The sequence below is a fragment of the Neolewinella persica DSM 23188 genome (assembly GCF_000373105.1).
In the GTDB taxonomy this organism is placed as follows: domain Bacteria; phylum Bacteroidota; class Bacteroidia; order Chitinophagales; family Saprospiraceae; genus Neolewinella; species Neolewinella persica.
Genome location: NZ_KB890491.1, coordinates 57672 through 173014, shown reverse-complemented (window position 1 = coordinate 173014; position 115343 = coordinate 57672). Strand labels below are relative to the sequence as shown.

Sequence of the window (115343 nt, the reverse complement as noted above, 5' to 3'; positions counted from 1 at the left end):
GGCGAGTGGGCTGTCGGGTAAAAAGATAACTGAGGCGGGATTCCACTCCATCGCTCAGATGGCACCAGCCACTTTCATCATTGGTATGGCCACCACGGTAAGCGTCATCATGGAGCAGGGACAGATCCAGGATACCATCAGCAATGGGTTGGCCAATGCACTCAGCGGGTTACCGACCTACGCTTCGGCCATAGGAATGTCCATTGGTCAATCTGGACTGAACCTCCTGATCCCTTCCGGCAGCGGACAGGCAATGGCTACACTCCCCGTCATGATTCCGCTGGGGAATGAACTGGGGTTGAGCCCGCAGATATCCATCCTCGCATTCCAAATCGGCGACGGAGTCACCAACCTGTTCAACCCTTCACTGGGTGGGCTGGTCGCCATGCTCTCGCTCTGCCGCGTACCGTTTGACCGTTGGCTGCGCTTTGCGCTGCCGCTTACGGGGATGCTGTTGGTGTGGGCCTGGATGGGCTTGTTGCTGGCGGTTGCGGTGGGCTATCAATAAGAGAAGGGCTGAATAAAGGAAGAGGAGAACATGCTGCCGCAGGTCCTGTTCGCAGCGCTGCGCTTGCTCACCCGAAATTAGGGAAGGACTGTCGTAACCTATGTGGGGGGGGACTTCCGGGTTACGGAAGTTTATTTTATTAGTATCCTATGAAATTACTTGCCTTATCGGAACATGCTGGCAGGTCTTCGTGCTATACCTCATAAACCCGTTCGTATGGAAAACTGGCTCACCGCTCCGCTACCCGTAATTTTTAAGACGATTATTTCTTGCCTGGTCATATTCACAACCATCATCGCTATCGTACGGCTTTATGGCCTGCGAAGCTTTGCTAAAATGTCGAGCGTTGATTTTGCCTCGACCATTGCGGTAGGTTCTATCCTTGCCTCGATCGCGATCAATACCGATCAGTCCTTACTTAAAGGGGCGGTTGCCTTGCTAACCATTCTTGGCTTTCAGCAGTTGTTCTCTTACGCCAAACGTTCCTCTGATTGGTTTGAGAACAAGACGGAAAACAACCCAATTTACCTGATGTGGGAGGGTACTATCCTGCACGAAAATCTTGCGAGTTGCGGAGTAACGCAAGCAGACCTGATGGCCAAGCTTCGGGAGGCTAATGCCTTCCGCCTGCAGGATATTAAGGCCGTCGTCTTTGAAACTACCAGAGACGTTTCCGTGCTCCACGGAAAGGACTACGGTGCGGTGGATGAGGAAATTTTGGTCGGGGTAGTCCCTGATCCGAAGGAGATTTAACCGTCGTATTCCCTTGAGGTGAAAGGGCGAAGCGAATTGAACGGTAACCTAGGCAACCTATTCTTCCATTCCCTTCTTCATTTACTTACTCCGCAACCGAATCACCGGGCAAATAATCTCCTCCAACGAAATACCTCCGTGCTGGAAGGTATCCTTATAGTAGTTGTTGTAGTAGTTATAGTTGTTCGGGTACAGAAAGAACTTATCCTCTTTGGCGAAGATGAAGGTGGAGCTGAGGTTGGGACGTGGGAGCTTCGCCTTCAGTGGGTCACGGACTTCGAGTACGTCCTTCTCTTCGTAGTTGAGGTTACGACCGAGTTTGTAGCGTAGGTTCGTGCTCGTGTCCCGGTCACCGACTACACGACTGGGGGTGTTTACACGAATGGTACCGTGGTCGGTGGTTACAATCAGCTGTACATCGCGCTCAGAGAGCTTACGCAGGGTAGCCCACAGTGGGCTATTCTCAAACCAGGTACGGGTAAGGCTGCGGTAAGCTTTTTCATCGCCGGCCAACTCCTTGAGCACCTCCATTTCCGTACGGGCATGGCTCAACATGTCGATAAAGTTGTAGACAATGACGCTGAAGTCGTTGTTCAGGAAGTCTAAGGCCCGGTCCTGCATTTGGCGGGCAAAGTTTGTCTTGGTCACCTTGGTGTAGTCCCATTTTATGTCGCCGCGGCGAAGCACGCGCTCAAGTTGCTTACCGAGCAGGTCAGCCTCGTGCATATTCTTTCCACCTTCGTCGGTGTCGTTCTTCCACCAGTCTTTATAGTGCTTGGCAATCTCGGATGGCATCATTCCAGCAAAGATGGCATTTCGGCTGTACTGTGTTGCCGTGGGCAGGATGCTGTAGAAATGGCTTTCTTCCTCCACTTTGAAGAGCTCCGTCAAGTAAGGCTCAATCACCTTCCATTGGTCGTAGCGCATATTGTCAAGCAAGACCATCACCGTTGGCACTTCCTTGTTTAGATGGGGAAGTACTTTCTCCCGCATCAGGTTGTGCGACATAATGGGTGCATCCTCGCCGCCAACCCAATCCATGTAATTACGTTCGATAAATTTACTGAACTCGGCGTTAGCTTCCCGCTTTTGTACGGAGAGGATCTCTCCCATCTGCTCACTCTTGCTGTCGTCCAGCTTGAGTTCCCAGCTGATGATTTTTTTATAAACATCCACCCACTCCTCTTTATCGAGCCCACTGTTGATTTGCATCATCAGCTGGCGGAAGTCCTGTTGATAATCTGTATCTGTTTTTTCCCGTACCAATCGCTTTTCGTCCACGATGGTCTTCAGCGTAAGCAGAATTTGCATCGGGTTGACGGGCTTGAGCAGGTAGCCTGCAATTTGGCTGCCGATGGCTTCTTCCATTACGTCCTCCGCCTCGTTTTTTGTGATCATCACTACGGGGATGTGTGCGTTGGTCTCCCGAATGCGGCTCAGGGTTTCCAGGCCAGTGAGGCCGGGCATGGACTCGTCGAGAAAAACAATGTCTATATCACCGTTTTCACTCAGCTCTTCCAAGGCATCATGCCCATTGGTTGCAGTTACAACTTCGTAGCCTTTCTTTTTGAGAAATAAGAGTTGGGGCTTGAACAGATCGATTTCATCGTCGGCCCAGAGAATGGTGATTTGGTCCATGTTTTGCTTGGGGTTTTTGTTTGCCTGGGGAAGAAGGGCAACTGTACATACGCTTTTAAGGGCGTGATGTTTCGAACGTTGGTGGGAAAGGGGATAGTATTTAGCGATCAGGATTCAGTGATTAGCGATCAGGTGCCGGTATTTAGGATTCCGTCAGGTATAACAGCTCTCATTTCCCGGATGACTGAGACTTGACAACTGGAAATTTCAAAGGGGCGGGGCCGCAGGTGCATATACGAAGTTGATTAAGGAGCAGGTTTTTGAAAAAAATACTATGTTTAGGTCTCTCATGACTATAAACTGCGACTTTAAGGGGATTAACCCTCCATTCGCAAAATACCACCCCATGTATCGAATTATTCGACTGTCTTCTTTTTTACCCGCATTGATCAGCCTCTGTCTAATTGCAGGGCCGGGCGCCATTTTTGCTCAATGCCCTCCTGCCAACGAAGCGGGCCTCCACGTTGTCCAGACCAACGAAACGCTGTTTTCCATTGCCCAGCAGTTCAACGTCTCCGTTGATGACCTGACAACCTGGAACAGCCTTACCCAACAAGAATTGCTAAAACCCTGCCGGGAGCTGGTCGTTTCCAGCGCACTGGTTAACCCTGCCATGACCTCTTCTGGAAATGCCTTTGCCGGCCTGAAGCAGATGGGCAAATGGCATACCGTCCGCCCCGGAGAATCAGTAGAATCGTTGGCGGAACTTTATGGCTACACTGCCGCCCGCTTCCGCGAATTCAACAACCTGGAAGGTTGGCGCCGGATCAAACCAGGCGCTGTACTTCGCGCCACCGAATGTGCCTGCGAACCACCAGCAAGATTCAATGAGCCCACACCGACCGTTAGCCCGACCCTGGCTTCCAGTGTGGTTCAAGTGGGGTCGTCTTACCAGGCGCCGGAGGCCATCGCTACCGACCGGGCGTACATGAAAGTCTCAGAATCGTTGATGGTGGATGCCATCAACCGTATGCGCGCTAACCCCCGGGGCTTTATCCCCGAAGTGGAAGCCTTCGTCGCTGCGAAGAATGCAGAACCCTGGCGCAAAAAACCTATCAACGCCCGCGCCGTCGCCAGCCTGATCAAACGGCTGGACGAAACACCTCCGCTGTCCGTTCTCCGTGCACACCCCTGTCTTTACCGTGTGGCCAAAAACCACGGGAATTACCTGCACAACACCAAGCAATTTCGTCACGACGGCCCCAACGGGAAATACCCCTGGAGCCGCTCCCTTGAAGCCTGCCCGACCGTTAAGCTGGGCACTACCAAAGGCCCCAACGGCAACGCCGTCGGTAACGAAAACCTGGTCATGGGCCTCGAACCCACCGAGGCTGTGATATACCTCCTTATCGATGAAGGGGCCAGCGACCGGGCCCATCGGAACACCCTGCTGGCACCGGAATGGGCCTACGTCTCCTGTTTCAATTACGGCACGGTCAATAACGTCGGACATCACTTCGTGCAGATGTTTGGGCGTTAGTAGATGTGCGGAGTACCTCCGGACGCAACTTGTAACGAATAAGCGGGCCACCCACTGAAGTAGGTGGCCCGCATGCCGTTATAAATGAATACAAATCCTATTGCTTAATAAATCGTTGGGCTTCCTTACCGCCGGCGATGTGAACGTAATAGAAGCCCGGCACCAGATCGTTCACGGAAAGCTTTGCCCGTGAAGTAAAGGGCGGCAAACTAAAAGCCTTCACCCGCCGACCATACTGATCGATGACCTGGACTTCAGTCGCTTTGTTGATTTCTTTACCAGTCGTAAAGGTTATGGATTCGTTGGCTAAGGTCGGGAAAACCCGGAAGTTTTGAGTCTCATCGCCTTCTAATAATTTCATTCCCGGTTTCGGAAAATCCGGCACGTCGATACCTGCGGGGCTGTCGGAAAGATTAATGCGACAAGTGTAAGGGCTGGTAGAAAAATATAAAAAGATATAGGCGTCACAGTTCCCACGACAAGTAGGGCTAAGCGCGACGGTAAAGGAGTGGCTTTCGCCAGGCTCCAGTTTTTGGATGCAAGGCTCAAAAGTGGAAATTTGGTTACATCCGGTACTTAAGAAATATTCCGGCCGAAAAAAACGCTGACCAAACACTCTTGGGTCAATTCCCGCAATCAGGGTAGCAGATCCACTATTGGTAATGGTAAAGGTGCGGTTTTCAGCATTCGGGATAAAATTACCGTCGAAACTAACCGTGGTGCCACAACCTATCGTAGTGTCATCAACGGATACCTCATAATCGCTACCCGGGCAATCAAGGTAACTTACCTGGCGGTAAGAGATAATACCGTCGACATCTCCAAATCCACATTCAGCGAATTCGGCATCGGTGTCAAAGATAAATTCCCCCGTTCTTGTAGCACAAGAAAATTGAGTATTACGTATCCTGAAATTAAAAAAGCCTCCAGCAGGAATAACAAAGGGGAAATTGATATTCTCAAGAATTTCAGCAGGCCCCGTAGACGTCAATCCATTGATCACGGCCTCTTCGTTTCCTAGATTGTAAACCGTGATGAACATCGTACTATTATCAGAAATGAATGATATTGGTTTGAGTTCAAATACGCCGTCGTTCAGGTTAGCTCCGTGAGAAAAGTATTGCTCACCAAATGAAAGCAGGGCCCTTTCCGAATCCACGGAGGAGATGGTTTCGATAAAGCTGATACGGCATGGTCGTTCGGACAAGCCACGAATGGACAATTCTAAATCTCCCGACCCAGCATTAAAGCAGCCGTTGTCGTGGGCAATTTTTAGTACTACATCCTGTCCCCTATGGAATATACCGTCAGGGAATAAGCGCCAGACAGAAGAAATAAGGCTGAACTTCTGTCCTTCAACCCGGATGTCACCTTCCTGTATGTGCAGGTCAATTCCTCCCGTATTTCTTAATATGATCGAATAGATGGCCCGCTCGCCATCCTCCGCATCATTAAATAAGTCGCTGGTTTCGATAATATCGCCGCAGGCTACATTTGACTTTCGATTCAGACTGTTGATGTAGAGAATCTGGACCTCTGGGCCGGCAATAGGGTCCGGGTAAAGGATTTCGAACTCATCACCGTTCTGTGCCATTAGCAATTGGCAAGAACAGCTGATCAGAAAGATCAGGACGAGAAGAGGAAGCGGAGTGTTTAGGTATCGCATAAGGTTCAGTATTTGGGGGAAGAGAAAACATAATGAATTGGCTGACCTCTTCCTTTACCTTATAAGAAGTCAGATGGGATAATGTGACATTTTAAATCCTACACTTGTCGTATATTCCCCACTTTAAGAGTGTGTCTAAAATTTTAGCGAACTGATTTTCAGTGCTTTGCGGTTCTGGCCAGACGAAAAATTTCTTGCATGGCGAGTCATGGAAGCACTTTTTCGTGACGCCAGAACCGCAAAGTACTGGGAATCAGGAAGCTAAAATCCAGACACGCTCTAAGCGTGCTATCGACAGTATTCTGTCTGAATGGCCAATATCCGATTAGCCTCCAACCATACCATTCATGAGATCAACAACGTTCCTCTTTACTGCTCTTTTCACCTTTCTTTGCACCTGCGTCCGCGCCCTGAAAAAGGGGGTAAAAGGGGAAAGGTCGGAAGGAAGTCTTCCGCCACGATTTGCACTGGTCCTCCCCCTACTCCTTTTCTCCCTCGTGCCTTTACTTGCGCAAGTGGACCTGAAGCACTGGGACGCCCTGGCCCCCCGCAACATCGGTCCCTCCGGCATGTCTGGCCGGGTAACGGCCATTGATGTGAACCCCACCGATAAGGAGCACATCTACGTCGGCACCGCCTCCGGCGGCGTGTGGATGAGCCGCAACGGCGGCATCAGCTTCGAACCGCTGTTTGACGAGCAGAAGTACCTCGGCATTGGTTCCCTGACCGTCTCCGACGCTAACCCCAACATTATCTGGGTCGGCACCGGCGAGGGCAACCCCCGGAACTCGGCCAACTACGGCGGCGGCATCTACAAAAGCATCGACGGCGGTAAATCCTGGCGGCATATGGGCCTCGAAAAGACCCGCCACATCCATCGCGTAATTGCCCACCCAACGAATCCCGATGTAGCCTACGCCGGCGCACTTGGTTCCATGTGGGGACCGAATAAACAGCGCGGCGTTTACCGCACCACCGATGGCGGAGAGACCTGGAAGAAAATTCTCTACGTCGACGAAGGCACCGGCATTGCCGACATGGTGATGGATCCCACCAACCCCAATAAACTGATCGCCGCAACTTGGACTTTTGACCGCGACCCCGATTTCTTCAACTCCGGTGGCCCCGGTTCCGGTATCTGGGTAACCCACAACGGTGGCGACGGCTGGGAACGCCGCACGGCCAAAGACGGCCTGCCCAAAGGCGACCTCGGACGCATCGGCATCACGATCTCCCACAACAAGCCCAACATCGTTTACGCCCTGGTCGAAGCCAAGGTAAACGGCCTCTACAAATCCACCGACGGCGGCCTGAACTGGAAATTGGTGACCGACAAAGGCATCGGTGACCGCCCATTCTACTACGGCGAAATTTATGTTGACCCACAGAATGAAAACCGGTTGTTCGACATTGCTACCTACGTCTCCCGCTCCGAAGACGGCGGCAAGACCTTCACCAATATTGCCAACTACGGTAACGCCGTTCACCCCGACCACCACGCCTTCTGGATCGATGCTGACAACCCGAAATACATCATCGATGGGAACGACGGCGGCCTGAACATCAGTCGCGACGGGGGAGACACCTGGCGCTTCGCCGCCAACCTCCCGTTGGCCCAGCTCTACCACATCAACTACGACATGAGCTACCCTTACCTTGTCGGTGGCGGTATGCAGGACAATGGTAGCTGGGTCGGCCCGAGCCAGGGCCTGAAGTCCGGTGGCATCACCGAGTCCGACTGGCAGGAAGTCTACTTCGGCGACGGATTTGATCTGATCTTCAAGCCGGGAGATTCCAACACCGTCTACGCTGCCAGCCAGGGCGGCTCCCTGGGCCGCGTCAACCGCACCACGGGCAAGACCAAATCCCTCAAGCCACTGCACCCGGATGGTACCTTCCTCCGCTTCAACTGGAATGCACCGATTGCGCAAGGACCGCAGAGCGACTGCACCATCTATATGGGCAGCCAGTTTGTGCATAAGTCTACCGACTGCGGCGACCACTGGGAAATCATCAGCCCTGACCTGACGACGAACGATACCACTAAGCAACGCCAAATGGTCTCCGGTGGCCTCACCATCGACGCAACGCAAGCGGAGAACCACACCACCCTGCTGTGCATCATCCCCGGCAGTAATGGCAAAGATCTCTGGGTTAGCTCCGACGACGGGAGACTGCATTTAAGCAAGGACGATGGCGGTAGCTGGACCGACCTCTCCAGCCGCCTGCCCGGCATGACGCCCGGTAGCTGGATTCCTTACATCGAAGTGAGTCCGCATAACCCGGCGGAAGCCTGGGTGGTGGTCAACGATTTCCGCCGCAACGACCGTCGCCCGATGGTCTTCCACACCAACAATTACGGCGAGACGTTTACCCGCATGGTGGACGAGAAGAAAGTCAGCGGTCACGCCCTCGCCATCGTGCAGGACCCGGTGGAGCCGAACCTCCTCTTCCTCGGCACCGACCAGGGCCTCTGGATCAGCTTCGACAAAGGCGGTACTTGGACACACTATAATAAGACCTACCCCGGCGTTTCTACGCGCGACATCAAGATTCACCCACGGGAGCATGACCTCATCCTCGGCACCTTTGGCCGGGCGGTTTGGATCCTGGACGACATCCGTCCTTTCCGGGAGATCGCGACCAAAGGCACGGACATGTTGAAGGACACCTTCGCCGTCTTCCCGGCACCCGACGCTTACCAGTGGGAATACCGCTCTTACCAGGGCACGCGCTTCTACGCGCAGGGCCAGTTCCAGGGCGAGGACCGGCGTGGTGGAGCTATGTTGACGTACTGGGTGATGCCACAGGAAGGGAAAAAAGGTAAAGGGAAGAAAGGAGAAATGGCAAAAGGCGGCAAAGAAGGCGCGGCCGCAGGTGCAAAGGAAGGTAAAAAGGCTATGGACGAAACGGCCAGCATGCTCTACTACGGTAAAGTCAATGTTGCCGATAAGGACACCGACCCCAATCCGGAATCCAAGCCTAAAGGCAAGGTTAAGATCCAGGTGGTTGATGTGCAGAGCGGTGATACGATCCGGACTTACCGGACCACGCCAAACTGGGGCATGAACCGTACCAGTTGGAACATGCGCCGGGACGGCATCGACTTCCCCAGCCGCCGCGCACCTCGCCCTGATGCTGATACACCGAGCGGCCCTGGTGTCGGTCCAGGCGTCTACGAACTGATCATGACCTACGGCGACCACATGGGCAAGACCCTGGTTACCGTCCACGCCGACCCTCGCGAAGAGCAGATCCCCAACGCCCTGGTCGCCCAGGAAGCTATGCGCGTTGAGCTCGATACTACTACCGCTCACCTCACCGCCGCCTGGAACGACCTGCAGGAAGCAGGCAAGGCGATCAAGCGTGTCCAGGGCCTGCTCAAGGATGCCCCGAAAGCAGTAAAAGACAGTCTGGAGAAGGATGCCAAAGGCCTCCTCAAAACCATCGCTGAAATTGAAGAAATTTTTATCGAGGAGGAAGACCTCAAAGGCATACAGCGAAATCCGAGTAACCTGCGGGCGAAGATGTTCACCGCTGGCCGCTACATCGGCCAGGTCGAGGGCGCACCTACGCAGATGGCGGAGGTTGCTTTGGAGCAGTACCAGAATGCTGCGGCAGACTTCGTCTATAAGATCGAGATCTTCCTTGGCGGGGATTTCGCCGCCTTCCGCAAAGACGTGGAAGCGGCGAATTTGGGGCTGTTTGGGAAGTTGTAGGACTGGTTCCCCGGCGTTTATGCCGGATTACTACACGATTTGAATCGCAGTTTTTAGCGGATTACGCAGATGGACACAGATTTTGCAATCTGTGTCCATTTGTGTTTTCTATTGTCATCTGTGATTCGGACTACCGGTTACTCAGCCTTCAGGCTTGTGCGCACTCCGCGTAATCCGGAAAGGCCTCTGTGAGCTCCGTCCATCCGCCCAGTGCCGTGTTAGTATTCAGGATATCGCCACGCTTCGAAAGGTAGTCAATTGAGAAGAAAAAAGTTCTTGTCTCAAGCAATCACCCCCCGATTAAGATCAGCGGTAGAAATAACAGGACTGCTTTTTTCGGGCTCAAAACAATGGTAAGCCGCCAAATTCCAAACGATCATCATGGCACTGAAGTAGTAGAGGTTCATGACGATGGCGATACCAAAGTGCATACCCACCGTTGCCAGCAGCCAAAAGGTGCGGGTTTTTTTCCAGGTTATAAAGAAGGGGTGGAAGAGTTCGACCACAATAGTGGCCCAGCCAATGGCCACGAAGACGAAGGGATAGTCGGCCAGCCAGGTGAAATCGAAGGCGAAGTCGCGATTGACGTAGGGGAGGTTGATGGCCTTCCAGATGGACTCACCGTTCCACCAGTTGAAGCCCAGGAGTTTTACCAGGCCGGAAAAGAAATAGGCGATGCCCAGGTGCAGCTGAAGGGTGCGGCGTACCGGCAGGGGATGGCCGTTTTTGCCGGTATCGGCCAGTATGAGGTAGAAAAGGGCCATGCTGGTGAAGAAGTCCACCCCGTAGGCCAAAAAACCGATGCCCGTAACCATCGATACCTGCAACAGCAGTAAAACAAGCGCCGAAATACGAGGGAAAAAACCGAAGATCAGACTGACGCCGGCACCGTAAAATAATACCTGAAACCAAAAGAGCGTAGCGTTGGCTCCTACCCCGTAACCTTCGAGGAAAATGATCAGGCGGGGCAGGGTAAGTTGCAGGTCGGCAACGTAGAGGTCGGCCACGTCCCAGGGAATAAGGCCGTTGGTACCGAAGAGGTCGGCAAAATCCTGGTGTATAGCAAAGAAGTGGAGGAGAACGATGGTCCCCACAGCGACGCGGAAAAAGCGGAGGGCCCGCAGGCTTTCCGTGCGGGTGGCAGCATCGTTGGCAAAGAAGAAATTTACTAGCGCTGCGTAGGTCTTTTTAGCGAGGTTCATGGTCGGGTGCTGGTTTGGGAGTCAACGTAGAAAAGGTCTTCGTAGAGCACAGCTTCCGGAGCAGCTGCCAGGGTAACGTAGTCGTAGAGGTAAAGGTCCAGGGTTACAGAAGCAGCCGCCGGGTCACGGCGGCGGACGTAGTCGGCCAGTTGCCGCTGCACCACATCCAGGAATTCTTTTTGCAGGCCCAGTTCTGCAGAGTCTTTGGTAATCTTATCTAAAAACATTCCGGTGGCCGAGAGGTAGCGGATCACGCTTTCTTTGTGATGAAAAGGGGGGAGATTAGTTTGGCGGAGGCTCTCGCCACACTCATCCTGCACTTCATAAAGGGTAATGAAATCGCTGGCGACGTTAGGAGCAAAAAAACCGTAGCCTGTCCCAAACCCGGTATAACCGCAAAACAACCTCACCGGCTCGGCCTGGCAAACTGAGGCAGCCATTCGGGCAGCCGGATTTTTGGCAACCAGTTCCGTTTTGCTCTCTTCGTAGTAAAAACCGTAGTAACTATCGAAGGCAGTGTGGGCAGCGTTAGCAATAATGATGAAGAGCAGTACGCCGATGCCGAGTAATTTGCTAAAATTATACATGATGATTGGATTGAAAGGCGGATAAAAGTCCCCTTCGGCTTCTGCGGTAGAAGGCCGAAGGGGAGGAATCAGGCTAGCGCTGGTATTTGTCCATAACCCGGGCGTACTCAGCGCGGAGTTCGGCACCTCCGTCTTTCAGTCCGGTCGACCAAACGCTTTCGTCAATCCAGTCTTCGTACACCTTTTTATTGACCAACGAACTTGCAGCCTTGTTTTCCTGAGAAATGGCCTTCAATTTGTTCATATCGTCACGGCTCAGCGTTTTACTGGCCAAGACTACCTGGTTGTTAACCACCAGAATACCCCGTTCGGTTTGCTGAGGCCGGTATTTGTTCAGCACTGCCAGGATTTCCCGGCCAGCGGCGGAAGCCTTCAAGTCGGTTTTGTTCTTCGTGACCGTCTGGTTTACGGCATTCTCGTAGACGGTAGTGTTGACTTTATCCGTTTCGTTAATACCCTGAGCGACTTTGGCGATACGCGAAATGTCTTCTTTACTCATGGCTTTTGTACGCTGAATGACTTGGTTTTTGATCACCAACCAGTTGCCATTATCGTCAAATAGCAGGGATTTTACGGGAGCTTTGGCGGCGGCGGCGAAGAGGCAGAGGCCCAGGACACCAAAAAGAAGGGAAGAGAATCGTTTCATGATGGAAATTGGTTTGAGGAAAAGATGAGCCCGGCGGGTAGGCCGCCGGAATGGCGGCCCATGTTCCGGGGAATTAACCCGAAGTAGGGACGAAGTCCGGCTGAGGGTTCCACAACCCTACCTTATTTTTAAAAGCGCTTAACGCTGGTATTTTTTCATCACCGCTGCGTAGCGGTCCAGCACGGCGGGGCTGACCTTGTCTTTGGATTCTTCCAATTTGACGATGGTCTGGTCTACGTAATCGACGATAAAAACACCGGTGCTGATGGTGCCCCCGGCATCGGCGCGGCTGGCAATCTCCTGGAGCGCCTGAAAATCCTCCTTCGCCAGAGGCTGGCATTTTTGCACGACCCGATTGTCCACGATGAAGTAGCCATCGCCAACGTCCTGGGGCTGGTACTTAGCCAGGAGCTCTGCGAGCTCGTTGGGAATGGCTTTCTTCTTCGACTTAGTGTGCTTGGTGACGGTATGGTTGATCGCCTTTTTGATCACTTTCCGCTTAATGAATTTATATTGATTGAAGCCCTTGGCCGCCAGATCGACCAAGGTAGCGGCGTCTTCCCGGCTCAGCATTTGGCTGGCTTGAACGACTTGGTTTTCAATTATGATGTAATTACCGTCGGGCGTTTGGAGCAGGTTTTTAACGGGTGTTTTGTGGGCGGCCAGCAGGAGGAAAACTCCCGCCATTCCAAAGCAACCGTAGAGGAAACGGAGCATATTAAAGTGGGTTTATTGTTTGCTGGACAATAGCATCCAGTAAGATAGGGGACGTTATTTGGGCTGGAATTCCATAAAATTTGGAGCCCTTACGATTATCAGAGTAGCATTCAGCAATTCGTCCTACTCGTTCAGAGGGCGAATGGCTTAAGAGCGTCACACAAAGTTCATCTTCAGGTACATGGGCAGCCTCTAGGAAAACGGAGATTTGGAAAAACTCCCGGAATTCATTGAAATTTTACGTTGCCGGGGCGGGGCCGCAGGTGCAGAGACCTTTTCGTTAGCTCCACCCAGGCTTGTTGTTAGGGTGCTCATAGCTCCAGACCCAAGGCAGGGCTAAACGATAAAAAGAGAGTACGGAATGCCCCAAATGCAAGAACCCCCGACGGCGCACTAAGGCACCATTGGAGGTTCTTGATTTATGATGGGTAATAGCGTTTAGTCAACTGTAGCGGTTCCCCGGATCATCACACCGCCGCCGGGGCGGCGGATGAGTAGGCCGGTAACTTTGTCAATGGTATCTCTTTGCTTGTGATCAAACCGTTCCGGAGTGCCCAATTCGAACCCGGTAATCTTATCCGTGAGCTGCAGGTCATAAAAAACAAGCGGCCCTTCCAAAGGCTCTTGTGAAAGACTGGCGGAGAAATTCTCCGAGTTAATAGAAACACTGATGGCGGTCAGTAAGCCGTCATTAAAATTGAGGTTGTTGTACTTTACAGTGATGCCTTTTTCGGCCAGGGTCTCCTGGACATCCATTAAAGTTTTTCTTTTGATGGTGGGCCGAATAACGAAAAAGATATCCTCACCCTTAGCGGAAATGGTTTTACTGGCAGCACCATGGAGGGGAGCATGGACGCCTTTTATGACGGTAGTCGCGTTGGAAGAAGCCGTTGCTCGTTTACCTACAACAACTTTCGTTTCCTGCCCGGGAACAACTTTCGTGCCTTGGGCAAAAACCGGGTTAATGGCCAGTATAGCGAGTAGGAGGATGGGGAGGAGCACGGCATAACGAAGCTGCGCCAACGCACCGGGTTTTTTAGTATTCATCATGGAAATACGCATTTTGAGGGGTGAATAATTGAGGGGAGTGGTCAGGCGCAGCGACTGGCCACGCGCACCCATATGGAGTAATTGGTACTGATAGTTCTTGCGGTCAATGCCGGAGGAGAGCACTTCCCGGTCGGCAATGTATTCAAGGTTCATTTTTAGCAGAGCGTTAAGGGTCCAGGCGGCGGGGTTGTACCAGCAAAGCACCCGAAGGAATTCTCCCAGCAAAATATCGAGGTAATGATGCTGACGGATATGGACCTTCTCATGAACGATGATGCGCTGCAATTCCTCCCCGGCATACTTGGCCGGATTAATGACCAAAAACCGGAAGAAGGAAAAGGGCGGGATATCCTCGTCCGTATGCACGATGGTGAGTCCATTCTCCCGGGTATTGGAGCTGTAAAGAATCAGGTTGAAGATGTGGACAAACTGCCGAATCAGCAGGAAAAAGAGAAAAGAGGCCACGCCGATAAAAACCCAAAAGGCTAACTGACTGAGGTGCTCTGAAGATGCTACGGCATTGCCGGCCGTTACGCTGACTGCTCCAAAGGGTTCACTTATACTAAAGGTTTCAACAACGGGTGGTGATATCAACCCCGGTAGGGCCGCCGCAGGCCGGCCAGTCAGTTCCAGGACCGGACCGGGAATACGTTGCGCTAAATAATCAGCCAGTGGCAATGCAGGCAACAGAAAGGCGAGCAAAATACTCGCCACCAGGATCAGCCGGTTCAGCTGGAGCAGCTTGCCGCGGCGTAACAACAGCCAATAAGCAGCCGTGAATACGAACAGCAGAAAATTGACCTTGAGGAAGTAGATGAACAGGGCCGACATCACTTATCTTTTTCTTCTTCGATCATACGGATCACTTCCTTCAGCTCGTCTACGCTCAGTTTTTCGTCCTTGACGAAAAAAGCCACAACGTTTTTATAAGAGTTGCCGAATAAGCCGGTCAGCTTAGGGCCAATGATCTTGGCGGAGTATTCCTCCTTGCTAACCGCCGGATAGTACCGGTGGGTACTGCCGAAGTCCTCTATTTTGAGAAAATCTTTGTTGACCAGCTTCCGGATGGCCGTGGAAACTGTATTGATGTGCGGCTTGGGATCGGGCATGGCTGCCCGAACGTCTTTGGCGAAGGCCCGGTCAGCTTCCCAGAAAATAGCCATGATGGCTTCTTCTTTTTCAGTTAGTTTCTTCATTTCAGTTGGATATACAGTAAAAGTAAGACTGCAAAAGCAGTCTTGCAACTATAAAAGCAGTTAAGTAACTACTTTAACAGTTTTTATAAATGATTGGTGTCCATAGCACTACGAAAAGCGGCTTCGTTAACCTTCCCCGCTCCTTCCATATTATTTACTGCACCTGCGACCGCGCCACCCTACACCACCTGCCTAAATACCAATTATGGCGGTATAACCCAAAGCACAACTTCTGCAAGCCCAATGGATTAGCGGAATAAATTTAGGGCTAACATTTCGCTCGTTCAATAAAAGTCGTATCTTTGCGGGCCGAAAGCGAATCACCGCTCAAAGAATATATATATGCAGTCCGTAAAAGTCAGCGGTGAAGTCCGCGAAAACCTAGGTAAGAAACACAGTAAGGCCACTCGTCGTGAAGGTCTGGTACCCGCCGTTCTCTACGGAGCTGGTGACCCGGTACACTTCACCATCAAAGCCCTTGATGTTCGTCCTCTGATCTACTCTCCTGAGTTCAAACTTGCCACACTTACCGTTGGCGGTAAAGAATACAATGCGATCGTAAAAGATTACCAGTTCCACCCGGTAACCGATAACCTGCGCCACATTGACTTCCTTGCCCTCATTCCTAACCACCCCGTAAAGGTTCAGGTTCCTGTCGTATTCGAGGGTACCAGCCCTGGTGTACGTGGCGGTGGCAAACTGCAGATTAGCGTTCGCCGTATAAAAATCAAGACCACTCCCGAAAATCTCGTGGACAAGCTTGTACTTGACATCAGTAAGCTCGAACTTGGGTCTGCTATCCGTATTCGTGACATCAAGGCCATCGAAGGTGTTGAAATCATGAACCCAGGAGGCCAGCCCGTGGCAAGTGTTGAAGTACCACGTGCTCTTCGTTCTGCTGCTACGGCCGAACTCAAAGCTGCTGAAGCTGCCGGTGCCGGTGAGCCAGAAGAGGACGAAGCTGCAGCTGAGTAAGCTCAGCCCTTAAAAGCTTGAAAAAGGTGAGGTTTCCCTATGGAAATCTCACCTTTTTTCGTTTTTGCGTTACCGTCTGGTTAAAGCTAAACTAATTCGTGGAGGCAGCTTGTTTCCTTTTCGTAATCGACCTTGCGCCAATGAAAAATGCTACCCTCCTCCTCAGCTTCTGTTCCTTGCTGTTATTGAACAGCTGCGGCGTTTTCAAACCTGCCGACAGCACTACCTCACGTCGGCCAACCACTGGCCGGGCCGGTAGCGGAAGTGCTACCAGTTACATCCGCGCCGATATTACGGCGCATGCGTCGGAACTTCTGGGGCTTAAATATAAATTTGGCGGCAATAACCCCCGCCAGGGTTTTGACTGCTCAGGCTTCGTACTCTATCTCTACCAGAATGCCGGCATCGACATTGAACGTGTTTCCCGCGATCAGGCCAAGCAGGGAAAAGAAATTCCGCTGAGCCGCGCCAAACCCGGAGACCTCGTATTCTACAAGCGGCCAGGAAAACCGGTTTTTCACGTTTCCGTAATTGTGGAGGCGGGGGTGAATAAATTGGTAGTCATTCATGCGACCAACAGCGGCGTTATCCGGGAGAATGTACTGGAGAGTAAGTATTGGGAGCCGAAGATTTATCAAGTAAGGGATATCTTAAACTAAGAACTTGTTTAAGAACCCGACAACACCCATGGTCTGATATTTCCTCCGGTTTTTTACCGGTGATCTTCGTCCCCACCTATTTTACTTTGATTCCCATACCCTTGGAGTAACTCGCGCCGACGCATTGGCATCCCGTCGATAAGCTCTAATAAGACAGAGGGAGGAGTGATTCTATTTTTAGCCCGGAACTTTTCGGTTCCGTCCAATCCCACCAGAATCATTTCAAAATGATACTGCGCGGCACCAAACTTATCATAGAACTTTCGGGCATCGGCCTCCGCCAGAAACCTCCCGGTGTTTTCAAATTTTCCATCTGGGGTAATAAAGATAAAAACGACGTTCCGTTCCTCTAAAGCATCTACTTGTTCCTGTAATAATCTAACCTGACGCTCGAACATCGGGTCATCCGGTGCCGGAGTGAAAAGCAATACGAGTCTGGACTTCCAGAGATAGTTATTTAATGACTGACCTGCCATGGTTGCAGAGATGGAAAAAAGAATCAAAATAGAGAATAATATCGGCTTCATATTATTGAAACGCAAGGAGTTACGTAGGAGTTTGCTTTTGTACTATCCCGCCAGTGCAATGACCAGCCCGCCAAAACTTCCATCCGCTTCATACATCGAATCGTTGTATATCGTAGCCCGTAGCCGTAGATTATGTGCTACGTCATTACGCAGCTCAAATTCGATCATGATGTTGCCAAAGGACTGATTCATCTTCACCTCGTTGTATTGGATACGAGGTTTGAGGTAGTGCCGTTCCTGAGTCTCAACCCAATCACGACGGGGAAAAATACGTCGATCAGAGATCTCGTTGCGGTAATCGAGCGTTAATACCCGCTCCTGCAGGTAATGGAAAAAGTGGGTGATCTCTTCCCGGGTGTAGTTCATCTGGCTAAAGTGGATAACGAAGCCCTTTGAGCTGGCGGTGTCGAGAAAACCAATGGTCTCGTCCGTCCGCAGCTGGTCACGATGACGGCCATACTGATTGGTGAGCCAGTCGAGCAGGCGCCGGGGCCCAGCCGTTGTTTTCCAATGGTCGTAAGCGGCCAGCTCTTCCTCCGTCCGCTCGATCATCTCATGGATGGTCGGGGCAGAGGAGGTGCCGGCTTCGGCTGACTGGAAGATGTTCTTTATTTGATCCCAAAAGGGCATAACGAAGCGGGTTATTTGATTTGATTGAAGGCGTCTCGTCCTTTAAAGTTGGTGACCTCCCCCCGGTATTTCATTTCCCGCTCTTTGGTATAGCCGAATTCGGCCTCGGTTAGCACCCGATTAAGCGTTTTGGTGACGAGTTTCAGATCGTCTGGCTTCAAACCGAAGGTGTGACAATCACCGTCTGTGTCCACCAGGTAAAGGGTTCCGATGGCAGTGGTTTTAAAGCCGAAGGGCATTCGCTCCGTTACCAGACCGTATACCCAAACGATGGATTGCGGACGTTCCCGGAATTCGCGCCGCCAGAAGGCCAGGGGCTGTTCTGTCAGAATTTTAAACAGCCACCATAAGGCACTGGTCGCCATGACGCCCCCAAGCAAGGCCCAGCCCAAATAGCGGGAAGTAACTCCGACGATTACCAGAAAAAGCGCTATAAGGATAACCCCCACCGCAGCGATTTGCTGCTGGCGGCGGTCGCGCTCCATGCTTTCCCAGAGGGGCTGGAGGCCGGGGTGTTGAAAAATGCGGGGGTCAGTATTCAGGGGGGGAGTATTCAGTGGTCAGTATTCAGGTTGCAGCATTCAGGTTTTAGTATTTAGGAACCAGTATTCAATGGTCAGCATTCAGGAACCAGCATTTAGGTTTCAGAAGCTACCTGATAGAAGGGGAATAGTTGACGCGGTGGTTTTGTTTGAGCAAACGCTAATTTTATCCCTTCCACAGTCTGCTGAAACCTGAGGCCTGAACCCTGTATCCTGAATAATAAACACTGTCCTCTGATTCCTGAACCCTGAGTCCTGTCTACTTCAAAACCGTCTTCACCACACTAAATTCCCGCTCATCAGTAACCCGCAAATAGTAAATGGCGTACTTCAATTTTCGCTGTTTCGGTTCGATGGTTAGGGTATTCGCTCCCGCGCTGGCTTTCCATGTTTGGGCAAAAACAAGCCGGCCGCTGGGGTCGAGGAGTTCCACCGTCAGCGTTTCTCCTGCCGGAAGGTTGATGTCTATCTTCAGGTGATCGACGAATGGGTTAGGGTACACCGTGACGTTTTCCAGGTGTTCTGGCATTTCAGGGCGCGGCCGCTGGTGCAGGGTCGGGTCATTAGGAGGCAAGGTTGGCAGCGACGGTACTACGTTTTTCAGGGTGTCTTTGATCCAATCCACACCAGTTGGGCGCGGATGGTCCATGGCCACCATACCCATAATGGCGACCTGGTGCGAACTGATGTCCCGGGTCGGCAAGTTTCGGATCTGATCAGCGGTTATTACTGTTCCAGATGGCGGTATGGTGTCTTGTTCGATTATCAGTATTGGGGGGAGTTGTAGGCCTCCCTCACTCAGGTCAATGTCACCGACTAAGTAGTCTGGATCCTCCTCTGGAGCTTCAATGTTTTTTGCACCACAAGTGATGAAGCTGAGGTCTTCGGAAGTTTCAACCATGATTTCCCCTTCAACCGTCAAATCTTCGAAAACCTCCTCAAAAACCGGTGGCGGTAGCGCAATGGCACTTATTTCGCCCACTTTAGACGTCGGCGGCATAATCTTCCCCATGGTGACGTGTTCCATTTCTGATTGAGCAGCCAGAGTTGATTCAACTTCGACGAGAGAGATGCCCCCGGTCATCGGCGGTTGGGCTTGTACGCTGCTCGAAATGGCCTGCCACGGATCTTGTTCGTCAGGTGCTCCGGTAGCCGAGCTGGGCGTCTCACATCCCGTAGCCGCCAGCAAAACCCCCGCAGTAGCAGCTGCTACCTTCAGCGGATTGCGCGTCGGCGTGCTGACCGCACGCAGCGGCCGGTCAAGCTGATCGGGCCGGAAACGACCACAGAGTTTACCGCCCTGCTCGCGGACGTAGGCGTGCATCTGCACATCGGAGAAGCCGGTGAAGTCCACCACACTCTTGGCGCAGCTGTCGCAGTGCCGGGCGGTGGTGCCGGGGACCGGATGCATGCCATTCCAGTCTTCGTGGCAGGGTTCAGGGATGGAGATTTTCAGGGGGGTGTAGGCCATGGTAGGTGGGTTTGTCTGCAGGGTAGATGCAGAAAAACCTGGAATGGCATACGGGAAGAGCTAGAAATTTGTTCCCCGGCACTTGTGCCGGAAAGGAATTAGCAGAATAAACCCCACGGCTCAAATGCCGGGAACAAAACGGAGGCAAAATTTAAAGCCCCGAAAAACGGACTTAAGGTGCAACCCATTAAGCACGCCTACTACACGGTCTTCATCCCCACCGGGTCCCAGTCTACCACCCGCTTCTCAAAATAACTTACGTTCGCCGCCAGCGAAGGCGCAGCCGCCCGAAACCCAAAAGCACCGTCTTCCACCACCTTACCTTTCTCCCGGATAGCGGTGAACCAGTTGTGGAAGTGATGGACGTGATCGGAGTAGCCTTCCGGAGTGCGGAAGGTCCACTCGTCAGGCCCAATGACCCCTGGCGGTGTGGGGGGATAGGTGGTTTTATACCATTGCTGAAATTCTGCACGGGTACTTTCCGGGAAGGTGTTGAAGCTGTCCCAGCCGCCGTAGCCAGGCGCCTCCGGCAGCTTGTTCCGACGCAGTGTGAGGGAGCCACCGCCTAAGTCGAGGCTTCCTTCCGTACCGACCAGCCGCGTGCGGCTGCCACCGCCCCCTCCAGCAACAAAATTTACCCGCAGCTGCATGTTGAAGGCCGGGTGGCCAGCCTGCTCCGCATAGTCACAGTTAGCGAGAAAAACGTCGGGAACGTCCCGTCCGTCTTCCCAGTAACGCAGGCCGCCGGTGGCGAAAATTCGGTTTGGCCCGACGGAGTCCAGCATTCGGTGTACGCCGGAGAAAAGGTGGACGAAAAGATCGCCGCCCACCCCCGTACCGTAGTCCCGGTAATTGCGCCAGCGGAAAAAGCGGGTAGCATCGAAGGGGAGCTTGGGGGAGTCCTTGAGGAAGGTATCCCAGTCAACGGTTTGTGGAGAAGCATCGCGGGGGATGGAGTATTGCCAGGCGCCCATGGCGCTGAAGCGGTCGTTGAAAGTCTCGATCATGACCAGCTGGCCAAGGTCTCCCCGTTGATAAATCTCCCTCGCCTTATCCAGCAGGATGGAACTGACCCGCTGGCTACCAACGATGAGCACGCCCGGGTTTCGCCGCTCCGCGTCGAGGATAGCGTGGCCTTCTTCGAGTTGCTGAACCATTGGCTTTTCGCAGTAGACGTGTTTGCCGGCATCGAGCGCGGCAATGGTAATGGTGTCGTGCCAGTGGTCCGGCGTAGCAACAATGACGGCGTCGATGTCCTTGCGGGAGAGAATTTCCCGGTAATCCCGGGTAGTGAATAGGTCTTTACCGTAGAGCTCCTTAGCACGCTCCAGCCGGCCATCGTATAAATCGCAGGCGGCAACCAGCTCAATTCCTGGATTTTCCAGCGCTGCATTTACGTTATTGAAGCCCTGAATACCGAGACCGATACAGGCCAGGTTAATGCGATCGTTGGCGGTGTATTTGAACTGGGGCAGTCCAAGTGTACCCGCATTAACGGCCTGGGTGGTGAGTACGGGAGCTGCCAGCAGAGCGGGTAAGCGGCGTAGAAATTTGCGGCGGGTAGACATAGAGTGCTCGTTTGTACTTTACTAAGGGAAAGGAATATAAGTATTGTCACCTGGCACCATGGGGAAGTTTTTGTTTTCCCAGTCAACTCTGGCCTGGGCAAGCCGTGCTTTACTGTGGGACACGAAGTTCCACCGCAAGAGCGGCTCATCGGGCAGCGGCTCTCCACCGAACAATAAGAGCTGCGTTCCGGCCTCGAGACAGACCTCGCATTGCTCATCGGTTTTACTAATGAGCATCTGCCCCGCCTTCACCAACGCTTCTTTTTCTTTAATCGCGCCCCGCACGATTACGAAAGCTACTTCGCCGCGTAGCTGACCGCCAAGGTGCAGGGTGCTGGCCTTTTCGGCATAAATATCGACCATGAACAGCGGCGAAAATCCCTGAAGCGGCGCAGAACGGCCAAAGGCTTCTCCAGCTACCAATCTAAACGTAAGATCGCCAGTTTGCCAGGTAGGGATAGCGTCGCTCGGATAGTAATTAAACTCGGGTGCCATCTCCTCCTTCTCCTTCGGGAGGGCTACCCATATCTGGTAGCCATGCATCGTAAAACTGCCTCCTTGTCGCCTCGCTTGTGGTGTCCTTTCTGTGTGCGTTACGCCGCTTCCCGAAGTCATGAAACCGACGTCTCCGGGTTTGATGACCTGCACGCTGCCGATGCTATCCCGGTGTTCTATTTCGCCCTCAAAAAGATAGGTCAGCGTGCTTAGTCCGATATGCGGATGCTGGTCTACGTCTACATACTTCCCCGGACCTACCGTGGAAGGCCCCATGTGATCGATGAACGTGAAGGGCCCAACCTGTCGTTTTTCCCGAAAGGGGAGCAAACGTCCAACTATGAAGTTTCCGAGGTCAGCTTGCCGTTCGTTTACCAGTAGATTATTGTTGGCCATTATTCTTTGTTTAGATTATTTTTTGGGCGCGAACGCAGGTGCAATAAAAGTTAAAAGGCAAAGGAGCTAATCTCATCGACCTACTATCTCATCCATTATCCAGCTGGTATGCAAGGCCGTTTGGCCGCTGGACGGGTGCAGATAATCACCTTCTCCCAGTAGCTGTTTTTTCATATTCTCTACGTGGGGCATTTGCACGTGTTTCGGATGTTCAATGAAAAGTTCTTCTCGCGTCTCTCCACGGACAAGTACCACGGGAGCCTCGTCAAATACAGAAAATAGAATGCTGCCTTTGCTTCCCAGAATTTCTACCCGGTCTTCGGTATGCTCACAACCAAAGTTCCAGCTTCCGGCCCCGGTGACACCACCTTCATGGAGCCAGCAGGCGGTAAAAGCATCCTTGGCGCCGTACAAGCCCTGTTGGTTCAGGCTGATGCCTTTCACCGTTTTCATGTCTCCCAAAAGGAAGGTAAAAAGGTCCAGCCCATGGCTGGCCAGGTCATCGAAGTAACCACCCGGTGCCACCTTCGAATCCGTACGCCAGTTGTAAACGCCTGACAAATCCTGCGCATTGGGGGCTTTGCTCAGGCACCAGTTGATGTGGCGTACTTCGCCAACCTCCCGATCCTTCAGCCACGCTTCCACCTGCGTGAAGCGCGGTAAGGAGCGGCGATAGTAAGCTGAGAACAAAGGAATATTCCGCTCGGCAAAAGCTTCCTGGATGGCCAAACTGTCCTGATAACTGGGCGCCAGCGGTTTTTCTACGCAGCAAGGTTTTCCTGCTGCGGCGACCTTAAGCGCGTAGTACCGATGGGTATCGGGAGGCGTCGCGATGTAGACGGCGTCAATGGCGTCGTCGTTGATCAGCGCGTCAGCGTTGTTATAATATTTTTCGACCTGGTGCCGGTGGGCATAGTCTTTCAGCTTTGCTTCGTCTCTGCGCATGACGGCCTTAAGCTCAAAGCCTTCCGTTTTTTGGTAGGCAGGGCCGCTTTTCACCTCAGTCACGTCGCCGCAGCCGATGATGCCCCAGCGGATGGGGGTGGAATAAGGAGAGCGGTCCATCATAAAGGGGAAATAATACTGGTTTTGCCCAAAGTTAAGCGCTTGTCTGGTTTCGTCTACTCCACCACCTTCACCACTATCCCTCCTTGCCCCTGGTCATCTTTGGAGATTTCGTCTGCTGGCGTAGCAGGGCTGCCCTCTACCGACCTTCAATTATGAATCTTTTGCCGCATAGGTCAACACCGATTCGTCAACGCCACTACCAGCGTTAAGCTCCTGCATGATTTCTGAGAATAACTCGTAGGAATTCAACCGATCCTCGTGCTGGTAGAGGGCGGTGACCGCAACAAGCTCATCGACACCCGTCTGCTGAAGAAAGTCTTCGACCTGTCCCTTAACCGTTTCTTTACTGCCTACGAAAGAAAATTTCAGCATCTGCCGGAGAGCAGGGTGCTGATTGGCACGCCGGAGCTCTTCGGTCATGTCTGTAGGGGGTTGCAGGTACCCCCTGTTTCCGGTGACGAGGCCGATGAACATCCGTAAAAGAGAAGTGAACAATTTCTCCGCCGCTTCGTCGGTATCCGCAACGATGATGTTGACCCCAGCCATGGTGTAAGGAGCGTCCAGGGCCGCAGATGGTTTGAACTCCTTTCGGTAGATCTTCAGCGCATCGAACAACTGCGCCGTAGCGAAATGGCTGGCAAAGGCGTAGGGCAATCCTTTTTCAGCCGCTAAGTGGGCGCTGTCCGTGCTGGACCCCAGAATGTAAAGCGGAACGTTGACGCCTTCTGCGACATTGGCCCGCACAGCCGCCGCTTCGTTTGAGGGAGAGAAATAGCGCTGAATCTTTTCGATTTCCCGGGGAAAGGAATGTGCCGCCTGCATAAAGTCTGACCGGATGGCCTGCGCGGTCGCCTGGTCGGTACCCGGTGCCCGCCCCAGACCGAGATCGATTCGGTCGGGGTAGAGTAACCCCAGGGTGCCAAATTGCTCCGCCACTACCAGCGGGGAATGGTTGGGCAGCATAACGCCACCGGAGCCGACGCGGATCGTCTTTGTCCCCGCCGCTACGTGGCCAATCAAGACGGGAGGGGCACTACTGCCAACGCTTATGGTATTGTGGTGCTCGGCCAACCAGAAGCGTTTGTAGCCAAGCGCTTCCGCCCTTTGCGCCAGGGAGAGCATGTTCTGAAAAGTCTCCGGCAGGGAATTCCCCTGGGAGACAATGGCTAGCTCTAGGATGGAATAGGCAGTTGGTTGCGCAGGCATGGATTTATGATTGATGGCTTAGGTACGATTCTAGTTTAGCCAACAAACTCTTGACGGGTTTGGATTAAGCCCGGGAGGCTAACCGTAAAAGTTTTCTTAAACCTTATGGCAATTTCCGATTCTCACTTTAGTGGTGCCTACTTTGACTACCGTAGAGACCCTAAACCCCTCCTTTCCAGTAAGACTTAGATTCCCAACCATGCGCTTCCTAACTCCCAATGAAAACGTACATTCATGGCCCTTTAACAATGTCCTTTTATGAAAAAAATTGACCCTCTGTCCTATTTCCTGATCGTGATCTTTAGTTGCCTAACCCTGTGCCTAGGTATGGGATGCACCAAGGAAAATATGGAAGACGATCGGCCCGATTTTATCTTTCAAGGAACCCTGACGGAGATTACCGACGGTACTCCGAAAACCGGCTGGGATGTATTCTTATGGGAACAAGTTTCGATATTTAACGAACCACCCGGTTTTGTTCCGGTCAACTCATTCGGATCAGATACGATTAGTAATGATGGGCGCTTCAACATGGACGTAAACGCTTTCTCCGACCTGATTCGGGAAGGAAATAGCCCTTTTGAAAATACGCCGGACGAGAAGCAGGCGTATTACTTGCGCCACAGGCTATTCTTCCGTGCCCCCGGGCTTTTCAATGACCTTGCCCCTAATGATCGTAACTATATCTTTTTAGACCCGGACGATGTCGACTTACAACTGGACGAATTCGATTTCTCAAGGAAAGGAGAAGTCATTACCCGTGATATGAAAATTTTCACAGGTGATCGTGCCTGGGTAACGTATCGTTACCTGATTGAGCGTACGCTTGGAAATGAAGGGGTTTTCTACGTGGAAACATCGTTCCGTGACCTCGCTTTCAATAAGCCCTATCTTACGATTCGCCCGAACATTTTTATGGGAATAGAAGCAGGCGTTCAATACGAGCGTAAGGGACTTCTACCTGTGGACCGGCCGATAGAAGGGACAACCAGTTTCAAGACGATTACAGCTGGAAACAACCAGAACATCGTTGTACTTGACTCCCTGATATTCCGAGACACTTTCCTGCTGCAAAGCGCAGCCGATACACTGCAACTACGGGATTACACTTATTAGCATCGGAGGGTGAAAAAATTTGGTCATAAAGGGGAACACCGTACCTTAACCCAACAAATTAATCTAACCAGTAGACCAACCAACCAATGCGCCAGCTCCTCCCCCTGCTTCTTCGAAACTTCCATTGCACCAGCGTCCGCGCCCCCAAAAAAAGCGTAGCAGGAAAAAGGCATAAAGGACTACGACTCGTACTCCCCTTACTCCTTTTTTCCCTTACCCCCTTACTGGCGCAGTCGAGCCGCGAATACCTCGAACTCGCCGAACTCGCCCACGTCGAGCAAATGCACATGGCCCCAATGCGTGACGGTATTCGCTTGCGGACCGATGTCTACCGCCCTAAGACCGATGAAAAAGTCCCCGTCATCCTCAGCCGGACACCCTACCAGATGAACGGCTGGGTCGACGGAGAGGAGCGTACCCGCACCTACCAGCGTGCCCTCGATTGGGTGAAGGCGGGCTACGCCTACGTGGAGCAAAACGAGCGCGGCCGCTACTACAGTGAGGGCGAGTGGGACATCCTCGGCACCCCAACGACGGACGGATACGATGCCTTCACCTGGCTCGCCGGGCAGGACTGGAGCAACGGCAACATCGGCCTCATCGGTTGCTCTTCCACCGCCGAATGGCAGATGGCCGTTGCCGCCCTCGGCCACCCCGCGCTCAAGGCCATCGTTCCCCAGGGCTACGGGGCCGGCGTCGGTAAAGTCGGTAAGTTCCAGGAGCAGGGCAACTGGTACCGCGGCGGTGCCACCCAGATGTTGTTCATCGCCTGGCTGTACTCCGTGCAGCACGATCCGATGCGGCCCCGTATCCCGAAAAGCGCGACGCGGGAGGACCTCCTTCGCCTCCAACGCTTCCACGACATGGCTCCGGAATACCCCCGCGTAGCGTGGGAAGATGGCCTGAAAACCCTGCCGATGCAGGATATCATCACGGCGCAGCACGGTCCCAAGGGCATTTTTGAAGAAATGGCCACCCGCACCCCGAACAGCAAGGCCTGGTTTGAGGGTGGACTGTACCACGATGACATGCCTTTCGACGTCCCCGCCTTCTGGTTTACGAGTTGGTATGATGTGTCCATCAGCCCCAACCTGGCACTGTTCAACCACGTTCGCAGCAACGCCACCACCCCGGCGATGCGCGACCAGCAGCACCTCGTCATCGCGCCCACGCTGCACTGCGGCTACACACGGGCTACCGAAAACACCATTGTCGGCGAGCGCTCTGTGGGCGATGCCCGGCTCAATTATCAGGAACAGATAGAAGCGTTTTTTGCACAGCACCTGAAGGGAGAGGAGCCGAAGGCGCGGCCGCGGGTGCAGTACTATGTTATGGGAAGCAATGAGTGGAAGACGGCCACCGCCTGGCCTCCGCCAGCCGCAAAAATGGAGACGTTCTACTTTGACTCCGACGGCAGCGCCAACACCCTGCACGGTAACGGCCGGCTAAGTAAGAAGGCTCCGGGAAAAGACATGCCCGACCGCTTCGTTTACGACCCCATGAACCCAGTGCCCAGCTACGGCGGCAACGTTTGCTGTACCGGTAATGCCGTCAAAGGCGGTGCCTTCGATCAGCGTGTGATGGAAACCCGCAACGACATCCTGGTATACACCACCGAACCCTTCGCCGATGGCGTAGAAATTGCCGGCAGCATCGAAACTACGCTCTACGTCAGCTCCGACGCCAAAGACACCGACTTCACCGTCAAGCTCATTGACGTAGCGCCAGACGGCACGGCCTACAACCTCGACGAAACCATCCAGCGCGTCCGTTACCGCGAGGGCTACGACAAAGAGGTCTTCATGGAAAAAGGAAAGGTATATAAAGTCGACCTCACGCCAATGTCTACCGCCAACCACTTCAAGCCCGGCCACTCGATTCGCATCGAGGTCTCCAGCTCCAACTTCCCCCGTTTCGACCGTAACCTGAATACTGGTGGCCGTAACTATGATGAAAGCAAGAGCGTGGTGGCGCGGAATGAGGTACATCATTCGGCGGCTTATCCTAGTTCGGTTCGGATTCCGATGATACGGTAGGTTCCCCTGCGCTTATACCGTGCATTACCTTCAGCCTACTTCCTCATAATTGAAGATGAAGGAGACAGGATCGAGATTGGTTTCGATTAGGGCAGGAGGCTCAACTTGGTTTTTTAGAGAGGAAAAAAGTCTACCCACGGGGCATTTGGCCCGGTGGGTAGATGTAAAAAGATTACGATTTGCGTTTTGGAACAGGAATCAATGAATAACCAGTCGGTTCGTGGCTATTCTACCGTCAGCCAGCCTAGTAAGAAGGAAGTACAGCCCGGCGGGTAGGCCAGCTAAATTAGCGGTCAGCTCACCTCTCTGGCCATTAAAGCGAATGCTGATGTTCCGTCCGGTGACGCCAAGTAAATTCAGTAATTCAGCCCCGACGGGGAGGCGAACGTTGACGCGCTTGGTGGCCGGGTTGGGGTAGAGAACGATTGGGTTGTCCGCCGATAATGCTGTGGTTCCAACCGGTGGAACACCCTCTGGCGGCTGATGAAAACCCTGCGTCATTGTAATACGCTCAGAAAAAGTCTCGGTCATGATTTCTCCCAGCGTCCATTCGAGGGTAACGGTGCTATTTGAGAACGTTTCTCCAGTGGTAGCTACCACTTCGGGCGTCAGGCTTTGAGCCCCCAGGGTATGGGAGGCTAAAACCAGGAGTAGGTTGCAGATCAGATTTCTCATTGGTCTCCTTCTTTAGCACCCTCCTGAGGTAACTCCATACCAATTTTAAAGGCGTCGCCTTTTCCGTAACCTTCTGGATAGTAGTATTTCCCCTTGTCTACGGGGTCCTTGTTTTCCTCCGCCTGGTAAGGGTGGTCGTGGGCCCAGGGATCGTCTCGTTTGGCGCTTACCTGCCAGGAGACTTTCATGCCAGGCTGCCCTCCGGCAATCGTGAACTGATTATCGTTGATCTCGGTCTTGATGTAGATTTGGGCGAAGCCGCCGATGCAGGTCAGTTGGTAGCGGTAATCCGTATTCAGTGCCTCGAAGTAGTTGGGTAGTTGTACCACGGCCTCCCCGCTTTCATTCAGTCGGATCGTCCCATCGTAGTAGGTTATGCGATCCGGAGATTCAACTGCGTTGTGGACAAGGACTTTATTGGCTGGGTCGAGCGGGTGATCCAGGATAAAATTCTTCGAGCCGGTAACGGAGAAGTCTCCGGTAATCACCACATCCCGGTCGTCCTGAATCTGAAGCACATTATCCCCGTTGGCTCTTTCAAAGTTGGCGATGATGTTGTTGTCGCCAACCGATTTGTTTTGCACCTGGAGGGTGACGTTGTTGGTTATTTGGTTGATGCCCACATTGCCGTTTCTGCCAACCTCAAATAGGTCAACCCCTGAAGTATCCTCAACCTGGAAAACGGTACTATTTCCCGCCTGATTTCGCACGTTAAGGTCAACGAAGGAAAAGGTTCGATTGATCCCGACTTCTTCGGCGAAGGTTACCCGGCCGTTGTTGGCGATCACTACGTCGTTTGTCCGGTCAGGGTTGCCTGCGAAGCGAATATCGTTGAAACCAACGATTTGATCTATGCCAAAGAGGCTGGAGTCTTCCGCTATCCGAATGTTACCATTGACAAACAGGCGGGCATCAGCAGGGACATCAGTCGAGTCATTGACCCCGATTCCGACCTGATTGGTCTCCACAAACACCACATTGCTATCAAGTTGCCACAAGGAAGGCTTACTATTGCTGATTTCATTGCCGGTTATGCTGATCCCGTCACCGGCGGTAAGGTCTACGGCCCCCGCCTTTGTCGCATATAGCGCGTAGGGAACGGACAGCAATTGGCTGGTGCCTAGCCACTCGTAGTCCGTGCCACCGTTTTGGTCTACTTCCACATACAGGAAGTGATCATTACGTCCCCAGGCGATGTCGGTAAAGACATCTGAGAGAATAGTCCCTTGTCCGATGTTCAGGGAGATCAAACCTATGGCGGAGGTGGTAAGGTTATGGAATTCCTGGTAGACAATGGTGCCGGAGGTCGAACCTTCGAGTATGCTGATTCGGATGCTCACCATTTGCTCAGTGATCGGGGTGTTATCCACGTTTCGTACCACGGCCTGATATTTGAAGGCCTCGGGGCTTTGTGCCAGCGCCTCACCTGCGAACAGCAAGGAAAAGGCAAGGAAGCAGCATAGTAATTTGGGTATGTATTTCATTGGTAATACGGTATATGGGTTGAAAAATGATAGGGGTCGTAAGTTTTGACTTTAGTTAAGCGGTGTGTTTGATGTGGGCGCGGCCGCAGGTGCAGTAATCGTTTGAAGGGCAAGGGCCGTACGGCCGGCTGTGAGGTGACCTGGTTCGCCGGGTCATCTCACGTGCCGGGTCAGGGTCAATGCACCACCAAGCGGTTGGCAATGATTCGCCCGTCGGTAAGTCGGGTACGGAGGACATAAACCCCGTCGGGAAGCCGGGAAACCTTGGCGTTCAACTCGCCTTCCCGGCCACTGAAGCGGGCGTTAACGCTTCTACCGGAAACGTCCAGCAGCTCCAGCAACTCCGCTCCCGCCGGCAACTGGATGTTGACCAAATTGGTGGCGGGGTTGGGGAAGATGATCACCCGGTCATCGCCAAAGAACTCGACGGTTTCCACGGGCGAATAGCTTACCTGCCCGTCAGAGTCCGTCTGCCGCAGGCGGTAGTAACTCGTACCTTCCAAAGGAGCGGCGTCGGTAAAGTCGTAGCGTTGGTTTGCGCCGGCGCGCGCGGCAACTTCGCCGATGACCGACCAGTCGTTCCCACCAGCCGAGCGCTCGACGTGGAAGCCGGCATTGTCCGGCTCATAGGTGGTCTCCCACTGCAGTTCAACCGCCTTTGCACCTGCGTGCGCGCCGAACGACAGCCATTCCACCGGTAGCGGCTGATCGGGGTTAACCGACGTCGCGCACCCCTCTGACACATTGCCCTGATCGTCTACCGCAAACACCGTTAGGTTCGTCCGACCAGCGGTGGGGAACTCCATCTCAGTCGGCCCGATGATGTTGACCTCGAAGGTGAAGTCTTGCCCGCCGGGGTCATCCTGAAGGCCAAACCCGCTGATCGGTTGGCCACCCGCGTAGTCGGCCGAACCGGGGCAGGAACGACTCAGGGTCGACCCCGTATCAAGGATGAAAGTGTATTCCTGGCCGGCCACTACTGGGAAGGGCTCGTCGAGGGTCATGACATTAAGATTGGCCCGGTTGAAATACTCGCCGAAAAATAGCTCCACGTTCTGGCTGTAATTTGGGGAGGAGGGATCGACCGTAGGGTCGGTGGCCATATTTCCGTTGTACAGGTGTATTTCCGTGTTCGTTGCCGCACCGGAGCGCACCTTGATGGACTGGATCACGCCCGTCTGCCCGGCGGTGAAGGTCTGCCCCTGGTCGAAGCCCGTCGTGCTACAGTCGAAGATGGTGTTTTCCTGGCGGTCGGTGGCGTCGGAATAGACCAAGGTGTAGACACTGCGGTCGTCGGTGGAGCCGTTGTCGAAGACATTGGCGTTGAGCGTCAAGGTGGGCTCGATCGGGTTGGTGACCGTGAAGGGTTGGCAGTTGGCCACGGGGTCTTCGCCGCAAACGCCTAGCGGGTCGGTAACTTGGAAACGGACGTCGTTGCAACGATCTTCCTGTCCGTTGCCGTCGCGGTAAAAGAAAGTGCGGGTGGTCACCCCTAGCTGATCACAACGAAACACAGACGAACCACCGGCTATACTTATAGTGGGTGGTGAAGCAACGCAATTGTCCACGAAATCGGTAAGGATAACGTTTCGGGCAAAGCCTAAGGAAAGACTCAAACTTCCGCTATTGCCCAATTCAACCGCGACGTTCTGGCAGGTGGCTTCGGGGGGCAGGTTGTCCTCCACGCTCACCTGGGTGGTACAAGTGCTGGAAAGTCCGTCTCCGTCCATAACGATGAGCGTAACGGTTTGGGCGGGTGCGCCGATGTCATCGCAGTTCAGCACCGCGCCGCCGAAGTCGAGGCTGAAGAGGAGTTCAATAGTGGGCGTTTCGGTATCAGACGAACCGTCGTTAAGGTCTTCAGGAGTAAGGACTATATTTCCATCTGCACCGAGATCCGCCGTAAAGTTTTCTAAGCAGCTTGCCACTGGTGGGTCGTCCTGCGCGTACAGGCCAATGGGAAACCAAATAAGAAGTGTTGTAAAAAGCAGGTTGTTCATAGTATTGAATTAGTAGAGAGGGCGTAAGGGTAGCAGGGCACGGTTGCACGTGCCGTGTCTGGAAATCTCTTATCTGCTAAAGGTTGGTTATGGGTTGAGGAGGTGAGAGCAGTGGTAAGCTCGTCCGCCGAGGCGGCCCTTAGGCCTGACTCGTCGGCCGAGCGGTCTCAAAGCAATTCCTCGGCGGACGAGTCAGGTCGTCCCGCCTCGGCCGCCGAGCAATTGCTTCTCCTAAAAAGTCCGGGTAATGTTGAAACCAAAGTGTACATCACCATTAAAAAAGTCACCAGTAGTTTCTCGGATGAACCCTTTCTCGTTCATCGAACGACTGTTGGTAAACTGGAGCTGGAAGACGTGTCCTCCCGTCTCCAAATCGATGCCGATGGCGATGGCGTCGTAGGTGTCGAGGTCGCGCTCACCGAAGCGGTAATAGTATTCCCCATTAACCGACAGGCGCTTCGTAAGCAACAACCTTCCTCCTAGCCCGAGTGCAATCAGGTCATTTTCGCGGTCGGCGGTAACGGTGTTGAAGTGTACCAGTGTTGGCATCACTTGCAGCGATAGTTTACTATTTACCTTGCGTGCGATGAGTAACTGATAGGTGTAGGAAATCCGTTCAGAGAATGCAATTTCGGTTGTGGGGTCGATCGGGCGGAGCGAATTGATGGCCCCACTGGCGAAGGCGGTTACGGAGACGGGAATCGTCTTTACGCCGGTTTGCTGGCGCAGCAGGGCGTATTTGGCAAAGGCATCGAAAGTCTTTTCGAAGGAGTTCCGTCCAAAGCCAGCGGTAAGCTTATCCGTAAAGCCGTAATCCAGTCCGAAGCGGACGTTGGCGTTGTCGAGGCCGAAAAGCTCGTAAGCACCGGAATTCAGGCGGCCAAAGCGGTGGGCAATCAGGAATTCCAGGCTACCTTTCCGGCGGGTCATAACCGTATGACCATTGATCAGGCGGCTTCCTTTAAAGGAGGATGGCGTCAGGGAAGGCTCCTCCGGTGTGGCATCTTCCAACAGGGAGAGCAGGTCGTCTTCTTGCGCGAACGCAGGTGCAGAGATCAGCACTGCGAGGAGCAGGCTAAGTAGCAGTGGATACTTCATGAGCTTATTATTTTTTAGCGTTGACAAACGTCAGCGTTGAGGTGACCTCGATCTCTTCAGCGATGTTTTTAATCACTACCGCCGGTATTTTAATGTCATAATCCACCGGTTTTGCGATGAACTTCGTCGTCGCGGTGATCTTTTCTCCGGCCACTGTGATCTTGGCTTCAGTTTCTACCGGCGTGCTGATGCCACGAATGACAAGGTCCCCCTTGATCATTACGGGGTAGTCACCGTCCTGCGTGATGTCAATCAGGGTGGCCAGTTTGCCCTTGAAGATGGCGGAGGGGAACTTCTCCGACTCCATGTAGTTCTCGTTGAAATGCTCCTGCATCAGGGCATTCTCAAAGGTGAAATGCTTGATCAGCATTTTTACGACGACGTCTCCTTTACTGAAATTGATCGCTGCCGTAGTCTTTTCGTTGATGGCTTCGATGTCTTCGATGGGAGAATGTGAAAAGAAGGTGGTGGTACCGTCTTTCGTGATGAGTGGGCTCTGAGCTGCAGCAAGGCTGGAGACCAAAAGGCAGAGGAATAAGAATTGAAACTTCATGGTGATTTTTTAGAGGAATTATTTAGAAATGATGGCTGAGTTATCAAGCACGACATCGAAAAGGTAGCCGGTACAGACACCCTTAACCGTCACGATTTGGCCGATGGCTGAGGAGGAGACCGGCGGGGACTCTTTTGGGGAGAGATTGCAGACAATTTGCCCCAGGGGGCTGTCTGCGGATAAGGTCAGGACGTAGTGGCCAGCATCGTCCTTGGTGATTTCGCTCAGGGAGCCACTCACCTCCATTACTTTTCCGACGTAAGTAGCATTAGCGGCAATTTCATCGCTTTCAAAAGCAGCGTACAGGCTTCCGGCATTGATGTTGAGTTCGGTAGTTGCGCTTTGGATGTCGAGCAGGGGCTTAGGCTGCATGAATTTGAAGGCAAGCAGTCCGCCAACAATTAGGAGAGGCAGGCCGATCTTGAGGATCTTGGACATGGTGATTTTGATTAGAGTGTGAAACAAAGAGTAGTGGCTATTCCGGCGCACCATCGGCTACCCAGCAGGAAATAGCATTGACCTGCTGTTCAGAAAGGGAATTGCCACTGCTTGGCGGAGGCATGGAGGCGTTACCCGTACGAGAGCCGATACGACCGGCCCGGCTGAGGATGTTTCCCCGCACACGGAAGTCGGGAGAAACATTACCTGCATGACAGCCGCTGATGGCGCAAGAAGAAGTAACGATGGCCTCGACTTCTGCGAAAGCAACAGTGGAAGTCACCGTAGCTTCGAGGATGACCTGGCAACCAATCTCGTCCTGAGCGGTGATTTCATACATGCCCGGTGCAAGGCCAGTAAAGGTGGGGTCGGCTTGGCTGGTGCCTCCGGTTATCGAGAAGGTGACCTCTCCACCGGCATCGGCAGTACTAACGGTAATAGATCCGTTGGTTGCGCCACAGTCAGACGGCATGGCTGCTGCCGTTGCATTAAGCCCTTCTGCATTTTCCAGGGTCACGTCTATCATAACGGTGCAAGCCCCTTGCTGAGCCGTGAGGGTGTAGCTCCCGGCCGCGAGGTCGGTAAACGTAGGGGACTCCTGAAAATCGATCCCATTCAAACTGAAGGTGACGGGAGCCCCGGCTGCTTCTCCGGTAATAGCTGCGGTAACGGCCCCGGAAGTAAGGCCACAGGCGGAAGAGGTTTGCTCGGCAATGGTTAAGACGAGGTTGTTGTCACACGCCTCAACCACAGCAAGTTGATCGTACGTACAAGCAACGGGCAATATCAGGAAGACGAGATAGTAAAAGCCTAAAAGAAGCTTTCTCATGGGAATAATTTTACGGAGGATTTTGAGCTACGCCTTAAAGAGATTCTGAAAAAATTGCAGTGCTCCCTTGGGGCGATGCCAAGATGCAGGCAACTGCTACCCCAACCCAAAAAAGGAGTGGGTACGGTTGGTGTACGTACACAGAAGAAGAGGGCGACTTATAGTAGACAGTGGGGGAATTGCAGGTAGACTACGACTTGCAAGATCATTTTCAGTTTATTGAAAATCAAACACTTACGTGTTTTCAGAGAGTGCACAAGAGGGCACCAGTCCAGAAAACAAGGAAATGAAGTATAACCTGTATTTTACAGGGTTTTGCTCTGCTACGGCTACTTTTGCACCTGCGTTCGCGCCTGAGAAAAAGAGAGAAGTTAGCGCGGAGGAAGTAGTTATCGTTCGTGCTGGAGTAAAAAATCAAACAAGCTGTCCTGGGTGTCGAGGTTGAACTTCTTGCGTAGGCGGTAGCGTGCAGTTTTTACACTATCGGGGGAAATACCTAGTACCGCACTGATTTCCTTAGTGGATAGGTTGAGTCTGACGAGGGAGGTCAGGCGGAACTCATTACTCGTCAGGCCAGGAAATTCCTCTCCGAGCCGTCTAATTAAATCGGGATGAACGCTTTCAAAGTGTCGTCGAAAATCTGCCCAGTCTTCGTCTACCCTTAGCAGGCCTTCCAACTTACGTACAATGGATTTAAGCTCCGTGCGGTGCTCATGGCTTACCCTTTTGTTGAGGTTTTGAAGGAGCCGCTTTAATTCGGTGATGCCCTCATTTTTTTGGACGAAATTGAGGGTATAAGACGTCAATTCTTGTTCCTTGCCTTTCAGGACCGTTTCAAGATCATTTCCGCGTTGGTAGGCCTCTTCTAAATCGGCTCCCTTCCTGGCAATAACCCGGTCTTTTCGGGAAAGCAGGGCGTATGCAATGGCAATAACGGTAAGCAATCCCAGTACGAGTAACCATTTGGTAAGGCCGCTAATTTTATTCTCCTTGACTAGGAGATCCAGATTCTTCTGCGCCAATACGAGCTCTTCCTCCTGAGCTTCGTAGGCCCTGCGAGCTTCCATATTTGCGATAAGATTAGATTTTTCGCGATTAAAAAGCGAATCCCTAACGTTCAAATACGCATCGGCGTGAAGAAGTGCCTGACGGAAATTACCGCGTCGGGCTTCCAGGTTCTTGTAGGCCAGGTAGACGTCTCGCCTGATGCGCTGCAGTCCGAATTTTTCTGCGAGTTTCTTTGCTCTATTCAAATAGTCCTCTGCCAGACCCAGATTATTTTTGATAAAGTACGCCTTACCGATTCCCAAATAATTACCGGCTAAACCCACCTGATCATTACGTTGTTTGCCAGCATCAGCCGCAAGTAGAAAATACGAAATAGCGTCATCCCACTCTTCTTGTGACATTGCCAGTTGGCCAAGTTTTTGATTCGCTTCGGCAACGCCATATAAAAAACCGGTACGCCGGTGGATGACCAGTGCCTGGTTTAGGTAATCAAAAGCAGGCGTATACTTTTCCAGAAGAATCAATAAATCCGCAATCTTCGTATAGGTGGTAGCGACCCGTGAATCTGCTCCCTCCTGCCGAAAGAACTGTAGGGCATCCTCGTAATTCCGCTTAGCTAAGTCGAAGTTGCGCTGATCAGCATAAGCCATTCCTAAATTAAGGCTGCTATTGGCCACTCCAAGAGCATCTTCGAGCTCCTGATATCCCTTTCTGGCAGCAATCAAATAATGAAAGGACAAATCAAGATTACCCTGGGCCCAATGCGCAACCCCGATTATTCTGTTGGCGTAGGCGACACCGGTTTCATAAGGTAAAATCTTAGCGATTTCTAATGCCTGATGTCCATATTTAATGGATGCGCCAGGGTCAGCAATCCAGTATTCATACCCCAGCTCGTTCAGACGGTCTACTCTTGTTTTATTCAAGGCTGTTTCCTGAGTGAGTAAACGCTGGAGGCTATCAACCTTGGTACTGCTTTGCGCCTGCGCGGACAACCCGCTTGTATTAAGGCATAATAGCACCAGACAAAGCAAAAAAGTATGTGGAGCCGGGGTTGACATAAGAGGTTGTCAAAAATAGGAGTAAAGAAGAAATGACGGTGCCAATTAGCCTGACTTCAGCAGATGGTCAAGTGCGTAACGAGATTCTTGCGGGCAAGTTTTACAAAATCCACGATAGCGTCACCACCGATACCAAAACGGTCCCACCCATCACCGCCGTCAACGGCGTATAGCTTCGGTAAGCATCGGCAACTTCAATACCGGAGAATCGGGTGACCACCCAGAAGTAGGAGTCATTGGCGTGGCTGACCGTCATGGCGCCACCGCCAATGGCCAGGGTCATCAGGGCAAGGTCGGTACCAGAAGTAAAATCAGCAAGCGGAAGCAGCGGGGCAATGATGCCCGAAGCAATGACCAGGGCACCGGTGCTGGACCCCTGGGCCGACTTCATCAGCGCAGCGACGGCGAAGCCGAGGCACAGCAGGGCAGTTGCAGAAAGGGGTTGGTCACCAACCCAGCCGGCAACGTCGTCGGCCAATGAAGATGCTTTTAGGATGGCGCCAAAGGCTCCGCCCAGCCCCGTGATAATCAGGATCGGACCAGCCAGCCCAAGACCATCTTTTATCCATTCAGTTTTACTAACCGCCGACGGAAGTAACAGTGCAGGAATACAACCTAAGGACAAAGCAACCGTCGGATCGCACAACCATAATATATAGGACACGACCCCTTCGCCATCGGTAGCGAGCTTAAGTACGGAACCAAGGGCGATCAGTAAAATGGGGATGAGCAGCGGCAACAGGCTTTGGCGGAGCGAGGGCAGCGGCACATCTTCAGTCGTTGTCGGGGTCGGAGGAAGGGCCGTGATTCGGTCCCCAAGCCAGCTCGATGCTTTCCAGGTCACCAAAATAACGGGCAGGCTAACTAATGCACCGAGCAACATAATGGTGCCGATGTAATCGTCGGCTCCCAGGTTCGCCGCAGCGGCCAGCGGACCTGGTGTTGGGGGAATCAAGGTATGAGTAAGGTACAGCCCGCCAGCAAGGCTGAGGGCCAATGGAGCCACCTTGCCGCCGGCGCGCAGCGCCAGCGCCGGTAACAGGCCCGCCAGGATGATGAATCCGCTGTCGCAAAAAACGGGAATGGAAATGACGGCGCCTAATACCACGAGGCGCAGACCGATGTTCCCCCCACCTCCAATGAGGAGGTCGGCAATACGTCGGGCTCCGCCCGACCGCTCCAGACCAACCCCAATGATGCTCCCCAAAACGATCAGCAGTCCGACATTTCCAATCAGCCCTCCGAAGCCTTCCTTTAATAAACCGATGACCTGGGGCAAATCAAGCCCAATGGCTAAACCAAGCCCCGCTGCCCCAACCAGCAGGCCGAAGAAAGGGTGCCACTTCAATTTACTGCCAGACAGAATTAGGAAAGCGATGGTGACGGTAATGGCAAGGAGTAACGATAGGCCTGTAAGCATAGTAAAATGGGTTATAGGGAGGAAGTTACGACGCCTGCCTGCTTAGGGCCGGAGTTCCGTCTCTTGTAGCGAGGCCGTGAACGGCCTTCTCTTCTTTATTGACCGTACGATTGCCCTGAGAAGACCACTGGTTACTTGAGCTTTTATTCGCAAACCAGCCCGGATTTGTCCAAAGTCGACCACCTGCCGTTCGATTACGAACACATTTATTTTTATTTTATTCGTAATAAATTGAAAACCAACTAATTGATTTTCTGGCACGCTTCTGGCACTATAACTGGTGTCCGATCATGGTCACTTAACCTCCTTTGCACCTGCGTTCGCGCCTAAAATAAAGAAAGAAGGGAAAAAGGAAAAAGAAGAGGAGATGACAATGCTGAATGAAAAATCACTGGTTACCCTTCCTTTCTCTCCCTTTTCCTTCACCCTTCACTCCCCGCTCATGTATTCAAAATCCCTTAAGACGTGCGTTTTTGCTAAAAGTCACCATTCCGTTTATCGAGGGATACAAGCATTCGTCGAGCAAATCCAAGGAGAGAACGAACAAATTTCGGCAGACCGGTTTGGCACCCGATATTTGAATCATCAAAGCACGGGAGTTGTAACTAACTCATTATCAACGTGCAACCATTCACAAAAAACAAAGTCTCTTAATACAGACCCATACAACAACCCAATCATGAAACGCTTCTTCGTCACCATCATCTACAGCCTCTTTATTAGCTGCGCTGTTTTCGCCAATGGCACTGGCGGCGTGGAAAAAACAGGCAATAGCCTTTTCGATCAGTGGATTGCTGATACGACCACTGAAATTGAACTTCACGTAAATTTTGACAGCCTGGAGGTCTACCGTAAGAAAGCGGAATCCTTACCCGCAATGATTATTCAAGACGGCATTGAACTCGACCTTGAAGTAACTGTCCGTGGTAAGTTTCGCCGCCGTACTTGCGCCATGCCTCCTTTGAAATTACAGTTTAAAAAGGCAGGCCTTCGTGCCCTTGGCCTTAACACGCACAATGATTTCAAATTGGTTACCCACTGTACCAATGATGAAGCGGGTCAGGACGCACTTCTTCGTGAGCAACTCGCCTACGAACTATACAATACGGTAAACCCCACCGCCAGCTTCCGCACCCAGTTATTGACCATCACTTACGTAAATACTGCCGACGGCAGCACCATCACCAGCTACGCTATCCTAATTGAGGACTGTGACGAACTCCAGGAACGGTTAAGCATGGACAATTCCAGTGAGAGCTATAACATACCTGCCGAAAAAATAAACAATGCTGAAACCCTTGCCTTATTCCAGTACATGATCGGCAACAGTGATTATGGCACCAAGATGGTCCGTAACATGAAACTGCTCAAAGGCGCTGATGGGACCTTCACCGCTGTTCCTTATGACTTCGATTACAGTGGCCTGGTAAACGCCAGCTACGCAAAAGGCATGAATCAATACAATGAGGATAATGTTACCGACCGTACCCTGTTATGGGACTATGATACTGCTCCCGACTTCAATGATGCCGCCGACCACATGAACAGCCTGAAAGATACGCTCCTCGATCAGGTGGAAAATTTCGAAAATCTTTCCAGCAGCAGTAAGCGTGAAATCACTAAATACCTCAAAGGTTTCTACAAAGACCTGAAGCACCTGGACTTTAGTGCCGCAAAATAAAACAGATTTCCTATCCTAAACCAAGATTGACCCCTTAATCCATTACCGTGCCGACGCTCTCTGAGTGTCGGCATTTTTATGTTCCGCCGGGTGAGATATCTGCCTATCTTCGCCGTATGCCCGCCCCTCCTACGCTGATACCTTTATTGATAATGGCCGCTACCATTGCGGGTAGCCTCGTTATTGGTGCACTCTTCTTTCTCAAGCAGTCGGGAGAGCAACGGGCCAATCGCCTTTACGGAACCTTGCTGTTACTGGGGGGGCTCACTCAATTACACTTCGCCCTTGATTTTGGCGGGTACCTCATTACCTATCCAACGCTGCGCTACCTGCCCATTTATTTCAGTCTCTGGCTGCCTGTCCTGTTATTTAGCCACGTCAAGATTAACCTCTTCCCCGCTTACCGGTTCCGGTGGACGGACCTCAAGCATCTGGCTCTGCCCATCGGGCAGACGATCTATTTCCTGGCCATATGGCTCATCCCTTCTCTACGTAACGAGGAAGGGCGCTATTTCTACAATCCTTTTTATGGCGGGCTTGAGCAAGCGCTTTTCCTGGCTGGCTGGCCGCTTTACGTATTTTTCAGTGCCTTGTACCTGCGCCGTAAACGCGCCAGACTCGGCGCACGCAGCTTGCCCCGTTTACTCTGGTACCTGCGGAAACTCCTGAAAGGAGTGCTGCTTTTCATTCTCGCGTATGCGATCCTGTCCAGTGCAGATTTCCTGGCCTACAAATACCACCTGGCGGATCTGCGTAGCCAGCCTTGGTACGCGGGTGCACAGGCACTCAGCTTCACCGTTTTGTTAATGTGGTTGTGCGTTTATGGCGGACAAGTGTTGGTTTGGGGGCGGCGGCTACGGTTAGGAGCCAGGAACTAGCTCCTGGTTTCTAGCTCCTGGCTCCCAATCCTGGAGTCGGTCAAGGTACAGGTAAGACTCAACAAATGCTCTGTGTTCAGGACTTGTCATTTTCTCTACAAGATTGAGGGCAGAGACGTAGCTGGCTAAATTTCCGTTTGAAGACAAAAATTTTCCATCTTCGACGTAGGTAACTACTGCATCGTCCTGTACCAACAGTTCCGGATAATCTTTTTGGAGTTGAGCGCCTCCGCCAATCCAGGTAACGATCTTTTTTCCTTTAGCAATACCCGCTGCTCCAATCAGTTGGGCTCCGCCACAGTTGCTGACGGTATACTCGGTCTCTTCGTTTTTCTTTTTAATGAACGCCACTATATTTTCGTTATTGACCTGAGAGTACATATCGTAGGCACTGGGAACAAAAAGTACAGTTAGTTGCGGGCAGGTAGCAAAGGTGTAATCAGGTACTATTGTGAGCCCTTCCTCCGTAACGATGGATTTTTTTGTTTCGGCGATGGTGATGACGTTGAATCGTTGGTCTTCTCCTTCGGGGTGTTTGGTAAACACATCTGCGGCGGCAGTGATCTCTGTTGTCAAGACTCCGTTGTACATCAGCAGGCCAATGGTAGGAAGCTCGGCATTAAAAGGAATAAGGTGCTTCGTCAGGGTGTCGGATGCGGAGGCACTATACTCTGGAAGCGCAGCACTGGAGGTGCTTCCCTGATCCGAACAACTACTTAGAAGGAATAAAGCCAGGACGGAAATTTGGATGATTCTGTTCATTGGGTTTTCTTTGAATTAAAAAGGGTATTAAAAGTAATTGCCAGGTGAAAGTTTTGGTTGAGGGTCTAGCCTCTCGAACAGCCTGACCTGCTATGAGTTCGGCTGAGGATATCCTCAACCGAGTTCTTACTACTCACCATTACTTTTGATAAATGCTGACGCCCGTTCCCGCCAATTTGGGGAAGATGGCAAAGCCGGTAGTTGGATCGAAGGTAACACCTACAGCAGGGTCATTAGCCAGAAGCATAGCACCGTCGAGGTCCGCATAATCCAGTTCGGGTAGTAGCTGAGCGATGGCACTGATGCCGACGCTGCTTTCGGTCATACACCCGGCCATGACCCGCAGGTTGAGCTGACGGGCATTGGCGATCATTCGCCGGGCGGGCAGTAGGCCGCCGCATTTAACGACTTTGATGTTGATGCCGTGGAAGTATTCGGCGCAGCGGGCCACGTCGGCTTCCGTCTGGCAACTTTCGTCGGCCAGGATGGGGAGGGCAGAGTGGGCAAAGACCTCCCGTTGTCCGGCCAGGTCGTCGGTTTTCAGGGGTTGTTCGATAAAGACGACGCCGAGGTCGGCCAATTTGGAAGAGAGGTCGATGGTTTGTCGGGCCGTCCAGCCGGTATTGGCATCGACGTAGAAGGGAGCGTCGGTGTGTTCGCGCAGGGCGCTGATGATGGCGACATCATCATCTCCCCGACCGAGTTTGATTTTGTAAACGGGCCAGGGGAAGGCTTTTAGTTTAGCCACCATTTCTGCCACTGGTCCAAGACCGATGGTGTAGCAGGTGGGTATGTGCCGGCTCCGATCCTGCTCCCACAGCAGACCGAGGCGGGTGCCTTGCTGGCGGGCCCAAAGGTCGTGCGTGGCTACATCAAGCGCACAACGCAGGAAAGGGTTCAAGTCGGGGGCATGGGTATCAATCAGGGCATGGGTGGCCTGCGGCGTCAGGCTTTTTTTTGCCGCGAACGCAGGTGCAAGGGAAGTTAATTGAGCCGTGCACTCGTCGCTGTCGAGACCGTAGTAGCGGGTCATCGGCGCTTCGCCGTAGCCACTGAGGCCGGAGGCCTCATCGTGCAACTCCACAATCAGGGTCGGCTGCTCCGTCCGGCTTTCGTGGGCGATGCGGAAAGGGTTGGCCAGGGGAAGGACGTGGGGGTGGATGGTTAGTTGCATGTTTTGGTCTATTGGTACTATTGGTCGTCTTGGTGCTAAGGTAATGTGGTAGCGCGTGTATTTCTTACTTTGCTTTTTAACCTTCCCCTTGCACCTGCGGCCGCGCCCTTATTAGTCTTGTAGCCTATTAGCCCGGTAGTCTAGTAGTGCTGCCGCATGTGGATGCGTTCCGCTCGTGACGGCGATCTTCAGCCTTTGTTTTCTATCTGCCGATAAGTTTGGATATGAGACATGCCTATGACCCTCCTCAAGGCGAAACCACTTACTTTTGCCCCACGAAAAAGCTACGGCTCCCGAGCGCAGCGAGCAGAGCCATACTACAAGATCACAAGACCACAAGACTATGCTAAGCCGTCCCCGCCGCAACCGCCAATCCCCCGCCATCCGCGCTCAGGTCCGAGAAACCGAGTTGACCCCCGGTCACCTCGTGCAGCCCATTTTTCTGATGCCGGACCCCAATGCACGGTTGCCCATCACCAGCCTGCCCGGAACCTTCCGTCTCGGCATCGAGGAGGTCGTCAAAGAAGTAGCAGAGTGCCGTAAACTCGGCATCTACAGCTTCATCATGTTCCCCGCCGTGCCGGAAGCACACAAGAACAAAACGGGTACCTACGCCACCAGCGAAGAAAACTTCTACCTCCTGGCAGCGACCCGGCTGAAAACGGAATTCCCCGACATCTGCCTCATCTCCGACGTAGCCCTCGACCCTTACAGCACCGACGGCCACGACGGCCTCGTCGTCGACGGTAAGATCCATAATGACCAGACGCTGCCCCTCGTCAACGCCATGGCCGTCGCCCAGGCCCGCGCCGGCTTCGACATCATCGGCCCCAGTGAAATGATGGATGGCCGCATCGAGTCCATCCGTCGCGCCCTCGACGCCGAAGGCTTCACCGATACCTCCATCATGAGTTACTGCGCCAAGTACGCCAGTGCCTTCTATGGTCCCTTTCGCGACGCACTGGACAGTGCCCCCCGCGAACTGGAAAACGTGCCGACCGACAAAAAGACCTACCAGATGGATCCGGCCAACCGCCGCGAGGCCCTACGTGAAGCCGCCCTCGACGCCGCAGAAGGTGCAGATTACCTGATGGTTAAACCAGCCATCAACTACCTCGACATCATTCGCGAACTGAACGACGCGCACCACCTGCCCATCGCCGCCTACCACGTTTCCGGGGAGTGCGCCATGTTACTTGCCGCTGCGGAGCGCGGCTGGCTTGATTACCGGTCGGCCGCCTCAGAAGCCCTGCTCTCCATCCGCCGGGCCGGCGCCAGTGTGATTATTAGCTATTTTGCTAAGGACTTTGCCACTTGGTATGCGGAGTAACTCCGGTTCCCTAGCCTTTAGGCTGGCCTTGTTAACCTCGGAAGAGATGACTCAACAAAGCCTTTACGCTACTCCCAAAAAGCAGTATTAGCCGGCAGACAAACTTTTGCCCGGCTTCGCCAGGCCAAAAGAATTTGTCGGGCGGCTGGAGCTCATGGTACAATATTTATTCCCACCGCAACGTGTTCATTGCCTCACTATCTACCTCCCCATCAAACACCACCACCCGATAACGAGAAATATAAGTCTCCCCCGGCGCAATGAAAAAACCTTCCTTCGTTACTGGGGATACTGAGAAATAAGGCAACTCCGGGTGTACCCGCACTGCCTGCGGCCAGCGGAAATTTTCTGGATGGGGGATGACGGCCATACCGGCTTTTCCTTTAGGCAGATTGCCATAAATCGCCGTCCATTCCGGGCGGGTATGGTTGGCTGAATCAACGGTGAGGCCCTGGCTGGTAAGAAATTCGGCTGGGGCCAGGAAATTGACCGTGTCTTTCGGGTTCCAGTGCTTACTGCCCCGGATACCGAGGCCGCCGTAGAGGTGTTTGTTGAGGAAAAGGGTGTCCTTCGTCACGTTGGTTTGTTCGCTGCGCACGTCAAAGACAAATGGCTCCTTACGATCATGGACTCGAACGGTTAAGTCTTCGCTCAGCACCGGACCGAAGTGCTTGCTGCTGTGTGTCAATTTAGCCATGAAGCCGAGGTAGCCGTCTTGTTCCTGCACCTCAACTAATTCCTGATGCATTACGGTTGCCAGGCCTTTGTGCGTATTCCAGAAATCCGTGAAGCTGTCCCGGAAGGTGGTATTGGTCCAAGCGGTAAATAAGCCGTGCTGGTGAGCGTAGCCGGCGGGAAATCCGTCGGAAACGATCTGTCCCGAGGGGCTCCATATTGGGTGTAGGAAGCCGCTGCGTGTGTAATGTTCGGCGATGCCTTCGGGCAGCTGGGGACTGAGCCAGTAGTTCAGTACCGGCTGATTTTCATGAAGGATGCTGAGGTAGTCAGAGCTTTGTTCCAGGCGGAGGTCCCCTTTCTTGCCCTCTCCCTTTTCCTCTTTGTTTTCGAGGGCGGGGCCGCAGGATGCGAGGAGCAAGATTAGAAAGCAGGGAAAGAGCTGGTAGTGATTCATTTTGTTAAAAGTAATACTGTAAGGTCACATTCTCACTAGCAAAGTGCTAACACTTGGTTTTATTAAAATCTAGCTTATGCCTACCCTTTCTAGCCAGGGCATAAGAATTAGCCCTTACAAGATAGGTCGTTATTGAAATAGTGTTAGCGCATATCACGTAATGACTATCTACTAGGCTGGCTAGTGCTCGGCGAGCAAGATTCGACACAGCTTACGCTTGTTATCGCGGCACTGTACTTCACGGCGCTGCATGTCGTATAGAGAAAACTGTTCCTGTTATCCCGAATTTCCCCTGGGTAACATCCCTGCAGGCGCCGTGCCGACTAAATGGGAAGTGTGGGCGTATATGCATTTTTTTGCTGAAGGTTTTTTAATCTAAGAAACCTTTCCCGACTTCTTGAATTTCTAAATCTTCATGCTGAACTGCTTTAGTTGCTATCTCTTTAGTTAATGAATTATCAATGGTTGAAAGCAATTCTAAAGCTCTTAGGTAGTTCCAATAATCTCCATTGACCAAAAACGATCTTATCAACCTTTTCAATCTTTTCATTAACCAACCTTTAGATGATTTCTGCAGAAAATATCTTCCAATATTTATGTTGATGATATTTTGTGTGTTACAAGCTAAATCAATTAGATGAGAAATTATTTTATCGGAATTTTCATCTTCTGTGTTTTCAATTAAACTCCAATTTTTCATTATTAACTTTCCATCGTCAACTGAATCCATAAAAGTTGAAAACTTTTGAAAAAATTGATCCGATTGATTCGGGTTTGGTGCAAAAAAATCATTGTCCATATTTAGTCCACTTACTTTTTCATCTATCGCTTATTAGAAAGAATTATTTTTTCTCCTTGCTTGCAGTGAACTAATGTGTATTCGCTATGCGAAATCGTCGGAGATTCAAATGTATTGCCCCTAGATTGGTAATAAGGGCTAACCATCAATACTCCTTCCACAATTTCAGCTCCACCCGGGCCGATGCCTTTTTGTCGGAGAACGTTGCGGAGATATCCCCAAAACGGGGCTCTTCCCACTTGGAAACCGGCGGACGGCTAAAGCCATAGGGCTCCGTTGGGATGCCGAAGAAATTACGGTCCAGCTTACCGTTGCCGTTCACGTCGTGGAAAGCGGCAAGCACGTAGGTTCCGGCTTGTGGCAGGTCAACCTTCAGGTTAACGGAGGCACCAGTGGTAGGCTTGATGATGGAGGTTACCGCTCGTTGTTCTTTAAAATCGGTCTCGCTGGCGTAGACGGCCAGCCGGATCTCTCCAGCCTCAGCGCTGCTGCTGCTCACCGTTACACTGACGGTTTGAGGGCCTGAAAAAAGCAGGAGTCCGGTGAGGAAAAGAAAGAGGTTCATTTAGTGTAATGGTTATTTCCTACAGTAAAACGTTTGGATAATGGATTTGTGGGTAGGAAGGTTGTTATTTCAACGTTAAACCGCCTCGCTAAGGGAGAGGGAGAAGGCTTTGTGAAACGCTACGCGTTTCCAGTCTCGACCCAATATCATTAAACAAGAAAAGACCCGCAGCAACGCTACGGGTCTTCCCTGCTCCCGGGCTGAGCCCGGACACGGCCTGATCTGTTTTCTTGTACTTACTTGCCGGATTCGCCAGCAAGTAAGTACAAGAAAATAAATCAGCAATACCGGTCAAAGGCCATCTTGAGGTTCTCAGCGATGATCTCAGCACTTCGGCCTTCGATGTGGTGACGCTCGAGGAAGTGTACCAGCTTACCGTCTTTGAACAAGCCGATGGCGGGGCTGCTGGGAGGGTAAGGCAGCAAGTGCTCACGGGCCGTGGCCGTGGCCTCCTGATCAACACCAGCAAAAACAGTATAGAGGTGATCCGGCTTCTTTTCATTGAGCGCGGCAAACTTCGCACCGGGGCGCGCATTGGCTGCGGCGCAGCCGCAGACGGAGTTGACCACTAACAGAGCAGTTCCTTCAGTAGCACTCAGGGCAGCATTTACTTCATCGGCGCTCGTCAGGCCAGTAAAGCCATGAGCAGTGAGGTCCTTTGCCATTGGGATCGTTAATTCAACGGGGTACATATTGACAGTTTTTGAGTTTAAGTTACAAAGGTTGAATCTACCGGCACCAGTTCCATCGTACCTTCGGCGCGCGAAATGCCAACCGGCAACAACCGCATTTACCTACAATCGAGCTACCGTTTTGGTTGCCTTAGCTCTCAATCGACTACCAGCATGCGCTATTTTTGGTTGCTTTCCTCGTTTTATGTCTTTTTACTGATCATCTCCTCCTGCACTTCCGACGTGCTGCCAGAGCCGGTCATCTTGCCCTGTGACGGAGAAACACCTACTTATGAAGCCGACGTTCGCGACATCATCGAACGAAGTTGTGCCTACAGTGGCTGCCACCTGGGAGGTGCCCCTGGTATATACGACAGTTACCTTGGCCTGATCTCTGATTTGGAAAGCGGTCTTTTTCGCCAGCGGGTCATTGATGTGCGCGATGATGCTACCATCGGTATGCCTCCAAATTATGCACCGCAAGACCGGCCCGAAGACCTGACAGAAGAAGAACTTATTATCATCACCTGCTGGCTTGACGCCGGATTCCCGGAGCAGTAACGGTACTTGGATTCCTTGCTACTTAAAAACTATTTTTGCACCCGCGTCCGCGCCTAAATCGAGTTGTCAGGTTGTCGAGTTGTCAGCTTGCCGGATTCCAAAACAAAATAGAATACTACAAGAAATGAAAAATATACTCTTCCTCATTCTATTGCTTTCCTGCTCGCTTTCTGCCCAGCGCGAACGGGTGTACCGGACGTTTAAAGACACGCGCGTTGTCAATGTACACAGTGTGGAAACGCTGCCGAAGGGCAAGCTCGATGTCCGGATCAGCCACCGCTTTGGCGACATTTTTGGGGACAATGGTGGCTGGTCCACTTTCTACGGTCTGGAGACGGCAGAAGACGTTTCGATCGGTGCGGAATACGGGTTTACGGACAATCTCAACGTTGGCTTTTACCGTTCTAAAGGTTCCGGCTCCACACCGGCCGGCGATGCCGGCCTTAGGCAAAATCTCAACCTGGTAACTAAAATCAAGGTGCTCCATCAGGAGGTCGATGGCTTTCCATTTTCCGCAGCCCTTGTAGGCAACGCCACATTGAGTACCAGCGAAAAAATCGATACCCGGGAAGACATCATCCGAAGTTTTCCAAAGTTCGCCCACCGAATGGCTTTTCACGGCAGCCTGGTGCTGGCGCGTAAATTTGGCAGTAATTTCAGTATGCAGCTCATTCCCGGAGTTACGCACCGGAACCTGGTTCCTTTCGCTGGGGAGAATACGATGTTGAGCATTGGCACCGCAGCCCGTTTTCAGGTCAGTAAGGTGATGGCCTTCGTAGCCGATGCCACCTTCCCCTTCAGTAATACGTTAACGGCCACTAATGGTTACCACCCGCCCGTCGGTTTCGGACTGGAATGGGATACGGGGGGCCACGTATTCCAACTGAACTTTACAAATGCTACCGGTATTTTCGAGACGGACTATATTCCTTACACCATCTCCAGCTGGGGGGATGGAGAATTCAGGATGGGGTTCACGATCTCCCGGTGGTTTAACCTTTGATAAAGGTCTGACTCCTCCTGGCACGCTCAGCGGGCAGTAAGTAACCGCTATAAAAAGTGGTTTAGCCGCTTTTTATACCGGTATACACAAAAAGTAATTGCTGACTGAGGCTGTCAAAGGCACTTCTTACTAAGACTTTACTACTGATAGACGAGATGGGTTAAGATTACTTGGTCGCCTTCAATTTCAGAATCTTTACTTCCACTCGTTGGTTCTGGCGGTTACAGTCTTTAGTGTCGTCCAAACAAACGGGCTTGCTCTTACCGTACCCTTGGGGAATAAGGCGTTCAAAACCGATACGTCGGGATTTCAAGTAGCTTACCACTGTTCTCGCCCGGTTTTCGCTCAATTGTGCTGCATACGTATTTCCGGCTTTCCGGCTGGCATGGCCACCGATTTCCACGATCACATTTTTGTTTTGCTGCATGAAGTCGACGATTTCTTCCAGAGCTTCTGCACTTTCTTCTTCAAGTTCCGCGCTGTTAGCTTTAAAGGAAATGTTCTCGATGGAGAAAACCTGCCCTTCTTTAAGGATGGCCTCTGTTTTACCCAGGCGTACCGTTGGTTCCTGCTTTGGCGTATCAACGACCGGCGGTTGTGGTTCGGGGCGGTTACCACCGCGAGGAGTCACCGGGGTGGTAATGATGAACTGATCCGGATCCTGTGGTTCGGTCTCGAAGCCTTCAGTCATGGGATCATCTGCAAACATGGCAGCTTCGTCGTCACAATCAATGGGGCGCAGCGGTTGGGCATTGTCGAGCAAGATGTTACCGTTGTATGGAAGCAAGGATGGCTGCTTATAGTAAGCTTCCAGCACGATGTAGGTAAAATCATCTTCCGGACTAAGTTTGATTCGGTAATTCTCCCAATCATAGTTACCGACGAGTTCCGATTCGCCGAGTAATTGTCCCCGGTCACACACGGAATAACCGCCAAACACACGCAGCTTGATGGGGGTAACGTAGTTCGTTGGTTGCCGGGTAACCCGACTCATGCTGAGGTAAACCCTGGAGCGGGCGAGCTGGATGTCGAAACGGTAGCATTGTCCGGCCTTTAGCGGGGTCTTTAGCCGTTGCCCGACACTTTCAAATGTCTCTGTATCCCGGGTTACCATACCCAGGAAAGTATTTCCGTGCTGCGCGGCCATACCGACCTTGAACAGGAATTCCGGGTCGGGGTGCACATCGGGTGGGGTTTCTGTGGGGGCACCGCAATTCGTCCAGCCGCGGGGCGGGGAACTGTTACGGGGCATATCCTCAAAGGATGGGTTGCCGAGGAAAATAAGCCCGTCCTGCATCTGAGCGGAGACGCTCAGGGTAGTCAGCAGGGCGCAGCAGAATAGCAGCAGTCGTAGTGGTTGCAACATGGTGCGGGTACCTTGATTTGAGGGTATAACGCATGAAGGGGGTGTGCTGTTGCCATTTAAAGAGTTAGAGAGTGAGTGAATGGGAGAATTAGTGAATGGCTGCCGACTAAAATAGCTGGCTCCGCTGGTTGGCGGTGCTCACGAGCGCAAGCGAGCATTCCCTTGCGGCAGCTATTCTCTCCTTCAATAATTCTACAATTCACTCAATCTCCGGCATCACCCCCGGAAACTCCTCGCGGAAGGCCTTTACCAGTTTCCTGCTGGGGACAAACCTCATCTTTCTGCCAAAACTTCCCACCCCGTTCAGCTCGATAATGCCGATCTTCAGAAAAAGGAACCGGAACTCGTGGTAAGACGCTACATCCAGCTCCCAACTGTAAAATGCAGTTCGGAAGTAGTTACTGATGTAGACCTTTTCGCCGTCGGTCTCCACCCGCTTCAAGGGCCAGAAAAGAATCAGAAAAACGGATACCCCCATAATCAGGGTGAAGAGCGTAGCCCAGCGAAAGGAAGTAAGGGGCAGGCCGCCGAAATTGCTTTCTTCGCCAAACCAGGCCACCAATGTAATGCCCGTCAGGACGGTAGTCCAGAAAACGGGTAGGAAAATCTTAAGGAAGAGGGTGGCGTTGGAGGAGAGGCGATGCATGCTTGTGGTAGTCTTTGGTCACCATTTTGTCCTGATGGAAAGTGGTGGGAACGAAGGTAGGTACGTAAATGGGAGTAATTGGTGGAAGGTTCCGAAAGTTATCTAATTTATGTTGGTTGGGCGGAGGCAAGTCCCACCCGTACCGGTAGCGAACAGGAAATGATCGTAGGCTAGCCCCCGTCTCACGCAATTTCTAACGCCGAAACCCCCTGGCCCACTTGACCGTATTCCCTCTGCCGTCCGTTACTACTAACTCAAAACGGTGTTGTCCTGGCCCCGGATCACCGTCATCAAAGTTATAGGTGAGTTTGTCGTTTTTGCCGTCGTATTCCAGTAAAACCCACTTACCATCAATGGTTCCGCGGAAGTCAAGTCGGCCACCAATTACGTTGTCTTTGACCAAAAGACTGAAGCCTCCGGCACGGCGTAAATCGGTGCCGAAATAATTAATATCGACGGTAGGCGGGATCGTATCGAGAAATAGGCCGTAGTCGCCAAAAGAGGAAATGCTGGCCTGGAAGCGGCCGGCGGGATCACCTTCGATCCAGTGACCTCCGTGGCTGACCCACTTCCCATCGTCGGTACAGTGGCCCAGGAAAACAAAGGACCGTAAACTGTCCGGTACCCGGCCCTCTGGGCGTAGGCTGAGCCGGGCACTGCCGTGCAGTGGCGTCAGGTGATCATGTAAGCTGTAGGTTGCGCTGAGGTGACCGGCCGAGGCATCGGGCAGACGGGCGTAACGGAAATAGCAATTGCGGTACAGGGCATCGTCGTCAAGTTCGAGGCGCAGCGCACCGTTGTCGATGATGCTGGGTTCCCCGGCGGGTAGAAAGTATTGGTGTGACCGGTTGGGTTGGCTGAGCCGGGCCTCTGGTTGGTAAAGGAGTACGAGGTCGAGGCCGGAGACATTCCCCGCGTGGTCCAGCACGCGCATGCTGACGGGTAAGGGCACCCCCGCTTGCAGCTTAAGCACTCCATTGAACTGGGGAGCGACTTTTTCTGCCTGCTCTTTTATTCCCTCGTTCTGCACCCGCGGCCGCGCCTCAAAACGCTGATTGGGTAAAGTCCAGAACCGGTGAAACCATGAGGTGTTCTCCACCCATTCAGCGTAATCGGTCATGGCATTGAGGTACTCCGTCTGCTCGAAGGGAATACGGTCGAACCGAAAATTATAGACCAGGGTAGTATCAACGTAGAGCTCCCCGCCATAAATTCCATTCCAGTTGGGCAGGGCGTTTTGCTGGTCATACGCTTTCAGGGCCAGGCCCACGCGCTGCCGGGCGACGAAAATGGTGTCGTTCAGTACCAACCTTCCGTTCGGAGCAGCCTCAGGCGTGAGGGTACGGGCCTTGACCTCCAGGCCCTGGTCGTCCAGTTCATATACCCGCAAATTGCGGATTTGGGCGGGCCGGGTGTCGGCAATGTCGAAGCCAAAGGCCATCGGGTTGACCGGTGCGTCGCCCTCAATTTCCCGCATTTCAAAATGGAGGTGTGCGCCAAAACTGTGCCCCCGGTTGCCTACCCCACCAATTTTATCGCCCCGTTTTACCGGAAAGGTTGTAGAATCGAAGCGGATATTTTGCTGAAACGCTTCCTCCGAAAACTGCCGCTTTCTGATGGTGTCGATCAGTGCCGGAGCCAGTGTCTCCAGGTGGCCATAAACACTGCGGTGCCCGTCGGGATGATCAATGTATACCGCCTGGCCATAGCCACCGGGGCTAACCGTGATGCGGCTGACAAAACCTTCGGCCACGGCATAAACCGGGGTGTTGACGGAGGCGCGAAAATCAAGTCCGGCGTGGAAGTGATCACTTCGTAGTTCTCCGAAAGTACCCGTCACTAACAAGGGGCCACCAAGTGGGGCATCGTAGACGAGCTCCTGCGTGAGAAGCGTAAAAGGAAGCAGTAGTAAGATCAGGCTCGAAAGCAGGTGCAAGGGAGAGAATTTGGGAGCGGGCGAAGATAGGGATTCTTATACACGCTCATACTTAACCCGCAAAAACATGAAGATGCCGTATGCCAGCAGACCAACACCCGTTAAGGCCAGCAGCCACCAACCGATCGTCCAGCCTTCCAGGGCAGCCAAAGACTCCCCGACTCCCCGAAACTCATTTCCGTTCTGCTGTTGTCCGACGCGGAAAAGCGACCAGGCCATAATGAAATAGACAATGGCTACACCACTCAGGCCGGTGCGGCCAATGTTTCGGAAAACCGACTCCTGGCGTTCGGTAAGCTCCCAGTGTTCGACGTCCTTCATGTGCTGGTTAGAAATTCCCAGCTGCAATGCTGCCACTCCGGCCCCCACCACAAGGACAGCAATCAGGTAAACTGCTGCCTCTCCCCACGAGAAGCTCAATAAGTGCTGTAACAGATCCTTGCGGACATCTTCGCCGGTCTGCTCCCGGAAAAACTGCATAAAAGTGTAAAGGGCCAGTCCGGCATAAGCAACCCCGACCGATATACTGTTGACGCGACTGAACCAGCCATCCCGCTGAGGGTTGGCGAAAAATTTGTACCAGCGCCATACGGAGTAGGCCAACAGGCCCAGGCCCAGCAGGAAATATACGATACGGCCAAAGGGGTTACTACCTAACCACCGAATGATCTCCTGTGGGCCACCGGTACTTCTGGCAACCCCCACCGCTGCCGCCAGGCAAAAGACGCCCATGAGCAAATAGACCAGACCTTTGGCGGCCGAACCGATGCGAAAGAGCCCGTAGCGGGCATTGTGGGGTAATTTCATTACTCCTAGAATCCAATTTGAGAATTAAGGTTGTTCGAAATTGGGAGAATAGCGGGACAAACTTTCCGGTCAGGCCACCAGCGAAGGAAATTCCGTTGTACCTTCGCACACGTTTTAGCGGTTACCGCCCGGAATCATCCGGAAGTACCCGCACAAAGCCAACAACCATGGCCGTAGACGTACTACTCGGTCTCCAGTGGGGAGACGAAGGCAAAGGCAAGATCGTAGATGTTCTTGCCCCTCAATACGATATCATCGCCCGATTCCAGGGCGGCCCCAACGCCGGGCACACCTTAATTTTCGACGGTAAAAAGTTCGTGCTCCATACGGTGCCTTCCGGCATCTTCCGGCCCGGACTTAAAAACCTGATCGGCAATGGTGTGGTGATCGATCCCATTACGCTGAGTAAAGAGCTCGACCAACTCGATGCTGCCGGCGTCGACTACGCTGGTCGCCTCTACGTGGCCCGCAAGGCCCACCTCATCCTACCAAGCCATCGTCTGCTGGACGCTGCCCGGGAAAACGCCAAAGGTGATCGGAAGATCGGCTCGACGCTCAAAGGCATCGGCCCGACCTACATGGACAAGACTGGCCGCAACGGCCTTCGCGTTGGCAACCTGGAAGCACCCGATTTTAAGGAACGCTACGAAGAATTGAAAGACAAGCACCGGCAGCTCGTCGGGCTTTATCCGTTCATCGAATTCGACCTGGCGCAGGAGGAAGAAAAGTGGTTCAAGGCCGTGGAACGGTTGAAAACCCTCGACTTCGTCGATGGGGAATACTGGATCAACGATGCCATGAACAACGGTCAGAAAATTCTGGCAGAAGGTGCTCAGGGCTCAATGCTGGACATCGATTTTGGTACCTACCCGTTCGTAACTTCGTCCAACACCATTACCGCCGGCGTTTGTACCGGTCTGGGCATTGCACCCCAGAAAATTGGCGAAGTGATCGGCATCACTAAAGCCTACTGTACCCGAGTCGGGGGAGGTCCTTTCCCAACGGAGTTGACCGGTGAAACCGGCGAATTCCTCCGGGCTGAAGGCGGCGAGTTTGGCGCCACTACTGGTCGGCCACGCCGCTGTGGCTGGATCGACCTCGTGCAACTACGCTATACCATCATGCTGAGTGGTGTGACGCAGTTGGTCGTAACGAAGGTTGACGTGCTCAATAAATTCGAAACCCTCAAAGCGGCCGACGCTTATGACGTTGAGGGCACGATTACCAACAGCCTGCCGTTCGACCTGGTCCACGAAAACTACCACGCGGTATACACCGAAGTGCCCGGCTGGAACACCAACCTTACCAGCGTAAAGAAAGAAGAGAACCTGCCGGCAGCCTGTATGGACTACGTCCGCTTTCTGGAAGAAAAACTGGGTACGCGGGTATCCATGGTTTCTACCGGTCCGGACCGGGAGGAGCTGGTTGTAAGGGGATAAAGGAAGAGGGAGTAAAGGACGTACTCACTCCTCTGCTCCCTTTTCCTTTCCTCCCTTTTCCTTAACTTACCTGCATGATTCTCCGCTACAGTTACCATTCCGAGCACCACGCTGAGCCCCGCGACCGCTGGGTACACTTCCTGCTGTTTCTCGGGGCTTTTATTCTCTTGCTCGCGGCGGGGCAACAACTGTTCCTTTATTTTACCGATTGGCATGCTGCGGACGATGAACACAGCTGGTGGCACCTGGGCTTTGGCCTGGGATATTTACTGGCTGGAGGAGCACTTGCCTATGTGGGCTATCGCCACGAATGTGCTTCGCGCGGTCCGGCAGATCGTTATGTCAGAGTCAGCGACGATGACCTTACCTGGAGCCTCACCCAAAAGCTGGATGAGCAAAAAATCCCCTTGGCCGACATTGCCTCGGTTGAGCGCCTGAATGTCCGCGATCTTCAGGTGACGTTGAAGGATGGCAGTACCGTTATTATCCCGATTTTCCTGGTGACGAATGAGGCTAAGCAGGAGGAGTTAATGGCGGTTTTGAATGCCGTTTAAATAAGAATTATGTTCTTTTTTCGATAGAGCGTCCCGAAACTGCAGCGCGCCTTGCCTGGCTTAACGTCATCCCTGGTGTCGATCAAAAGGTCTCTGAAATCGTAACGTTGGGGAGCCGACGACCCACCCTGCTTCTACCCCCGATCCTTGCACCCGCGGCCCCGCCCAGATAACCTTTCTGCTGCTCCAGCGTTCCACCTCCGAACCAATAGACCAGTAGCACTAACCGACCAAGCTCATGCACCTCAAGTTGGAAGATATCCTCGCGCAGGAATCCATGTACCGCCGCCATTTCATGAATACCTTACCCGGACCACGTGGCGTCCATATGGTAGGAACTAAAGGCCATCGTGGGGTGGAAAACATCGGCGTTTTTAGCTCCTTTGTCCACATCAGCGCCAGTTCTCCCCCCTTACTGGGCTTCATCATGCGGCCACTGACGGTGCCCAGAGATACCTACCATAATATCAAGGCAAATAAATGGTTTACAATCAATACACTGCACCCTGATTTTCTGGAACAGGCCCACCAAACCAGCGCGAATTACCCAACGGGGACTTCCGAATTTTCCGCTACGGGCCTGACCCCGGAGTACAGCGAAGACTGCAAAGCGCCCTACGTAGCCGAAAGCAAAATTCGCATTGGCCTTACTTTTGAGGAAGAACATAAAATCAGTGGTATCGAGACCTTCTTCATCGTCGGGCGGGTACGGGAGATTTTCTTACCCGACGCTGCCGTCGCCCCTACCGGACACGTCGACCATGAGTTGCTGGAAACTATGAGTGTGGCCGGACTGGACAATTACCACCAGGTGGGTAAAGGTCGCCGGATGCCTTATGCACGGCCCTAGCTTTAGTGTACTTCCGAAAATTATCCCTACTTTTCGGAAGTGAGCTCCTCAGAAATTAAACCGCCCGCCGCCTGGGGTCTAGTAGCCCTCGTGCCTGTAGTCCTGGCCCTGGGAGCGGGTATTGCGGTAGCAGACCTTATCGGCTTCACGCCACCTCCTTACTGGCTATTCCTTGCTTTAGTCGTTGCGATTATTCCAGCCAGTCTTCTCTTCTGGCCCCGCCCGGAACGTTGGCTGGCCGTGTTAGGAAGTGGGCTGGTACTACTGACGGTTTTCGCTTTTGGTGGTTGGCGGATGAATACCGCTTACCAACCTGAGCAAGCAACGTTTTTTGCCCATCATTTGCAACCCGGGGATGTGCTGAGCGGAAAGATCACCAGCCTCCGGCCGGGAGAAACCAACTTGCGGGCCGAAGTAAAAATCAATACTCTGCTGAACGACACTTTGGGTAACCGCCAGGTAACGGGTCGACTCTTGCTCTACTTACCACCCAACGAACGGGCCGCAGAACTAAAAGCGGGGGACTTGATCGTTTTCAGGGGCCAGCCCAGGTTGCTCCGCCCACCCCTCAACCCCGGCGTTTTTGACCTGCGCGCCTACTGGAACCGAAAAAGCATCCACCACAATCTGTTTTTACGGGATGGGGGCGATTGGCGGCCGGCCGGCAGCACCGGCACTGGCCTTACCGCCATTGCCGAAGGCTGGCGACGCGCCTGGTTCAAAACGTTTCAGGAGCACCTCACGGGAGATCGTTTAGCCGTAGCCGCCGCCCTGGTGATGGGGAAACGTGACCTCATTTCCGAAGAAGTCAAATCGGCGTATACAGAAACGGGAGCAGTACATGTCCTGGCCGTTTCGGGGCTACACGTAGGCATTATTTTTCTAATTCTCCGCTTTTTTCTGGTCACCTTATTCAAACTGGACCGTACCCGCAAAGGACGTCTGTCTGTTGCCCTCCTCAGCGTGCTTTGCGTGTGGGCATTTGCCATGGTTTCCGGCCTCAGTCCATCGGTGCAGCGGGCCGCCATCATGTTTTCCATTCTCGCCTTGGGCGGTATTGGAAACCTGCGGACGCACGTTTTCAATACGCTTTCTGCAGCGGCTATTCTAATGTTGGTCATTGAGCCCGGGCAGTTATTCCAGGTAGGCTTCCAGCTTTCTTTTACGGCCATCATCGGCATTGTATGCTTCACAAGTTTCTTTGACCGGCTGGTCTACTGGCCACTAAAAATACTGCGGGGCGCCTGGTCGGCCATGGCCGCTTCTACGGGCGCTCAGCTCGGCACTTTGCCGTTGTCCTTACTTTATTTCGGGCAATTCCCCACTTACTTTTTGCTTAGCGGAACGATCGTGATTCTCTTCGCTTTTGCCACCATGTTTCTGGGTTTAGCCCATGGTTTAGTGGCGGGCCTGCTTGGGTTAAAATCGGTTGCCGGTATTTCCGGTTGGCTGCTGAGTGTGGTGGTCAGCTGGCAAAATGCGCTGATCTTTTTCTTCGGGGGTTTACCGGGGGCACTGCTTAAACCGCCGTATTTCGACGGTATGATGGCCGTATTACTCTCTCTGTTCATCGGCCTGTTAGCGGTCTTCGTTCGTTGGCGGCGCAAGGGTATTTTGGTGGCTGCCGGGCTTAGTTTTTTGGGGATGCTCATCTGGGCGGGGACGCAGGTGCAAAAACAGGATGAAGGAGCAATGGTTACGGTGTTCCACCGCTCCCGCGGCAGCCTGATCGATGTAGACAACGGCGACGGCCACGCCTGGTCCTTCGGTACACAACCGGAGGCCAGGGACCTTGCCTGGACGGCAGGGCCGCGCCGCGCTGCGCGCGGCTATTTCCCCGAAGCAACCCTGCCGCTTACTGGGCAAGACACCGTACTTACCGAAAAGATCGCTCAACGAAACATCCTTTTGTTGCTGGGAGATACCCGTTGGCTGGTATTGGATGGAGAGCAGCAGCTCCAAGACTTAACGGAGGCTGGTACCGTTACTCATGTACTGATCGTAAATGGTTTTAAGGCTGCTAACCTCCCGACGTTCTCCGGGGCACTCCCACTTATAATAGTGGACGGCAGTAATCCATATTACCGATATGATGACTGGCGGGAACAGGCGGAAGTGTCGGGGCTCACCTTACATTTCACCGGAGAGGATGGTGCGTTTGAGTACCGTTGGTGAGCTACAGACTTCAGCCTTAGCAATACCTTAACTAACCATTTTCACGTTAATGCGTAACTTGCACACTTTACGGCCTTTATACAACGAACCTAAAAGAGCTTTACAAACCAACGATGACCAACCGTACTTTGACTGACCTAAAAAAACAATGGCTGCTGTTGCTGCTATTGTGTGCTGGCTTTGCCGGCCTGCAGGGGCAGTGTATGGAGGTGCCGGTATTCGAAACACTTACCCTCGTAGAAAGAGGCTGTAACCAATCAGCGGCCGCCAGCCTGACGGCGTTAACCGCTCCGGAAAGCCGTTGTTTTAGTGTCAATGCAGCTACCGGAGCTGTCGTTTCTTCCACTTTAAGCGCTGAATTAAAGACAGCATTGATCGCCGGCGGCGGCATTCCCACAGCGACCTCTGCCTGCGGCGGAAGCGTAGAAATTTGTGTTGCCGATGAGCAGGAAGCGTCACTAGACTGCGCGGCCGAAAGCCGCCTTGTCCGAACCTACACGGCTCGGAACCTGGCGCCGGAAGCCTCACAAACGACCGTATCAACTTCTCAGATCGTTGCCTTCCTTCGTCCGGAATTATCAGCACTGGAGGGCATGCCCAATGCCATTTTCGTCACCCCCGATGATGGGAACGGAAGGCCGGAAAACCCGGCACCCCGGCAGCAGGATTATCCTTTTTTCGCCGTGGCCAACGGAAACATTCACCTTACAGCTAACTCCTGCAATTTCACCATCACTTTTCAGGATGGCGCCAGAAATGCTGGCTGTGGGAATAACTTCACCTTTGTCCGGACCTTTCAGGTACTTGACGGCTGTGGCGAGCAGGACAACCGGGTGTTTACCCAGGTTGTGAGGGTCGGTGACCAGCAAAATCATTTGATCACACCACCGCTAAGTGTGCAATATCCACTGCAGTTCTCCACCACCAACGATTGCGGATCAGTTTTCGACACCCGGCTCACCGGGTTGAGTATTTCCGATATTTGTGATGGGAGCAGCTCGCTCAATGCCTACATCTACCTCGACGGTGACCTGGCTGGAACGCCGGTCGGGCCTTACGCTGTTTTTGGGCCTAACCCCCAACCATTTACGGACCCCATTCCAGTTGGGCAACACATCATCAGGTACCTGGGACAAGATTCTTACGGCGCTGAAACTTCACTTGACATCGATTTTCAGGTCGTAGATAATAGCCCACCTAATATCGTTTGTGTTCCTGCCTTTACCGTAGCACTCGGCGCAGGAGGTGAAGCCACGCTGGCCGCTTCTTCACTGGATGGAGGGTCTTCTGACAATTGTGGCGCTGTTACCCTTACCGCAGCCTTCGCCGGTAACGGAGGTCAGCAGGTTGGGAACTTTGGCCGGCTGGTAACCTTTAACTGCGGCATGACGGGCCCAACGGCCGTTTTACTGGAAGCAACCGATGAAACCGGCGTAAACCGGAGCCGCTGCCTGGTCAGCGTACTGGTTGTCGATCAAATTGCTCCTACTTGTGTCGCTCCACCAGCAACGGAGTTGACCTGCCGGGCTTTTGCCGATAACCTGCCGACAGATATCGTCCGGCTGTTCAACAACGACCCCGAAGGAACCAATCAGTTACTGGACGATAATTTTGGTCGCCCTACCATTTCCGACAATTGTGATTCCCTGGCCCTACGGATGACCCTACTTGGTAATTTATCAGCCTGTGGTACTGGTCGGTTAGTGCGCCGGTTTGTGGTAAGCGACGAAGCCGGGTTCACCCAAAGTGGGCTTTGCCAGCAAATTATAGACGTCCGCTCTTACGTGGAGTATAGCCTACGCTTCCCTGGAGACCAAAACTACACTTGTGCCGAACTACCCACCCCGGAAGATCTGGTAATTTCTGATGCGGGCTGTGACCTGATTGCCGTTACCACCATGGCAGACACATTAGACAACGATGGTAGCGCCTGCCTTCAGCTAAGGCTGGTGCATGAAGTGATCAACTGGTGTGAATACGATGGCATTTCCGCTATGTTTGACATTCCCCGTGATGCCGATAACGACGGTAACCTTCTACCAACGACCTACCTGAACATCGACGCCGCCAACGACGGTACGTTGGATGATGACCGGGCCGTTCTGGACCGCGATGCCATTAATGGAAACGGCAATGAAATCAGGTTATTAATTGCTGACTACGCGGCCTCTGGCCGGCGGGGTGCATTCCGCTACGAACAATACGTCAGCATTACCGACAACGACCCGCCCACCGTCAACATCCCCGCTCCTGATAATGGACAAACGATTACTGAAGACTGCCTGGGAGGTATCATCCTTGCCTTTACTGCCACTGATGATTGCATAGTTCCTGAAACAACGATTTCACTTGACGTAGATGTCGCGGACCGCAATAACGACGGACAGTTCAATGGCGTGGATTTCGTTGCCGACCGTACCGTAAATCCAAACCGCTTCACGGGAGAGCCGGCCACGGGGGTGGAAGTATTCATCCGCCTTTTACCGATCGGCCGTCACCTTGCACGAGTTAGGACGGCTGATGGCTGTGGAAACCAGGACGAGCAGTTTGTTGTCCTAAACATTAAAGATGGCAAGGCTCCTACCCCTGATTGCCGGCAGGTAAATACTGTCGGCCTGGTCCCTGATGTGGACTTTGGTGGCATTGCCACCGTTTTTGCCACCGACTTTATTCAGGGCCCTCCCGCCATATGTACGGAAGCGGAAATTACTTATGCCATTTTTCCGGAGACGGAAGCTGGCAGGCCAGGTTTTATTCCTTTGGCCAATCAGGTTTCTCTAAGTTATGACTGTAGTGACCTGGGAGAACAGCTGCTTCGGATTTATGCCTTCTCAGAGGCTACGGGCCTACACGACTTTTGTAATATCTCTCTGACGATATCGGCCGCCGACCCGTCGCTTTGTGAGGGAAGACAAGGCACAATCACGGGAGTAATTATGACGGAGGCCGGGGAGCCGATGCAGAACGTCGAGGTTTTTCTCAGTGGGCGAACAGAAATTGCGACCACCTCAGAAATTGATGGCTCCTATTTCTTCGATGGTCTACAGGAAGAACGCGATTATACCGTCCGCCCTTTCTACAACGATGCTCCGATCAACGGCCTTTCTACTTTCGACATCTCAGAACTAAGCCGTTACCTGCTTGGGGAGGATATTGGCCTTACGCCATATCAGTTCATCGCCGCCGACGCCAATAATAACGGCGCAATAACTATCCTTGACCTACTGGAGATCAGAGAGGTGCTTTTGGGTATTGAAGACAACTTTGACAACAACACGAGCTGGCGCTTTGTACCGGCCGACTATGTGTTCCCCGAGCCCAACAATCCCTGGGCAGAAGAATTCCCTACAGCTGCCGTTTTTGCCCCGCTAAGTGGCAACCTTGAAGCAGATTTCATTGCCATCAAGGTGGGAGACATCAATGGCTCCGCCACACCAAGTGGGAACTTCCGATCATCGGGTAACAGCAGCAGTGGCCGTAACCTGAAGGAGGCGACGGTGGAATTGGTAAGGAACGAGTTAATCCCCGGACAATACCAGCTACAATTGCCCGATGGAACTACTACTCTACAAGGCTTACAATTAAGTATGCACTTACCCGAAGGCGCTGTCGTGTCTCCAGGGATTGTTCCTGAGGATGCTTTCGTCGTAGACCGGAATGGGGTACTTCGGCTCAGTTACGTTGCAGAAGCATTGTCTGGCATCACAAAGAACACTCCATTAATACGCTTATCCATTCCCGGCGAAGCTTTACCTTATCTCTTGATGGGAGACCGACTCTTGCAGGAGGGTTACGACAATCAAGGAAGCGTTTATCAGTTAAGCCTGCTACAAATAGCTACCGCTGAAGCTCCCCCTTCGGCCAGAGTATTTCCTAACCCGGTCAGCGACCGGGCGAGCCTGTCATTCCACTGGGAGAAATTTGAAGTGATCCAGCTCAGCATTATTGACGGTACCGGCCGGGAAGTATTCCGAACGGGACTATCGGCCGCTACGGGACAAAACATGGCGAACCTTACCGCTGCCAATTTCAGCGGTCGGGCTGGCGTGTATTTTGTACGCCTGTCGGGCCATGAAAAACAGGAAACAGTACGGGTAGTCGTACGTTAACCCATTATTCCTTAATCCTGTTTTTGCACCTGCGCCCGCGCCTCAATAGCTCATAGTCGGTTAGTCGGTAGTACTTAGGATACTTGCCCTCAATGAATCGCTCCAGCCAAAGAACTATCCTTAACGAACAATCTAAGGGGCCCACCAGGAAACTTTACCTGCCTGATTTGCATTAAATAGGGTCCAACATTACAGCATTATGGCCAAGAAAAATATTGAATACGTTAACCGGAAAGCAAAATTTGAATATCACTTCCTCGAAACAGTGGAAGCTGGTATGATGCTGACGGGGACCGAGATCAAAAGTATCCGGGGTGGCCACGTCAATCTCCGTGATGCTTACTGTATTTTCCAGAATGAAGAACTCTATTGCCGCTCTATTTTCATTGGAGAATATAAGCAGGGCAACGTGCACAACCACGAGGAACGGCGCACGCGTAAGTTGTTACTGAAACGACAGGAACTTACTAAATGGGAGAAAAAAGTAAAGGAAAAAGGTTATACCATCGTCCCTTATCGCCTTTACCTCAATGACCGCGGCATTGCTAAGCTGGAAATTGTTTTGGTACAGGGCAAGAAAGTCTACGATAAGCGGGAGAACATCAAACAAAGGGAAAACAAGCGCTCGCTTGATCGGGCGATGAAGGAATTATAGGTCGCCAGGCGAGATTTGTCCTTACTAACCTGCAAAACTAAAGGCTACCGTAGAGAACCCCTTAGCCTTTGCTCAGTATATGCCCTACGGCAAACAGCCGTCCTGCCTGAGGCGGGACGGCTGTTTGCTATATAGTCCGGTTACCAAGCGGTGCCGGGTTGACGCTTTCCTTTTATTTGAACAGCACTTTAGCCTCCTCATAATTTTCTAAAAAAAAGGCGGTTCGCAAATGCGAACCGCCCTGGGATAATTGGGTATGTAGATAAACCAATTAATTCATTGCCACCGCCTTGTATTCTACAAAGAGGCGAAGATTCATTTGAGCCTCTGCATAGGCTTGTACGAGTGATGGTTGGTGGCGCAGGTTCTGCGGCTTACAGCCTAATAGCCACTGCCGGGCGTCGAACCCGAGATCGTTCGCTACTTGCTGAGCTGTTTCAATGTCAGGATCGACATCGAGCATAACGAGGTTGGGGCGTCCCCAAACGTAACGCTGTACGTCCCACTCTGCTTCCAGTGGTATGCGAAGGCGGTAGCCATTCTTGTTTCTGGGAACAAAACCACGAACGTAGCTGGGGTTCATTTTACGAACCATACGAGCGGACAGGCCCGAAGCCTTGGCCAGACGGCTAAGGCTGATGTGGCGGTAAACGCTGATGCTGGCAACACTGTCTTCCAGAAGGTAATCGGCCGGAGTAAGTCCGTAATCTCCGTAGTAGTTCACGGTGTAAGCAGCGGCAACGTAGGAAGCAACGTATTGCTGCGATTCGCGGGGGAGGTAGCGCTTCACCTTTGGGTAGAAGGTATGACCACCTGCAGAGCGAATGGCGCGGCGCACCCGGCCGGGGCCACAGTTGTAGGCGGCCAGGGCAAGGTGCCAGTCACCAAACTGCTGGTGCAGGTCCTTCAGCATTAATACTGCGGCTTCGGTGGAACGGTACATGTCCAATCGTTCGTCGACGGTTCCGTCGACCCGCAAGCCCATTTCGCGGGCGGTAGCTGGCATCAACTGCCAGAGGCCGGCTGCGTGGGCCGAAGAGACGGCGCCGGGAACCAACATTGACTCCGCCACGGCCAGGTACTTCAGGCTTTCGGGCATCTTATGCTTAGCCAGGTAGTATTCAAAGACGGGGAAGTATTGGTTGGCACGTCCAAGCATACGCTCGGTACTGTGGCTGCCTCCGCCAAGGTAGTCCTTCAACTTGCGTTGGAGGTGGGCATCGGAAGCCGGGGTAGACAACGGCAACTCAAGGCCAGCCAAACGGTGGCTGATGGAAGCTGCGGTTTCGTCGTCAGGGTCGTTATAAGAAGGAGAAATCGAGGTGTAAGTCGAGTTAGCCTGTGCGGAAGTGTACATCGCCAACATAACGGCCATGTACAAGCACTTCAGGAGCTTGCTCATCTAATGTAATTTCGTTCAATAATCACTGACCGCCTCAACGCCACCTGTTCATGGGATTAGCTCTTCGGTCAGCATTTCGGATCGCCTGGGGAGTACGACCTTTTTCTGGGGTTATATCGCCGGGTTAGTGTGAACTTTACCCTAAGCGGTCGCAAAGATACGGGTAACGACCACCATGAGGCAAGCTTTTCGTCCCTAACGGTTTGTTATTCAACGTTTAAGTGGTCGCAGAAGTGTTGTTGTTGATTTGGAGTAAACGGGGCATTTACCCCTGATTTAGCCGCCAAACGGAATAAAAGCACTATTTCCATCTGTTGAAAAGCACGAAACGGAATATTCTACCTGTAGAAATAACGGTGGCTGAGCGAATAATTCGTGGTTATTAAAGTGTTAAAATTTTACGAATTACCCCCGCACCCCGTCTTTTGGGCACCATTCCCTTGCTGGAACAGTACTGTTGGTGTCGATTATCGGCCGGATAAAAAATAGCGTCCTTCCAAAGCTCCGTTGCTAAAGAAAAGTCATTCGCACGCAGTTTTGCCAATATTTTCAGGGCCGTTTGCTCTTGCTCTAGGGCGTGCTTATCGTTTGGGGGCAGAAAAATGGCGGAACGGTATTGCCCACCGTTTCTACTTCGATCGACGGTAAAGTCATGGAGTGTGAAGAACTCGACCAGTAAAGCATGAGTAGAAAGTATGCTGGCATCATACACCACTTCTACCGTTTCCGCGTGGCCGGTTACTTTAGTACAAACTTGTTGGTAAGTAGGATTGGCTACGGTGCCCCCCATGAAGCCGGTCCGGGTACTGATGACGCCGGGAAGTTTCCGCAGGTAAAATTCCCGGCCCCAAAAGCATCCACTGGCCAGATAGATGGTAGCCGTTAGCTTAGCTGCTGCCTGCGGCGGTCAGGTATTACCATCCGTACCCTCCGCGTCGAAATTCTCCCGTTTAATGAACTTAAGAGAGAGACTGTTGACACAGTGGCGGGTGTTCTTCGGGGTAAGACGTTCTCCTTCGAAAACGTGCCCCAGGTGGCCGCCACAGTTGTTGCAGAGAATTTCTACCCGACGGCCATCGGCGTCCCGAATTTTTTCGATGGCACCTGGCACCTCATCATCGAAGGCTGGCCAGCCACAGCCGCTGCTGAATTTATCCTTGCTGTCGTACAGCGGGCTATCACAACGCCGGCAGACGAAGACGCCATCAACTTTGAAGTTGTTGTATTCACCGGTGAAAGGCATCTCGGTGCCTTTACGGACGATCACACGCTCTTCGTCGGCGGTGAGGGGGTTATAATTTTCCGGAGTTTTCATGCGGTACTAACGCAGGAAAGATGCAGTCGGTTCTACCACCCGGAATTACTGACACCGGAAGGCCCAGCTGTTCCTCCAACCTGCATTGCATCCTGCGGCCCCGCCCTGAGTGAGTTAGTGAATGAGTAAGTTAGAGAATAGCTACCGCAGGCGCCGCCCCTATCGCCGCTGCCTCACTTTGACGAATAAACGACCGCCGAAGGTAGCCACGAAGTGCACCGCAAGGAGTGATAACCCCGGTAGCTACTCTCTCCTTCCCCCTTTCAATTATTCGCTCGTTTAGAGTTCTTCGACCACAAAGTCGTAGCTCTCCATGATCACGTTGGCCAGCAATTTCTTGCAGGCGTTCTCTACCTTTTCCTGCGCTTCGTCCGAGTTTTTCGCTTCGAGGCTGATGGTGACATGTTTTCCGATCCGAACAGCGTCAACACCTTCAATGCCGATGTTAGGCAGGTTCTTGACGACCACTTTGCCCTGGGGATCGAGCAGTTCGGCCTTGGGCATGATGTTGATGTGGGCGAGAAACTTCATTCGTTGGAGGTATTTGCTTGCGCGGTCGGTGGTGACACTAGATTAATGATCAGGTACACCCCGACGATGAAAGGAAAGGCCGCCGTCCGCAATACAACTAGGAGGACGATGGCAAGAACCGCAAAGATAATTCGCGTCTCGTTGCCCGCCCACTTCGCGCCTTTTATCTTGAAAGAAAACATTGGATGCTCACTGACCAGCAGGTAGGAAAAAGCGATGATGGCGGGATAAAGGACAAACGGACTGAGCGCGTAAGCCGCCCAGCCGAAGGGATCCAGGGCGTAGATGAGCATAAGGCCAGTTGCAAAAACGGTGCTGGTTGGCGTAGCTACACCCATGAAGTTTTCGGTCTGTCGGGTATCCAGGTTAAACTTGGCGAGCCTGAGAGCAGAAAACATAGCGACGATGAGGCCGGGAGCGGCGTACCAGGACCAGGAAACAGGCAACCCGATTATTTCAGGATCAGGCACGGATGCAGGTGCAGCGGCATCCCCGATAAAGAGCAAGGTGTAGTAAATCACCGCCGGTACTGCACCGAAGGAAACCATATCCGCGAGGCTGTCCAGCTCCTTGCCGTGCTCACTGGATACGTTGAGCAGGCGGGCCACCAGCCCGTCGGCAAAATCAAACCAGCCGGCCGCAAACAGGAACCAAAATGCTGCGACGAACTGATGGTCCAGGATATTGATAATCGCCGCACAACCACAGAAGAGATTGAGCAGGGTGATGAAGTTGGGGATCTGGGACTTTAATTTCACGGGGGGAAGATACGGCAATAGCCGGTGCTTCGCACCTCCAGGTTGCACGTTGCATAGGTTGCAAGTGTTGCAGGGTGTACAGAAACAATGACTTCTCCCCCTTTTGCAGCCTGCAACTCCTGTAACCTGCAACATCAGGCGCCACAGGCGCCAAAAACGTTACCAAACCCATAAACCTGTCATTTAGTCGGTCATTTGCTAACGTTTTCACGTACCTCACCGGTCTCTATTACAGTTATCTATGTCGTTCCCCTAAGTTTACTATCAAATGAAATCATTCTATCCACTTTTTCTTTTCGCTTTCCTTGGCCCGGTACTGGCTTGGGCTCAACCTGCCAATGACGAGTGTATCAACGCCATCGAATTACCTCAGGTGGAAGAATTTTGCTCTGGAGAAGGCGGATTTACCAATGTAAATGCCACCGCTTCTTTTGATCAGAACGGGTACGATGTCTGCGTCAGCGAGCCAGATCAAATGCGGGATGTTTGGTACTCCTTCGTCGCCCTGCGAAACTCCGCCAGTATCACCCTTGACGGGCGCATTCCCGGCAACCAACGCGGTAGCCTGGCCGAGCCACAGATGACCGTTTACGAAAATGGTTGCGGTAGCCTGACCAGTGCCGATGCACTTATATGCAAATCTCCATTCGAAGATGTCAATGGTGTCAACGCCATACTGACGGATTTAACGATTGGTGAAACCTACCTTATTCTGATTGGTGCACGCAACGGGAACCAGGGAACCTTCGAACTTTGTGTTAACCAATTCGACGCCGTACCGGAGCCTGATGCCGACTGCGCTACCGGCGTTGTCCTCTGTGACAAATCTCCCTTCAGCGTCCAGTTTCTTTCCGGCAGCGGAAATATTAGGGAGGACCTGTTATCCAACGGATGTGTTGATGCCGGTTGCCAACCCACCGAAGACAACTCCGCCTGGTATAAGTGGACCTGTGACCAACCCGGCACGCTCGGTTTCACCATTACCCCACTGGGTGCGGCGGTTAATGAAGATATTGACTTTGCCGTCTACGAGCTGACTAATGGCCTGGACGACTGTGGTGCCCGCCAAACCCTACGTTGTATGTACTCCGGCGAAACCCGGGGCAACCCCGATGATCAAAACCTACCTTGCCTGGGGGCTACCGGATTGAGCGTCAATGATAATGACCTCGGGGAGAGTTGTGGCTGCCAGGCTGGTAACAATAACTTTGCCTCTGCCATCGAAATGGTTTCCGGGCGTAGTTATGCCGTGGTAATCTTCAACTTTTCTGCTTCGGGAGACGGCTTCTCCATCGAGTTTAACGGCACGGGCACCTTTCAGGGACCGGAACCGGAATTTACCTTCTCCGATAGCGAGGTCTGCGTCGGCGAAGCCCTCACCTTTCAGGATCAATCCACTTCGCTCGACCAAATCGTAAGCCGCGAGTGGAATTTTGGCCCTACCGCCACACCGCAGACGGCCAGCGGGCCCGGGCCTCACTCCGTTGTGTTCGGCGAAGCCGGTACTCCGGCGGTAGAGCTCATCATCACAACCTCCCGCGAATGCCGGGAGGTCCTCAGCCAGCAAGAAGTGAACGTCATTTGCTGTCAGGGGCAATTTACCGGAGCCGCTACCACCAGCGATGTACTATGCCCCAATGATTCAACGGGAACCATTAACCTCACGGCGACCAGCAGTTTCTCGCCAACTACGCTTACCTACCTATGGAGCAACGATGAAAATACCCAGGACCTCTCCGGCCTACCCACCGGAGACTACACCGTCACCGTCAGCGATGAATCCGGCTGCGAAGACGCTTTCACCTACACCGTAGGCGGACCGGATCCCTTCGTATTCGACACCCTGATCACGATGCCTTCCTGTGCCGGAGGGGTAGACGGTGCGCTGGAGTTCACCACACTCAGTGGCGGTCTCGCGCCTTATGAGTACAGTATCAATGGCAGCCCATTCGGGCCCACCAATAGCATCAGCAGAATCGGTGTTTCCAGCGTGAACGTACGGATGCGTGACGGGAATGACTGCATCGTGGAACAAGACATCTTTGTAGACGAGCTACAACTCGGACTGGTGCGCGGCGTGGACGTATTTACGGAACCGATTTGTGCCGGGGATGCCAACGGCAGCATCCAAATACAGCTGGCCAACGGCCAACCCAATTTCCAGTATGATTTTGGTCTCGGTGGCGGCTTACAATCCAACAATACCCAAACCGGCCTCGCTGCCGGAATGTATAACGTTCAGGCCGTCGATGCCGACGGCTGCACCGGGGAGTTTGCCGTAGAGCTGACTGAACCACCGGCCATCAACCTCTCCGCCCTGAATACCGGAAGTACTTGCTTCGGGACCGACGATGGACAACTCATCATTCTGGCCGAGGGGGGCCGGCCCGGCTATACTTATCGTTTAAATGGCAGCAGCATTACGGATACCGTCCAGATGAATCTGGTGCCCGGCGCCTATGCCTTACAATTGACGGACGACGTCGGCTGCGTAAGTACCATTACCGAAATCGTAACGGAGCCGAACGAGATCTTCCCGGTCTTGTTAGCAACCAATGACCTGGAGTGCTTCGGCGACCCAACCGGGTCATTCCAGGTCACCGCAACGGGCGGCACTCCAGACTACACCTACGCCACTGACGACCGGATGTTCCAGACCGACCCCCTCCTGGATGGTCTTCTCGCCGGAGATTACACCCTTTACGTGATGGACGCTAACGGGTGTCTTGACTCCCTTCGAGGCACCCTTACCCAGCCCCGCGAATTCATCGTGGATCCAGGCGGGGACACCCGAGTCTTCCTGGGTTTCGACACCCTAATCCGGGCCGTTAGCAACTACTCCCCAGTCACCTATGAATGGGGCCCTGATGCCTTCGAATGCGTCAACCCACCCTGTTCCATTATTCGGGTCGGGCCGGTCAATACGACTACTTACACGGTGGTGGGCACCAACGATGCTGGTTGTACGGATACGGCTATGGTGGAAGTTCAGGTCATTGAAGACCTGCCGCTATACGTGCCCAATGCCTTCACGCCCAACGGGGATGGGGTAAACGACGGGTTTACCATCTTCGCCGGGCCAGCCGTTGAGCGCGTGGAAACCTTACGGGTTTTTCACCGCTGGGGTGGCCTGGTATTCGAAAACACCGATTTTCAACCTAATGAGCCGGGCGTTGGCTGGGACGGTACCCTGAACGGAAAGCCCGTTAACCCCGCCGTATTTGTCTATCAGGCAACCGTGCGGTTCGTCAACGGGGCGGTGCAGGACATTTCTGGTGACGTGACGCTGATCAGGTAGCGGGAGAGGATGGGAGAATAATGAAATGTGGGAATGAAAGAATTCCCTGGCCCATCCATACCTTCGCGCCATGGATTATTTCATCGCCCTGGTGGGCGCTCTGTTGGCCGGCGGCATCAATACCCTTTCGGGTAATGGTTCGGCCATTACGTTGACCATCTTGATGGAACTGCTCGGTCTTCCGGCCGATGTGGCCAACGGTACCAACCGCGTGGGGGTACTGGCCAACGGTATTGGCGGCACCTACGCCTTCCAAAAAGCGGGCCGGTTTACGGATCAACCGGAGGCTAAGAAACGGGAGATGTGGCGCATCGTCATCATCTCCTGCGTGGGGGCTTGCGTAGGTATTTATCTCAGCCTGATCATCTCGAACGCTGCCTACAAATCGTTCTTTCGTTACCTGCTGGTGGTGATGTTGTTAGTACTATTGATCAAGCCTAAGCGCTGGCTTGTACCGCAGGAAAACAAACCACCGCTACCGCTTTGGATCACCGTAATCCTCTTCTTTCTATTGGGTATTTACGGTGGTTTTATCCAAATGGGAATGGGGGTATTCTTCCTGGCGGTAATGGTGCTTGCGGCGCACTACGAGATCATCCAGGCCAATGTGGTGAAGGTGATAGTCGTCACCATCTATACCGTTCTTGCAGTAGCTGTTTTTGCCTGGCAGGACCTCATCGATTGGCGCATCGGGGCATTGATGGCTTTGGGGCAACTGGTGGGAGGTTACCTCACCGCGCGGTTCGCAGCTACGCATCCAAAAGCGGGGCTGTACGCTTACCGGCTGTTGATTGTGGTTATTATTGGGGCCATTGCCAAGGCGTTCTGGCCTTTTTAGGCGGGGTCGCTAAAAAGGATACCCCAGTCCCAACTGAAACGTCAGATCCCGGAACCTGAAGCTGCTGAAGCTGCGCCAGTAAGTGCTTTCACCGAACGAAGTCCCATCGCGATCCAACGGCTCTCCGAAGCCGTCTTGCGGATAGTTGTACCGAAGCGGCAGGGAAACGTCGAGACGGAAAAGGAAATAACTGAGGTCCGTTCTCAAGCCGGTACCCGCAGACATGGCGAGTTGCCGGTAAAAAGCCTGATTAACAAATGTGCCAGCTTCATTGGCCCGCTTACTAAGCAGGAATTGGGAACCCGGGCGTTCCGGATCTTCCTCAAACGTCCAGATATTACCGATGTCCGCAAAGAAGGCGCCACGAAAGAAAGAGGCGATGTTGAAACGGTACTCCAGGTTAAGCTCTAATCGAAAATCACCGGTCTGAAACAACTGGAGATTATTATTGGTGCTGAGACTCAGGGTATCCACAAACCCACCCGGACCAAGCCCACGCGGTGCCCAGGCCCGCATCGAATTAGCGCCGCCTGCAAAAAACTGCTTCACGTAAGGTACCGCTTCGGAGCCGCCATAGGGCCGCCCGGCAGCTACCAAAAAACGCGCAGCAAAAGATTTGAGCGGGTTGTACTGTTTTTGGTAACGAATATCGGCCAGCGCCAGGGCATACTTGGCAAAAGTAGCCCCTTCCTTCGGCGTGATGATCCGATTGTTTTCCGAAAAAAGATTAAGCGCATCATTGAACAGGCTAACCTCTGCCCCCGCTAACTCCAGCTGCCCGTTAAAGGAGAGTGAGCGGCCCCGGCGGTCGACACGGCCACTCCGGGTGTATTCCAGATCACGGAAGAATAAGGAGAAAAAGTACTGTTCTCCGATACTGCGACGGAGGAATTCGTTTTGCTGGAGAATTATCTCGAATTCACGTTCAATGGTTGGAGCCAGTACGTCGATAGCGAGGTTATTTATCCGGTAGTTGGTGGTTGCCGAACGTTTGAAGTCGTACCCCAGCCGAGCATTCAGTAAAGTATAAGCGTAGAACCGTTGGATTGACAAATACTCGTACCCCAGGCTGTACCTTGTACTCGCACGCTCCCGTAATTGATTTAAAAAATCATCGGAGACAATTCGGCTACCAAAAGGGGAAGGAATCTTATTCAGGAAGTTGTAGACCCCGAAGTCCTGGAATCGGGGAAGGTAGAGGCTGACGTCGGCCGACAGGTCAATGGTATTAAAAAAAGCGGTATTTCGCCGCTTGACTCTTGGGTTGAGTTCTACTCCGGCCCGCAGACTGGTAACCAGGAGCTCCGCACCACCAAAGACGTTCCGGTTCTGGAAGCTGGGGGTCAGGCTGACCCCGATCAGGTTGCCCGCACCAACGTTTCCATTCCGATTGGTGTAGTTAAGGTCGAGGTCGGCGCCAAGAGACATCCGGTCGCTCGGCGTAAGTTGTACCTGATAATTGAGTATCCCAGGGTCCAGGGTATCAATCTGTTGATTGATGCGGACGAAGCGATAGATCCCCAGGGCGTTCATCGAGAGGTTGGTCTTTTCGAGGTCCGAATACCGGAGAAATTCTCCGGAAGTCAGGAAAACACTTTTGCGGAGCAACTCCGGTCGCATTCTGAAGGAAGGCTCGTTGGAAAGAAACCTCACGCCGTTGATGGTGGTATCGAGCCGGTAGCCGCCACCCGGAGAAACGGGGGAGAAGTCCGTCAATACCGTAATGCTCCCCACCCGGTAGCGGTCATAAGCCGCTTCCCGCTCTGCGGGTAAGATGCTGAGGTAAACGTCCGCCAGGCCGCTTTGCCGGTTGGTGTCTACCTCAAGCTTATCGAAATAAGATCCCGAAAAAAAAGCGAAACCTTTGTTGCGGAAATAAGTGCTGATCCGCGCTTTCTCCTTGTCGAACAGATTCAGGTCCAGCGGTGCACCGGGCTGTAGCTCACTTTCTGTTTTACTGAGTTGCAGCAGGCTGTCCACCTGGGGGTCCGGGCTGGTAAATTCAACGGAGTCGATGGCAAAGCGTTTTCCGGCCTCCACGTGGTAGATCAGGTCAACCTTGCGGCGCTTCCCCCGATCGGCTTCATGGTATACGGTTGCTCTGAGGTACCCCAACTTGAGGAGGTAGTCCTTCATGTCGGTGGTCGAAATCCTGCTCAGGCTGTCACTATAAATCGTAGGTGGCTGACCGAGCGTGTTGCGCAAAAAGCGGTCGATGCGCGTAGTGTCTTTAGGTTTATTGTTGTCGAGGTAAAATTGTTCCCGGGGCCAGAAGGCGAGAAAGTTACCGTTGGGCTGCTGCCGGGCGAGGGTGGAGAGTTCGTAAGCGACGTCTGCGCGTTTCGTCACATTTTTAGGGTCGGCGAGTTTGATGCGGTAGCTGGTGAGTAATTCCTGGTCCTCCGCCAGAAATTTGGTAGTATTGCACGACGACGCCAGCACGGTTAGCAGCAGGGCGACGTACCATACGCCCGCGCCCGCCGGGCGCCAACCCCGCTTCAATATGCCCATCAGCTCCGGTACCATTAAATTCATAAGCAGCCTCAAACAGAGGAAGTTTCGGCAAAATTACCACAAATTCACCGCCGAAGGCGGACGGATCGTCGCAGAACTACTGACACAGTCCCGTTATCGTGTCGATCACCTCTACGCACTGGAGGAGTGGGCAGCAGCGCTGCCCGCGCCACCAACGGTTCCTTTAACGTTGGTAAGCCCAAAAGAATTGGGTAGAATTTCCCAATTGAGAACACCAAATCAGGTGGTGGCGGTTGTTGATTTACCTGATGTTGCTGAAGACTTGCCCACGGACATGGCCACCAGCTGGTCTTTATATCTCGACGGGGTTCAATCTCCAAGTAATCTCGGTGCCTTACTACGTATCGCCGACTGGTTCGGTTTTCATCATGTTATTGCTGGTGCGGGGACTGCGGATTTGTACGCCAGCAAGAGTATTCAGGCCACCATGGGATCGTTTTTACGCATCGATTTTCGACAAGGTGACCTGACTGAAGTCACCACTAAATTTCCCGATTTACCGATCTTTGGAGCCGATCTTTCCGGAGAAAACATCTATGGCTTGCGGGCTCCGGAGGCCGGCATGCTGGTCATCGGGGCCGAAGGGCCCGGCGTGAGTACGGCGGCGCGAACGCAGGTGCAAAGGTGGTTAAACATTCCCCGGGCCCCGGGCCGGGAGGCGGAAAGTCTGAACGCTGCGGTGGCTGCGGGGATTTTGTGTGGAGGGATCGTTAATAGTCTGGTAGACTCGTAGTCTTGTGGTCTTGTCGTGCTACCGCACGAGGCAGCTCACTTCATTCGTGGAAGACCACCAGACTAAAAGACTACAAGGCTAACAAACCTTGCTCTTTAAAAAACCGTTCTTTGTACCTGCGGCCGCGCCAAAACATCACACCTTCCCGTGCAAATATTTGTCGCCTCCAATGTGCGGCAGCCTACAAGACCACAAGACTAACTGACCACAAGACTAAGAAAAATGCTCTACGATCAAATCCAGGAAACTGTCGCCTTCATCCGCCAACGCGCTAGTACGCAGCCCAAGCTTGGCATTATCCTCGGCACGGGCCTGAGTTCCATGACGGAAGACATTGTGGTAGAACGCGAATTCGTGTATGGCCTGCTGCCTTATTTCTGCGCAGCTACGGTTGATTCTCACCGGGGCAAACTAATTCTGGGCACCTTACACGGCGTGCCGGTGGTGGCCATGGCCGGTCGACTGCATTACTACGAAGGTTACTCCATGCAGGAACTAACCTTTCCCGTACGCGTGCTTGCCGCCCTGGGTATTGAACATCTGATCATCTCTAATGCCAGTGGTTCGGTCAATGCCGACATCAACACCGGTGACCTCATTTTCATCCGCGACCACATCAACATGCAGCCCGACAATCCGCTGCGTGGCGCCAACGATCCCCGCCTTGGCCCCCGTTTCCCAGATATGTTAAATGCCTACGACCGTCAACTCAACGCCTGGGCCATCGAACGGGCCGCCGATCACGGCATCACTGCTCACGAAGGTATTTACCTCGCCCTCCCCGGCCCCAATCTTGAAACACCCGCCGAATACCGCATGGCGCACATCATCGGTGCCGACTGCATCGGCATGTCTACCGTACCCGAAGTACTCGTGGCCCGTCACGCAGGCTTGCCCGTTTTCGTAATCTCCGTCGTCTCCAACAAGTGCTACCCCATCGTCGAAATCCAACCTACTACGGTGGACGACGTGATCGCTACCGTGCAGGCGGTGGAGCCTAAGTTGCGGGGGCTGATGAAGGAGGTGGTGCAGCGGTTGGGGTAAAAGAGAATGGGAGGATTAGAGAATTAGAGAATGCCCTATTCAAACATTCTCTAATTCTCCTATTCTCTACCGCCCCAAATGCACCAACAGCACCGAAACATCGGCAGGCGAAACGCCAGAAATCCGACTAGCCTGCCCAATAGTCCGGGGCTGCAGTTCGCTGAGCTTCTGCCGGGCTTCCATACTGAGGCTTTTGAGTTGGTTGTAGTCGAAATCAGCGTGTAGCTTGATGCCTTCCAGTCGACTGGTTTTCTCCACCGCAGCTCTTTCCCGTTCGATGTACCCTTCGTACTTCATCGTGACTTCAGCGAGGTTGATGATTTCGTCGTCGTAGGGGGTAAGGAAATCGTTGAGGGCAGGCACGGTGGTAGCAAGCTCCGGCAGGGAGATGCCCGGACGCGAGAGGATGGTGAGCAGTTTCACACCTTGCTTCAGCGGGGTATCGCCTTTGGCTTCCAGAAAGCCGTTGAGCTGATCGGGGGTAACACTGATATTGCCGAGTTCCCGCTGGATTGCGGCAACGGCCTCCCGTTTTTCGTTGACCCGATCCATCCGGCCATCCATGTTACGGACACCGAGAGCCGCAGCAATGGGGCTGAGGCGCAGATCGGCATCATCTTGCCGCAGCAAGATGCGATACTCCGCCCGGCTGGTAAACATCCGGTAAGGTTCATCGGTACCTTTATTGATCAGGTCATCGATAAGCACACCGATGTAGGCCTCGCTTCGCTTGAGCACCAGTGGGTCACGTTCTTGTACGGCCAGCGCGGCGTTCATGCCGGCCATGAGGCCCTGGCAGCCCGCTTCTTCGTAGCCCGTGGTGCCGTTGATCTGGCCAGCGAAGAACAGCCGGGGAACCAGGCGGGTCTCCAGCGTAGCCTGCAGCTGGGTAGGGGGAAAGAAGTCGTACTCGATGGCGTAGCCGGGGCGGAACATCTTGGCGTTTTCGAAACCTACGATCTTACGCAGGGCCTTATACTGTACGTCTTCGGGAAGACTGGAGCTGAAACCGTTGACGTATATCTCGCAGGTATTGCGGCCTTCCGGTTCTACGAAGAGCTGGTGGGCATCCCGGCCGGCGAAGCGGTCGATCTTATCTTCAATGCTGGGGCAATAGCGCGGGCCCAGGCCGCGGATGCGTCCGTTGAACATCGGACTGCGGTCAAAACCTTCGCGCAGGGTCTCGTGTACTTCCTTGCTGGTGTAGGTAATGTGGCAGGGCATTTGATTAACCAGCGGCGGCGTGTCGGTGTAGCTGAAGCGGCCGGGGTTTTCGTCGCCGGGTTGCTCGGTCATCTTGCTCCAGTCGAGCGTGCGCCCGTCGAGGCGGGCGGGGGTACCTGTCTTCATCCGGCCACTTTCGAAGCCGAGACCTTGCAGCTGCGCGGTGAGGCCCGTAGCTGCGCGCTCTCCGGCGCGGCCGCCACCAAATTGCTTTTCGCCGATATGGATGGTACCATTGAGAAAAGTACCGTTGGTTAGCACCACGGAGTGGGCCGGGATCTCCAGGCCCAGGCTGGTATGGACGCCGCAGGCGCGACCATCTTTGATGACTACGCCGGTGACCATTTCCTGCCAGAAATCTACATTGGGGTGGGCCTCCAGCCGTTCGCGCCAGTTGAGGGCGAAGGCCATCCGGTCGCTTTGGGCCCGTGGGCTCCACATGGCGGGACCTTTACTTTTGTTGAGGAGGCGAAACTGGACCATCGTTTCGTCGGTGATGATACCGGAATAGCCGCCAAGGGCGTCGATCTCCCGCACGATCTGCCCCTTACCCACGCCACCCATGGCGGGGTTGCAACTCATCTGCGCGATGGTCTGCAAGTTCATGGTAGCCAGCAGCACTTTTGCGCCGAGATTGGCGGCGGCTATGGCTGCTTCGCAGCCGGCGTGGCCGGCTCCGACAACGATGACGTCGTAGGTGGGGAACATAAGGAGTGGGGGTTACTTGTTGGTTACTAACGCTTGGGAAAGGGGCAAAGTTACGGGTTTTCCCGGTTCCCCGTCCTGAAGGCCAGGCAGGTAATTTGTCCGGCCCGAAGGCCGGGGAACCAATCTGGACGACTTAACTTCGCACCATGTCAAAATCTTCCTCCCCACGCATTGGTATCCTAGGCGGCGGCCAACTAGGCAAAATGCTGTGTCAGGCCGGTGCTCCCTGGCACCTGCCCATCCACGTGCTCGATCAAAACCACAGTTTCCCAGCCGCTAATTACGCGACGGTGTTTCACCGGGGTAACTTTCGGAACAAGGCCGACGTGCTGGAATTCGGTCGCAAGATGGACATCGTTACCATCGAGATCGAGCACATCGATACGGCGGCGCTGCACCAGTTGGTGGCCGAGGGCATTAAAGTATATCCGCAACCCGACAAGATTGACCTGATCAAAGACAAGGGTTTGCAGAAACAATTTTATGCTGACCATGACATAGCAACGTCTTCTTTTGCGCTGTACGCAGGTGCAAAGGAAGTTCTGGAAGCATTGGAAGCTGGCGAAGTATCTCTGCCCTTCGTACAAAAGGCACGTACTGGCGGCTATGATGGCCAGGGCGTGGCGGTAATCCGTAATACGGCGGACCTGAAAGAAAAAATACTGGATGTTCCCTGTGTGGTCGAAGCCCTGGTCGACATCGATAAGGAGTTGGCCGTCATTGTTACCCGAAACCCTTCGGGCGAACTTCGGGTATTCCCCACCGTCGAGATGGAATTTCATCCTACTGCCAACCTCGTCGAATTCCTGATCTGCCCAGCCGCCATAGACTCAGATACTGACGCAGCTGCAGCCGCGCTGGCGCGCGCCGTTGCTCAAAAAATGGACATCGTCGGCCTGCTGGCCGTCGAGCTGTTCCTTACTAAGGCAGGTGAGATTCTCGTCAACGAAGTGGCTCCCCGTCCTCACAATTCCGGCCACCACACCATAGAGGCGTGTATGACCAGTCAGTATGAGCAACACCTGCGGGCGATCATGGACCTACCCCTGGGGCCTACGGACCTCCTTCGCCCCGGGGCGATGATCAACCTCCTGGGGGCCGAGGGACACACCGGTCCCGCAGTATACGATGGTTGGGCAAATCTGCTGGCGATCCCCGAAGTGTACCCCCACCTCTACGGCAAAGCGGAGACCCGCCCTTTCCGTAAGATGGGCCACGTCACGGCCCTGGGCGATACGGTCGCTATGGCCCGGGAGCGAGCAAAGCAGGCTAAGGTGGCGGTGCGGATTGTAACAACGGAGTGAATGGGGATGGAGAAGGAGTGAGTGGCTACCGCAGGTACCGCTCACTGCGCTTGCTCGCCGGTGGAGTACCTGAACAACAACATTACCTCCGGGGCAGGCCCGGAGGGCTACGGGATATACACAAGTTTACATTAGTGATCCCGACCGTCGTTTTACACCTCCGAGGAGCTCGCGGCTGCGCCAGCTCGACGCCTCGGAGGAGAAAACGCCTCTGGTCAAGACAAAAACGTAGTGATTTTCTCCTCCTAGGCATCTTTTGGTCTGACGTAGTCGGCCAAAAGTTCCTCGGAGGCGTAAAATCGAACTGCGAGGGGCCATGTAAAGATGTGTGTATACCGTAGCCCGGAGGGCCATCTCTCGTAGCGAGGGATCAGCGCCGATCCGCAGGATCAAGCGCAGCCCCTCGTATTCGTTAATGACACCCTGCTCCTCCATACCTTCCCTTTGGGGACCACGGCGGAAGCCGTGTACAGGGGCTTTTGCACCTGCGGCCGCGCCCCAAAAAACACCTTTAGTATTGACCAAAAACCTCCACTATTTGATCAAAACCCCAATAAACGTTACTTTTGCGCAATATTTCGGGTCAACGACCTTTTGAAGCGTACGGGATCAAGCACTCATTATTGTTTAACAGACATCCCTGCGGCCATCTAGATCGCTTGTACTTCGAAGACTAACAATCTTCTTAAACAAGTAAATCTCTTTCCACATTATGGTTTCAACTATTCTATTGGCGATCCCTGCGTTGGGTATTCTCGCCTTGGTTTTCATGTTCATCAAATCCGCCGGCGTATCCAAGTTGGATCCCGGCAACGAACTGATGCAACGCATCGGCAAGAACATTGCTGATGGCGCAATGGCCTTCCTCAAGGCCGAGTACAAAGTACTCGCTATTTTCGTGGCCGTCGTCGCTGTTATTCTGGCCGTTACTGCAGATCCCGCTACCTCCAGCATGATGATCGCTGTGGCATTTGTGCTCGGTGCCATCTGTTCTGCGCTGGCTGGTTTCATCGGTATGAACGTAGCCACAAAAGCCAACATTCGTACTACCCAGGCTGCTCGTACCAGCCTCGGAAAAGCCCTCGGCGTTGCCTTTGATGGTGGTGCCGTTATGGGCCTTGGTGTTGTCGGTCTTGGCCTTTTGGGCCTCGGCTCCCTCTTCCTGCTCTTCAAAGGACAGTTTGCTGCCGACATCATGATCACCGACGCTACTTCAGCTATTGCCGCTAAAGGTGCTATGCTTAAGGTTATTACCGTCATCACTGGTTTCTCCTTTGGTGCCTCTTCCATCGCCCTGTTCGCCCGTGTTGGCGGCGGCATCTACACCAAGGCAGCCGACGTTGGCGCTGACCTCGTAGGTAAGGTCGAAGCCGGCATCCCCGAAGATCACCCCCTCAACCCCGCGACGATCGCCGACAACGTTGGTGACAACGTTGGTGACGTAGCCGGTATGGGTGCTGACCTTTTCGAGTCTTACGTTGGTTCTATTATTGGTACCATGGTAATCGGTGCAGCGTTCATGACGATGCCCTCTTTTTACGAAACGGACCTCAATGGCCTCAACGGCGTATTGCTTCCCCTCGTGGTAGCCGGTATCGGCATTCTTGCTTCCATCATAGGTACGTTCTTCGTCCGCGTGAAGGAAGGTGGTGATCCCCAGAAAGCCCTCAACCTCGGCGAGCTGATCGCTGCCGTTATTATGTTGGTCGCTACGTTCTTTGCCGTAACCACACTGATGCCCGACACTTGGTCGGCCGTAAACAGTAACGGTGTCGAGACGGTCTACACCAACATGGGTGTCTTCTATGCCATCCTTCTTGGCCTCGTTGCCGGTCTTGGTATTGGTTACATCACCGAATTCTACACTGGTACGGGCACTAAGCCAGTACAGGGTATTGTTGACCAGTCGCTGACTGGTGCTGCCACCAACCTCATCGCCGGCCTCGCCGTCGGTATGCGCTCTACCGCCATCCCTATCGTGATTCTCTGTACGGCCATCATCGGTTCTTACTACTTCGCCGGCCTTTACGGTATCGGCATCGCTGCCGTTGGCATGTTGGCTAACACGGGTATCCAGTTGGCTATCGACGCTTACGGTCCTATTTGTGACAATGCCGGTGGTATCGCCGAAATGGCTGGTCTGCCTAAGGAAGTACGCGAGCGTACGGACAAGCTTGACGCCGTTGGTAACACTACTGCCGCCATCGGTAAGGGTTTCGCCATCGGTTCTGCTGCACTGACTGCACTCGTTCTCTTCGCTGCCTTTATGCAGACGGCGCAGATCACGAGCATCGACGTTGCCAACCCCTTCGTAATGGCTGGCCTCTTCCTGGGTGCTATGCTTCCCTTCCTCTTCTCTGCCTTCTCCATGGAGGCTGTTGGTCGCGCTGCGAACGATATGATCCAGGAAGTTCGCCGCCAGTTCAATGAGATTCCTGAGCTGAAAGCTGCGCTTGAAGTAATGCGCCGTGCTGGTCACGACACCTCTAAGTTCAACGCTGCTGACCTCGCTACCTTCAACGCTGCTGACGGCAAAGCCGACTACGAGAAGTGTGTAGAGATTTCAACCAAAGCTTCCATTCGCGAAATGGTAATGCCCGGTCTGATCGCCGTACTTGCCCCAGTAGTTGTTGGTTTCGCGCCACAACTCTTCGGTGCTGATCCTTCTATGGGTGCACAGATGCTCGGTGGTCTCCTCGCCGGTGTAACTTCTGCTGGTGTGATGATGGCCATCTTCCAGTCCAACGCCGGTGGCGCATGGGACAACGCCAAGAAGATGTTCGAAGAAGGTGCGTCTGTTCAGGGCACCATCTACCACAAAGGGTCTGAGCCGCACAAAGCTGCCGTTGTTGGTGACACCGTAGGTGATCCGTTTAAGGATACTTCTGGTCCCTCGCTGAACATCCTGCTGAAGCTGATGGCCGTTGTGTCATTGGTTATTGCGCCGTTCCTGGTGTAAGACTGAGTTAGTGAATAACTAAGTTAATGAGTGGCTGCCGCACGTTGGTGTGGCAGCCACTTGTTTTTTTGGGGCGGGGCCGCAGGTGCAAAGGACGTTTGGAGGAGCAGAGACCCCCTGGCCTAGCTGAAGCCCTGTCAACCAAAGCTCGGATTGAATAATAGTAGGAAGGCCAGCCGCCAATCGGAAGGGGTAGTAGCATCTACTCTTTAAATCTTTGACATGCGTCGTCATTGTTTTATGTATTCGGCTATTTTGGCGGTCTGCTTGTCTGGGGGGAGTTTACCAGGGCAGGTTAATCCCCCGCCACTACCTAAGGTTCAAGAAATTTTTGCCGTCGTAAAAAACATTCCAACCTTTCCGGGGTGCGAGCACCTTGGAGATCGTAATGAGCAACGGAAATGTGCGGATGGAAAGCTGCTAGCCTTCATTTATGGCAATCTGGAATATCCAGAAAAGGCACGACGTAACCAGGAAAAAGGAGATGTTCTCGTTCAATTTATTGTGGAGAGAGACGGTACCGTACAGTATGCTCAAGTTGTATCGCCAACTCCAATCAGCTTCGGAGAAGAAGGGCTTAGATTGATCCATTTGATGAGGAAGAAAGGTTACAAGTGGAACCCGGGCCCATCCGCAGGGCTGCCAATGCGAGCATTGTTTCAACTTTCCGTCGAGTTTAAACTAGAGGAAGAACGACCGCTTTCTTACCGCCCTGAATTGGCTTTTGTAAAAGAAATGAGCCGAGGAGAACTACTTGTCCCACCGCCACCACCGCCACCTCCCATGGTTGAAGACTCCGAGTCCGTTGTACTAGCTACAGCGGTCGAAGAGGCTCCACTTTTCCCTGGCTGCGAAGACCTCCCTAGCTACGCCGAAAAGAAGACCTGTGCCGATAAGAAGATGCTGGAATTCACTTACAGAAACATCACAACCCCGAAAACCCCACCAGAGGAGCAAGTTCACGGAATGGTTGTAGTAACTTTCATCGTAGAAAAAAACGGTAGTATTAGCAATGTGAAAACGGTTCGGGACATAGGCTTTGGCTTAGGGGCAGAAGTAGAACGTGTCATCAACCTGATGAGCTCGAAAGGTATCAAATTCAATCCGGGTAAAAGTGGCGGCAGGACCAAACGGGTGCGCTTTAATATCCCGGTCAGGTTTCATATTGGCTGTACTTAATGATTTACTAAACCAAAATGGCATAGTCTTCTTTTAGGAGGGTAACAATTTATCTATGCCTCAATCTACGACCCCATCATGGATGGGAATCACCCTAAAGCTCGCCGCCATCTACAACCTACTGTGGGGCGCCTGGGTCGTCCTCTTTCCCCAGCACTTCTGGGAACTGGTGGGGATGGAACCCATGCGTCACCCAATGATATGGCAGGGTATGGGGATGGTCATCGGTGTTTACGGCCTGGGGTATTGGTGGGCGAGTTATGACCCAATGCGGCACTGGCCCATCGTTGCGGTTGGTGGTCTGGGTAAACTGTTCGGCCCAGCGGGATTTCTGATGAATTACGCTACCGGTCTGGTTCCTTTCGGCTTTTTCTACACCTTGATCACTAACGATTTTATTTGGTGGATTCCCTTTGGACTTATCCTGTGGCGGGTACATAAAGTTTACCGATGGAGACTGACCTCCTAGATTTCCAAATTTTGCTCGCGCCGCGGCTGGTTCTTGACACTGCCGCCATGATCCTTGTCTGGCTCGTACAGTTGGTGATCTACCCTGCCTTTCTGTACTTCCCTAATCGGGTGTTCCGGAGATGGCATACGGTGTACACCCAGCGGGTGACCTACGTGGTGCTGCCCGTCATGTTAGGGCAGTTAGGTTTATACTGCTGGTTAACGTTGGCCCATCCGAGCTGGGATATTGTCTTGAACCTTGTCCTTACGCTGGCCGTCTGGGGTACAACCTTTTTTCGAGCCGTGCCGTTGCACGGCGCCCTTGATCAGGCAGAAGACCATCTCCCGCTATCCACGAAATTAGTTGCCTTAAATTGGTGGCGAACCGGCCTATGGACGACTATTTGGGTGGTTTCAATACTCGCGTGCTTTGATGCCTGGTAATTAACCGATCTTGCCGACACTCTTTATTTCTGTCTGGTCTAGCAACCCGCAAAAACCCCTCTATGCGCAGGCGAATCGTTCTAATTTTTCTAAGCCTTCTACTAAGCTTTCAGGTTTCGCAGGCGCAGGGCCTCATTGATAAGGTAACCGACTTAATGGAATTCAACCTGGGGAAGCCACCAGCGGACTCCACCGGCTTCCAGACCAGAATCGTCCTGGCACCCATCGCGTACTACGAGCCCAATACCAGTTTGGGTTTTGGTTTTGGCGCAAACCTGTTGTTTAAAACCAGGAATGCCGGGGCAGATACCCGGACCTCCAACATCCCGATTGGCATCAGTTATACGTTAAAGAATCAGGTTTTCTTTACCTCTGGTTATACCATCTTCTTTCCGGAAGAACGCTGGCTGTTACGGGGCAACCTGGACTACACCGATTTCCCCCAGAATTATTTCGGCGTTGGCAATGGAACGACGGAGGCCGACCAGAGTGCCATCACCTATCAGCGGTTACTGATCGAGCCTTTACTACTGCGGCAAGTAGCCCCAAAACTGTTTACCGGCGGCGGCTTTCGGTACAACACTTACTACAATAACTTCCTGGTGGAAGAAACGGAAGCCCTGCCCGCAGGCACGGATTTGCAAGATAGCCTGGGCAGCAAAAATGTAGGCCTCGAATTCGCTGCCTCCTACGACAACCGGGACAACGTACTCAACGCGCAGAAAGGAATCCTGGCAGAGTTCACCCAGGGTTTTTACGGTACGGCCTTAGGGGGAACCAGTGTTTTCCAACTCAGCAAACTGGATTTACGTGGTTACCGGAGGTTAAGCCCCAGGGCCGTGTTGGGTTTTCAGCTTTTCGGCCGCTACGCCGCTGGCGACGCCCCCATTCAGGAACTGAGCTCGCTGGGCGGGCCGGACCTCCTGCGGGGTTTTCAGGAATTCCGGTTCCGGGAGCGACTGGCGGTCTTCGTGCAAGCGGAGTACCGTTGGCAAACCTGGCAGAGCGTAGGGTTTGTCTTTTATGGTGGTGCCGGGCAAGTGGCTTCCGAAGTAGCCGCGCTGGCCTTGCCGGAGTTGCGCTACACACTCGGCACCGGCCTGCGCGTCACCATCATACCAAAGGAAAACATCAATCTGCGGGTGGATTATGCACTGGGGCTTGGGAAGAGTAATGGTAGTGGGTTTTATTTGGGGCTGGGGGAGGCTTTTTAGGGCGCGGACGCAGAGTGCAGGGGAAGAATGGGTTGAAAATGTACTCATAACAGAAGACGTCTACTGATCAATTATTAACCGTATTGAATTGCTTGAGTTTAACGCGCCTACACAAGATGGATGCTCTTTCTGATTTTGTTACATCGGTAACCGCTCTTCCGTTATCTGACGAAATTGCTGAGAAATCAATTTGGGTTCACAAGCAGCAGAAGATAAAACTGCCCGACGCCATAATTGCGGCAACGGCTCTTGTCCACAATTTGGTCATCATCTCCCGCAACACAAAGGATTTCAAGGACATAGAAGGTCTGGAAGTAAAGAACCCACATAAAAAATAAATTGTCAGATGCATCCACCACGGGGGAACATCATTGCATCATAAGTGCAAAGCGTGGCCCGAAATGTCCTTCTCCAATTACTTAAAACTGAGCCTTTTCTTTACCTTGGTTACTACGCTGACAGGGCTTTTCCTATTAGGAGGAAATGTAAGCAAGGAAAGACATGACGTTCCCTATTGCAGTTTTAGTTTTAAAGACGGCCTTAGCGCCGACGCTCCTGAAGTAAAAGCATCAGCGTCACCAATAGTAGAAGAACTCGTCCACGTACGAGAAGAAATGCCGCTATTTTCCGGTTGTAACGACCAGAAAGGATATTATCATAAAAAAGTGTGCGCGGATAGTTCATTGATGGCCTTTATTCAAAAAAACCGCCAGTATCCTTACGAGGCGTGGCGGGACAGTGTACAGGGGATGGCAGTTGTCAGCTTCGTAGTGGAAAAAGATGGTACAATAACCGAAGCAAAAGTGGTGCGAGATCCGGGAGCAGGTACCGGCGCAGAGGCATTGCGGGTGGTGAAGCTGATGAACCAACAAAAAATCCATTGGATTCCTGGTAGACAGGGCGGTAAGGTGGTTCGGGTGCAGTTTAACCTACCGGTGAAATTCAAGCTGGATGGTGGGACTAAGGTGGCACCTCCTCCTCCTCCACCAGCACCACCTCCTGCAAGCAATGAAGTAGTCTGTTCTCTCCCAAATTCACGTATGCCACTATTCCCCGGCTGCGAAGACCTGGGAAGCTATACGGAGCGAAAAGCCTGCTCCGATAAAAAGCTGTTGGAGTTTGTTTACGGGAACTTAAAGTACCCACCTGTAATTCTTCAATCAAGTTTTGTAGGAACAGCAGTCATTAGTTTCATCATTGAAAAAGACGGCTCGGTTAATGATCCGAAAATCATTCGTGATCCGGGGGCAGGTACCGGAGAAGAGGCACTTCGGGTTGTTAATCTGATGAATGAGAAAGGGCTTAAATGGAATCATCCGCCCACTAATGGTCGGCGGCAAAGAGTACAGTTTAACTTACCGGTTAAGTTTAAACTGGAGTGAGAAGCGCAGAACCTGCTTATGGTTTGCTCCCTAACGAATTGCTTTGCTCCTGCGTCCGCGCCAAGATGGCGTGAAGTAAAAAAAGCCAAGCTAGCCCACCATAATCTCTACAGCCTGCATCCGTCAATAAAACCCAAATCCCAATGTTCCCCTCCCGCAGCCCCTATCTCCGCCTGAGTATTCTCCTTGGCCTGTTCATTCCCGCCTTTGTCGGCGGGCTGTTTTTAGCCTTCAATACGAATGATCACCAAGAGCACAAGCACCGCCACTACGCGCACGACCACCACGAAGCGGCAAAAATTAAAGCCCTGGAAGAGCGCCTGCAGGCGCTGAGTGCCACTGATGCCCCCCCGTCCACGGAAAGCCGCAAGGTACACAAGGTGGTCGATCAAATGCCCATCTTCCCCGGCCGCAATTGCGGCGACCAGAACGACTACAAAAAGCGCAAACAGTGCGCTGACCGAGCGATGCTGGAGTACATCTACAAAAACGTCCGTTACCCCAAGCGCGCCCGCGATCGGAACGTTTCCGGAATGGCCGTGGTCAGTTTCATAGTGGAACCCCATGGCGTAATCACAAATATTGAAGTGGTCCGCGATCCCGGCAGCGGACTAGGCGAAGCCGCCGCCAAAACCGTCCGCAAAATGCGTAAGGATAACCTACGCTGGGAGCCGGGCCTGCACAAAGGCAAGCCCGTTGCCGTACGGTTTAATTTGCCGGTAAAGTTTACGTTGGAGTAGCACTATTTTTCAGGTCTTTACTTTTAAAGGATAACTGGTACTTTGCCTGCTTCTATCACCTTTCTTTGCCCCCTGCGGCCGCGCCTGAGTGTTTTAGCATAAATTCCGCTCACTAAGTCACGCTCCGTATCTACGGTAGCCGTTAATATCGTCAGGAGCTCCAAAGGTGTAAAGCTGCTCCTGTTGTGGTGAACATATTACAACACTTGGTTAATTTATCTGAATAATTCTTAGCTTGAGCCAAGCTTGCCTTTAAGCTGTTTAAAAGAATACTGGAATGAACCGCTTCTTACTCTTATTTGCCTTCCTGCTCTCCACGTTGGCCCTACGTGCTCAAACAAACATCACTTTTTGCGTTGATATGACAAGTGTGGCGGGCAGTACCGACTTCGCTGCACAAGCGATTGCCTTTGACTTCAACGGCTTCAATTCCGGAGGTACTCCCCTCTCCGACCCCGAGGGTGATAACATCTTTTGTGGAACATTCAGCCTTGGTGCTGGTGAAGTACGGTTCAATTTCTTCTACGCCGCAGCTGGTGGCGCAGGAGGACCTGAAAACCTCGATCCACTTGCTGGTCAGGCTTGTGTGAATAGTGGTGACGGTGGCATAAAACGTACCTATACCGTATTGAATGGCCAGCCTGAAACGATTTCTTTTGTTTGGGAAAGCTGTGATGGGTCGATGCCCGTAGAACTGACGGGCTTCAGCGGTGAGGCTATGGCGAAACACAACCGCCTGTATTGGACGACGGCCAGAGAAGAGAATGTACAGTGGCACATCCTGGAGCGTAGTAATCGTGGTCGGAATAATTGGGAAGAAGTGGCGCGAACGCAGGGTGCAATGTTCTCGACGGAAGAGCAAGGCTACACTCTCGACGACGAAACTCCGCCATCCACTGCCTATTACCGGCTTCGGAGTGTGGATTACGACGGAAGCGAAGGCATTAGCCCCATCGTTTTACTGGAACGGAGCACTGATGGTATCGTTATCCAGGCTTTCCCAAATCCCGCAGGAGATCGGTTGGACGTAGTTCTGAACAGCAAGGAGGTGCGTACCGCTGGCCTTTCACTTTTCACGGCCGATGGCCGGGAGGTACTGTCCGATAACCGCCGGCTTAATGCTGGGTCCAACAACATTTCCCTCAACCTGAGAACTGTCCCAACGGGAATCTACTTCCTACGGGTTGGAGAGCAGGTAATGCGGGTAGTACGGAATTAAGCTCTGTATTAAGGGGAGACTAAACATCCTGAGTTTAGCCTCCCCTCCAATCAGCTCCTGAAGCTCAGTACTTACTTTTTGATTCCCGGCACCCCTGTCGGAGCCGCCTGCTGCCATTCAAAAGCTGGTGCTTTCCGAACTTCCGGGTACAGCTCATCCAGGCTATCAGCCTCGTAGAGGCGGCCGTTCTTCATTACCATTTTCACCGTATTGGAGTTGCGGATATTGTCCAGTGGGTTTTTATCCATTATGACCAGATCGGCCAGTTTGCCCGGCTCAATACTACCCAGGTCATTGCTGAGCCCGAGGGACTCTGCCCCCAGAATAGTTGCGACCCGGAGTGCATCATGGGTGGAAAGTCCGCCAGACTGCACACTCCACAGTTCCCAGTGGTACCCTAACCCTTGTAGTTGGCCGTGGGAACCCACGCCGGCGAGGCCGCCGGCCTCGACCAGGTCTTTGACGAAGACGGCATGGTCTTTAAACACATGCTCCTCTTCCATGAACCAGCCGTCGTTTCGGCGGCGGGACTTAGCGTCCAGCTCCGATTTTGGCGTGAAGAAATTCAGCTTCGGGTCTCCATTGACGTCCTCCGTAGCGTAGTAGTAATTCTCCGCCCAGGGGCCGCCGTAGGCGACCAGCAGGGTTGGCGTGTAGGTCGTCTTCGATTCCGCAACGAAGGTTTTAAAGTCTTCATAGAGCGGGTAGATCGGGAAGGCATGTTCGTGGCCAGGGTAACCGTCGAGAATCTGGGTGACGTTGAGCTTGAAATCCAGTCCACCTTCTGTGGTCGGCATCAGCTTTTGCTCCTTGGCGGCCATGATGATCCACTGCCGGTGCTGACGGTTTCCCGTCAGGTACATCTTTATCGTCTTAGTGTTGTAGTACTCGGAATACTGTTTGAGGACATCGCGGGCTTGCTCCAGGCTTTTGATGTTGTAAGCCCAGTAACCTACCCCGGGGCCGGTGGAATAAACACGCGGGCCGTAGATCATGCCGGCATCGACCATATCTGCATAGGTCAGGACATCGGTTGTCGCCGTCTGCGGATCGCGGGTAGTGGTAACTCCGTAGGCCAGGTTAGCGGCGTAGACCCAAACCTGGTTTTTATGTATGCCCCAGGCTGGCCACATGTGGGCGTGTGTATCCACAAAGCCCGGCGTGATGGTCTTACCGCTCATGTCCATCACTTTGGCCCCGCTCGTTCCTTTGAGGGAACCTGTTTTACCGACGCTCACGATCCGGTTATCCTTAATCAAAACGTCCCCTCGCTCGAAAATCTCCTTTCCTTTCATGGTGATGAGGCGGGCGTTCTTCAACAAAACGGTGCCTTTAGGAATGTCTCGGGCAACTTCCACTTTGATGCGAATCTCATCCGCTTCGTAAGCCTTTTCCTCGTCTTTTTTATCTTCCTCTTTCTCGTCCTTCTTTTCTTCTCCTTCCTTTTTCTTCTCTTTTGCTTTCGCTTTTTTGATGGCCTCCAGTTCTTCATCGCGAGCCTTAGCGTCGGCGAGATCATAGCTAAAGAAAGCGTTCCCTAATGACCAGTATACTTTCTTTGCGTCTGAACTCCACTGTGGGAATTCACCGCCCATTTTGGTTAGTTTACGGGCGGGAAATGCGGCCTTGTCGGTGTCGGCAACGTTGATCGTAAAGGTCTCTCCTCCCAGGTAAGGAATGGTCACTGCATAAATCTCGTTATTGATTTTAGCGATGGCCCGGTTGCCCTCCGGTGCCATTAAGACCACATTGGCCGTGGAAGGTTTTTTCGTTGGTTCCGAGGCAGTTTCGGGCAGGCTGTGGTGGTCGACGATATCGTGGATAGAGCCGTAGGTGGTAATGCCGGTAATCTTGATCAGGGATTTCTCGTCCGTGCCATCCCAACGAATCGAGACGAGGCCTTCGGAGCCATATAGGAAAATTCGGTCCTTCTTGTTTTTGACGAAGTGGGGTGTACCCCGGCGTTTCCCTTTTTCAATCAAGTTCTCTGCTCCGCCGCTGGCGGAGATCCAACGGAGTTCGTCCTGGGTACCAAAGGTTTGAGGGCCGTCACCATCCTGGTAAGCCTGTTTCGTTCCCCGACCGTAAACGATGCGGTCTCCGGCGGAATTCCAGGCGGGTTCGGAGTAGATGGCGGACTGGGTCGTCAACCGGACCGGCTGGCCACCGGCGGCAGAAATTTTCTGGAGGTACCCACCCTCCGTATCGTTCCAGGTGACGTAGGCGATTTCTTTACCATCCGGGCTCCAGGCCGGCATTGCCTCAGTGTAGTTTACGCTGGTCAACCGGCGCGGTGTACCCTGGGGCAGGTCCATCAGGTATAGGCGGTTGAGGGCCGTAAAGGCAAGCTGTTTCCCGTCAGGGGAAACGACACCATCCCTGATTTGTGTGACGGTCATCAGCGGATCGTCACTGATGGGATAATCAAACTTCAGTCGCGGACCGACGACCAGGTCTTCCTCAACGCGGAAGGGGATGTTGAGGGCATCACCGCCAGCGATGGGTAGCTTATAAATCTTACCGCCGTAGGAGGCGACCAGGTGCTTGCTGTCTGGCGTAAATGACATGGCTGGGAGAACCCCCAGTGGCGCGATGGACTCTTGCTCGTCGCGCTGAACGGGGTAGGCCAGCCACTTCTCGTCACCGGTCTCCAGGTTACGGGCCATCAGGCCCGTTTCGTCGTTCCAACGACTGCCAAAGACCAACCACTTTCCATCCGGTGAAAGTGTAGGGGTGAAGGCGGAGCCGTAACGGGAAGTTTGGGCGGCTATTTTACCTGTTTCCCGATCGTAGGTAGCTATCTGGTACTGCGGAAATTTGGCGTTGTACTGCCAGGCGCCCGTACGCTGAGCGAACCAGATGTAGCGTTCGTCCGGACCGAAAGTTGGTTCCACCGTCTTGAGGTTTTCAGGCTTTTTGATGAGCTGAGCGCCACTGCCACCATCTTTATGGTACATATGTAGTTTGAGGTTCCTCGTGCCTTTGCTTACGACAATATATTCCCCGTCCGGTGTCCACTCTGCCGACTGCATATTGAAGTTATCACCCTTGGTCACCTGGGTACTGTCCCCTTTTTCCAGATTCATGGTCCAGGCGTTGTTGCCGCCGCTGCGGTCAGAAAGAAAAAGGAGGGACTTCCCATCGGGGGAGAATTTAGGGTGGGAGTCGAAGGAGAGCCCTTCGGTGATGCGCTTTGCCTGGCCACCTTCCATGGGCAGCAGGTAAAGATCTCCCAACATATCGAAGGCGATGGTTTTGCCGTCGGGGCTGACATCCAGGGAAAGCCAGGTACCGTTGTCGGTATTTATTTTAATGGTCCGGTCGGCCACCAGGGGTAACCCTTTTTTGGTATCTACTTTAGTAGAATCCGTTTTGACGGAGGTAGTATCAGATTGGGCAAAGCCACTTAGGGAAAGGCTCAGCGCCAGTAGTAATAGAAAGGTTCTCATGCTGTGTATGTGGTAATGGTTAAGGTCTTGCCAAATTTACGGTTTTTGTGATTGGGGGTAATACCCTGCTTTTGACCTGCACTTTGCACCTGCGTCCTCGCCCAAATTCTACAACGACTCTTGCGGGCACATATGGCCGTGGGGGGACTACTGGAGATCGTTCTATTGGGTGCTTTTAATAGGAACCGTGGGGCAACCACAAGTGATTGTCTCTACTGGACGCTTTCAATACAACCCGTGGGGCGACCGCAAGGGATCGCCCCTACTGGACGCTTTCAATATGGCCACGTTCGCTACGCGAACGCAATACACCTAAAAGGAAGGAATGCGCGCGTAGCGTACCACCTCCCCGTCCGGTTTTGCCTGATCGGTACGTAGGTAAAACTTGACCAAAAGGCAATCAGCGAAAATTCGCTAATTTTGCAGTGCCTTATCTTTCGATCATGCCAGACTTCATTTTTACCGACAACCCCGTAGCTATCCACTATGCCATTCCGGCGTTTATCCTTCTCCTGATGGTCGAGATCGGTGTTGCAGTTTGGGAACAGCGGGATTGGTACGAAACGAAAGATACCATCAGCTCACTAAGCATGGGCATCGGCAATGCCATTATTCGGCTCTTCACTAAGGTGGTCATTATCGGTATCTACTTTTTCCTTTATCAATACCGCCTTTTCGATTTGGGTGCCGCCTGGTGGGTATGGGTGCTCTGCTTTTTCGCTGAAGACCTGAGCTACTACATTTTCCATCGAACCAGCCACAGTGTTCGCTACTTTTGGGCAAGCCACGTAGTACATCACAGTAGTCAGAAATATAACCTGGCCACTGCCCTGCGACAAACCTGGACCGGGCAACTTTCCGGTGCGTTCATCTTTGCCCTTTGGCTTCCGCTGGTCGGTTTCCACCCCATCATGGTCGCTATTTTCGGCAGTGTGAGCCTGATCTATCAGTTTTGGATTCATACCGAGTCAATCAACAAGATGTGGCGACCCATTGAGTTCGTTTTCAACACGCCGAGCCATCACCGCGTCCACCACGGCAGCGACGTAGAATACCTGGACCGTAATCACGGCGGAGTCCTCATTATCTGGGATCGGCTTTTCGGCACCTTCGCCCCGGAGACACATCGGCCGACGTACGGCCTGGTAACCAATATCGATACTTTTAACCCGTTACGAATCGCTACGCATGAATGGGCGGCCATCGGGCGGGATGTTTGGCGGGCACCAGACTGGCGAAGCCGGTTCAATTACGTTTTCGGTCCTCCGGGGTGGAGCCATGATGGTAGCCGGAAGACTAGTGCGCAATTGCGGGAAGAAAGTGGAGGAAGGGAGTCAGATAGTCAGGTAGTCAGGTAGTACCGTGTCAAATGCTCGCTACCGCTCGTGAAGCTGCCGCGCTTTACCTGACTTTCAGTTTCACGAGCGATAGTGAGCTCCCACTTGCGGTAGCCGACTATTTGACTACTTGACTATCTTTGCCCCCCCAAATTGACCAAATATGAAAATTGCCGTAGTAGGAACGGGCTATGTTGGCCTGGTCACCGGAACTTGTTTTGCCGAAACCGGCAACGACGTTATTTGCGTTGACATCGACGCTGCCAAAGTAGAGAAAATGCGCAATGGTGAAGTACCGATCTATGAACCAGATCTCGACGTGCTTTTCGAACGCAACCGGCGGCAGGGCCGCCTCAAATTCACTACCGATCTAAAATCTGCCGTTGACCACGCCGAGATCATCTTTCTCGCCTTACCGACTCCTCCCGGTGCTGATGGTTCCGCGGATCTTCGTTTTATTCTTGGTGTTGCGGATGACCTATCGGGCATGATTAACCACTACACCGTAGTGGTCGATAAAAGTACCGTTCCCGTAGGCACTGCCGAGCAGGTCCACAGCCGGCTGGCGGCCAAGCTCGACGAAAACCTGTTCGACGTCGTGTCCAACCCTGAATTTCTCCGGGAAGGCGTTGCCGTCGACGATTTCCTGAAGCCCGACCGGGTCGTGATTGGCACCAACAGCACCAAAGCTGAAGAGGTGATGCGCCGTCTGTACGAGCCCTTCGTTCGTTCCGGCAACCCGATCATTTTTATGGACATCCGGTCAGCCGAAATGACTAAGTACGCCGCCAATTCTTACCTCGCTACGCGCATCAGTTTCATGAACGAAATTGCTAACCTGTGTGAAGGTCTGGGCGCGGACGTAGATGCAGTGCGCAAGGGGATGGGCAGTGATAGTCGCATCGGTAAACGCTTTCTGTTTCCGGGTGTCGGCTATGGGGGAAGTTGTTTCCCAAAAGATGTCCAGGCACTGGCCCGGACCGCTGGCCAGAACGATTACGACTTTCAGATCCTCAATGCCGTTATGGCCGTCAATGATCGCCAACGACTGCGCATTGCGGATAAGATAGAAGCGTATTACGGTGATGACCTCGCTGGTAAAACCATCGCCTTATGGGGCTTGGCGTTCAAACCAAATACGGACGACATCCGGGAAGCTCCCGCGCTTTATACCATTGACCGGCTGCTGGCCGCTGGTGCTACCGTGCGGGCCTACGACCCCGAAGCAATGAACAACGTTGAAGCCCTTTACGGCAACAAAGTAACCTTTTGCGACGACCAGTACGAAGCGCTCGACGGTGCCGACGCCCTGGCCATCGTTACCGAGTGGTCCGCCTTCCGCACCCCCGACTTCGACCGCATGAAAACAGCCCTTAACCAGTCCGTCATCTTCGACGGTCGTAACCTGTACGATCTGCGCCGGATGGTGGAAGCCGGGTTTTACTACGACAGCATCGGCCGGTCGACGGTAAAGTAAACCGACTGCCTTTCCCCGCTTTTTGTACTGCCCAATCCGTCCCCAATGAAAATTGCCCTTATCGGTACCGCTCATCCTTTTCGTGGTGGCCTTGCCTCTTATAACGAGCGGCTTGTCCTTGAACTACAAAATCAGGGACACACCGCCGACCTGTACACCTTTACCCTGCAGTATCCCAACCTGCTCTTTCCCGGGGAGACCCAGTACTCCGATGAGCCAGCTCCACAAAACATCAACATCATAGAATGCGTCAATTCGGTGAATCCGCTGAACTGGTGGAGCGTTGGTAACCGGATAAAAAATGCCGATTACGATCTGGTGTTGATAAAGTTCTGGCTCCCCTTTATGGGACCTTGTTTCGGGACCATTCTGCGGCGGATAAAGCAAAACCCCAAAACGACGGTGCTGTCAATCATCGACAACATCATCCCGCACGAAAGCCGACCAGGAGACACTGTTTTTGCTAAATATTTCTGTAAGCCGGTAGATGGGTTCGTGGCCATGTCCGAGGCCGTACTGAAAGACCTCGCCGCTTTTGCCGGAGACAAACCGCGGGTGTACTCCCCACATCCTATTTTTGATAATTTCGGCGCGGCGGTGCCGCGCACGAAGGCCCTTGCAGACCTCGGCCTGAACCCCGACGAGCAGCACCTCCTCTTCTTCGGCCTCATCCGTGACTACAAAGGACTCGACCTTTTGCTGGAAGCCTATGCCGATTCCCGCTTCCGACAGTCGGGCATCAAACTGATCGTTGCCGGTGAGTTTTACGCCGACCGTAAGCCCTACGACACCCTGATCGACAAGCACGGCCTGCGCGACGAGATCAAACTCGTGGATCGCTTTATTCAGGACTCCGAAGTAGCCACCTTTTTTAGTGCTGCGGACTTGGTCGTGCAGCCGTACAAAACCGCCACCCAGAGCGGAGTGACCCAAATCGCTTACCACTTCAGCAAGCCCATGATCGTTACCGACGTTGGCGGACTGGCCGAAATGTGCCCCGACGGGCGGGTGGGCTATGTTGTCTCTCCGGACCCAACTGCCATCAGCGACGCCATCTTCCGATTTTTTGAGGATACGGATCGGGAAGCTATGGCCGCTACGATTGAGGAGGAAAAACTGAAGTATGGTTGGGAGACTATGGTGGAGCGGTTGCTGGCGCTGCGGGAGGAGGCTTTGGAGTAGCAAGGCCTCGTCTGACGAGCGAGCTTACGATTACTCTATTGGATAATGCCTTTAGTCCTAAGGCTAAAAAATACTATTTACCTTCGTCCTCATGACAACCTACCGCAGTAAAGCTCCTCTTCGACTCGGCCTCGCCGGTGGCGGAACAGACGTAAGTCCGTTTTCCGATCGCTACGGCGGCGCCATCCTCAACGCCACGGTGAGCTTATATGCGCATGCAGCCCTTACACCCCGGGATGATGGTAAGATCATTCTCCGGTCCATCGACCGGGAAGAACACCTTGAACTGCCCGTTAGTGATTTTCTGGACCCGGAGTATGGGCCACTTAAGCTACAGAAAGGTGTTTATAACCGGATCGTAAAAGACTACCTCAAAGAAGGCCGTGGCTTCGAGTTGGTTACCTCCATCGACGTAAGTTCCGGATCGGGCTTAGGGACAAGTTCTACTTTATTGACGGCAGTATTAGGCGCCTTCGTCGCCTGGTTAAAATTGCCCCTTGGAGAATACGATATTGCCCAGCTGGCTTACGACATCGAACGTGTAGACCTGGGTATGGCCGGAGGTAAACAGGACCAGTACGCTGCGATTTTCGGCGGGGTCAACTTTATGGAATTTTACGCCGAAAATAGAGTAATCGTTAATCCGCTGCGTATACGTGACGACATTATAGAAGCCCTCAATTTCCACTTGCTGCTGCTATACACCCAAACCACCCGGGAAAGTGCCAACATCATCGAGCAGCAACAGCAGAACATCAAAAAGGAAAACCCAGCAGCCCTGGAGGCCACCAAAAAATTGAAGGCCCAGGCTTATGCCATGAAAGAAGCACTACTAAAAAATGAAATCGAACGAATAGGTGAAATATTGGCCGATGGTTGGGCCCAGAAGCGACAGATAGCCAAAGGTATATCGAGCCCGTTTATCGATGCCATTTACGACACGGCGGTCCAGGCGGGGGCCTCTGGAGGTAAGATTTCCGGCGCCGGCGGCGGCGGGTACATGATCTTCTTCTGCCCGGGAAATTCCCGCTATGACGTAATCGAAGCCCTCCATGCAATAAATGTTCACGTCCAGCCTTATACCTTTGTCTCCAAAGGACTCTATACATGGACCAGCTAGCGACCGTACGCCACAATCTTCAAAACTCGATCAACCTCAAACAACGCCTGTTGGATGACGAAACCGTAGTTGCCTTAGTCAGTGAAATTTCTGACGTTGTGGTGGAATGTTACCGCAATGGTGGCAAGGTATTCTTTTGCGGAAATGGCGGCTCCGCCGCCGACGCCCAGCACCTGGCCGCCGAGCTTTCTGGTCGCTACTACTACGACCGCCCCCCGCTGTTTGCGGAGGCACTCCACGTTAACACCTCTTACATCACAGCAGTAGCGAATGATTACAGCTACGATGAAATCTACGCGCGTTGGATCACCGCCATCGGCCAGAAAAACGACGTTTTGATTGCTCTGTCGACTTCGGGTAACTCCACCAACGTCGTCCGGGCCATTGAGCAAGCCAACCGCAACGGGATGAAGACAGTAGGATTCACCGGAAAAACCGGCGGTAAGATGGGCTCCATTTGCGACCTTCTCCTTGCCATCCCCGATACTGACACTCCACGCATTCAGGAATGTCATATGTTGATGGGGCACACTGTTTGTGAAATCGTGGAGGCGCGGATCTTCCCCCGTTAGTGAGTCGTTGAGTTGGTGAATTACTGAGTGGCTACCGCAAGTGCAGCTCGCAGTGCTTCGCCCGCTCACCTTATCTGTAGCACACTTTCACAAGTATTCGACTCGACATTCCTTTATCACACGCTGTACCGCCTCCAACGTGCGGCAGCAACTCAGTGACTCAGAAACCCACCAACTCACTATGGAAGCTATTATTCTTGCCGGCGGTTTCGGAACACGACTGCGCTCCGTCGTGGCCGACAAGCCCAAAGCCCTCGCCCCCATCAACGGTCGCCCTTTCCTGGAATATCTATTGGATCATCTGATCCGTGGAGGTATTGATAGCTTCGTTTTTTCCGTCGGCTATCGGGCCCAGATGATCGAGGAGCACTTCGGGGATTGTTACCATGATCGCCCCATTCAGTATGCCCTGGAAACCGAACCGTTGGGTACCGGCGGCGGGATTGCCAACGCACTCCCCTATACAAGCGGTGATACTGTTTTGGTTACCAATGGGGACTCCCTTTTCCTTACGGACCTCGCCCGGCAATACGCGCTGCATCAGCAAGTCGGTGCGCTGGCAACCCTGGCGTTACGCCCGATGAAAAATTTTTCGCGGTACGGCCGGGTGGAAGTGGATGGAGACGGACGAATCACGGCCTTCCGCGAAAAGGAGGCAGTTGAGGAAGGCCTGATCAACGGGGGTGTTTACCTTCTCCAGCGCGATGCCTTTGCCCAGGCCGGTTTAAAGGGCGCTTTTTCGCTCGAACGTGATTTTTTCGGGGCCAAAGTGGCAGATTTCCCACTTTACGGCCTTGCTGACGAGGGCTACTTCCTTGATATTGGTATCCCGGAAGATTTTGCCCGGGCACAGGAGGATTTTCTACGATTTAAGTTCAATCAGTAAAACCAGACAGGTGTTCTTTTTGCCTTCCTTTTTTCCCTTTTATCCTTCCCCCCTTTTCTAAGGGCGCGGTCGCAGGTGCAAGGTAAGTTCATTTGAGGCGCAGGGTTGACCCGGTGGTGGTGATTATTTATTACTTACCACGTACTAAACAAGCCCTTCCAGCTTAGCGTGCTGCAAGAGCATAATCGTTTTCGCGTCAATGATCTCACCTTTCCTGATCATGTTGTAAGCTTCCTCGAATTCATATTCCAACACCTCGATATTCTCCTGTTCTTCGGCGAGACCGCCGCCTTCGCTGACTTTCATATCTGCGGCGTATTCCGCCACAAAAAAGTGGAGAATTTCGGTGACGGAGCCGGGAGACATATAGGCTTGAAATACCTTACGAACATCCCTGACTTTATAGCCTGTTTCTTCTTCGGTCTCTTTACGAATACAATCTTCGGGCTCGTGCTCGTCGAGTAAGCCGGCACACGCTTCGATGAGCATGCCGTCAGAATTACCGTTGACGTAGGACGGCATTCGAAACTGCCGCGTGAGGATCACCGTTCGCCGGTCCTGGTTATACAGAAGTATAGCGGCACCGTTGCCCCGGTCGTAGGCCTCACGTTCCATGCGTTCCCATGCTCCGCCTGTCTTACGGTAATCGAAGGTGACTTTTCTGAGGGTGTACCAGTTGTCCGAAAGGACTTCGTTTTTCAGAATTTTTATTTCAGGAAATGTAGTCATTGGCGGAAATTAAAATATAGAGATACCGTTTTTTTTTGACAACGTGGTATATCCTTTACCTTGTGTGTTGTTTCCTCCAACTCTCCGAAGTATAACTGTTTGGGGGCGTTTTATTTAGCCCATGTCAATTCATGACCTACCCCATCGACGTCCCCTTCAAGAAAACCAGGCTCCTCTTTCTGCTGCTGGCCTCAGTGGGATTCATGGGGCTTTGCGTATGGTACATAACGGGTCCGGAGCGTCTTCAGGGTTTGCCCGTAGCAACTTGGGTTGTTGCGTTGGTCGGATGGATAGGTCTTATCATGACCATGACAGCATCCTTTTTTATCATTCGAATGGTTCGTAAAAACAAGGTTGCCATACGCATTGACACTAGCGGTGTTCATGATCATTCGACGGGTATCAGTATTGGGAGGATCGACTGGGAGGACATACTTGAGTTCAGGTCCACATCAGTACTGGGTAATCACTTTATTCTTGTAGACGTAAATAATCCGGAGGAATATATTTCCCGTGGAGCAGGGACGTTGGCACAAAAGAGCTTAAACGCAAACTTTCAAAGATACGGCGCACCCGTCACCATCTCGACAAACAACCTGCAGATGAAGCATGAGGAGCTGTTGGCCCTGCTGCAAAACGAGTTAAAGGGTTTCCGGGCACTGCCGGATGATCTGCGCCTGACGTTAAAAAATTCAGTGTCCAAAGAGTGGCGTAAGGTGTAACCCGCGCTTAGTTTACAAATGGAGTTACTCCCTGCTCGCATAAGTCATACCAGCTTCCTTCTGACTCTTCTCAATTCTGTTGTCAATTACCCGGGTAAGCAGGTAAGAAGCTATAAGGCTGACGCCAACACCTTCCATGAAGATTAGCGCGCCGGCCATGATCGGCGTCAAACGGTCACCAAAACCCGTTGCTTCCTGAATACTCGCCAGGAAATCAGGGTTGAGGGATAGGAACAACACAATGAAAGCCATAAAGAGAATCGTACCAATGCCACCGGTGTACATACCCTGCGCAACGCCGCTGACGTAATTCTGATGTGTTTCCGGCTGTTTGGCCCTCAGGCGGTTGATCGCGACGTACAAAATGCCTATGTGAAGTACACCATTGAGGTAACGGAGATTATAGTTAGCCCCCTGGCCAAGCACATAGCTGATAAGAAAAATGGCCATTAAGCCGCTAAAAAAAATCAACCCATAACGGAAAGCGATAGTCTTCATTGTTTGTATAGTTTATTCGTTAACTAAAGCAGCCTAAAATCAATAATGTTCGCAAAAAAACAGCATAACTGATTCATCTACTTTGCTTTATCGGCGTACAAATTCGGACAGACCGTGTACGCAAACGAACACATTAAAACATGCAATATATATTAAGTGCTATAAACAAACAGTTTAATTTCTGGCACGTTTCTGGCAATAACCTGGCATGGATCGTAAAATTGACCAAGCCACCATTGGAAAAAAGCGTAACGGACGCATCTTTAGATGGCTGCTTATTGCGCTGATAACGGCTGGTGGAATTTATTTCGGGCTAAGGCTTCTTCGTCCTTCGGCGGATGAAGACACCCTTCGTTTTGCCACCGTTGAAAAGGGGGACGTTGCAAACACCATCAACTCTACCGCACTGGTCCTGCCTGCTTTTGAGGAGCAGGTAAATGCGCCGGTCTCGACCACGATCGACGAGGTTTTGCTGACTACGGGTACTGAAGTGAAAGCCGGTGACGTGTTATTGAAACTCGACCGGGATTACGTTGGCCTCCAGCTGGATGGCCGCCGGGATCAATTATCGTTGAAGGAAAACAACATCGGGCTTTTGCAACTGGAATACCAGCGCGATCTGAAGGAGCTAGGTTACAATGCTGAAATAAAGAAGCTTGAACTCGCCGCTGCGGAAGCACGCCTCGGCGATGCGCAGCGACTGCTTAAGATAGGAGGTGCCACGGCAGAAGAAGTGGAAGCCGCGGAGTTGGCGGTTAAGATCACGAAATTGGAAGCGGATAAACTGGACAACCAGTTGTCTTACAGCCGCAACAGTCTGGCGGGCCGGGAACGGCGCTTGCAACTGGAAGTTGGTATGGAAGAAAAGGAAGTCCAGCAACTGAGCCGCAAGCTTAGAGAAACCGAGGTACGGGCTCCCCGCGCCGGCGTAATCACCTGGGTCAACGAAAACCTGGGTCAGCGGGTAGAGGAAGGTGCTCCGCTGGCTCGGATTGCCAACCTTGGCCGGTACAAAATTGAAGGCACTTGTTCGGATCGTTACGCTGAACAACTGGCGATTGGCTTGCCGGTGGAGTTGCGGTTGGCCAGGGCCAAGCTAACCGGCGTCATCACGGATATTCTGCCTGAAGTAACGGGCAACACCATAAAATTCAGGGTGGAGATTGAAGACTCCAGCAACGAAAACCTACGCCCCAATCTCCGGGCAGAGTTGTACGTAATCGCCAGTAATCAAAAAGACGTGCTTAGGGTTCGCAACGGGCCTGCCTTCCGGGGTGGAAAAATGCAATCCATCTTCGTCGTTCGTGGCAACGAAGTGATAAGAACGCAGGTCGGCACCGGATTACGGAATGGTGACTATGTCGAAATCACCAGTGGATTAGTTGCTGGTGACAAGATCGTGATTTCCGATATGGAGGACTTTGAGCGGATGAATTCCTTTCAGCTTAAGGAGTAGGGTTATAAGGAGAATAACTAACCACTCACTTTACTTCGCTCATTTGCCCTCAAAGGGCTTGGGTTCTCACAGCGGGCTGCACGGAGGGAGGCACAGAGAAAGCACGGAGGAAGAGGAAGCAATACATGCCGCTTATTTCGCTTCGCTCATTCGCCTTCAGTGAAACATTAAGAACAGGCTTTTAAGTCAAAATTTAATTAGCAATGACTAACATTTCAGATAAGTCCATCACCCCAAAAGCGCAGTGCGCTTTCGAATTTCCTTCCCTGGTGAAGCGAGGTTGGGGAGGGGGTGCTTTTCGGATGGTAACAACGTTGCTGTTCCTGCTTTGCTCCTTTACCATCCTTTGCACCGGCGTTCGCGCCCAAAACAGCATCACGCTGGAAATGCTACAGCAGCAGGCCTCCCAAAGTGCCATTGATGTGCTCATCGCCCGGCAGCAGCTGGATGCCGCGAACCTGGCCATTACCGGCTTCAATGCAGGGCTGAAGCCACGGCTGGACCTGGTGGCCAACCTGCCAAATTACTTCCGTACCTCCACGGAGGTGACGCAGGATGACGGTACGGTAGCCTTCCGTGAAATTGAACTCAACAACTCATTTGTAGGGCTCTTCGCCCAACAGCGCATCGCCGGCACAGGTGGTACCATTAGTCTGGAAAGCCGTCTGCAGCGCACCGACAACCTGGTGTTGGACAATAAGTTTTACAACGGTTCGCCAATCCGCCTTTTCTACCGTCAGCCCATCCTGGCGTTTAACCCCTGGAAGTGGGATCGAAAGCTATTACCCCTGCAAAAGACGGTCAATGAGCGCGAGCTGACCGCCGCACGGGCCGAAGCTGCCTTGCTGGCCACCGATCGTTTTTTCGACCTGGTGAACGCCGATCAGGAACGCCGCATTGCCGAAACGAATAAGGCTGCCAACGAACAATTGTATACCGTAGCGCAGGAACGTTTCGATTTGGGGAAAATTAATCGGGGGGATCTGGTTCAGTTACAGTTGGAGCTAACCAGTGCTGAACAAAACTTACTACGTTCTGAACGATTAGTGACCGCTGCTTCTGCCGCCATTTTTCGTTTACTGGGACGGCCTTACAATCGGGAGCTACTCCGTCCGGAGCTGCCTTCTTCAGAAGTCGCCGTAGGTATTTCAGCGGCCGATGCATTGAACCGGATGACCAATCGCCGGCCGGAAATCTTAGCCGCTCAACAGCGCGCACTGGAAGCGGAAAGAGAAGAGGATCGTATTCGTCGTGATTTTGGCCCACGTATTGACATCGAGGCTGGTTTCGGCTTTGTTCGCAACGATCAGGAGCTGGCACCAATCTACAGCGACCCGCAAAACGAACGCATTCTCAGCGTCAATTTTTCCCTCCCTATCCTGGATTGGGGGCAGCGAAAGGCCCTGACCAAAAGAGCCGCTACCGGGCGGGAGATCGCAGAAGAAGTGGCCCGCAGGACAGAAATGGATCTCGGCACCGAACTGGTACAACTACTGGAACAATGGCGCACGGTGCAGGAAGAACTTCGCCTCGCCACCGAGATTCGTGATCTGGCCAACGAGCGTTTCCGCATCAGCCAGGAGAGCTACAAACTCGGTGCTATCCCACTTCCACAACTTACCCTTGCCCAGCAATTCAGGGACCAAAATACCAGGGCTTACGCCGCTACGCTGCGGGCTTACTGGTTCACTTATGCCAGCCTGGCGCGCTTGACGCTCTGGGATTTTATTAATAACAAGCCGCTTGGAGAGTAAAGAGAAACAAGCAGCAAGAGTAAAGAGAGACAAGAGCTGTCACCACTCTCTCGCTTCGCTCGCTCGCCCCAAATGTGGGGTAGCTAGAAAGTAAGAGATAAGAAGCAGGAGTCTTGAAATCTTCTCTTGTCTCTCCTCCTCTAAAGGTGAGCGAGCAAAGCGAGTGAACGGTCGCGTCTCTTGTTTTTTGTCTCTTTCTTCTCTTGTATCTCTCTTCTCCTTGCTAAAAAAACAGCCATGACCACCAGCCAACCAACCATTTCCACCAACCAAACGCCTGCGGGCAACGCTATGATTGAACTAACCAACGTAGGAAAAGCTTACCGGACCGACACCATTGAGACCCTGGCTTTGCAAAAAATGAACCTGACGGTTCCTTCCGGTGAATTTCTCAGCATTATGGGACCTTCCGGTTGTGGAAAGTCTACTTTGCTTAACATCATGGGCCTGATCGATGAGCCCAGTGAAGGTACCGTCAGCCTGGCTGGCCAGCGAATTGAAGGATACAATGGTAATGCTATTGCCCGTTTTCGGAACGAGCAACTGGGGTTCATTTTCCAGAGCTTCCACCTCATCAATGACCTTTCAGTGGTAGACAACGTAGAGCTTCCTCTGCTCTATCGCAGAATGAGTGGCTCGGAGCGCAAGCGGCTCAGTCTGGAGGCGCTTGCCCGCGTAGGCTTAAGCAACCGGGCCACGCACTTTCCCAACCAGCTCTCCGGTGGTCAGAAACAACGGGTAGCTATTGCCCGTGCCATCGTCGGGAAGCCCAACATCATCCTTGCGGATGAGCCTACGGGGAACCTCGACAGCCACATGGGGGATGAGATTATGGACATTCTGCTGAAATTGAACGAAGAGCTCGGCACCACCATCGTGATGGTAACCCATGATGAGCGTATGGCGAAGAAAACCCACCGGCTGGTTCGGTTGAGCGACGGGGAGCGGGTAAGCTAGCAGTTCACCCACCGAATCGCACAAGGTTCTCCTCCCCGCAGGACCGCCGCAGGCAGCCGCGAAGCGCACGGCCAGGAAGGGATATAATAGCTCCCAGCTCACTAACCATAAAAGAAAAAATCATGTTTAAGAACTACCTGCTACTATCACTGAAGGTATTAAAGCGGAAGCCGTTTTATACGTTCGTTAGTTTGTTTGGCATCAGTTTTACGCTCACCATTTTGATGGTGATCAGCTCTATGGCCGATGCCTCGATCGGGAATAATGCACCGATGACTGACCGGGACCAATACATCTTCATCAACTACATGGAACGAAGTGTGGAGAGTATTGATACCATTTATACAATTGACTCCGTCCTGATGGAATCCGGTGAAATGCGCTACGACACGACAACTGATTTCAACAATAACAATTCCAACTCTACGAATAACCTGAACTATAAGTTCCTGGATCAGAATTTAAGAACGATCGGTTCTGCGGAGAACTACACTTTCCTTTCGAATAACTACCAGACGGATGTCTACCTTGAAGGTCGTAAGATCAACCTGCGGACATTCTACGTCGACGCAAACTACTGGGATGTTTTTGATTTTCAATTTAAAGCAGGTTCGCCTTTCACTCAGGAGGACAATACCCAGGCTAATCAGGTGGCAGTCATTACCACCAGAGCCGCCATTGAATACTTCGGTACTGACGATGCTTCGGTCATTGGCAGGGAAATGGTACTGAATGAACGGGTTTTCCGGGTAAAGGGGATGGTCGCCCGTCCTTTAATGGATGATCAATACATCAACGGTGATGTATTTATGCCTTTGCTTACCATTGACGCCCGACAGCTGGCGCAGGAGGAACTGTATGGCCCGTTCAATGCAGTGTTAAAAGCAAGTTCACCGGCAGGTACCAAAGCCATCCAGGAAGAACTTAATTTTCTGGCCGAAAACTACCCACTGCCCCCTGAGTCCTGGTACAAACAAATAAAACTACACAACGCAAACTTCTTTGAGTATTTCGCCCAATCCATCGTGCAGGAAGAGGACGCCGCCAAGGCTAAGCGGCTACTTTATATTCCGCTGATCATACTCCTCTTATTATTTGTGGCGCTGCCACTAATCAACCTTGTCAACCTCAACGTAAGCCGGGTATTCGAGCGCAAGGGGGAGATTGCCGTTCGTAAGGCTTTCGGTGCCAACCCATCAGATATTTTGTGGCAATTCATTTTCGAAAACCTGGTATTGACCTTCATCGGGGGCATCATTGGCGCAGTGCTGGCCATTGGCTTGATTAAATACATCAACAAAAACGACTTACTATCGAAGGTGAGCCTTTCCCTTTCCCCCATGGTCTTTGTTTACTTCATCATTTTGATCTTCGTTTTTGCGCTGTTATCGGGTCTTATCCCCGCTTACCGCATGAGCCGGACCAATATTGCTAACTCCCTTCGCTAAAAAACCACCACCATGTTTAGTCACTTACTCAAACTCATGTGGAACAAGCGGCGGGCCAACAGCCTTTTGTTCCTGGAAATTTTACTGGCGTTTATCGTCCTGTTCGGGGTACTCGGATTCTGTTTCTTTAACCTGGATCGGTACAACTCTCCGCTGGGCTTCGAATACGAGAATACCTGGCAGGTGGAACTTGACATCCCCGATGACCTGGACTCCACCGGAAACCACCAATTGCAGGAAAGCATCCTGCGTGAAATCGGGAGTCTGCCCGATGTGGAAGACGTCGCCTTTCTGGGCCCGGTAACTCCCTTCGGTGGGAGTACCTGGCGATCAGGAGGTGAGCATAACGGACAAAATATCAGTGCCATGATCATGTTCCCCGATGAGCATTACGCCGAAACGGCTAAGCTGAATATTCGGGAAGGTCGCTGGTTTGTTGCTGAAGACAGAATTGCCAAGACCGCCACTATGGTCGTCAACAAGGCTTTTCTAGAGCGGTATGGCTCTCCGGGCGGAAGCCTGATCGATACCATTATGGTATACAATGGTATTGATCGCAAAATCATCGGTATTACCAGTGATTTCAAGTACCACAGCAATTTCGCCCGGAATGAACCGCTGGTCTTCCTTTTTGATCGTTACCTCGACGAAGCGGAAGATCCGCTTGAGTACCTGACGGTTCGGGTTACCCCAAGTGCCCCCGCCAGCCTCGAAGAAGACATCTACAAGCGGGTAGCACTGCTGACCAAAAGCCCCGACGTAACCATCAACCGGCTCGCCAACGAGCGTGTGCAGGCCAATCAACCCATTACTATTCCAATGACCATCATGGTCATCATCTCTGGTTTCCTGCTCATCAACATCGCACTGGGTTTATTTGGGGTACTCTTTACCCAGATCAACCGCCGCAGGTCCGAAATAGGTCTACGCAAGGCCATGGGCGCCACGGGTGGTGAGGTGACGCGCCAGTTTATCCTCGAAACCCTGATCGTTACCCTCGGCGGGTTATTGATCGGTACTTTTTTCGCGATTCAGGTACCGTTACTTGACCTCTTACCCATCGACGATAAGTTCTTCTACTGGGGTATTCTTGGTTCCATTGTTATCATCCTAACCATCGTGATGATCTGTGCACTGATACCAAGCCGGCTGGCTTCCCGCCTGCATCCTGCGGATGTTCTGCACGAAGGGTAATAGCAGGTAGTAAGCAATGCTGCCGCAAGGATGTGCTCGTGACGCTCGTGCGGCAGCACTACTAACTACCCTATTTTTTTCTCCCAATCCTCCCAAAATTATCCACAAATGAAATACGCGTTTTCGCTTCTCATCCTCCTTTTTTCTATCACTTTATCCGCTCAAAACTACAAGATGACCTTGTCAGAAACCCTTTCTGACGAAAATTACGAGTTCAAAGTAAAAGTTGACAAGCATCGGTTGGCAGATCTGCAATGGTGCTATAATCAGCTCACCGGTCAACCTAAAACCCGTACCATTCTGGGGATAGCCACCTATGAAGAGGATGGTCTCACCATTCAACTCAATACTAAGGCTAAGCAGATTACCATGTATACCGATACCCTTGATGAGGATGCGGTCGCGTCAGCAAAAGCTAAAGGCAAAATGATCAAAGACCGGCTTCAGGCAGCTAAAAAAAACAAGAAATCCGCGACTGACTGGTAGATCTAATCCAGAACCAACTCTTTTTGCCCATCTTGGCAACCCTCGCGGAAATCTCCCGTCATTCTTAACGCAATCCCCTTTACCCCTTACCTCTTTCCTCCCTTACTGTGAATCACGCCATCCTCATCATCGACGACGACACCATGGTTGCTTCCAGCCTCGAACTGCTCCTAAAGCGGTCCGGCTACCGAGCATCAAGCGTACACCGGCCGCAGGAGGCACTACCGGCCATCGCGGATAAGCGACCATCGTTGGTGTTGCTTGACATGAATTTCACCATTGATACAAGTGGTAAAGATGGGATGGGGCTACTGAAACAGATCATGGGAAAATACCCTAACCTTCCCGTCATTCAGATGACGGGCTGGGCCACCGTTCAACTGGCCGTGGAGGGGATGAAAGCTGGTGCTAAAGACTTCATCGCTAAGCCCTGGGACAACCGGGAGTTACTGAATGCGGTAGCCATCCAGATTGATAAGTTTCCCGCGGGTCATGATTTTCTGGGCGCGGGCGCAGGTGCAGTTTCTGATGGAGAAGCAGGCGAAGACACCTCGCCTTTCTCCGCCATTGTCGGTGAGTCTGAAGCACTGACAAACATTCTGGATCAGGCCAAACGCGTTGCCGGCACCCAGGCCTCTGTTCTCATTACTGGGGAGAGTGGCACGGGCAAAGAACTGGTCGCCGAAGCCATCCATTTATCTTCTAAGCGAGCGGCGAAGGCCTTCATTGCGGTCAACCTCGGCGGTGTACCGCCAGCCCTTTTCGAAAGCGAACTGTTCGGCCATAAGGCTGGCGCCTTTACCGACGCCAAAACGGACCGTAAGGGATGGTTTGAAATGGCCGAAGGAGGTACCCTTTTCCTCGATGAGATCGGCGATCTCAGCCCGGCAGCGCAGGTGAAGCTGCTGCGCGTGCTCCAGGAACGACAGTACGTTAGGCTGGGGGATACCAAAGTACGGAAGACCGACGTGCGCATCCTCTCGGCCACCAGCCGGGACCTCCAGTCGATGGTAACAGCAGGTACTTTTCGGGAAGACCTCCTTTACCGGATCAACCTGATCCACCTGATCTTGCCGCCGCTTCGCGAGCGGCCGTCCGACATCGTTCCCCTGGCGGAACACTTTCTTGCCGGTGCTAAAAAACGGTACGACCGGCCAAAGCTGACCTTCGGCCGCGAGGCGGCCGCCTGGCTCCGCAAGCAACCCTTCCCCGGCAATATCCGCCAGCTACAAAACCTGGTGGAGCGTACGGCCATTCTTGCTCCAGCTACCACCATCCAGGTTGAGGATATGAGCAGGGAACAGAATACCCCTACCGACAAAGCCTTTGCCCCCAGCGGAATGACTCTGGAAGAAATGGAGATCAAGATGATTAAAACGGCCCTGGGCCGAAACGGCGGGGAGATTGCCGCTACGGCGCGGGAGTTGGGGCTGACGCGGGCGGCGCTTTATCGGCGGTTAGAGAAGTATGATATTGGTTAGATTGCAGCCATGTCCTCCTCCCTCAAATACATTCTGTACCTGACCGTTCTCCACCTGGCACTGGGAGTCCTGGCTTTTTACCTTTTAGAGGGGGACGGCGTATACGTCCTGCTGGCCGAGCTGGTCCTTCTCGGATCCGCCTACATTGCTTACCGGATATACCGATCCATCATTTCTCCGCTGCAACTGCTGGGACGCGGCGCCGCAGCGCTGGAGGATCAGGATTTTTCGGTAAAATTGTTGCCTACCGGCAGCATCGAAATGGACCGGATTGGCAAAGTCTACAACCGGATGATTGACCAGTTGCGGGAAGAACGGGTCAACAGCCGCCAACAGGAAGAATTCCTCGACCGGCTGCTTGGCGCAGCCGAGCTGGGGGTGGTCATTCTGGATTACGATGGTGAAGTCAGCAGCATGAATAATTGGATGCAGCGGCAATGCAAGAACGTAGAAGGCTTCCACGATGCTATTTTGGGGCCTTTTTTGCACCTGCGGCCCCGCCCCGAAACCCTTTCCTCCGAACCTGATGACCAGGCGACCGCAGAGGTCTCCCGTACCGACCAGGTCATCACCGGCCCCGGTAATCGCCGTTACCACGTAGAAACCGCCAACTTTATTGATCGGGGATTCGAACGCGGATTTATCATTATACAAGACGTTACTGCCGACATTCTCTCCGCCGAAAAAGAAGCCTATGGCAAAGTTATTCGCATGATGGCCCACGAAGTCAACAACTCTAATGCCGCCATCATCTCCGTACTTCGCAGCTTGCTGGAAGCAGCGACCGACGGAGAAGAAGGACTTATGGAACTCAACCAGGATTACCTGCCGGTCGTGATCAACCGCGCAGAAAACATGACCACGTTCATGCGGAATTTCGCCCGCGTAGTTCGCCTACCTAATCCGGACCACCAGCGGACAAATCTCAACGATTTGCTCCGTCGTACCGGCGATGTAATGACTACGGTGCTGGCAAATCATAACATCAATTTATCCTACGACCTGCCCGAAACGGAGGTGATCGTACGCGCTGATGCCGCCCAACTCGAACAGGTCGTTATCAATGCCCTTACCAATTCGCGGGAAAGCATTGGCTCCGGAGGGAACATCCATATTTCGGCCACCCGTTTTCCTAAAGGATTTATCATTGCCGACAACGGGCCCGGCATTCCAGCTAGTGCCACTCAGGACATTTTCACTCCCTTTTTCAGCACGAAGCCTACCGGACAAGGGGTAGGACTAACCCTAACCAGGGAAATTCTTGAAGCCCACAAAACTACCTACCAACTTTCCACGGAGGAAGATGGCTGGACCCGGCTACGGGTGACCTTTTAACTAAGAAAGCAACCTCGCCGGATATACCACGTCTTTCCTTACAGACCACTCCGGTCGGGCAAGGAAGGTGGAAAATTCCGGAGCTCCTCCTTTTAGAATGTTGCCAGCAAAGTGGCGATCAGGCTGTTTTTCATCGGTAGCAAGATAGCGAATACTACGGAGGCAACAGCGCTTTCTTTGCCCGTCTCAACCGTCCCTGCAACTGCGTTCGCGCCGCTAAAAACGCTTCTAAGCAGGCAAAAAAAGAGGCTGCCAAACGTTAAATACTAATTGATTAGTTGCAATACTAATCTATTAGTACTATGTTTGTACTAACGCATTAGTAATTAACCTCTCTTTCCAGCCAAAACCAATGAAACCGATTCTTTCCACCCTTATTCTATTCTTGCTTCCCTTGCTCTTATCAGGGCAATTAGAAAAAGAGATTACTGACTACCTGCAGGACGTCAACGATAACAATGAAATCCCAGGAAGTGCTGTCGCCATCCTTCGCGGTGATGAATTGATCTACGAAGGCTACTTTGGTTTGGCGGAGCTTAACCATCGTGTTCCGGTAAGTGAGCAGACCATGTTCCGGGTCTATTCCAGCACTAAGCTTGTTGTGTCCGTCGCTGTTTTTCAACTGATCGAAGCAAAAAAAATATCATTATCCGATCCAATCGGCAATTACTTAAAGGACATCCCTGAAACATGGAAAGACCGCACCATTGCAGATATGTTAGCGCATGCTTCCGGGATTCCTGACTTCATCCGTCTCGAAAACGGAATTAGTGAAACGGAACTACTTACCAATTAAAAATCAACCATGAAAAAACTAGCAAAACGCGAAGCCCAGATCATGCAGGCCATCTGGAATCTGGAACACGCTTTCGTGAAGGACATCGTGGAAGCGATGCCCGAGCCCCGGCCGCACTACAATTCCGTTTCCACGATGGTAAAATTACTTGAATCGAAAGGCTTCGTAAGCCACGAGAAGCTGGGCAATGCCCACCGCTATTTCGCCGTGGTCAGGAAAGAAGATTACCAGGAAGAGGTAGTTGACGATGTGGTAAAAGGCTACTTCGACAACTCACCGATGAAGCTCGTCAACTACTTCGCCAAGGAACAAAAACTGGATGCTGCCGACTTGGAGCGCCTCCTGAAAATGATCAAAGACCAGCAAAAATGATGTACCTAATTCACACCGGACTGCTACTTGGCGGTTGCTTCCTCTACTATTGGGTATTGCTGCGCAACGAAACCCACTTTTCCTTAAACCGCTGGATCCTGCTGGCTTGCCTTGCCGGTTCCTTATTACTGCCTTTGATCACGGTACCTGCCGGCTGGTCATTGCGAGAAGCATTGACGGACAATACAGCAGTCGTCACCACCAGCCCGGAAAAGGCTACGAAAACAATTGCAACAGAGCAGACGCTGACGGTAAACACCGTTCCCTTACCGGAGATTGGAGAAAAGCAGCAGGTTCCGACGCTGCCCGGGAACCCTGGCTTGGAAACAAGCGGGGCAGTTGCTTCTGTCGCCCCTCAACCCCAGGCGACCGCAACCACCACTTCAGTTACTCCCCCCCCTGCACCCATCAACTGGTTTCGTTTACTGTGGTGGTTTTACCTGGCTGGTGTTGCGGTTTTCGGTTTGCATTTCCTGGTCCAGTTGGGTTACCTCGTAATCAAAGTAATGCGCCACCCTGGTTTTGATGCTGGTGGTTTCCACCTCGTCGAATTGGAAGAGGACGCCGCTCCCTATTCCTTCTGGAACCGGGTATTTCTCAATCCTAACCGCTACGACCCCGAAACCTACCACCAGATCGTACAGCACGAAGCCGTACACGTTCGCCAGCGGCACAGTGTAGATCTGATGATTGCTGAATTGCTCATCATATTCCAGTGGTTCAATCCTTTTGCCTGGCTGTACCGCAAAGCCATAGAAAACAACCTCGAATTCCTGACCGACGCCGAAGTACTCAGGCAGGGTGAAAACCCCGTTGATTATCAGCTGAGCCTGGTAAAAGTGGCCGCTCCCAATTACCCCTTAGGTCTTACGACCTCCTATAACCAAAGCCTTCTTGAAAAGCGTATTGCCATGATGAAAACTAAAAAATCTTCCCTTGCCTCCGGCTGGAAGTACCTCAGTATTCTCCCCTTACTGCTGCTCTCTATGCTGCAGTTCAATGCCGTGGCTCAGGCACCCGTGGTGCCTGTTGCTCCCACAGTCTCTCCCGCAGCCATCGCTACGCCGGAACCGGTCGTTGCCCCAACTGCTTCCCCTGCTCCAACGGCCGTCATTGCACCTGCGACCTCGCCTGCTGAATTGGCTACTTCCTGGTCTACACCTGAGGTAACACCCATGCCCATGCCGATGCCGATGACCGTAAGCCCCGACATAAACATATCGGAGGTTACCGCCACTGCTATGGAAGCTGCAGAGCCGCACTTGAGTCTTACGAACACTGACTTCTCAATCGCCCGCCGCAGCTGGACGGCGGAAATTGAGGGAGATGAGATCTGCTTCACTTTCATCGTAGCCGACGACAACCGTCGTCATCTATCCACCAGTGACCGTTGTTTTCCACGCTCCAATTTTGGCACGCTTCCTACCGGCACGATGGGAGAGTTCTCCCTGAAGCGGGAATCCGGCACCATTTTGTTCAACGGTGTTTTCGACGGAAACGAAGGTGTCGGAAATTTCACCTTCACCCCGGCTCCTTCGTTCGAGAAAATGCTGGCCGCCGAAGGTTTTGAGTACGAAGACCTGGAACTACTCCACTTTTTCTTTATCGACTTTACTCAGAGCTACCTTACCTACCTTAAAAGGGATGGCTTTAACCCTACCGAACGGCAGCTGTTCAAATTAGCGATTTTCGGCTTCAGTGAACAAAACTTTAAGAAGACGCTTGCCGAATTCAATACGGCTGGCTACAAGAGTCCGCTGCTAAAAGAAATGATCGAATTGCGGATTCATGGCGTAGATGGTGGGTACATCAATGAGCTGGCCGGTGCTGGCTATGAGAACCTAAGCCTTGACGACATTAAGAAAGCCCGTATCCATGGCCTTAGCGCCGAATTCGTTAACGACATGGCTAAAGCGGGTTTCCCTAATCTTCAGTTTGAAGATGTGATCAAGATGTCCATCCACGGAATTGATAGTGACTACGTGAAAGAATTGGCCGATCTCGGTTATAGCGGATTACCCGCTGATGAAGTGGTCAGAGCTAAAATTCATGGCGTGAGTACGCAGGGATTGGCAGATCTGAAAAAAGCTGGCTTTACGAACCTCACCCTGAAGGAAGCCCGCGAGGCGCGTATTCATGGCGTTGATGCAGAGTACGTCCGCGAACTTGCGGACCTCGGTTATAACGAACTGGACCTCGACGAAATAGTGAAAGCCAAAATCCACGGCGTCAGCGAACGTAAAATTGGCGACCTGCGCAAAGCTGGTCTGACCAACCTTACCCTGAAGCAGGCCCGCGACGCCGCCATTCATGGCGTCAACGCAGAGTACGTCCGCGAATTGGCAGACCTGGGTTACGAACCTCTCGATATAGAAGAGGTAATCAAAGCGCGGATTCATGGTGTGAGTGAGCGTAAGATCGGTGACCTGAAAGCTGCTGGCCTCACCAATTTGACTTTGAAGGAAGCACGGGATGCTTCCATCCACGGTGTCAACGCTGAAGAAGTAAAAGAGCTGCGGGACCTGGGTTATACGGATCTGGATTTCGATGATTTCGTCAAAGCCCGGATTCATGGCATCAGCTCCCGCTTCGTCCGTTCTTATGCTGACGTAGGATTCGGCAAAATTTCTTTCAAGGACCTGGTTAAACTTAAGATCCACAACGTCTCCCCTGATTTCATCAAGAAATATAAGCGGGACGGTGACGACATTGAAGACCTCATTAGTGATAAGGTCCGGGGGCGTTACCGGGATTAACTTCTAAGATTTGTTGAGTATTGGGCGCGAGCGGAAAGGCGATTTCCGTTCGCGCTTTTTTTACCCCGGCCTTAGTGCAGATCGGTGCACGAAGCAAGCCAGTTTACCCAGTACGCTCTTAACGGAGGCGAAACTTCAAAGGAACGTAAACGCTGCTGGCCACCAGTTTACCTTCTGCGCGCGCGGGGTTCCAATCCGGCAGGCTATCCAGGGCAGCCAGTGCCGCTTCATCACAGCCAAAACCGAGACCTTTAATGACTTTTCGTTCCGTTACTTTTCCAAGGCGGTCTAGCTTGAGCAGAATTACGACGGTTCCTTCAACGGCGTATTCTTGTGCCAGTTCAGGGTAGGTAACCGCGTTAGTCAGCTTTACCAGTAGTTGCTGCTGTCCACCGGGAAAGGTGGCCGCGGAGAATGGGGCGGGGCGGGGAGCCTCTTCAGTTTCTGTCTTATCAACTTCGGCAACTACTCGTTCATAGGTCAATTGAGCCCGTAAGCCCGTCGATGCGAAAAGAAAAAGGAAGAAAAAAGTTAGCTTAATGGTATTCA

Annotated in this window: 97 protein-coding genes (2 of these 97 cut by a window edge); 51 read left to right on the top strand and 46 right to left on the bottom strand. The window is 52.7% G+C overall.

Annotation, left to right across the window (positions count from 1 at the left end; all coding sequences use genetic code 11):
• A protein-coding gene (locus B036_RS0126485) for a YfcC family protein (protein WP_020571754.1) crosses the window boundary here: on the top strand, nucleotides 1–508 show its 3' portion. 941 nt of this gene lie to the left of the window's left edge; the window shows 508 of its 1449 coding nt (coding positions 942–1449); its start codon lies off the left edge, out of view; its stop codon occupies nucleotides 506–508.
• Nucleotides 509–724: 216 nt separating this feature from the next.
• Complete coding sequence (locus tag B036_RS0126480) at nucleotides 725–1261, top strand: DUF421 domain-containing protein (RefSeq protein WP_020571753.1); 537 nt, start codon at nucleotides 725–727, stop codon at nucleotides 1259–1261.
• A gap of 81 nt (nucleotides 1262–1342) precedes the next feature.
• Here the strand turns inward: B036_RS0126480 and porX are convergent, their stop codons facing one another.
• A complete protein-coding gene (gene porX, locus B036_RS0126475; protein ID WP_020571752.1) occupies nucleotides 1343–2899 on the bottom strand; it encodes a T9SS response regulator signal transducer PorX in 1557 nt (518 codons plus the stop codon).
• Between the two features lie 346 nt (nucleotides 2900–3245).
• On the opposite strand from porX, the gene B036_RS0126470 reads away from it, so the two are divergent.
• On the top strand, nucleotides 3246–4379 hold the full coding sequence (locus tag B036_RS0126470) for a LysM peptidoglycan-binding domain-containing protein (RefSeq protein ID WP_026232372.1): 1134 nt from the start codon (nucleotides 3246–3248) through the stop codon (nucleotides 4377–4379).
• A 97-nt stretch (nucleotides 4380–4476) separates the two neighbouring features.
• Here B036_RS0126470 and B036_RS0126465 read toward each other — a convergent pair whose 3' ends face one another.
• Nucleotides 4477–6045 carry a T9SS type A sorting domain-containing protein gene (locus B036_RS0126465; protein ID WP_026232371.1) on the bottom strand — a complete coding sequence of 523 codons (1569 nt, stop codon included), beginning with the start codon at nucleotides 6043–6045 and terminating at the stop codon, nucleotides 4477–4479.
• Between the two features lie 347 nt (nucleotides 6046–6392).
• Between B036_RS0126465 and B036_RS0126460 the strand changes: the two genes are divergently transcribed.
• Complete coding sequence (locus B036_RS0126460) at nucleotides 6393–9764, top strand: WD40/YVTN/BNR-like repeat-containing protein (protein ID WP_157472476.1); 3372 nt, start codon at nucleotides 6393–6395, stop codon at nucleotides 9762–9764.
• A 281-nt stretch (nucleotides 9765–10045) separates the two neighbouring features.
• On the opposite strand, the gene B036_RS0126455 is transcribed toward B036_RS0126460, so the two are convergent.
• From B036_RS0126455 to B036_RS0126430, 6 genes are all read right to left on the bottom strand, one after another.
• Entirely contained in the window at nucleotides 10046–10966 is a 921-nt protein-coding gene (locus B036_RS0126455; protein WP_020571748.1) for a hypothetical protein, read from the bottom strand.
• Nucleotides 10963–11553 (bottom strand): hypothetical protein, encoded by a 591-nt coding sequence (locus tag B036_RS0126450; RefSeq protein WP_020571747.1) that lies wholly within the window; start codon nucleotides 11551–11553, stop codon nucleotides 10963–10965. Before B036_RS0126450 ends, B036_RS0126455 begins: the two co-directional genes overlap by 4 nt.
• A 73-nt stretch (nucleotides 11554–11626) precedes the next feature.
• Nucleotides 11627–12199 carry a hypothetical protein gene (locus B036_RS0126445; protein ID WP_020571746.1) on the bottom strand — a complete coding sequence of 191 codons (573 nt, stop codon included), beginning with the start codon at nucleotides 12197–12199 and terminating at the stop codon, nucleotides 11627–11629.
• A gap of 138 nt (nucleotides 12200–12337) precedes the next feature.
• Nucleotides 12338–12916, bottom strand: a complete 579-nt coding sequence (locus tag B036_RS0126440) for a hypothetical protein (protein ID WP_020571745.1) — start codon at nucleotides 12914–12916, stop codon at nucleotides 12338–12340.
• 438 nt (nucleotides 12917–13354) lie between these two features.
• A complete protein-coding gene (locus B036_RS0126435) occupies nucleotides 13355–14797 on the bottom strand; it encodes a M56 family metallopeptidase (protein ID WP_020571744.1) in 1443 nt (480 codons plus the stop codon).
• A complete protein-coding gene (locus B036_RS0126430; RefSeq protein ID WP_020571743.1) occupies nucleotides 14797–15162 on the bottom strand; it encodes a BlaI/MecI/CopY family transcriptional regulator in 366 nt (121 codons plus the stop codon). Before B036_RS0126430 ends, B036_RS0126435 begins: the two co-directional genes overlap by 1 nt.
• A 342-nt stretch (nucleotides 15163–15504) precedes the next feature.
• Here B036_RS0126430 and B036_RS0126425 point away from each other — a divergent pair, with 342 nt between their 5' ends.
• Nucleotides 15505–16137 carry a 50S ribosomal protein L25 gene (locus B036_RS0126425; RefSeq protein ID WP_020571742.1) on the top strand — a complete coding sequence of 211 codons (633 nt, stop codon included), beginning with the start codon at nucleotides 15505–15507 and terminating at the stop codon, nucleotides 16135–16137.
• A 140-nt stretch (nucleotides 16138–16277) separates the two neighbouring features.
• Nucleotides 16278–16796 (top strand): C40 family peptidase, encoded by a 519-nt coding sequence (locus B036_RS31275; RefSeq protein WP_020571741.1) that lies wholly within the window; start codon nucleotides 16278–16280, stop codon nucleotides 16794–16796.
• Nucleotides 16797–16849: 53 nt separating this feature from the next.
• On the opposite strand, the gene B036_RS0126415 is transcribed toward B036_RS31275, so the two are convergent.
• The 8 genes from B036_RS0126415 to B036_RS0126380 all read right to left on the bottom strand — a co-directional run bounded on the left by B036_RS0126415 (nucleotide 16850) and on the right by B036_RS0126380 (nucleotide 24699).
• Nucleotides 16850–17323: a DUF4174 domain-containing protein gene (locus B036_RS0126415; protein ID WP_026232370.1), complete on the bottom strand. Its 474-nt coding sequence runs from the start codon at nucleotides 17321–17323 to the stop codon at nucleotides 16850–16852.
• A 42-nt stretch (nucleotides 17324–17365) separates the two neighbouring features.
• Nucleotides 17366–17953, bottom strand: coding sequence for a hypothetical protein (locus B036_RS0126410; RefSeq protein ID WP_020571739.1), 588 nt, complete (start codon nucleotides 17951–17953; stop codon nucleotides 17366–17368).
• A gap of 11 nt (nucleotides 17954–17964) precedes the next feature.
• On the bottom strand, nucleotides 17965–18438 hold the full coding sequence (locus tag B036_RS0126405) for a hypothetical protein (RefSeq protein ID WP_020571738.1): 474 nt from the start codon (nucleotides 18436–18438) through the stop codon (nucleotides 17965–17967).
• A 316-nt stretch (nucleotides 18439–18754) separates the two neighbouring features.
• Nucleotides 18755–19966: a T9SS type A sorting domain-containing protein gene (locus tag B036_RS0126400; RefSeq protein WP_020571737.1), complete on the bottom strand. Its 1212-nt coding sequence runs from the start codon at nucleotides 19964–19966 to the stop codon at nucleotides 18755–18757.
• 200 nt (nucleotides 19967–20166) lie between these two features.
• The gene (locus B036_RS0126395; RefSeq protein WP_020571736.1) at nucleotides 20167–21534 is read right to left on the bottom strand and encodes a Gfo/Idh/MocA family protein; all 1368 of its coding nucleotides are present in this window, start codon (nucleotides 21532–21534) and stop codon (nucleotides 20167–20169) included.
• 21 nt (nucleotides 21535–21555) lie between these two features.
• Nucleotides 21556–22425: a pirin family protein gene (locus B036_RS0126390; protein WP_020571735.1), complete on the bottom strand. Its 870-nt coding sequence runs from the start codon at nucleotides 22423–22425 to the stop codon at nucleotides 21556–21558.
• 72 nt (nucleotides 22426–22497) lie between these two features.
• Nucleotides 22498–23493 (bottom strand): Gfo/Idh/MocA family protein, encoded by a 996-nt coding sequence (locus tag B036_RS0126385; RefSeq protein WP_020571734.1) that lies wholly within the window; start codon nucleotides 23491–23493, stop codon nucleotides 22498–22500.
• Nucleotides 23494–23643: 150 nt separating this feature from the next.
• On the bottom strand, nucleotides 23644–24699 hold the full coding sequence (locus B036_RS0126380; RefSeq protein ID WP_020571733.1) for an LLM class flavin-dependent oxidoreductase: 1056 nt from the start codon (nucleotides 24697–24699) through the stop codon (nucleotides 23644–23646).
• Between the two features lie 258 nt (nucleotides 24700–24957).
• Between B036_RS0126380 and B036_RS0126375 the strand changes: the two genes are divergently transcribed.
• Nucleotides 24958–25815 (top strand): hypothetical protein, encoded by an 858-nt coding sequence (locus tag B036_RS0126375; protein WP_020571732.1) that lies wholly within the window; start codon nucleotides 24958–24960, stop codon nucleotides 25813–25815.
• An 86-nt stretch (nucleotides 25816–25901) separates the two neighbouring features.
• On the top strand, nucleotides 25902–27851 hold the full coding sequence (locus tag B036_RS0126370; protein WP_020571731.1) for a CocE/NonD family hydrolase: 1950 nt from the start codon (nucleotides 25902–25904) through the stop codon (nucleotides 27849–27851).
• A 198-nt stretch (nucleotides 27852–28049) separates the two neighbouring features.
• Here the strand turns inward: B036_RS0126370 and B036_RS32745 are convergent, their stop codons facing one another.
• The 9 genes from B036_RS32745 to B036_RS0126325 form a co-directional block, all read right to left on the bottom strand.
• The gene (locus B036_RS32745) at nucleotides 28050–28526 is read right to left on the bottom strand and encodes a T9SS type A sorting domain-containing protein (RefSeq protein ID WP_020571730.1); all 477 of its coding nucleotides are present in this window, start codon (nucleotides 28524–28526) and stop codon (nucleotides 28050–28052) included.
• Nucleotides 28523–30010 (bottom strand): hypothetical protein, encoded by a 1488-nt coding sequence (locus tag B036_RS32740; RefSeq protein WP_020571729.1) that lies wholly within the window; start codon nucleotides 30008–30010, stop codon nucleotides 28523–28525. The genes B036_RS32745 and B036_RS32740 overlap by 4 nt, the downstream gene beginning before the upstream one ends.
• Nucleotides 30011–30186: 176 nt before the next feature.
• A complete protein-coding gene (locus B036_RS32735; RefSeq protein WP_020571728.1) occupies nucleotides 30187–32010 on the bottom strand; it encodes a T9SS type A sorting domain-containing protein in 1824 nt (607 codons plus the stop codon).
• 231 nt (nucleotides 32011–32241) lie between these two features.
• The gene (locus B036_RS0126350) at nucleotides 32242–33108 is read right to left on the bottom strand and encodes a DUF5777 family beta-barrel protein (protein WP_020571727.1); all 867 of its coding nucleotides are present in this window, start codon (nucleotides 33106–33108) and stop codon (nucleotides 32242–32244) included.
• A gap of 7 nt (nucleotides 33109–33115) precedes the next feature.
• A complete protein-coding gene (locus B036_RS0126345; protein ID WP_020571726.1) occupies nucleotides 33116–33661 on the bottom strand; it encodes a YceI family protein in 546 nt (181 codons plus the stop codon).
• A gap of 18 nt (nucleotides 33662–33679) precedes the next feature.
• Nucleotides 33680–34099 carry an OB-fold protein gene (locus tag B036_RS0126340; protein ID WP_026232369.1) on the bottom strand — a complete coding sequence of 140 codons (420 nt, stop codon included), beginning with the start codon at nucleotides 34097–34099 and terminating at the stop codon, nucleotides 33680–33682.
• 37 nt (nucleotides 34100–34136) lie between these two features.
• Nucleotides 34137–34928, bottom strand: a complete 792-nt coding sequence (locus tag B036_RS0126335; RefSeq protein ID WP_020571724.1) for a hypothetical protein — start codon at nucleotides 34926–34928, stop codon at nucleotides 34137–34139.
• 389 nt (nucleotides 34929–35317) lie between these two features.
• Nucleotides 35318–36862 (bottom strand): tetratricopeptide repeat protein, encoded by a 1545-nt coding sequence (locus B036_RS0126330; RefSeq protein WP_169435102.1) that lies wholly within the window; start codon nucleotides 36860–36862, stop codon nucleotides 35318–35320.
• Between the two features lie 235 nt (nucleotides 36863–37097).
• Nucleotides 37098–38417, bottom strand: coding sequence for a GntP family permease (locus tag B036_RS0126325; protein ID WP_020571722.1), 1320 nt, complete (start codon nucleotides 38415–38417; stop codon nucleotides 37098–37100).
• A 679-nt stretch (nucleotides 38418–39096) separates the two neighbouring features.
• On the opposite strand from B036_RS0126325, the gene B036_RS0126315 reads away from it, so the two are divergent.
• Together B036_RS0126315 and B036_RS0126310 are read left to right on the top strand one after the other, a co-directional pair.
• Nucleotides 39097–40098, top strand: coding sequence for a hypothetical protein (locus B036_RS0126315; protein WP_020571720.1), 1002 nt, complete (start codon nucleotides 39097–39099; stop codon nucleotides 40096–40098).
• A 152-nt stretch (nucleotides 40099–40250) separates the two neighbouring features.
• Nucleotides 40251–40976 carry a hypothetical protein gene (locus B036_RS0126310; RefSeq protein ID WP_020571719.1) on the top strand — a complete coding sequence of 242 codons (726 nt, stop codon included), beginning with the start codon at nucleotides 40251–40253 and terminating at the stop codon, nucleotides 40974–40976.
• Here B036_RS0126310 and B036_RS0126305 read toward each other — a convergent pair.
• A complete protein-coding gene (locus B036_RS0126305; protein WP_020571718.1) occupies nucleotides 40959–41738 on the bottom strand; it encodes a DJ-1/PfpI family protein in 780 nt (259 codons plus the stop codon). The two genes, B036_RS0126310 and B036_RS0126305, sit on opposite strands and share 18 nt — an antisense overlap.
• A 139-nt stretch (nucleotides 41739–41877) precedes the next feature.
• Nucleotides 41878–42912, bottom strand: a complete 1035-nt coding sequence (locus B036_RS0126300) for a dipeptide epimerase (protein ID WP_020571717.1) — start codon at nucleotides 42910–42912, stop codon at nucleotides 41878–41880.
• Nucleotides 42913–43255: 343 nt separating this feature from the next.
• On the opposite strand from B036_RS0126300, the gene hemB reads away from it, so the two are divergent.
• Nucleotides 43256–44242 (top strand): porphobilinogen synthase, encoded by a 987-nt coding sequence (gene hemB, locus B036_RS0126295; protein WP_020571716.1) that lies wholly within the window; start codon nucleotides 43256–43258, stop codon nucleotides 44240–44242.
• 166 nt (nucleotides 44243–44408) lie between these two features.
• Here hemB and B036_RS31255 read toward each other — a convergent pair whose 3' ends face one another.
• The 4 genes from B036_RS31255 to B036_RS0126275 form a co-directional block, all read right to left on the bottom strand.
• A complete protein-coding gene (locus B036_RS31255) occupies nucleotides 44409–45374 on the bottom strand; it encodes a DUF6807 domain-containing protein (protein ID WP_020571715.1) in 966 nt (321 codons plus the stop codon).
• A gap of 370 nt (nucleotides 45375–45744) precedes the next feature.
• Nucleotides 45745–46173 (bottom strand): hypothetical protein, encoded by a 429-nt coding sequence (locus tag B036_RS32730; protein WP_020571714.1) that lies wholly within the window; start codon nucleotides 46171–46173, stop codon nucleotides 45745–45747.
• A gap of 145 nt (nucleotides 46174–46318) precedes the next feature.
• Nucleotides 46319–46738: a DUF2141 domain-containing protein gene (locus B036_RS31245; RefSeq protein ID WP_020571713.1), complete on the bottom strand. Its 420-nt coding sequence runs from the start codon at nucleotides 46736–46738 to the stop codon at nucleotides 46319–46321.
• Between the two features lie 278 nt (nucleotides 46739–47016).
• On the bottom strand, nucleotides 47017–47430 hold the full coding sequence (locus tag B036_RS0126275) for a BrxA/BrxB family bacilliredoxin (protein ID WP_020571712.1): 414 nt from the start codon (nucleotides 47428–47430) through the stop codon (nucleotides 47017–47019).
• 153 nt (nucleotides 47431–47583) lie between these two features.
• Here B036_RS0126275 and B036_RS0126270 point away from each other — a divergent pair, with 153 nt between their 5' ends.
• Together B036_RS0126270 and B036_RS0126265 are read left to right on the top strand one after the other, a co-directional pair.
• Complete coding sequence (locus tag B036_RS0126270) at nucleotides 47584–47970, top strand: hypothetical protein (RefSeq protein ID WP_157472473.1); 387 nt, start codon at nucleotides 47584–47586, stop codon at nucleotides 47968–47970.
• A 124-nt stretch (nucleotides 47971–48094) separates the two neighbouring features.
• Nucleotides 48095–48973, top strand: coding sequence for a DUF5777 family beta-barrel protein (locus B036_RS0126265; protein WP_020571710.1), 879 nt, complete (start codon nucleotides 48095–48097; stop codon nucleotides 48971–48973).
• A gap of 166 nt (nucleotides 48974–49139) precedes the next feature.
• Here the strand turns inward: B036_RS0126265 and B036_RS0126260 are convergent, their stop codons facing one another.
• The 4 genes from B036_RS0126260 to B036_RS0126245 all read right to left on the bottom strand — a co-directional run bounded on the left by B036_RS0126260 (nucleotide 49140) and on the right by B036_RS0126245 (nucleotide 53728).
• Nucleotides 49140–50339, bottom strand: a complete 1200-nt coding sequence (locus tag B036_RS0126260) for an OmpA family protein (protein WP_026232368.1) — start codon at nucleotides 50337–50339, stop codon at nucleotides 49140–49142.
• A gap of 199 nt (nucleotides 50340–50538) precedes the next feature.
• Nucleotides 50539–50985 carry a hypothetical protein gene (locus B036_RS0126255; RefSeq protein WP_020571708.1) on the bottom strand — a complete coding sequence of 149 codons (447 nt, stop codon included), beginning with the start codon at nucleotides 50983–50985 and terminating at the stop codon, nucleotides 50539–50541.
• A gap of 193 nt (nucleotides 50986–51178) precedes the next feature.
• On the bottom strand, nucleotides 51179–52921 hold the full coding sequence (locus B036_RS0126250) for a peptidoglycan DD-metalloendopeptidase family protein (RefSeq protein WP_020571707.1): 1743 nt from the start codon (nucleotides 52919–52921) through the stop codon (nucleotides 51179–51181).
• Nucleotides 52922–52957: 36 nt separating this feature from the next.
• Nucleotides 52958–53728: a DUF1206 domain-containing protein gene (locus tag B036_RS0126245; RefSeq protein WP_020571706.1), complete on the bottom strand. Its 771-nt coding sequence runs from the start codon at nucleotides 53726–53728 to the stop codon at nucleotides 52958–52960.
• A 167-nt stretch (nucleotides 53729–53895) separates the two neighbouring features.
• Between B036_RS0126245 and B036_RS0126240 the strand changes: the two genes are divergently transcribed.
• The 6 genes from B036_RS0126240 (at nucleotide 53896) to smpB (ending at nucleotide 63510) form a co-directional block, all read left to right on the top strand.
• Nucleotides 53896–55167 (top strand): adenylosuccinate synthase, encoded by a 1272-nt coding sequence (locus tag B036_RS0126240; protein WP_026232367.1) that lies wholly within the window; start codon nucleotides 53896–53898, stop codon nucleotides 55165–55167.
• A gap of 74 nt (nucleotides 55168–55241) precedes the next feature.
• Nucleotides 55242–55721, top strand: a complete 480-nt coding sequence (locus B036_RS0126235; RefSeq protein WP_020571704.1) for a hypothetical protein — start codon at nucleotides 55242–55244, stop codon at nucleotides 55719–55721.
• 238 nt (nucleotides 55722–55959) lie between these two features.
• A complete protein-coding gene (locus B036_RS0126230; RefSeq protein WP_020571703.1) occupies nucleotides 55960–56571 on the top strand; it encodes a flavin reductase family protein in 612 nt (203 codons plus the stop codon).
• Nucleotides 56572–56610: 39 nt separating this feature from the next.
• Nucleotides 56611–58746, top strand: a complete 2136-nt coding sequence (locus B036_RS0126225) for a ComEC/Rec2 family competence protein (protein WP_020571702.1) — start codon at nucleotides 56611–56613, stop codon at nucleotides 58744–58746.
• 113 nt (nucleotides 58747–58859) lie between these two features.
• Entirely contained in the window at nucleotides 58860–62855 is a 3996-nt protein-coding gene (locus B036_RS0126220; RefSeq protein ID WP_020571701.1) for a T9SS type A sorting domain-containing protein, read from the top strand.
• 199 nt (nucleotides 62856–63054) lie between these two features.
• On the top strand, nucleotides 63055–63510 hold the full coding sequence (smpB, locus tag B036_RS0126215; protein ID WP_020571700.1) for an SsrA-binding protein SmpB: 456 nt from the start codon (nucleotides 63055–63057) through the stop codon (nucleotides 63508–63510).
• Nucleotides 63511–63781: 271 nt separating this feature from the next.
• On the opposite strand, the gene B036_RS32725 is transcribed toward smpB, so the two are convergent.
• The 5 genes from B036_RS32725 to B036_RS31230 form a co-directional block, all read right to left on the bottom strand.
• Entirely contained in the window at nucleotides 63782–64912 is a 1131-nt protein-coding gene (locus B036_RS32725; RefSeq protein WP_020571699.1) for a lytic transglycosylase domain-containing protein, read from the bottom strand.
• Nucleotides 64913–65294: 382 nt separating this feature from the next.
• Nucleotides 65295–65780, bottom strand: coding sequence for a peptide-methionine (S)-S-oxide reductase MsrA (msrA, locus tag B036_RS31235; protein ID WP_264758382.1), 486 nt, complete (start codon nucleotides 65778–65780; stop codon nucleotides 65295–65297).
• A 39-nt stretch (nucleotides 65781–65819) separates the two neighbouring features.
• Nucleotides 65820–66227, bottom strand: coding sequence for a methionine-R-sulfoxide reductase (locus B036_RS0126200; RefSeq protein ID WP_020571697.1), 408 nt, complete (start codon nucleotides 66225–66227; stop codon nucleotides 65820–65822).
• Nucleotides 66228–66506: 279 nt separating this feature from the next.
• Nucleotides 66507–66758 (bottom strand): phosphoribosylformylglycinamidine synthase subunit PurS, encoded by a 252-nt coding sequence (purS, locus tag B036_RS0126195; protein ID WP_020571696.1) that lies wholly within the window; start codon nucleotides 66756–66758, stop codon nucleotides 66507–66509.
• Nucleotides 66755–67516, bottom strand: coding sequence for a CDP-alcohol phosphatidyltransferase family protein (locus tag B036_RS31230; RefSeq protein WP_020571695.1), 762 nt, complete (start codon nucleotides 67514–67516; stop codon nucleotides 66755–66757). Before B036_RS31230 ends, purS begins: the two co-directional genes overlap by 4 nt.
• Nucleotides 67517–67784: 268 nt before the next feature.
• Here B036_RS31230 and B036_RS0126185 point away from each other — a divergent pair, with 268 nt between their 5' ends.
• The gene (locus tag B036_RS0126185) at nucleotides 67785–70814 is read left to right on the top strand and encodes a T9SS type B sorting domain-containing protein (RefSeq protein WP_020571694.1); all 3030 of its coding nucleotides are present in this window, start codon (nucleotides 67785–67787) and stop codon (nucleotides 70812–70814) included.
• Between the two features lie 70 nt (nucleotides 70815–70884).
• Nucleotides 70885–71652, top strand: coding sequence for a sulfite exporter TauE/SafE family protein (locus B036_RS0126180; RefSeq protein WP_020571693.1), 768 nt, complete (start codon nucleotides 70885–70887; stop codon nucleotides 71650–71652).
• A gap of 9 nt (nucleotides 71653–71661) precedes the next feature.
• On the opposite strand, the gene tamL is transcribed toward B036_RS0126180, so the two are convergent.
• Nucleotides 71662–74187, bottom strand: a complete 2526-nt coding sequence (gene tamL, locus B036_RS0126175) for a translocation and assembly module lipoprotein TamL (RefSeq protein WP_020571692.1) — start codon at nucleotides 74185–74187, stop codon at nucleotides 71662–71664.
• Here tamL and B036_RS31225 point away from each other — a divergent pair.
• Nucleotides 74156–74920 carry a TrmH family RNA methyltransferase gene (locus B036_RS31225; protein WP_020571691.1) on the top strand — a complete coding sequence of 255 codons (765 nt, stop codon included), beginning with the start codon at nucleotides 74156–74158 and terminating at the stop codon, nucleotides 74918–74920. The two genes, tamL and B036_RS31225, sit on opposite strands and share 32 nt — an antisense overlap.
• 222 nt (nucleotides 74921–75142) lie before the next feature.
• Nucleotides 75143–75964 (top strand): purine-nucleoside phosphorylase, encoded by an 822-nt coding sequence (locus tag B036_RS0126165; protein ID WP_020571690.1) that lies wholly within the window; start codon nucleotides 75143–75145, stop codon nucleotides 75962–75964.
• A gap of 66 nt (nucleotides 75965–76030) precedes the next feature.
• Here the strand turns inward: B036_RS0126165 and mnmG are convergent, their stop codons facing one another.
• Nucleotides 76031–77896 carry a tRNA uridine-5-carboxymethylaminomethyl(34) synthesis enzyme MnmG gene (mnmG, locus tag B036_RS0126160; protein ID WP_020571689.1) on the bottom strand — a complete coding sequence of 622 codons (1866 nt, stop codon included), beginning with the start codon at nucleotides 77894–77896 and terminating at the stop codon, nucleotides 76031–76033.
• A gap of 146 nt (nucleotides 77897–78042) precedes the next feature.
• On the opposite strand from mnmG, the gene B036_RS0126155 reads away from it, so the two are divergent.
• The 10 genes from B036_RS0126155 (at nucleotide 78043) to B036_RS0126100 (ending at nucleotide 88787) form a co-directional block, all read left to right on the top strand.
• Nucleotides 78043–79200 carry a 5-(carboxyamino)imidazole ribonucleotide synthase gene (locus B036_RS0126155; RefSeq protein WP_020571688.1) on the top strand — a complete coding sequence of 386 codons (1158 nt, stop codon included), beginning with the start codon at nucleotides 78043–78045 and terminating at the stop codon, nucleotides 79198–79200.
• 712 nt (nucleotides 79201–79912) lie between these two features.
• Entirely contained in the window at nucleotides 79913–82159 is a 2247-nt protein-coding gene (locus B036_RS0126145) for a sodium-translocating pyrophosphatase (protein WP_020571686.1), read from the top strand.
• A 222-nt stretch (nucleotides 82160–82381) separates the two neighbouring features.
• A complete protein-coding gene (locus B036_RS32720) occupies nucleotides 82382–83338 on the top strand; it encodes a TonB family protein (RefSeq protein ID WP_083926338.1) in 957 nt (318 codons plus the stop codon).
• Between the two features lie 82 nt (nucleotides 83339–83420).
• Nucleotides 83421–83807 carry a hypothetical protein gene (locus B036_RS0126130; RefSeq protein ID WP_020571684.1) on the top strand — a complete coding sequence of 129 codons (387 nt, stop codon included), beginning with the start codon at nucleotides 83421–83423 and terminating at the stop codon, nucleotides 83805–83807.
• 47 nt (nucleotides 83808–83854) lie between these two features.
• Nucleotides 83855–84232: a hypothetical protein gene (locus B036_RS0126125; RefSeq protein ID WP_157472470.1), complete on the top strand. Its 378-nt coding sequence runs from the start codon at nucleotides 83855–83857 to the stop codon at nucleotides 84230–84232.
• 62 nt (nucleotides 84233–84294) lie between these two features.
• On the top strand, nucleotides 84295–85446 hold the full coding sequence (locus B036_RS0126120) for a BamA/TamA family outer membrane protein (protein WP_020571682.1): 1152 nt from the start codon (nucleotides 84295–84297) through the stop codon (nucleotides 85444–85446).
• A gap of 83 nt (nucleotides 85447–85529) precedes the next feature.
• Nucleotides 85530–85784: a type II toxin-antitoxin system VapC family toxin gene (locus B036_RS32715; RefSeq protein ID WP_319922332.1), complete on the top strand. Its 255-nt coding sequence runs from the start codon at nucleotides 85530–85532 to the stop codon at nucleotides 85782–85784.
• 63 nt (nucleotides 85785–85847) lie between these two features.
• Nucleotides 85848–86828: a TonB family protein gene (locus B036_RS34370; protein ID WP_020571680.1), complete on the top strand. Its 981-nt coding sequence runs from the start codon at nucleotides 85848–85850 to the stop codon at nucleotides 86826–86828.
• Between the two features lie 143 nt (nucleotides 86829–86971).
• Nucleotides 86972–87568: an energy transducer TonB gene (locus tag B036_RS32705; RefSeq protein WP_020571679.1), complete on the top strand. Its 597-nt coding sequence runs from the start codon at nucleotides 86972–86974 to the stop codon at nucleotides 87566–87568.
• 277 nt (nucleotides 87569–87845) lie between these two features.
• The gene (locus B036_RS0126100; protein WP_020571678.1) at nucleotides 87846–88787 is read left to right on the top strand and encodes a T9SS type A sorting domain-containing protein; all 942 of its coding nucleotides are present in this window, start codon (nucleotides 87846–87848) and stop codon (nucleotides 88785–88787) included.
• 71 nt (nucleotides 88788–88858) lie between these two features.
• Here B036_RS0126100 and B036_RS0126095 read toward each other — a convergent pair whose 3' ends face one another.
• A complete protein-coding gene (locus B036_RS0126095; protein ID WP_020571677.1) occupies nucleotides 88859–92236 on the bottom strand; it encodes an amidohydrolase family protein in 3378 nt (1125 codons plus the stop codon).
• Between the two features lie 443 nt (nucleotides 92237–92679).
• Between B036_RS0126095 and B036_RS0126090 the strand changes: the two genes are divergently transcribed.
• The 6 genes from B036_RS0126090 to B036_RS0126065 all read left to right on the top strand — a co-directional run bounded on the left by B036_RS0126090 (nucleotide 92680) and on the right by B036_RS0126065 (nucleotide 98810).
• Nucleotides 92680–93594, top strand: a complete 915-nt coding sequence (locus B036_RS0126090; protein ID WP_020571676.1) for a sterol desaturase family protein — start codon at nucleotides 92680–92682, stop codon at nucleotides 93592–93594.
• Nucleotides 93595–93736: 142 nt separating this feature from the next.
• Nucleotides 93737–95050 (top strand): UDP-glucose dehydrogenase family protein, encoded by a 1314-nt coding sequence (locus B036_RS0126085; RefSeq protein WP_020571675.1) that lies wholly within the window; start codon nucleotides 93737–93739, stop codon nucleotides 95048–95050.
• A gap of 45 nt (nucleotides 95051–95095) precedes the next feature.
• Entirely contained in the window at nucleotides 95096–96232 is a 1137-nt protein-coding gene (locus tag B036_RS0126080) for a glycosyltransferase (RefSeq protein WP_020571674.1), read from the top strand.
• 91 nt (nucleotides 96233–96323) lie between these two features.
• Nucleotides 96324–97352: a GHMP family kinase ATP-binding protein gene (locus B036_RS0126075; RefSeq protein WP_020571673.1), complete on the top strand. Its 1029-nt coding sequence runs from the start codon at nucleotides 96324–96326 to the stop codon at nucleotides 97350–97352.
• The gene (locus tag B036_RS0126070) at nucleotides 97340–97924 is read left to right on the top strand and encodes a D-sedoheptulose-7-phosphate isomerase (RefSeq protein WP_020571672.1); all 585 of its coding nucleotides are present in this window, start codon (nucleotides 97340–97342) and stop codon (nucleotides 97922–97924) included. Before B036_RS0126075 ends, B036_RS0126070 begins: the two co-directional genes overlap by 13 nt.
• A gap of 181 nt (nucleotides 97925–98105) precedes the next feature.
• Nucleotides 98106–98810 (top strand): nucleotidyltransferase family protein, encoded by a 705-nt coding sequence (locus tag B036_RS0126065; protein WP_026232364.1) that lies wholly within the window; start codon nucleotides 98106–98108, stop codon nucleotides 98808–98810.
• A gap of 144 nt (nucleotides 98811–98954) precedes the next feature.
• On the opposite strand, the gene nudK is transcribed toward B036_RS0126065, so the two are convergent.
• Nucleotides 98955–99539 carry a GDP-mannose pyrophosphatase NudK gene (gene nudK, locus B036_RS0126060; RefSeq protein WP_020571670.1) on the bottom strand — a complete coding sequence of 195 codons (585 nt, stop codon included), beginning with the start codon at nucleotides 99537–99539 and terminating at the stop codon, nucleotides 98955–98957.
• Nucleotides 99540–99670: 131 nt separating this feature from the next.
• Between nudK and B036_RS0126055 the strand changes: the two genes are divergently transcribed.
• On the top strand, nucleotides 99671–100261 hold the full coding sequence (locus B036_RS0126055; RefSeq protein WP_020571669.1) for an STM3941 family protein: 591 nt from the start codon (nucleotides 99671–99673) through the stop codon (nucleotides 100259–100261).
• Nucleotides 100262–100285: 24 nt separating this feature from the next.
• Here the strand turns inward: B036_RS0126055 and B036_RS0126050 are convergent, their stop codons facing one another.
• Complete coding sequence (locus B036_RS0126050; RefSeq protein WP_020571668.1) at nucleotides 100286–100759, bottom strand: hypothetical protein; 474 nt, start codon at nucleotides 100757–100759, stop codon at nucleotides 100286–100288.
• 208 nt (nucleotides 100760–100967) lie between these two features.
• Between B036_RS0126050 and B036_RS0126045 the strand changes: the two genes are divergently transcribed.
• The 11 genes from B036_RS0126045 to B036_RS32700 all read left to right on the top strand — a co-directional run bounded on the left by B036_RS0126045 (nucleotide 100968) and on the right by B036_RS32700 (nucleotide 114794).
• Nucleotides 100968–102215 carry an efflux RND transporter periplasmic adaptor subunit gene (locus B036_RS0126045; RefSeq protein WP_020571667.1) on the top strand — a complete coding sequence of 416 codons (1248 nt, stop codon included), beginning with the start codon at nucleotides 100968–100970 and terminating at the stop codon, nucleotides 102213–102215.
• A 203-nt stretch (nucleotides 102216–102418) separates the two neighbouring features.
• Nucleotides 102419–103969 (top strand): TolC family protein, encoded by a 1551-nt coding sequence (locus B036_RS0126040; RefSeq protein ID WP_020571666.1) that lies wholly within the window; start codon nucleotides 102419–102421, stop codon nucleotides 103967–103969.
• Between the two features lie 291 nt (nucleotides 103970–104260).
• Nucleotides 104261–104926, top strand: coding sequence for an ABC transporter ATP-binding protein (locus tag B036_RS0126035; RefSeq protein WP_026232363.1), 666 nt, complete (start codon nucleotides 104261–104263; stop codon nucleotides 104924–104926).
• A 122-nt stretch (nucleotides 104927–105048) separates the two neighbouring features.
• Nucleotides 105049–106374, top strand: a complete 1326-nt coding sequence (locus tag B036_RS0126030) for an ABC transporter permease (RefSeq protein ID WP_020571664.1) — start codon at nucleotides 105049–105051, stop codon at nucleotides 106372–106374.
• Nucleotides 106375–106386: 12 nt separating this feature from the next.
• The gene (locus B036_RS0126025) at nucleotides 106387–107568 is read left to right on the top strand and encodes an ABC transporter permease (protein ID WP_044103866.1); all 1182 of its coding nucleotides are present in this window, start codon (nucleotides 106387–106389) and stop codon (nucleotides 107566–107568) included.
• Nucleotides 107569–107676: 108 nt separating this feature from the next.
• Nucleotides 107677–108054, top strand: a complete 378-nt coding sequence (locus tag B036_RS0126020; RefSeq protein WP_020571662.1) for a hypothetical protein — start codon at nucleotides 107677–107679, stop codon at nucleotides 108052–108054.
• 107 nt (nucleotides 108055–108161) lie between these two features.
• The gene (locus tag B036_RS0126015) at nucleotides 108162–109535 is read left to right on the top strand and encodes a sigma-54-dependent transcriptional regulator (RefSeq protein ID WP_020571661.1); all 1374 of its coding nucleotides are present in this window, start codon (nucleotides 108162–108164) and stop codon (nucleotides 109533–109535) included.
• Nucleotides 109536–109544: 9 nt separating this feature from the next.
• On the top strand, nucleotides 109545–110870 hold the full coding sequence (locus B036_RS31200; RefSeq protein ID WP_020571660.1) for a sensor histidine kinase: 1326 nt from the start codon (nucleotides 109545–109547) through the stop codon (nucleotides 110868–110870).
• 352 nt (nucleotides 110871–111222) lie between these two features.
• Nucleotides 111223–111666: a serine hydrolase domain-containing protein gene (locus B036_RS0126005; protein WP_020571659.1), complete on the top strand. Its 444-nt coding sequence runs from the start codon at nucleotides 111223–111225 to the stop codon at nucleotides 111664–111666.
• A gap of 9 nt (nucleotides 111667–111675) precedes the next feature.
• Entirely contained in the window at nucleotides 111676–112038 is a 363-nt protein-coding gene (locus tag B036_RS0126000; RefSeq protein WP_020571658.1) for a BlaI/MecI/CopY family transcriptional regulator, read from the top strand.
• A complete protein-coding gene (locus B036_RS32700; protein ID WP_020571657.1) occupies nucleotides 112035–114794 on the top strand; it encodes a M56 family metallopeptidase in 2760 nt (919 codons plus the stop codon). The genes B036_RS0126000 and B036_RS32700 overlap by 4 nt, the downstream gene beginning before the upstream one ends.
• A gap of 118 nt (nucleotides 114795–114912) precedes the next feature.
• Here B036_RS32700 and B036_RS0125990 read toward each other — a convergent pair whose 3' ends face one another.
• Nucleotides 114913–115343: the 3' portion of an energy transducer TonB gene (locus B036_RS0125990; protein WP_020571656.1), read on the bottom strand. The gene runs 1 nt beyond the window's last position; the window shows 431 of its 432 coding nt (coding positions 2–432); only part of the start codon is in view: it crosses the right edge, with 2 bases visible at nucleotides 115342–115343; it ends in the stop codon at nucleotides 114913–114915.

Bases quoted from the DNA above. Each gene is read 5' to 3' on its own strand.
- B036_RS0126480 (WP_020571753.1), top strand. From the start codon at position 725: ATGGAAAACTGGCTCACCGCTCCGCTACCCGTAATTTTTAAGACGATT.
- porX (WP_020571752.1), bottom strand. From the start codon at position 2,899: ATGGACCAAATCACCATTCTCTGGGCCGACGATGAAATCGATCTGTTC.
- B036_RS0126470 (WP_026232372.1), top strand. From the start codon at position 3,246: ATGTATCGAATTATTCGACTGTCTTCTTTTTTACCCGCATTGATCAGC.
- B036_RS0126465 (WP_026232371.1), bottom strand. From the start codon at position 6,045: ATGCGATACCTAAACACTCCGCTTCCTCTTCTCGTCCTGATCTTTCTG.
- B036_RS0126460 (WP_157472476.1), top strand. From the start codon at position 6,393: ATGAGATCAACAACGTTCCTCTTTACTGCTCTTTTCACCTTTCTTTGC.
- B036_RS0126455 (WP_020571748.1), bottom strand. From the start codon at position 10,966: ATGAACCTCGCTAAAAAGACCTACGCAGCGCTAGTAAATTTCTTCTTT.
- B036_RS0126450 (WP_020571747.1), bottom strand. From the start codon at position 11,553: ATGTATAATTTTAGCAAATTACTCGGCATCGGCGTACTGCTCTTCATC.
- B036_RS0126445 (WP_020571746.1), bottom strand. From the start codon at position 12,199: ATGAAACGATTCTCTTCCCTTCTTTTTGGTGTCCTGGGCCTCTGCCTC.
- B036_RS0126440 (WP_020571745.1), bottom strand. From the start codon at position 12,916: ATGCTCCGTTTCCTCTACGGTTGCTTTGGAATGGCGGGAGTTTTCCTC.
- B036_RS0126435 (WP_020571744.1), bottom strand. From the start codon at position 14,797: ATGTCGGCCCTGTTCATCTACTTCCTCAAGGTCAATTTTCTGCTGTTC.
- B036_RS0126430 (WP_020571743.1), bottom strand. From the start codon at position 15,162: ATGAAGAAACTAACTGAAAAAGAAGAAGCCATCATGGCTATTTTCTGG.
- B036_RS0126425 (WP_020571742.1), top strand. From the start codon at position 15,505: ATGCAGTCCGTAAAAGTCAGCGGTGAAGTCCGCGAAAACCTAGGTAAG.
- B036_RS31275 (WP_020571741.1), top strand. From the start codon at position 16,278: ATGAAAAATGCTACCCTCCTCCTCAGCTTCTGTTCCTTGCTGTTATTG.
- B036_RS0126415 (WP_026232370.1), bottom strand. From the start codon at position 17,323: ATGAAGCCGATATTATTCTCTATTTTGATTCTTTTTTCCATCTCTGCA.
- B036_RS0126410 (WP_020571739.1), bottom strand. From the start codon at position 17,953: ATGCCCTTTTGGGATCAAATAAAGAACATCTTCCAGTCAGCCGAAGCC.
- B036_RS0126405 (WP_020571738.1), bottom strand. From the start codon at position 18,438: ATGGAGCGCGACCGCCGCCAGCAGCAAATCGCTGCGGTGGGGGTTATC.
- B036_RS0126400 (WP_020571737.1), bottom strand. From the start codon at position 19,966: ATGGCCTACACCCCCCTGAAAATCTCCATCCCTGAACCCTGCCACGAA.
- B036_RS0126395 (WP_020571736.1), bottom strand. From the start codon at position 21,534: ATGTCTACCCGCCGCAAATTTCTACGCCGCTTACCCGCTCTGCTGGCA.
- B036_RS0126390 (WP_020571735.1), bottom strand. From the start codon at position 22,425: ATGGCCAACAATAATCTACTGGTAAACGAACGGCAAGCTGACCTCGGA.
- B036_RS0126385 (WP_020571734.1), bottom strand. From the start codon at position 23,493: ATGATGGACCGCTCTCCTTATTCCACCCCCATCCGCTGGGGCATCATC.
- B036_RS0126380 (WP_020571733.1), bottom strand. From the start codon at position 24,699: ATGCCTGCGCAACCAACTGCCTATTCCATCCTAGAGCTAGCCATTGTC.
- B036_RS0126375 (WP_020571732.1), top strand. From the start codon at position 24,958: ATGAAAAAAATTGACCCTCTGTCCTATTTCCTGATCGTGATCTTTAGT.
- B036_RS0126370 (WP_020571731.1), top strand. From the start codon at position 25,902: ATGCGCCAGCTCCTCCCCCTGCTTCTTCGAAACTTCCATTGCACCAGC.
- B036_RS32745 (WP_020571730.1), bottom strand. From the start codon at position 28,526: ATGAGAAATCTGATCTGCAACCTACTCCTGGTTTTAGCCTCCCATACC.
- B036_RS32740 (WP_020571729.1), bottom strand. From the start codon at position 30,010: ATGAAATACATACCCAAATTACTATGCTGCTTCCTTGCCTTTTCCTTG.
- B036_RS32735 (WP_020571728.1), bottom strand. From the start codon at position 32,010: ATGAACAACCTGCTTTTTACAACACTTCTTATTTGGTTTCCCATTGGC.
- B036_RS0126350 (WP_020571727.1), bottom strand. From the start codon at position 33,108: ATGAAGTATCCACTGCTACTTAGCCTGCTCCTCGCAGTGCTGATCTCT.
- B036_RS0126345 (WP_020571726.1), bottom strand. From the start codon at position 33,661: ATGAAGTTTCAATTCTTATTCCTCTGCCTTTTGGTCTCCAGCCTTGCT.
- B036_RS0126340 (WP_026232369.1), bottom strand. From the start codon at position 34,099: ATGTCCAAGATCCTCAAGATCGGCCTGCCTCTCCTAATTGTTGGCGGA.
- B036_RS0126335 (WP_020571724.1), bottom strand. From the start codon at position 34,928: ATGAGAAAGCTTCTTTTAGGCTTTTACTATCTCGTCTTCCTGATATTG.
- B036_RS0126325 (WP_020571722.1), bottom strand. From the start codon at position 38,417: ATGCTTACAGGCCTATCGTTACTCCTTGCCATTACCGTCACCATCGCT.
- B036_RS0126315 (WP_020571720.1), top strand. From the start codon at position 39,097: ATGAAACGCTTCTTCGTCACCATCATCTACAGCCTCTTTATTAGCTGC.
- B036_RS0126310 (WP_020571719.1), top strand. From the start codon at position 40,251: ATGGCCGCTACCATTGCGGGTAGCCTCGTTATTGGTGCACTCTTCTTT.
- B036_RS0126305 (WP_020571718.1), bottom strand. From the start codon at position 41,738: ATGAACAGAATCATCCAAATTTCCGTCCTGGCTTTATTCCTTCTAAGT.
- B036_RS0126300 (WP_020571717.1), bottom strand. From the start codon at position 42,912: ATGCAACTAACCATCCACCCCCACGTCCTTCCCCTGGCCAACCCTTTC.
- hemB (WP_020571716.1), top strand. From the start codon at position 43,256: ATGCTAAGCCGTCCCCGCCGCAACCGCCAATCCCCCGCCATCCGCGCT.
- B036_RS31255 (WP_020571715.1), bottom strand. From the start codon at position 45,374: ATGAATCACTACCAGCTCTTTCCCTGCTTTCTAATCTTGCTCCTCGCA.
- B036_RS32730 (WP_020571714.1), bottom strand. From the start codon at position 46,173: ATGGACAATGATTTTTTTGCACCAAACCCGAATCAATCGGATCAATTT.
- B036_RS31245 (WP_020571713.1), bottom strand. From the start codon at position 46,738: ATGAACCTCTTTCTTTTCCTCACCGGACTCCTGCTTTTTTCAGGCCCT.
- B036_RS0126275 (WP_020571712.1), bottom strand. From the start codon at position 47,430: ATGTACCCCGTTGAATTAACGATCCCAATGGCAAAGGACCTCACTGCT.
- B036_RS0126270 (WP_157472473.1), top strand. From the start codon at position 47,584: ATGCGCTATTTTTGGTTGCTTTCCTCGTTTTATGTCTTTTTACTGATC.
- B036_RS0126265 (WP_020571710.1), top strand. From the start codon at position 48,095: ATGAAAAATATACTCTTCCTCATTCTATTGCTTTCCTGCTCGCTTTCT.
- B036_RS0126260 (WP_026232368.1), bottom strand. From the start codon at position 50,339: ATGTTGCAACCACTACGACTGCTGCTATTCTGCTGCGCCCTGCTGACT.
- B036_RS0126255 (WP_020571708.1), bottom strand. From the start codon at position 50,985: ATGCATCGCCTCTCCTCCAACGCCACCCTCTTCCTTAAGATTTTCCTA.
- B036_RS0126245 (WP_020571706.1), bottom strand. From the start codon at position 53,728: ATGAAATTACCCCACAATGCCCGCTACGGGCTCTTTCGCATCGGTTCG.
- B036_RS0126240 (WP_026232367.1), top strand. From the start codon at position 53,896: ATGGCCGTAGACGTACTACTCGGTCTCCAGTGGGGAGACGAAGGCAAA.
- B036_RS0126235 (WP_020571704.1), top strand. From the start codon at position 55,242: ATGATTCTCCGCTACAGTTACCATTCCGAGCACCACGCTGAGCCCCGC.
- B036_RS0126230 (WP_020571703.1), top strand. From the start codon at position 55,960: ATGCACCTCAAGTTGGAAGATATCCTCGCGCAGGAATCCATGTACCGC.
- B036_RS0126220 (WP_020571701.1), top strand. From the start codon at position 58,860: ATGACCAACCGTACTTTGACTGACCTAAAAAAACAATGGCTGCTGTTG.
- smpB (WP_020571700.1), top strand. From the start codon at position 63,055: ATGGCCAAGAAAAATATTGAATACGTTAACCGGAAAGCAAAATTTGAA.
- B036_RS32725 (WP_020571699.1), bottom strand. From the start codon at position 64,912: ATGAGCAAGCTCCTGAAGTGCTTGTACATGGCCGTTATGTTGGCGATG.
- B036_RS0126200 (WP_020571697.1), bottom strand. From the start codon at position 66,227: ATGAAAACTCCGGAAAATTATAACCCCCTCACCGCCGACGAAGAGCGT.
- purS (WP_020571696.1), bottom strand. From the start codon at position 66,758: ATGAAGTTTCTCGCCCACATCAACATCATGCCCAAGGCCGAACTGCTC.
- B036_RS0126185 (WP_020571694.1), top strand. From the start codon at position 67,785: ATGAAATCATTCTATCCACTTTTTCTTTTCGCTTTCCTTGGCCCGGTA.
- B036_RS0126180 (WP_020571693.1), top strand. From the start codon at position 70,885: ATGGATTATTTCATCGCCCTGGTGGGCGCTCTGTTGGCCGGCGGCATC.
- B036_RS31225 (WP_020571691.1), top strand. From the start codon at position 74,156: ATGCCCATCAGCTCCGGTACCATTAAATTCATAAGCAGCCTCAAACAG.
- tamL (WP_020571692.1), bottom strand. From the start codon at position 74,187: ATGAATTTAATGGTACCGGAGCTGATGGGCATATTGAAGCGGGGTTGG.
- B036_RS0126165 (WP_020571690.1), top strand. From the start codon at position 75,143: ATGCTCTACGATCAAATCCAGGAAACTGTCGCCTTCATCCGCCAACGC.
- mnmG (WP_020571689.1), bottom strand. From the start codon at position 77,896: ATGTTCCCCACCTACGACGTCATCGTTGTCGGAGCCGGCCACGCCGGC.
- B036_RS0126155 (WP_020571688.1), top strand. From the start codon at position 78,043: ATGTCAAAATCTTCCTCCCCACGCATTGGTATCCTAGGCGGCGGCCAA.
- B036_RS0126145 (WP_020571686.1), top strand. From the start codon at position 79,913: ATGGTTTCAACTATTCTATTGGCGATCCCTGCGTTGGGTATTCTCGCC.
- B036_RS32720 (WP_083926338.1), top strand. From the start codon at position 82,382: ATGCGTCGTCATTGTTTTATGTATTCGGCTATTTTGGCGGTCTGCTTG.
- B036_RS0126130 (WP_020571684.1), top strand. From the start codon at position 83,421: ATGGGAATCACCCTAAAGCTCGCCGCCATCTACAACCTACTGTGGGGC.
- B036_RS0126125 (WP_157472470.1), top strand. From the start codon at position 83,855: ATGATCCTTGTCTGGCTCGTACAGTTGGTGATCTACCCTGCCTTTCTG.
- B036_RS0126120 (WP_020571682.1), top strand. From the start codon at position 84,295: ATGCGCAGGCGAATCGTTCTAATTTTTCTAAGCCTTCTACTAAGCTTT.
- B036_RS34370 (WP_020571680.1), top strand. From the start codon at position 85,848: ATGTCCTTCTCCAATTACTTAAAACTGAGCCTTTTCTTTACCTTGGTT.
- B036_RS32705 (WP_020571679.1), top strand. From the start codon at position 86,972: ATGTTCCCCTCCCGCAGCCCCTATCTCCGCCTGAGTATTCTCCTTGGC.
- B036_RS0126100 (WP_020571678.1), top strand. From the start codon at position 87,846: ATGAACCGCTTCTTACTCTTATTTGCCTTCCTGCTCTCCACGTTGGCC.
- B036_RS0126095 (WP_020571677.1), bottom strand. From the start codon at position 92,236: ATGAGAACCTTTCTATTACTACTGGCGCTGAGCCTTTCCCTAAGTGGC.
- B036_RS0126090 (WP_020571676.1), top strand. From the start codon at position 92,680: ATGCCAGACTTCATTTTTACCGACAACCCCGTAGCTATCCACTATGCC.
- B036_RS0126085 (WP_020571675.1), top strand. From the start codon at position 93,737: ATGAAAATTGCCGTAGTAGGAACGGGCTATGTTGGCCTGGTCACCGGA.
- B036_RS0126080 (WP_020571674.1), top strand. From the start codon at position 95,096: ATGAAAATTGCCCTTATCGGTACCGCTCATCCTTTTCGTGGTGGCCTT.
- B036_RS0126075 (WP_020571673.1), top strand. From the start codon at position 96,324: ATGACAACCTACCGCAGTAAAGCTCCTCTTCGACTCGGCCTCGCCGGT.
- B036_RS0126070 (WP_020571672.1), top strand. From the start codon at position 97,340: ATGGACCAGCTAGCGACCGTACGCCACAATCTTCAAAACTCGATCAAC.
- B036_RS0126065 (WP_026232364.1), top strand. From the start codon at position 98,106: ATGGAAGCTATTATTCTTGCCGGCGGTTTCGGAACACGACTGCGCTCC.
- nudK (WP_020571670.1), bottom strand. From the start codon at position 99,539: ATGACTACATTTCCTGAAATAAAAATTCTGAAAAACGAAGTCCTTTCG.
- B036_RS0126055 (WP_020571669.1), top strand. From the start codon at position 99,671: ATGACCTACCCCATCGACGTCCCCTTCAAGAAAACCAGGCTCCTCTTT.
- B036_RS0126050 (WP_020571668.1), bottom strand. From the start codon at position 100,759: ATGAAGACTATCGCTTTCCGTTATGGGTTGATTTTTTTTAGCGGCTTA.
- B036_RS0126045 (WP_020571667.1), top strand. From the start codon at position 100,968: ATGGATCGTAAAATTGACCAAGCCACCATTGGAAAAAAGCGTAACGGA.
- B036_RS0126040 (WP_020571666.1), top strand. From the start codon at position 102,419: ATGACTAACATTTCAGATAAGTCCATCACCCCAAAAGCGCAGTGCGCT.
- B036_RS0126035 (WP_026232363.1), top strand. From the start codon at position 104,261: ATGATTGAACTAACCAACGTAGGAAAAGCTTACCGGACCGACACCATT.
- B036_RS0126030 (WP_020571664.1), top strand. From the start codon at position 105,049: ATGTTTAAGAACTACCTGCTACTATCACTGAAGGTATTAAAGCGGAAG.
- B036_RS0126025 (WP_044103866.1), top strand. From the start codon at position 106,387: ATGTTTAGTCACTTACTCAAACTCATGTGGAACAAGCGGCGGGCCAAC.
- B036_RS0126020 (WP_020571662.1), top strand. From the start codon at position 107,677: ATGAAATACGCGTTTTCGCTTCTCATCCTCCTTTTTTCTATCACTTTA.
- B036_RS31200 (WP_020571660.1), top strand. From the start codon at position 109,545: ATGTCCTCCTCCCTCAAATACATTCTGTACCTGACCGTTCTCCACCTG.
- B036_RS0126005 (WP_020571659.1), top strand. From the start codon at position 111,223: ATGAAACCGATTCTTTCCACCCTTATTCTATTCTTGCTTCCCTTGCTC.
- B036_RS0126000 (WP_020571658.1), top strand. From the start codon at position 111,676: ATGAAAAAACTAGCAAAACGCGAAGCCCAGATCATGCAGGCCATCTGG.
- B036_RS32700 (WP_020571657.1), top strand. From the start codon at position 112,035: ATGATGTACCTAATTCACACCGGACTGCTACTTGGCGGTTGCTTCCTC.